The organism is Duganella sp. CF402 (assembly GCF_900109645.1).
Classification (GTDB): Bacteria; Pseudomonadota; Gammaproteobacteria; order Burkholderiales; family Burkholderiaceae_D; genus Rugamonas.
Map to the genome: position 1 here is coordinate 3,856,206 of NZ_FOBG01000001.1, position 111,903 is coordinate 3,968,108.

A 111,903-nucleotide genomic window follows, 5' to 3' on the forward strand; every position below is an offset into this window, starting at 1 on the left:
CCAGGCCGTGGATCCGGGGAGTCATCGCATTCCTTTCCGAGTGAGGGGAATGGCGATTCTGCCAACGCCGCGCGGCGCCCGCATCCAACAAGGGACGAAGCCCCGGTTCGGCGTGACGGCGCGCCGCAGCAGCCCTGCATGCCTTTGCTATACTCGCTGCCGATGAATACTTCCCCTGTCCTCGCCGCGCTCAAGATGCTGGTACTGAACGTGCTGGCGTGGATTGCGATCAGCGCTGTTGGTGCTTACGGCGCGGCCACCGCTACCGGCTATCTGCGCCTGTGGCAGCAGTGGTGCATCGACTACGTGCCGATGATGGTGCTCAGTTCCAGCCTGTGCCTGGCGCTGCTGCGCTGGCCGGCGCTGTTTTCCTCGCGCCGCAACGTGGTGGCCTGGTTCATCGTGGTGATGGTGCTGTTCCAGCCATTGCAATGGCTGTACCTCGACTGGGTGCGCAGCGGCGACGCCTTCAGTCTGCAAAGCGTGTATCAGGCGCGCCTGCGGATGCGGCGCTTCAGTTGGTTCGTGACCGGCGCCACGTTTGCCATCATCGTCGCTATCGGCAACTGGCGGCTGGCGCGGGCGCGCGAGCTGGCGCTTGAGCAGCAGCGCATGCTGGCCTTGCGCGCGCAGCTGGAGCCGCACTTCATCTTCAACGCCCTCAACGCCATCAGCGCCCTGGTGCGCGAGGGCGACAAGGCGGTTTCGCTGCAGGGCATCAGCCGCTTGAGCGACTTGCTGCGCTATGCGCTGTCGGCCAGCCTGCGCGACGCCGTGAGCCTGGGCGAGGAACTGCAGTTCGTCCGCGACTACACCGGCCTGCAACGCCTGCGCTACGGCGAGCGCCTGCAGATCCAGGTCGACGGCGACGAGCCGCAACTGCACGACATCCCCTGCCCGCCGCTGCTGTTGCAGCCGCTGATCGAGAACGCGCTGCGCCACGATCTCGATTGCCATCAGGAGCGCAGCGATATCCGCGTGCAGATCGCCCGCCAGGCGGATCTGTTGCTGCTCACCGTCTCCAATCCGGTCAATGCGCACGCGCCGGCCAATCCCGGCACCGGGCTCGGACTGAAGAACACGCGCGAACGACTGGCCCTGTTCAATCCCGCCGCCACGCTGCGCGCCGAACGGCGCGGCGACCGTTTCTACGCCGAGGTTGCGCTGCCATGCGATTGATCGACTACCTGATCGTCGACGACGAGGCGCCCGGCCGCGCCAACCTGCGCCTGGCGCTGGCCGCGCATCCCGGCTGGCGCCTGCTGGCCGAATGCGACAGCGCGGCGGCCGCGCGCAGCGCCCTGGCGCAGACACAGGCTGACGTCATCTTCCTCGATATCCAGATGCCGCAGGAGAGCGGGCTGGCACTGGCGCGCGAGCTCAGCCGGCGGGCGGTGCCGCCGTTGATCATCTTCGTCACCGCCTACGACAGTCACGCGCTCGATGCGTTTGAAGTCCACGCGCTGGACTACCTGCTCAAGCCCATCGACGACCGGCGGCTGGCGCAGGCGCTGGAACGCGCGGTGGCGATGCTCGCCTACCGCCAGCAGGACGGCTACCGCAACGCCCTGCGCAACTACGCCGACGCCCCCCATGACCGCTACGCCGATGCGCTCAGCGTGCGTTCGATCGGATCTATCGAACAAATCAAGGTGGAAGACATACTGTGGCTGCAATCGGCCGGCAACTACGTCGAGTTGCACCTGGCCGCTCGCGCGGTATTGCACCGCGTTCCCTTAAGCCGGCTGGAACAACTGCTGCGGCCCGATGAGTTCCTGCGCGTGCACCGCACCGCCATCGTGCGGCGCACGCAGATCCGGCGCTTGTCGGTGATCGGCGATGGCCGCTACGAACTGGCGCTGGCCTGCGGCGCGCAATTGGCCGTCAGCGAGCGCTATGTGAACGAACTCAAAGCCTGCCTGTAAGCTGGTCAGGCGCCGCCAGCGAGGGAGCGCAAGTCTTCCTCGCGCACGCGGCGCTCGGGACCGAGCACGCGGGCGATCACTTGCGGCTTGAGCCCCATGTTCTGTAACAGCTCCACCGCGCCGGGCGTGCCGATATCACGCTGGACTTGCAGCGCCTGCCGCACGATGAAATCGTACGAGTGCCAACCGGCAGTGTCCGACGTTTGCGGCGCGCGCTGGCGCCGCTCCTGATCCGGAACCATGACGACCTCCTCATCTTTGCATTGCAGGCGCTAGGGTAGCGCAAGAGCGCGCGCAGCGGCGTACGGTAGGCTCAGTCCTTGGCCGGGTCGTGCGACAACACCACCTTGTAGCCCTCGGGCGCGATCGAGGTATCAAAAGGATAGCTGGACAGGTTCTGCTGGTCCAGCATGCCCAGCTTGATCAGGATGGTATGCGGCTGCTCCTTGCTGCGCCCTTCCAGCAGGTTGACGGCGGCGTTGATCGCTACCCGCGCCTGGCTCACGCCCTTGGTGTCGGCGGCGGCATAAATCTCCCTGGTGCGCACCAGGTGCGCGATCTCGCTGGTCAGGTCGTAAGCCACCACGCGGACCTTGTCGGCCAGCCCGGCCGCCTTTAGCGGCCCCAGCACCGCCGGCGCGCAGCCGGTGCAGCCGAGGATGTAATCGAGCCGCTTGCCATGCTTGGCCAGGATGCTGCCGGCCAGCTGCGATTGCAAGCCGCGCTCGCTGTCGCCGTAGCGGATATCGAGGATGTTCACTTCGATCGGCGCTTCCTGCGCGGCGATGCGGGTGCCGTCCACCTCCCCTTTCACCCAGCCGGCGCCCAGCGGCCCCGGCAGCAAGGCAATGTTGATCGACTTCAGGCCGCGCTGCTGGGCGTCGCGGATCGCCCAGCGCGTGGCCTCCACGCCCATGCCGCGCAGCGAGGTGGTGACCTTGAGATTGAGTTCTTCGCTGCGGCTGTCGTTGGCCAGTTCCAGCACCGGAATGCCGGCCGCGCGCGCGCGCACGATGGAGGGATTGTTGGCCGTCAGGCTGATCGGTGAAATCACGATGGCGTCGTACTTGGCGGCGATGGCCTCGTCCATTCTCTGCAACTGGCCCTGCAGGTCGTCGTAGCCGGTGGCCGGCAGAATATCGGCCGCCACGCCGAGCCGCTTGGCCTCGCTGATGACGCCATAGGCGCAGCCGCCCCAGTACGGGTCCTTCAGGTGCGGGAACAGGAAGGCGATGCGCCAGCGCTTGCTCGCATGCGCAGCCGGCGGATACACGCCCTGCACCAGCCGGCCGCTGGCCAGCGCGTCGTCGGCCGTACCGTTGAGCTGCACCGGGCGGAAGATCGACGTCACCGGGATCGGCGCGAACTTGGCGCCCTGCTGCGCCAGCGCCGGCGCAGTGGCGGTCGCGCTGGCGGCCGCCAGTAAGGATAAGCTCAAACAAAACTTCTTCATGGTCAAGGCCTGTGTTTATCGCTGCATGTTGAGGACTGCTGGGGTGCGCCGTCATTCTGCGGCACCAGCACACCGTGGCGAGCGCCCAGCCGCGCCAGTTCGCCCGAACGCACCATCTCGGTGAACAGCGCGTTGTAGCGGTCGCGCACAGCTTTGAATCTGGCGTCGAGCGGAAAGGCCAGATAGCCATCCAGCTGCGTGATATCGGGGCACAGCACCGCCAGCGATGCGCGCAAGCGCAGGGTGTCGATCAAACCGATGGTGTTGCGCTCGTTGGTGGCCAGCAGGTCGACGCGGCCGACGGCCAGCATCTGCATACCGTTTTCCAGCTGCGACACTTCGCTGATATCGAGCTGCGGGCGCGCCTGCTCGAACCGCGCGCCGTAATGCCAGCCGCGCACGGCGGCGATCTTGTACTTGCGCAGCGCGGCCAGCTCGCCTTGCCACACCGGCTCCGTATCGCGGCGCGCGTAAAACACCATGCGGTCGCGGTAGAACGGATGGTCGAGGAAGGCGAAGCGCTTCAGGCGTTCTGGCGATCGGTACGGCCCGACCAGGATATCGGCCTGCGCCCGCTCCACCATCGCCTGCGCGCGCGGCCACGGATACAGCCTGAATTCGATGCTGTCGCCGGCGCGCGCGGCCAGGGCGCGCAGCACGTCCACGCCCAGCCCATGCCAGCGGCCGTCCTCGCCCTGCTCGAACAAATGGCTGAACGTGGTGCCGACCGCCACCCGCTGCGCCGCATGGCTGTCCTGCGGCGCGCTTGCGCCGAGGGCCACCGCCAGCACCAAAGAGATCGTTACACGCATAGTGGAACCAATACTAGCACGAGCTAGCGCAACTGCCGGCGTAGAAAAGCCACGCTGGCGTCGACGGTCGGCTGCAGCCACGGATCGAACAGCCAGAAGGAATGCGGCGTCTCCGGCAGCAGCACCTTTTCGCTGGCCACCCCCGCTTGCGCCATGCGCGCCATCATATCCTCGCGTCCGGCCGCGAAGCGCGGCTGCGCGCTGCCGATGAACAGCATGGGCGGCATGCCGGGACGAACGTACTGGATCGGCGAGGCCTGGCGCCACAGCGCGCCCTTCTCGGCATAGCGGCCGCCGAACCAGGCGCCGGCCGACGAGGGATTTTTATTCGGATCGTCCTCGTACCTGAGCGCCAGCTCGCTGGTGAAGTCGGACAGGCCGTCGATGTTGATGATGGCTTGCACGCCCTCGCCGCCCGGCAGCGTCACGCCGGCCAGGCTGGCCAGCTGGCCGCCGGCCGAACCGCCGGCCAGCGCAATGCGCTGCGGATCGATGTGCAGCTCGTCGGCATGCGCGCGCACCCAGCGCACCGCGTCCTGCACGTCCTGCACCGCCGCCGGGTAGCGCGCCTCGCCGGACAAGCGATAGCTGATGGCCAGCGCCGCAAAGCCCTGCTGCGCCAGCCGCACCGCCATCGGCGCGAACTCCGAGCGGTAGCCGGACTTCCAGCCGCCGCCATGCACCAGGATCACCGCAGGCAAACGCTCGCCCGCCGGCAGCCAGGCGTCCAGCTTCAGACAGCGCGCGCCATGCTGCGCATAGACCTGATCGGCGACTTTGCGCACGCCGTCCGGCAGCGCGGCGCCGGCGATCTGGATCTGCGGATAGTCGCGCGCCAGCTTCGCATAAGTGTGCGGCGCATCGTAGGTGTTGGCGGGATCGGGCGGCGGCTCCACGCAGGCCAGCGTGGCCGCTGCGAGGACGGTACTCAGGAACGGCATGCAAACCTCAGGGGAGAAACACACGCCGCCAGTATCGCATAAAAAAAACCCCTCGACCCGGGGAAGGCGCGAGGGGTTTAAGACCACAGACAACACTGGACTACATGAAAAACTCTTTGCTTAGAACGAGCGGCCCACGTTGATGCCGAAGGTACGTGGCGGCAGGTACTGCGCTTGCCACGGACCGTTGGCGTTCATGGCGCTGGTCTTGATCTTGCCGTCTTCGACGTTGCGGACGAAGGCGTCGAAGTACCATTTCGAGTTGGCGTCGTAACGCAGACCCAGGTCGGTACGGTTGTAAGCCTTCTGGCGATCCGGCTCACCCAGGTTGAACACGCTCAGCCAGCTGGCGGTTTCGTAGTGGGTGCTGATGCGCGGGATCAGCGTGCCATCGGCCAGCGCGAAGCTGTGCTGGTACTGCAGCTGCGCGCTGAACGATGGCGAGTGCGGCATGGTGTTGCCACTCACGTCCAGGCAAGGATTGGTGATGCCCGGCACCGTGCAAGCTGGCAGGTTGTAGTCGTTGGAGCCACCGATCAGGTGTTTCAGCTTGGCGTTGGTGTAGGCGGCGGTGAGCTGCACGCGGTCATCCGGCGTGATCTTGGCGGCGATCTCGGTTTCCAGGCCCCACACTTTGGCGCCATCGGCGTTGCTGGTGGCCAGGCCGCGCGAGCCGTCGGCGTTGGTCACCGGTGCGCTGAACTGGAAGTCCTTGAACTTCGAGTAGTACGCCGCGTTGTTCATGCGCAGTTTGCCGCCGAAGAAGGTCGACTTCGAACCGATCTCGTAGTTGGTCAGCGTCTCGGCGCCGTAAGGACGGCCGCCGTCTTGCAGGCCGCCCGACTTGTAGCCGGTCGATACCGACGCGAACACGATGTTGTTCTTGTCGATGTCGTAGGTCACGCGCGCCAGGCCGGTCAGCTTGTTGCCGCTGTAGCTGCCGCTGTTGAACGAGTAGGTGCTGAAGCCGTTGTTGCCGCCAGGGGCCAGCGGGTTCATCGACGGGCTCACCGGCACCTGCGGCACGGTGTCGGTGTTGCTCCAGCCATTGCCGGTGCCGCCGATGTTTTCGCGCTTGTCCGAGGTGTAGCGGAAGCCGCCGGTCAGGTGCCACTGGTCATTGACGTTCCAGGTGGCCTGGCCGAAGGCCGCTTTCGAATCCACGGTTTCCTTCGGCTGGATGAAGGAACCCTGCCAGCTCACGGTGCCGTTCTCGGTGCCGTTCATGATCGGGATGTCGAAGCGGATGCCGTTGTCTTCGTTGGCGTAGTACAGGCCCAGCAGCCAGTCGACGTCGCGTTTGCCGGTCGACATGATCTCCAGCTCATGGCTGTAGTTCTTGTACTTGGACCAGACGGTGTTGTTGGCCTGGTAGCCCGCGCTGCCGGTGCTGCTGGCGGCGGTGGTGAAGCTGGTGGCCGGATTGGCGCCGCCATCCTGGTCGAAGGTCGAGGAGCCGTTGAAGCGCGAGTAGCCGGCGATGTAGGCCAGCGCCACATCGTTGTTGATCTGGTAGTCGACGCGGCTGCGCACCGAGTTCGAATCGCGGTTGACGTTAGGCGCGGTGTCGACCAGCGCCGACCAGAACTCCTGGCCTGCGCGCTGCTGTTGCAGCATGTTGATGTTCGGGGTGCCGCGATCGACGTAGTGCTCGTACGAGATATTCCACTTCAGGTCGGCCGATGGCTGCCACAGGAAGCCCAGGCGCACCGCGCTCTGGTCCTGGGCGTTGTACTTCTGGCCGTTGCGGATGTAGTTGTTCTCGTTGATCGGGCGGAAGGCGATCGGGTTCAGCGGGTGCGCCTTGTTCCAGGCGGCGATCACCGGCGCGGCGGCAGCCTGCTGCGAAGCCAGCGATGGAATGACGGGCGCCTGGTAGTCGACGTAACCGTCGTGCTGCTCGTGCACCACCGACACGCGCATGGCCATCGTGTTGCTCAGCGGGATGTTGAACGCGCCGCGCGCGCCGATGCGGGTGTAGTTGCCATAGCCCAGCTCGAAATTGCCGGCGTTGCTGCCGATTTCAGGCTTGACGGTCTGCATGTTGACCGCGCCCACGGTCGAGTTGCGGCCCCACAGCGTGCCTTGCGGGCCGCGCAGGACTTCGATCGCTTCCAGGTCGAACAGCAGCGCGGTCGCGCCTTCCGGACGCGGCGAGTAGATGCCGTCGACGAAGGTCGCCACTTCCGGGTCGGCGTACTCGGTCTTGGCCGAGTCGTTGCCGATGCCGCGCAGGGTCATGGTGATCACGCCGTGGTCGCCCTGGCCGGTGGCCGAGAAGCCCGGCACCAGATTGACGACGTCCTGAATGGTCTGGACGTGGTTGTCATCCAGCGCGGCCGAGTTCAGCGCGGTCACGGCTACCGGGGTTTTCTGCAGCGAAGTCGTGCGCTTGGTCGCAGTAACAAACACCTCGGTGATCTTGCCGGCGTCGGCCGGTGCGGCTTGTTCAGCGGCGGCTGCGCCGGTGGTATTGGCTTGGGCGTAGGCCACATTGGCGCCGGTTGCCAGGGCGAGGATGGCGATAGAGATTGGGGACAGCAGCAAGCGCTTCCCGGACTGCGGTACGTGGACGTTCATAAGTCTCCTTTTGCGTAGCGATCGCCGAGGGGGAGGGGCGGTGCTACCATTTATCTTAGAAAACGATTTCATGTTGTGTGAAAACGATTTCAATTTATCTGAAAACGTTTTCGTTATTTGTGAAATCGATTTCATGGTACATAATCTGATCAAGCAATGTCAAATTAAAAATTGTAGCAGCGTTGTATCTTCGGCTGCCCCCTCTGCCGAAATACGGCTTTACGGAGACAAAAAGATCATGAAAACGTTACCAAAAGATGGCGTCAAGCAAGTTCTGATCGTCGGCGGCGGCACTGCCGGCTGGCTGACGGCCTGCTTTTTAGCCAAGCAACTGGGCACCGGCGCCGATGGCGCGGTCAGCATCACGCTGGTGGAATCGAAGGAAATCGGCATCATCGGCGTCGGCGAAGGCACTTTCCCGTCGATTCGCGGCACGCTGGCCACCATCGGCATCGACGAGGCGCGCTTCATCCGTGAATGCAACGGCACCTTCAAGCAGGGCATCCGCTTCAACGACTGGGTGCGCGAACCGGGCACGCCGGGCGCGGACCACTACTTCCATCCGTTCAGCCTGCCGAGCCAGCGCCCCGGCGGTCCGGAACTGCTGCCCTACTGGCTGCAGGGTGCGGCCGGCAAGGACGTGGCGTTTGCCGCCGCCGCCACCATGCAAAAGCGCGTGGCCGACGCTGCGCACGCACCGAAGCGCCCAAGCGACGCCGACTTCATGGGACCGCTCAACTACGCCTACCACTTCGACGCCGGCAAGTTCGCCGCCCTGCTCTCCACCCATGCGCAATCGCTGGGCGTGAAGCACGTGCAAGCTACGGTGGAACGGGTGGCGCTGGACGGCGACGGCGCTATCGGCGCGGTGCACACCAAGGAAGCGGGCGTGCTCACGGCCGACCTGTACATCGACTGCACCGGCTTCCGTGCGGCGCTGATCGGCGAGGCGCTGGGCACCTCCTTCCGCAACATCAACGACGTGCTGTTCGTCGACCGCGCGCTGGCGATGCAGGTGCCGTACGAGCGGCCGGATGCGCCGATCGCCTCCTACACCATCGCCCAGGCGCACGAAGCGGGATGGACCTGGGACATCGGCCTGCACGAACGGCGCGGCGTCGGCTATGTCTACTCGAGCCGCTACACCGACGACGCGCGCGCCGAGCAGGTGCTGCGCAACTACATCGGCAAGCAGGCCGACGGCCTGAACCCGCGCCAGCTCAAGCTCAACGTCGGCTACCGCGACCAGCATTGGGTGAAGAACTGCGTGGCGGTGGGCTTGTCGGGCGGCTTCCTGGAGCCGCTGGAATCGTCGGGCATCGGCCTGATTGAAACGGCAGCCTATCTGGTCAGCTATCTGTTCCCGCACGACGGCGACTTCGAGCCGGTGGCGAAGGTATTCAACGAGATGATGAAGGCGCGCTACGAGCGCATCGTCGATTTCGTCAAGCTGCACTACTGCCTGACGCAGCGCAAGGACCACCAGTTCTGGATCGATAACGCCGACATGAAAAGCGTGCCGCAATCGCTGCAGGACAAGCTGGCCATGTGGCGCAAGCGCGCGCCGCAGCGCATGGACTTCGTGGTGGATTACGAGATGTACCCGCCGTCGAGCTGGCAGTACGTGCTGTACGGGATGGAGTATCCGACCGAGTTGTACGCCAACGCCAGAACGCTGCCGCGCACCGAGGAAGCACGCCACGAGTTCGCGATGATCCAGCAAATGTCGCAGCGCGCGCTGGCCGACCTGCCGACCCACCGCGCGATGGTCGAGCACCTGGCGCGGCGCGGCGAACGCAAGATCGCCTGAATTCCTGAATACTGCGCCCAGCTGTCATATGTGGGCGCACGAACAGAGCGCACAGCCAGCGCGGCGCATGATGGGCTTCCAACAATCAAGGAGCCATCATGCAAACACAAACATTACAAGCGAGCCACGCCGGCATAGCCGTCGCCAGCGCGCCCGATGGAGACGGCTATACCTCTGGTACCTCATGGGGCGCCATCGTGGCCGGCGCCGCCGCTGCGGCAGCGTTATCGTTCATCCTGCTGATACTGGGCGTCGGTCTCGGACTGTCGTCCGTGTCGCCGTACCAGTACAACGCCGCGCCGCTCGGTGTCGCCAGCATTGCGTGGATCGCCTTCATGCAGCTGGCCGCTTCCGGCATCGGCGGCTACATCGCCGGCCGCCTGCGCGTGAAGTGGGCCGCCGTACATGGCGACGAAGTGTATTTTCGTGATACCGCGCACGGCCTGCTGACGTGGGCCGTCGCCACGCTGATGACCGTGGCCGTGATGGCAGGCGGTGCGCGCGCCGTATTGAGCGGCGCCATCGACGCCGGCGCGGCAGCCGCCAACGCTGCCACCGCAGTGGCGCCAGCTGTCGGCGCAGGTGCAGGCGCAGGTGCAGGCACGGGCCGCAGCAACACCTACTTTGCCGACATGCTGCTGCGCTCGCCCAATGGCGAAGTCGCCACCGAATCGCAGCGCAGTGAAATCAACCGCATCCTGCTGACCGACCTGGCCTCCGGAAAAATCAGCGGCGACGACCGTGCCTATCTTGCCCAGCTGGTCGCCAAGCGGACCGGCTTGGCGCCAGCCGACGCCGAACAGCGCGTGGACCTGATCTACGCCCAGGCCACCCAGGCGGCAGCCGAAGCCAAAGCCAAGGCTACCGCCGCCGCCGAACAGGCCCGCGCAGCGGCAGCCCATTCGGCGCTATGGATGTTCGTCGCCCTGCTGCTGGGCGCCTTCATCGCCGCCATCAGCGCCATTGCTGGCGGCCGTCACCGCGATCACGCGCGGGTCATGATTAAACGAGGAGAATAATATGCGCTCGATCCTGCTCTGGATGCTTGGCGTCCCCCTGCCCATCATTATCCTGATCGCCCTGATACGTTAGAGCTTTTCCAGGTCCAGCACCGCCTGCGCAAAAGCTGCAGGCGCTTCCTGCGGCAAGTTGTGGCCGACGCCGCCGGTAATCAGCTGGTGCTTGTACTTGCCGGTGAAGCGTTTCGCATATGCAGCCGGTTCCGGATGCGGCGCACCGTTGGCATCGCCTTCCATCGTGATGGTCGGCACCGAGATGCTCGGGAACTTGGCCAGCTGCGCTTCCAGCTGCGCGTATTTCGCTTCGCCCGCTTCCAGGCCGAGGCGCCAGCGGTAGTTGGACACCGTGACCGCCGCGTGGTCTGGATTCTCCAGCGAGACCGCGCTGCGGGCATAGGTGGCGTCGTCGAAATTCCACTGCGGCGACGCCAGCTTCCAGATCAACTTGGCGAAGTCGCGGTGATTCTTTTCATAGCCGATGCGGCCGCGCTCCGTGGCGAAGTAGAACTGATACCACCATTGCAGCTCCGCTTCCGGCGGCAACGGCTGCTTCCCCGCCTCCTGGCTGCCGATCAGGTAACCGCTGACCGAGACCAGTCCTTTCACGCGCTGCGGCCACAGGGCGGCGACGATATCGGCGGTGCGCGCGCCCCAGTCGTAGCCGGCCAGCGTGGCCTTGTCGATCTTCAGCGCATCCATCAGCGCGATCACGTCGGCGGCCAGCGCGGCCGGTTCGCCGTTGCGCGGCGCTTGCGGATCGAGGAAGCGCGTGGTGCCGTAGCCACGCAGGTGCGGCACGATCACGCGATAGCCTTGCGCGGTCAGCTTGGGCACCACATCGACGTAGCTGTTGATGTCATACGGCCAGCCGTGCAGCAAGATCACCACCGGGCCGTTGGCCGGGCCTTCGTCGACATAGCCGACATTGAGGTCGCCGGCATTCACCTGCTTGATGGTGTTGAAGGTCGCTGGCGCGGCGGCATACGCCGGCGCGGCCAAGGCGGCGAAGGTGAGTGCGACGGCGGCGGCTACTTGACGATAGGTGGTGTTCATTACGCGTCCTCCAGGATAACGGTTGAAAGGCTGGCGCCATCATTGACGCCGGCATCGAGTGCATACGGATCGACGCCATCAAGGCAGCCGATGTTCACGCGCCACAGCAACGGATCTTTGCGCGTTTGGTGAAACGGATAAATCCCGCAGTGCTTGCAAAAGTAGTGCTTGGCCACGCGGGTATTGAACTGGTAGAGGGTGAGCGCATCCTCGCCCTTCACGATCTTCAACTCGGCGGCCGCGAACGGTGGCGACATCAGCGCGCCTTTACGGCGGCACAGACTGCAGTTGCAACGTGCGGCCGGCGTCAGCGCGGTGCGCACTTCAAACTGGACGGCGCCGCAGTGGCAGGAACCGTGGTGCAGATCGTTGGACATGATGCGCTCTCCCCGCTCAGACCAGATTGATCTCGACGTCGATATTGCCGCGCGAGAGTTTCGAGTACGGGCAAGTCTGGTGCGCGCCGTCCACGATGGCTTGCGCCGTCTCACGGTCCAGGCCAGGCAAGCTCACGTTCAGGCGCGCCTGCAGGAAATAGCCAGTCTCATTGTTGACCAGATCGACTTCGGCATCCACTGCCGTTTGGCCAGGGAGTTTGACTTTCAAGGCGCCAGCGGCCAGACCCATCGCGCCGATGAAGCAGGCCGACCAGCCGGCGGCAAACAGCTGCTCGGGGTTGGTGCCGGGCGCGCTGCTGCCGGGCGCGGACAGTTGCACGTCCAGGCGGCCGTCGCTGCTGCGGGTGGCGCCGTCGCGGCCGCCGGTGGTGTGGGTTTTGCCGGTGTAGAGAACTTTGGTCATGATAAAACTCCTTGTTGGTTGAATTTGTATCGCATCCGATAGAAGCGCATGCGTTGCATATTACCAGCATTTTTAGCGGTGTCAAGCTGTTTCGATTAAATCGTATCCGATGTATAATCGGGCATCTACCAAAGGAGGTGCATCATGAACAAACCAAGCACACCGCAGCTGTCTGATTTCCTGTGTTTTGCGGTCTATTCGGCCAACCTGGCGTTCGGCAAGGCCTACAAGCCGATCCTGGACAAGCTGGGCCTGACCTACACCCAGTACATCGCCATCATTGCGTTGTGGGAAGAAGATAACCAGACCGTGAGCGGGCTGGGCGAAAAGCTGTTCCTTGAGTCCAACACGCTGACGCCGATTTTGAAAAAACTGGAAGCGATGGGCTACGTCCACCGCGCGCGCGATAGCGCCGACGAACGCATTGTCCGCGTCGGCCTGACGGCGGAAGGACGCGCCCTGCGCGAAAGCGCCCTCAGCATGAACCTGCGCAGCGCCACCGGCCTGACGCCGGAGGAATTCCCGGTGCTGCAAAAAGCCGTGGTCAAACTGCGCAACAACCTGGTGAAGGCAGCGCCGGGCAAGGGCTAGGACGCCGGGGGGGCTACTATAAGGGCTGTTAAAAGACCTTTAAAGGCGCCATCATGAATGCAATATTGGCCCCCTCGTCAGTCGGCATTAGCGAACTGAAAGCGAACCCTACCGCGGTACTCGAAGCATCGGGCGACCAGCCGGTCGCCATCCTCAACAGGAACAAGCCGGTCGGCTACCTGCTGACGGCAGAAGCCTGTAAGGGTCACGCTCGATGACCTATAACCTCGCTCGGCTGGAAAACGACAAGATAACGCCGCCTACAAGAAGGCTCTTGAACGCAATGCCTGAATGGAGCGGGTGAAGGGAATCGAACCCTCGTATGAAGCTTGGGAAGCTGCCGTTCTACCATTGAACTACACCCGCGTTGCCTGCATTCTACGGGCTTCGGATGCTACTGACAATGTTGTAACTTGCTACAGTCCATTCGCTGCACGAACAATGCGTTCTTGTTGTCCCGAAATGTCATCGCTATCGATAGCGCACTGCGCCAGTTCTGCCGCTATGCCTGGGCAATCCGAAATTCCCCGGCCTGCTCTAGACGCGCCAGTTCCGCATCATCGAATTCATAATAATCGTCCAGACAGACCCAGGTTGGCTAGGGAAATCGATGCCCGGATTCACGCTTGCTGAACAACTCAGCATCGAAGTTTGCCTTGGCAGTGATGCTCAAAGCCCGACCTTTTTGCGAACTCGTACACCGTAAGGTCCAGCTTTTGCTGCATATCCGCCGCTGGCTGTTCAACTTCATTTTGCAACTCGACAGGAACAGGCCCCTTGGGCCAGGCGAAATACTGCAAGCCAGTTACCGATCGGCCTACGTCGCGGTAATGCTGAAAATCCCGAAAATAGAGCAGCTTCCAAAGCTGCACTTTGCCAAGGTTACGGGTGTTTTGTAGCTGTTAGCAGCGCCTCTCCTCACCTTATACCATTTGTAATTATTCCGCCGCAGTGAATAACAGACCAAGCTTTCATTGCTATTGGCAACCTGAATGGCGAAAGCCCCGCAAGCGGGGCTTTCGGTCCAGCAGGACAGGCGCAGCCTGGCCGTGGCCTTACTTGGCGGCGCGGCGGCGGGCGGCGAAACCGATCAGGCCCAGGCCGGCCAGCAGCATGCCGTAGGTTTCCGGTTCCGGCACTGCCGAGGTCATTTTCGTGAATTTGACCGAACCACCGTTTGCCGTCACCGAGTTGACGTGCAGCTCGAACGCGCTGAAGTCGGTCAGTTTGGTGTTGTTGAAGGTCCAGGTGGCAACTTCGCCATCGGTAAAGCGGCCGGCTTTGTTGGCCGTCAGGAAGTTCACCGCAGTGGCGCTCAGGCTTTTCGCCACGATGGTGCCGTTAGTCGCGTTGAAGTTGACTGGGCTGGCCGTCTTCGTATCGGTAAATTGCAGGCCGAAGATGAACGGGTTGCGCGTGTTGAGTGCGTTGTCCCAGTCAGCCGCCAGCGTCCACACCGTGTTGTTGCCCACTTCGGCGATGGTCAGGTGAGCCATGTCCTGGCTGGCAAAACTTGGAGTGTTGCTGGTGCCCAGGACGAAGGTTTGCGTGACGCCGGCAAAGGCGGCAGGAGCCGTAACCATTGCAGCGGCAAATGCACAGGCGGCGATAGCGATTTTCGAAAATTTCACGATAGTCCTCTTTGGGAATGGCAACTCAGTGTTCTAAATATAGCATAAGAATTGCAATAACGTAATTTTAATTTCCAAAAAAGAACTTTTTGTTGTAAAAACGCGAGGCTAGTGATCTTCCGGGTCCGACCACAGCGCCATGTACAACTGGGAGCGGTTGAGCAGGTTTTTGTCCATCTCCGGCAGGCGGTCTTTCGGTGGCTGGAACGGATGCTGGTTGAAGGCGCTGTAGCCGAGCCCCATGCGGCCGCCGGCAACCTGGTAGCCGGTGAATTCGAGGATCGACGGCATCAGGTCAAAGTGCAGCACCTGCTTGCGGTTCTGCGCCGGCATGTCTTGCGAAATGAAGCGGTTGAAGATGGTGCGGTCCTGGAGTTGCGACAGCTTGGGCGTCGCCGGGTTCTTGCGCGACAGGTGATCGCCAAGGATCACGATGTTGGTGTCGTCGAGATAGCCATTGTCGCGCGCATAGCGCGCGAAGTCCGCCACCTCCGCCGCCGTGCAAGAGACCACGCCTTCAAACCCGCTGTAGCCGCGCTGTGCGCACTGCGTCGACAAATGCCCTTCCGGTTCGTGCGTATCGACCGTCAGCAAAGTCAGGTTGAACTTCTGCTTCGACGCCGACAGCTCGCGCAGCTTGGTCTTGGCGCGGCTGAACAAGTCGGCGTCGTACAAACCCCAGCCGTTCATGTCGCTGGCCTGCGCCCCGCTCTTCAGCCATTCCTCCTTGCCATACACCTCGTGATAGTGGTGCTGGCCGAGGAACTTGTCCTTGCCGGCGAAGTTGGTCGAGGCGCCGCCCATGAACACATTGCGATAGCCGCGCGCGGCCAGCAAGTCGGTCAGGCAGGTGGCGTTCTTGAGGAAGGAGTTCATCACCTGCCCCTGCGTATTGCCATCGAAGATGGTCATGCGCTCGAGCGGCACGCCGCACTGGGTCGCGACGATGGCGGCGATGGTCCAGCCGGTGCCCGGCACCTGCTGGTAGTCGGCGAAGCTGCTGCCTTGCAGGCCGTTGAGCGGCGCCAGCAGATCGCTGCCGAAAACCGCCTTGCTGCTGTAGCCCTGCTCCAGGCTTTCCACATAAATCAGGATCAGGTTTTTCGGTTTCTGCTCTAGCACAGAAACGGCTTCCGGGCGAACGTAGTTGGCGCCGAAATAATCGGGGCCGAAATCTGCTGTTACATACTTAAAGGCCGACACATCGCACATCCAGAAGGTGGTCGCGCCGAACACCAGCAGCTGCGGGAACCAGCGATGCAGGCGATAGCACAGCACATGGCAGCACTGCGGCGCGCGCGCGATGGCGGCGCGCACTCTGGCCTCCACGTAGAACACCAGCGCCAGCAAGGCCAACGGCGCCAGCACGCACCAGCGCACGAAGCGCCATGTGACCGCCGGGTCGACCGTGTCCATCAGCTCCACACCGAAGTTCATGTGGTAGACAATCTGGTTCAGTTCCGGCTGTCCGAACGAGCGATGGATCCAGTAGCTGAAGCAGAGCAGGAAGATCGCCAGCAAATACAGGCAGCTGCGCAGCAGGCGTGAGCGGAGAGAGGTTTTCATGACCCCATCTTGGCAATCCAACTTGTCTGCAAAGTTGCAGTGCGCTGCCGTTTTGTATCGTAGTGTTGTGCAGCGCTTACATAGATTTACTTCACAAGTTCATGCACAATGACCGGGCCTCTTTTGACGATAAGGACTTGATATGAAAGTAGTTTTAGGTTTGAGCGTGGCGCTGGCGCTGGCCGCGCCGCTGGCCTCCGCGCAGGCGCCCGCCGATCCGGTTGCGGTGCTGGTGAAACAGCTGGAACTGGAGAAGTACAAAGCCACCATCAAGAGCCTGACCCGGTTCGGCGACCGCCGCCAGGGCACCGAGCGCAATCGCCAGGCGCTGGACTGGATCGAGGCGCAACTCAAGTCCTACGGCTGCACCAACACCGAACGTTTGCAATATCAATTTACACAGCCGGCGCCGGGCGAACCTGCACCCAAGCGCGCGCCGGGCATTCCGAGCGGCGGCGCCGGCGGTCCGCCGGGCCAGGGCGGCAGCACGCTGTTCGGCAACCGCATCCCGACCGGCGTGAACACCGATCCGCTGCGCCAGCCCGACGAACGCCTGCGCGCGCTGAACGCCGAGCAAACGCCGGTGGGCACCTCGCTGCGCGAGAACGTCTACTGCACCAAGGTCGGCACCACGCATCCGGAAGAAATGTACATTGTCAGCGCGCACATGGACGGCATCGGCTTCGGCGAAGCGGCCAACGACGACGGCTCCGGCACCGCGCTGGTGATGGAGCTGGCGCGCATCTTCAGCATGCCGGGCGTGGAGACCGATCGCTCGATCCGCTTCATCTTGTGGAACAACGAAGAGACGGGGTTGAATGGCGCCGCCGCCTACGTCGAGCAGCGCAAGCATTTGCAGGGAATTGAATCGCCTAAAGGCTCGGGCAAGTATCCGGAACCGAAGTGGCTGGGCATGATCCAGCACGACATGATGATGTACGACCACGGCATGCCGATTCCGAAGATGGGCGCCGATGGCAGGATCACCTACGTATCGCCGCCGGAGCAGCGCCTTGAGGCGGACGTCAACATCGAGTACCAGTCGGTGTCGAAACAGGCCGAGGGTTCGGCCAGGCTGGCGTGGGCCTTCCGCGCCGCCAACGACAAGTACGCGACCAACTACCCGGCCGCCGTCGGCTTCCACATGACCAACACCGATTCGACGCCGTTCATGGACCTGGTGCCATCGATCTCGCTGCGCGAGAACGAGCGCGGACAGCAGATCGGCGCCGGCTGGAATCCGAACTGGCACCAGCCGACCGACAACTACGACAACTACTCCGACAAGGACTTCCTGCTTGGCCTGAACGCGGCGCAGACCACGCTGTCCGGCGTGGCGCAGCTGGCCGGCGTCCGCAGCAAGCAGTAAGCCTTACTGCTTCTGGTAGTTGGCCGAACGCGGGCCGTACAGGATGCCGTTGTTCAGGCCAGCCGACAGCAGGCGCGCGCTGGCCACGCCGGCTACCGGGTGCGACTGGTCGGTGGTGCTGTTGATGATCTGCTTGACCGCCGCCGCCACCAACGCACCAATCAAGCCGCCGGTGTTGTTATTGCCGCCTTCATTATTGGCCGCGCTGGCGGTGCCGCTCCACAGCACCGCGCCGGTCTTCAGGTCGACCAGCTTGGCCTCGGCTGCCACCACCACCACGCTATCGACCACCGTGTAGCTGGCGCCGTACTTGGTGATGGTGATGTACATGCCGGCGTCCGCGCCGAAGATCTCCTGCAGCTTGGTGGTCGGCAGCGCATGGATGTCGGCCGACGTGGTCATGCCGTTCTGCTTGAAGGTCTCGTTGACCAGCGCCACCGGCAGCACGTAGTAGCCGGCTTCCGCCAGCGGATACGTCACCTGCGCATACACGCTGTTGCCGGCGTTGACTTCCGGCGAGTTGTTCAGCGGCGGCAGCACCAGGATGGAGCGCGGCTTGGCCGCTTTGAAGGCGGTATAGTCGTACGGCGCTTGCTTGGTGCCGGCGCAGCCGACGGCCAGCACCAGCGGCGCCAGGCAGGCCGCCAGTTTCAGGATACGTTGCATCATAATTTCTCACCCTTGTTTACTTTCGCCAGCAGGAAGTCCATGTAGGCGGCCGATTCCGGGAACAGTTTTTTCTCGTCCTCGAACTGCGCCACCATCTGGTCCAGCTTGCCGGTCATCGAATACAGCATGCCGAGGTGGGCGTGGAAGCCCGGCGGCACCGAGGCGCCCTTGGCGCTGATGGCCTGCAGCGATTTTTCCATTTCAGCGATCTGCTGGTCCGGGCTCTCGCCCTTGAAGTGCTGGTACACCTGCGGCTGATAACCATCCCAGCCGTACAGCGTTTTCGGTCCCGAGGCGCAGCCGGTCAGCAGGGCGGCGCCGGCCAGCGCCAGCGCCAGGGCGGCGCGTTTGATCATAGCGTTGTTCATGCGGGCCTCACTGCGCACGCAGGTTAAGCGCACCGGCGTCGACGCCGGCCACCAGCTTGTCCACCGCTTCGCGCATGGCCAGGTCCAGCACCTTGCCGTTCAGCGTGGCGTCGTAGCTGGCGGTGCCGCCAAAGCCCAGCACTTCGCGATTGGACAGGCTGTATTCGCCCGCACCGGCGGCCGAGTACACCACTTCCGAAGTCTTGATATTGACGATGTTAAGCGTGACCTTGGCGTAGGCCACCTGGGTCTTGCCGCGGCCGGCAAGCCCGAACAGCTGCTGGTCGCCCACTTCCTTGCGGCCGAATTCGGTGACGTCGCCGGTGACGATGAAATCGGCGCCCTTGATGTTCTGGCCTTGCTGTTTGAAGCCGGCTTCCTGCTTCATCTCGTTCAGGTTGTCGCGGTCGAGCACGCTAAAGCGGTTGGTCTGTTGCAAATGCGAGATCAGCACGGTCTTGGCCTGGCCGCCCAGGCGGTCCACGCCGTCCGAGAACACGCCGCGCATGAAGCTCGAACGGTTGTCGAATTTGCCGACGGCGATCAGCGAGCGCGGGCCGACATACGGTTTGTACGCGCTGGTAACGGTCGGCACCGCCACGGCTTGCGAGCTTTCGGTGGCGCAGCCCGCCAGTGCCGAGACGGCCAGTGCAGCTGCCAGCAGCTGAGTGATTTTGGCAACGTTCATCTTTTCCCCTAAAATAATTCCAAGGGGCAATTTTATAGACTTTAGTGACTGACAAACTATCCAATAGTCACTATTGGTTATCTTGTTGCAATGCCTGCAGCACGATGTCGTGCAGGCGCTGCGCCGGCGCAGGCAGTTCCGCTTCGGCGCGGTGCAGCAGCAGGCCGACTTCGGGCAGCGGCGGCAGGCGCGGGTCGTCCAGCGCGCGCAGCGAGGGCGGCAAACCCATGTCGGTGCGTACCGTCAGGCCCAGTCCCGCCGCCGCTGCGGCCCACACGCCGGACAGGCCGGGACTGGTGAAGGCGATGCGCCACGCGATGCCGGCATGGTCCAGCGCGCGCGTGGCGGCGCTGCGCATGATGCAGGGCGCGTCCATCATCGCCAGCGGCAGCGGTTCGTGCGCGGCGCCGTCGGCCAGCGCCAGGCGCGTGTCGTCGGCCGGGCCGATCCAGCGCATCGGCAGGCGCGCTACCGTCACCGCATGCGGCGAGGCCGCGCCACCGGCGCCGCTGCCACCGTCCCATGCCAGCGCCAGGTCCAGCTTGCCGCTGCCCAGCAACTCCATCAATTCCGAATTGCGCGCCACCCGCGCTTCGATGCGCACCTGCGGATGCACGCGGGTGTAGCGGCCCAGCACTTCGGTCAGCATTTGCTCGCCGAAGTCCTGCTGGATGCCGAGCCGCACCACGCCCGCCAGTTCGGCGCCGCGCACGGCGGTCGCCGCTTCGTCATTCAGTTCCAGCAGGCGGCGCGCGTAGCCGAGCAGCGATTCGCCGGCCGGCGTGGTGGCCATGCCGCGCCCTTCTTTGCGCAGCACCGGCATGCCGAGTTGGTCCTCCAGCTTTTTCAGCTGCGCGCTGACGGCGGAGGTGGAGCGCCCCAACCGGTCCGCCGCCTTGGCGAAACTGCCCATGTCGACGCCGGTGACGAAGGTGCGCAGGACGTCGAGGTCAAAGGTGATTCGTCGCATAATCATCCCGATTTATCGAACTGTTTATCAAAATATTCCTGATTTTCAGGATCAATTTAGGCGGGTATCGTGTGACTGTCAAATCAAAAAAGGAGGTCATCATGCCGATGAGCCGTATTTCGCTGTTGAAGGGGAAGTCGCCCGAATACATCCGCGCACTGGGCGATAGTTTGCAGCGGGCGATGGAGGAGTCGTTCAATGTGCCGAAGAACGACCGCTTCCAGCTGGTGCACCAGCACGAGCCGTACGAGATGATGTTCGATCGTTTTTACGAAGGCGAGCGGTCAGATGATTTTGTACTGATCGCGATCACCATCGGCAAGCCGCGCAACACCGAGATGAAGCAGGCGTTTTACCGGCGGCTGGTGGCGCTGCTGGTGGAGTCGCCTGGCTTGCGGCCGGAGGAGGTGATGGTGGTGGTGTCGTCGTCGCAGGGGGATGACTGGTCGTTTGGCGGCGGCCGTCCTGCGGCTTCCCTGCTGGGAGTGCGCTCATGATCGCGATGCAGTACAGCTTTGTGCTGCCGGCGGATTACGACATGGGCGTGGTCCGCGAGCGCATTGCGGTGAAGGGGCCGTTGCTCGATGATTTGCCGGGATTGGTCTTCAAGGCGTATCTGCATGCAGAGGCGCCGGAGCAAACCTATGCGCCGTTTTATCTGTGGCGCGATGAGGAGGCGATGCATGGCTTTCTGAACGGGCCGGCGTTTGCCGGTGTGGCGCGGGCATTTGGATGGCCGTCGGTGAAGACGTGGACGCCGTGGCATGCGACCATCCGCGCGGACGTGCGACAGGCGCGGTTTGCGACGCGCGGTGGCATGGTGATCGCGCCGTATAGCGCGCTTGGTGAACTGCGTCTTCAGGAAGAAGCTTATGCGCAGCAGGCGCTGGCGCAGGGCGCGCTGGCCGTGGTGATCGGCTTCGAACCAGTGGCGTGGACCATCACGCGGCTATGCCTGTGGCGCGATGAGCCCGCGACGACAGCGGGCGAACGGCGCTACGACGTCGGCCACGTATCCGCGCCGGGTGTCACCGCGACGTAACGCGGTGGCGGTGGCGCGTGATGGCGGGCGGCAGCGGTGGGCGGTGACGATGGGCGATGGGCGATGGGCGATGGGAGATGGGCGATGGGGTTAGCGTAGCAGCAGCAAGGCTTGCTGCGGCAGGACGTTGGCTTGGGCGACCATTGAGGCGCCGGCTTCGCGCAGGATGCGGGTGCGGGTCAGCTGCGCTGTTTCGTCGGCATAATCCGCGTCGAGAATGCGCGAGCGTGCCGAGGACAGGTTGTCGGCAGCATTGCCGGCGTTGCTGGCAGCAGCCGTCAGCCGGTTGCTGGTCGCGCCCAGCTGGCCGCGAATCTCGCTCACCTGATTGATCTTCCCATCGAGGTAATCCAGCGCATCATTGGCGCCGCTGTAGGTCGATAAATCCATCGGCGGTTCACCCGGCGTATAAATCTCGCGCGACTGATAGTCTGGTGCGCCGATACTCACCGAGGCCAGCTTTCCGGCACTCAACCCCGCCTGCGCCGGATTATTCCCGCTGATCTTCATGGTATGCGCGCCAGGGCGCGGCGCTTCATTCACCGTCACCGTGCCCTTGTGCGACCCGCCGCTCAAGCCGACGGAACCCAGTGCCCCGGCCACCGCTTCCGACAACACGATATCGCGCCCATCGACCGCCGTCAGCGTCAGCGTGCTGCCGCTGGCGCTGGCCGTAACGCCGCTGGCGCCGGCAGTGGCACTGATCGCCCCCGCCGCATTGGCCGCGCGCACCGCCGCCGTACCGCCGCCTATCGCGCCCACATCCACACCATTGATCGAAAACGCCGCCCCTGCCAGCACACCGCCGATGCTCACTGCGCCATCGATGGTATTGTTCGCCGTGGCCGAAATATTGTGGATGCCGGCCGCATTGATCGCCGCCGCCACCGCATACGCACTCCCGGCAGCCTGCCCTACCTGCGCACCGGCCACCGATGCGCCTACCGCCGCGTTATTGATTACCAGATCGCCACGGCCGATAGCGCCCAGCACCGCGCCGCCGACCGCCGTCGACTGCTGTGGCGCCACGTCCACCATGCCAGTCGAATAGCCGGCTGTGATCACCGCGCGCGGTATCGCCAGTTGCATGGTCTGCCCGGACGCCGCCCCCACCTGTAGCTGCTGCGTGAACGAACCATCGAGCAAACGCTCATTGTTAAAGCGCGCAGCGTCGACAATATCGGCATTCGCCAACACCAACGCATTCACCTCGTTCTGGATCGCCGTTCGATCAAGCTTGCTGTTCGTATCATTCGCCGCCTGCACCGCCAGCTCGCGCATGCGCTGATAGTTATCGTTCAGCTGCCCGGCCGCGCCATCGGCCACCTGCAGTAACGAAATGCCATCATTGATATTTTGATTCGCCCGCCGTAAGCCGTTGATCTGCGCCGTCATGCGCGAACTGACCGATGTCCCGGCCGCGTCGTCGCGCGCGGAGTTGATGCGCTGCCCGCTCGACATGCGCTGCAAATGCACGGCCATATCCTCGCCCGCGCGCGTCAAACTGCGCTGGGCGTTCAAGGATGTGATGTTCGTGTTGATCTGCATGGGCGGCTATCATCCCGGGCGCGGAATTGCGCCCGACGTCTAAATAACGGCCATGCCAAGGGGAACTTGAACTTAACCCGGTAACAATTCCATGCGCTCGCGCGCCTGCGCCAGCTGCAGCGGATCCATGCGGCTGGCGGCATTCGGCAGATAGCGCGCGGCGGCGTTGTAGCCCGAGCGCTCCGCCATCGTCAGCCACATCCAGGCCTGCGCGGCGTCCGAACGCACGCCCTGCCCGGCCAGGAACATCAGGCCCAGATTGAACTGTGCCCGCGTGTGGCCCTGCGACGCCGCCTGCAGATACCAGTGATGCGCCTGCGCGTAATCCTGCGCTACGCCGAGGCCATTGTCGTAGCGCAGGCCGAGCGCGAACTGCGCCTGCGTGTGGCCCTGCTCTGCCGCCTTTTGATACCAGTGGTGCGCCTGCCTGCAATCGGGCTGCGGGCCTTCGTCGTTGTCGTACAAGAGGCCAAGGCTGTACTGGGCCGCCACATAATCCTGCTCGGCGGCGCGGCGATACCAGCCCATCGCCTTGCGATAATCCTGCGGCACGCCGCGTCCCGTTTCATAGCGCAGGCCGAGATCGAACTGCGCGCGCAGGTGGCCCTGGTCGGCCGCCTTGCGATACCAGAAAATCGCTTCCTGATGATCGACCACCACGCCGTGGCCGGCGTCGTACAGCAAGCCAAGGTGATACTGCGCGCCGGGGAAGCCCTGCTCCGCCGCCTTGCGATACCAGAAATGCGCCTGCTCGTAATCCTGCTCTACGCCCTGTCCGTGGTCATAGCGCAGGCCGAGGTTATTCTGTGCCGCCGCGTGGCCCTGCTCGGCCGCCTTGCGATACCAGTCCAGCGCCTTCTGCTCATCGCGCGGCACGCCCTGGCCGTTATCGTAGATCAGGCCCAGATTGAACTGCGAGCTGGCGTGATCCTGCTCCGCCGCGCGGCGATACCAGAGGATGGCCTTCTGCGAATCCTGCGCGATGCCGTCGCCTTTATCGAAGCGCAGCGCCAGATTAAACTGCGCCGGCGCATAGCCCTGGTCGGCCGCCTTGCGATACCACGACATGGCCTGGCCCACATCCTGCGGCACGCCCTGCCCATTGTCATAGCGCAGGCCGAGGTTGAACTGCGCGCGCGCGTAGCCCTGCTCCGCCGCCTTGCGATACCAGAAAATGGCCTGCTTGAAGTCCTGCGGCACGCCCTTGCCGGTGTCGTACATCATGCCGAGATTATTTTGCGCGCCGGCGTCGCCCTGTTCGGCGGCCTTGCTGAACCAGTGCATGGCCTGCTGGGTGTCGTTCGGCACGCCCTGACCCTTGGCATACAGCCAGCCAAGGTTGTACTGCGCGGCCGCGTAGCCCTGCTCCGCCGCCAGCCGATACCACGCCGCCGCCTCTTCGAAATTCTGTTCGACGCCCTGGCCCTTCTGGTACATCACGCCGAGGTTGTACTGCGCGTGTTCGAGGCCGGCCTGCGCGGCCTGGCGATACCAGACCACCGCCAGCTCGAAGCTCTGCGCCACGCCCTGCCCGTTGAAGTACATGAAGCCCAGGCTATGCTGGGCGTTGGCGACGCCGCGTTCCGCCAGTCCCTTGACGCGCAGGAATTCAGCTGTGTAGGTGCTGCCGTTGTTCGCGTCGGCTTCGTTGGGACTGTATTTCGTCATGCTGTCTTATCAGGCTTGAATCGCAATCATCGCCGGTTGTTGTTCTTCGACGGTGGCGGGCACCGCGTGCAGCACAGCGACCGATGGCGACGACCGGCGGTTCTGCTCTTGCAATACATCGATAAAGCTCGCCAGCGAAATCGGGCGATGGTACAGATAGCCCTGCATGGTGGTGCAGCCGTTGGCTTCCAGGTAGCGTGCCTGCACCTCGGTCTCCACGCCTTCCGCCACCAGGTGCAGACCCAGGCCGCGCGCGATGGAGATGATCGCCAAAATCACCGGATAGTGGCCGTTCTCGTCGTGGATCTCTTTCACGAACGACTGGTCGATCTTGATGGTGTGGATCGGGAAGCGGTGCAGGTAAGCCAGCGACGAATAGCCGGTGCCGAAATCGTCAATCGCCACCGATACGCCCAGCTGGCACAATTTGTTCAGCTGCTCAATCGCATACTGCGGATTGCGGATGCAGATGTTCTCGGTGATCTCGACCTCGATCTGCGCCGGCGAAATGCCGTAGCGCGTCAGCGCGCCGCGCATCTTCTCGAAGAAGTCACCACGGTCCAGATATTGCGGCGACAGGTTGAGCGACAGGCGCAGCGCCTCGCCGCCGTGCGCATTCCACTGCAGCAGGTCGCGGCACAGCGCGCCCAGCATCCAGTCGGAGATCGGCAGCATCAGGCCATTCTCTTCGGCGAACGGCAGGAACTCGCCGGCCGACAGCAGGCCGCGCTGCGGATGGTTCCAGCGCATCAGGCCTTCGGCGCCGATGATGCGGCCGGTGGCCACGTCGACTTGCGGCTGGTAGTACATTTCCAGCTCGTTGAACTCCAGCGCCTTGCGCAGCGCCTGCTCCAGTGCGATCTTCTGGTGCGACACGTCCAGCATCGAGTTGTGATAGAAGCTGTGGCCATTCTTGCCCAGCGCCTTGACCTGATACATGGCGATGTCCGCATGGCGCAGCAGTTCGTCGATGGTCTCGCCGTCGCCCGGATAGATAGCGATACCAATCGACGCGGAGATGTGCACCTGATGGCCATCCAGGTCGAACGGGCGTTGCAGGCTTTCGAGGAACTTGTCGGCGATGGCCTTGGCGTCCGCGCGGTCGCGCAGTTCCGGCAACACGATGGTGAATTCATCGCCGCCCTGGCGCGCCAGCGTGTCGCCGCGACGCAGGCAATCCTTCAGGCGTTGCGCCGCTTGCTGCAGCAGTTCGTCGCCTTTCACATGGCCCAGCGTATCGTTGACCAGCTTGAAGCGATCGAGGTCGACGAACATCACCGCCAACTCGGTCAGCTTGCGCTTGGCCTGGATCACGGCGAGGCCAAGGCGGTCCTTGAACAGCATGCGGTTAGGCAGGTCGGTCAGGATATCGTGGTAAGCCTGGTAGGAGATGACTTCCTCGGCGCGCTTGCGGTCCGTGATATCGCGCGCCACACCGTAGGTGCCGAAGAACTCGCGCGTCTTCACTTCGTGGTCCGGGATATGCATGCCGATCGCGTTCAGCGAAATCGTCATCAGCGTGTTGTTGAAGGTGCGCTCGATGCCGCCGCCGGCGCCGGTGCCGGGATTGCACTTCAGCCGCAGCTCGACGTTGCGCGAGGCGCGTTCATCGACGCGGCGCTCATTGAACGCATAGCGTGCGCGCTCCTGGTCTTCATCGTGCACCAGCACCGAGTAGTGCTTGCCGATCAGTTCTTCGCGGCTGAAACCCAGCAGCTGCGTCACGCGGTCGTTCACGAAAGTGAACTTGCCTTCGTGGTTCAGGGTGTAGATGATATCCGGCGACGAGTCGACCAGATAGCGGTACATCTTCTCCGAGTTTTCCAGCTTGGAGGCGATGCGCTCGTTGTCGATGGCGAGGCGGCGTTTTTGCAGCGCGTTCTCCACCGTCTTGAGCAGCTCTTCGCGGCTGTAAGGCTTGCGCAGGTAATCGTAGGCGCCGCGTTTCAGCGCGCCGATGGCCGCCTCGATGCCGACGTCGCCACTCATCACGATCACGTCGCCGTCGATCTCGCGCGCGTTGATGTAGTCCATGATCTCATGGCCGCTCATGTCGGGCAGGCGCAGATCGAGCAGGATCAGATCGAATTTCAGTTTGGTCAGCTGGGCCAGCGCTTCGCTGCCGCAGGTGGCGGTCACCAGATGGTAGTCGCGGTCGCGCAGCAGTTCGTAGAGCGACGAGAGCAACCTCGGTTCGTCATCTACCAGCAGCAGGCGTGGGCGGTTATCGTTGGACAAAGATTCGACGGGGGCGAGGTCGACAGGGTTCAGGTTCATCATGGCCTTAAACGGAATCCATCACCCGCGTGCTCACGCTGGCGACTTGGCTGGTACTGCCCTTGGCGGGCAGCAGGATTTCAAAGGTAGTACCCGTTTTGCCGGAGCGGCAGGTAATCAGGCCTTGCATTTTCTTGACCAGGCTATGGACGATCGACAGTCCCAGCCCGTGGTTGGCCCCCTCCTTGCTGCTGCGTACAGGCGAGAACAGGTTGGCCAGCACGTCGGCCGACAGACCCGGACCGGTGTCGCTGACCACCAGTTCCAGATACAGCTTGCGTTCACGGTTCACGTGGCCGCGATTCGAAATCTCGATCTTGCCGCCGTCGCCCAGGGCTTCGACCGCGTTCTTGATCAGGTTCACCAGGATTTGCTTGAGCAGGTCGGCGTCGCCGTCGATTTCGGCCGGCTCCTCCTGCATGCGCACCACGATCTGCACCGAAGCCGGCACGAAGTCGGTGGCGCGGAACAGGCGCAGCACATCGTCCACCACCTTGCCCACATCGGTGGTGCGCGAGGTTTCGGTCGGCTGCAGATCGGCCAGGCCGTTAATCAGCTGGCCGACGCGGTCGATCTCCTCGTTCAGGATCGACATCTCGCCGACCACCGGCTCGCGCTTGGCCAGCTTGCCGTCGAGGACAGACAGGTAGTTCTTGATGATCGACAGCGGGTTGTTCACCTCATGCACCACGCGGCGCGAGGCTTCGCGGTACTCTTCCGCCACATGCGCGATCTGGCGCTTGGCGTGACCGCGCTCGCTGATCGCGGTTTCCAGCGAGGCCGCCGCCTGCGTGCCGAACGACTGCAGGAAGCGCTCGCGCTTTTGCACATGCGGCATCTGCCAGGTCGGCAAGCCGCCGATCAGCACACCGAGGCAGCGCTGGTTGGCCACCAGCGGCAAGCACACCATGCTCTCGCTGCCGAGAATGCGGAACAGCTGTTCTTCCGACACGTTGAGCATCTGGCCTTCACGATTCACGTAAGCCAGCTTGCGCTCCAGCGCCGACTGCGCCACCGCGCCGCCCTTGTTCAACGGGATGACGAATTCCGCCAGACGTTGCTGGCCTTCGCCGGTCGCCATGCCGTGCAGCGCGTGGCCGGTTGGATTCTCCAGCAGCAGGACAGCGTTTTCAAAATCAAACAGGATGCGCGCCGACCGCGTGATGGCTTCCAGCAGACCCGCTTCGCCATGCTGGCGCGCGAAGGTCTGGCCCATCTCGGACACCAGCATGATGTTGCGCACCTCTTCCGACAGGCGTTGCTGCACCGGGTCGACCAGCGGCGGCGCGTAGGCGGTGGGCGCCACGATATCGTCGGCGCCGGCCAAATCGATGCCGAGGTAGTCGGCCGATTTCGCCACCTGGCGCGCGGCGTTCTTGATGATCAGCTCCAGCTGCGCGGCATCGAGGTTGCACAGGCGCGCCGATTCGGCGATGGCCTGTTCCTGATCGTCGTGGCAGCACAACAGGTGCGCGAGGCGCACCATGCGGATCAGCGGATGCGCTGCTTCCAGGCGCGTGATCGGTTCGTGGTGATACAGCACGCTGTCGGCCAGGAAGGAATCGAGATTCCAGCGCTCGATCAGCCATGCGCCGGCTTCCGAGTGGGTGATTTGCAGCGTGCGTTGTTCGACCGCGCACAAGTCTTCGTCGTCGCGCGCGGTGAAGTTGAAGGCGTATTCTTTCGGCGCAGTGGCCAGCAGCGCAAGACGGCCGACGTTGTGCAGCAGGCCGGCGAGGTAGGCTTCCTCGACGTGCGGGTATTCCATCTGCTTGGCGATATCGCGTGCGATAACGGCGGTGGTGAGCGAGCCTTTCCAGAAGCCGCGCAAGTCGGTACTGCCCGAGTGCGGGAAGCTGTTAAAGGTCTGGAATACCGATTCGCTGATCACCAGCGTCTTGATCATGTCGGTGCCGAGCGACACCAGCGATTGTTCGAGGCCCACGGTGCGCTGGTTGCGGTGGTAGGCCGAGCTATTGGCGACGGTCAGGATTTTGCTGGTCATCGCCGCGTCTTTGGCGATGAGGGCGGCGAGTTCCGGCATGCCGGCATCGTCGGCCTGCAAGTGCTCAATCAACTTGATGAGTATCTGCGGCATGGCCGGCAGACGGGCAATCAACAGTCGATTGCGAATATCATGGTCAGATTGTTGATGCATCGTATCAAGCATTGCCGCCAGTAGACATCGTTCAGGGGGCGGAACTCAACGGCCAAATTCCGCAAACGTTAGGCTTTATGCGCTTCTCCGGCGTTTTTTGGGTCGGGAAACATTGCCTTAAAAAATTATATTATCACAAAGACTGATAATAACTTAACAGCAAGTAAAATTTCTTTCTAAACTAAGCCACTTTCCTGCCGTTAATAATTATCGGTCTTGATAGCGCGATAATATGCTCCGGTAATAGCGCGACGTCAACCACAAAGCGAGAGCAGAGGCACTAAAGGCCGTCTGTCCTGCGGCTAACCACAGCGCGGAGTGTGATAGGACCGGTGCGATCACCCCCGCCACGATGGCGCCCAGCAGCGTCACCGCGAACGACTGGCACGAGGCCACCGTGCCCCGAATGTGCGGAAAGAGATCCAGCGCCAGCAAGGTCGCCCCCGGCGCCACCACCGACATGCCGAAGGTATAAAACAGCATCGGCAGCACCGTCCACGGCAGCGCCGGCGGCAGGAACAGGTGATAAATCAGGTTCAGGAAAGAGGCCGACAGCAGGAAGCAGAAGCCGATGCCGATCTGTCGCGAAAATGTCATTTTCCCGGCCATGCGATTGGCCGCCAGCGCGCCGAGGAACACCCCGCCCACCGATGGAATGAACAGCCAGCCGAATTGCGAGGCGCCGAGATGCAGCTGTTCGGGCAGGAACACCGGCGCGGCGGAGATGTAGATAAACAGGCCGGCGAAGTTGAGCGCCACCACCCCGGTCTTGAAGTGGAACAGCGGCGAGCGCAGGATTTCGCCGTAGTTCCGCGCCAGGAAGCGCGGGTTGAATGGATGGCGTTTTTCCGGCGGCAGCGTCTCCGGCAGGCGGCGGTAGCAGAAGATGAACAGCAATATGCTGTAGCCCAGCAGCGACAGGAAGATGGAGCGCCAGTCGAACAGCGTGACGATCCAGCCGCCGAGGATGGGCGCGATGGCCGGCGCGATCGAGAAGATCATGGTCACCAGCGACAGCAGGCGCGCGGCTTCGGCGTCGTGGTACAAGTCGCGGATGATGGCGCGGCCGACCACCACCCCGGCCCCGGCCGACACGCCCTGCATGATGCGGAATACCCACAGGTAGTGCACCGTGTGGGCGGAAGCGCAGCCCAGCGTGCCGATGGCGAACATGGCCAGCGAAACTAATATGACGCTGCGGCGGCCGAAGGCATCGGACAGGGCACCGTGCCAGAGCACCATGCCGGCGAAGGCCAGCATGTAGAAGGTCAGACTTTGCTGGACTTCCAGCGGCGTGGCGTGCAGCGTGGCCTGGATGTTGGGGAAAGCGGGGAGATAAGCGTCGATCGAGAACGGGCCGATCATCGACAGGCCGGCCAGCATGACAGCGAGAGCGGCGGCGGTGAGCGGCTTGCGGTGCGGAGGTTCGGGCGGCGGGAAGTCCTCGATGGTGTCCTGATCGGGCAGGTCGGCGGGAGGTGTGGGCAGCATAAATCGTTTTCCTTACGAATGGCCCTCACCCGTCATTCCGGCGCAGGCCGGAATCCAATACGCAGCGGGCCGGCACGCTCAGCATAGGTTCCGGCCTGCGCCGGAACGACGTCGGCTTACTCTTTCGGCTTGGCGGCTTCACGGCGGTTGAAGCCCGCCACCATATCAAAGCGGAACAGGCGGCATTCCAGCGCGCCGTTGAAGAACGGCGTCTTGCGCGCTTCCTTCAACCGCAGCAGCTTGGGCACGCCCAGATCCGCCGTGAACAGGAACACCGTCCAACCAGCAAAGCGCTGCTTCAAGGTGCTGCTGAAATCCGCATAGAAGCTGTTGGCCAGATCATCCTGCGCCAGCGAGCTGTCACCACGCACGCCAATCCGCTCGCCATACGGAGGATTGGTCAGCAGGATGCCCGGCTGCGCGGTCGGCGCCTGCACTTGCTGCGCCTCGATCTGCTTCAGCGGCACATCAAACAAAATCCCCGCGCTGCGCAGGTTGTGACGCGCCATCGCCACCATATCGCCCGAAATATCGGAACCGAAAATGGTCGGCTCGGCCGGCAGCGGATTCGGCTTGATTGCCGTCTTCATATCCATCCACGGCTGCGGATCGAAATCATGGAACTTCTCGAACGCGAAACTGCGACGCGCGCCCGGCGGCACGCCCTGCACCATCTGCGCCGCTTCGCACAGGATGGTTCCGGAGCCGCACATCGGGTCGAACAGCGGCATACCCGGCTTCCAGCCCGCTACGCGCAGCAGGCCGGCAGCCAGGTTCTCACGCAGCGGCGCATCACCGGTTTCAGTACGCCAGCCGCGCTTGAACAGCGCCTCGCCCGAGGTATCCAGATACACGATGAACTGGTGCGCGTCGACAAAGCCGAAGATGCGCATATCCGGTTCCTTGGTATCAACCGAAGGACGTTTCTTATACAGATCGAGGAAGCGGTCGCAGATCGCATCCTTGATTTTCAGCGTGGTGAATTCCAGGCTTTTCAGCGGCGACTTCACCGCCGTCAGGTCAACGCGGATGGTGTGGTCGTAGCCGAACCACTCTTCCCACGGCTGCGCCAGGGTCAGGTCGTAGATATCGTTCTCGTTCTTGTAGCCGCCGGCGGCCATGCGCATCAACACGCGCGAGGCAATGCGCGAGTGCAGGTTGATGCGGTACGAATCCGTGAGATCGCCGGAAGCGTGCACGCCGCCCGGGACTTCGTTGTGCACCTTCATGGTGGTGCTTTGTTGCGCGATCTCGCGCAGTTCTTCGGCTAACGCCGCTTCCATGCCGCGCGGGCATGGGCAAAAGAAGGATGCCATAGGTGTACCTTTTGTCCGTTAAAAAAAACCGCCGTTTTACGATTAAAACGGCTTCACTACTACCAAAATCACGATCGCCAGCATCACAAACACTGGCAACTCGTTAAATACGCGGAACCACTTGTGGCTACGCTTGTTTTCACCGCGCTCGAAGCGCTTGAGGATACCGCCGCACATGTGGTGATAGCCGATCACCAACACCACCAGCGTCAGCTTGGCGTGCAGCCAGCCCGGCATGTGCGCGCCGTACTGCATGTACACCAGGATCGCCCCGAAGATCACTGCAAACACCGACAGCCACATCGAGAACCGGTACAGCTTGCGCGCCATCAGCAGCAGGCGCGCGGTGGTGTTCTTGTCGGTCTCCATTGCCAGGTTGACGAAGATGCGCGGCAGGTAGAACACGCCGGCCATCCATGCGATGACGAAGAAGATGTGCAGTGCTTTAATCCAGAGCATGGGCTTCCTTAGTTACGTACTTCACCGTGGCCGAACACCACGTATTTCAGCGAGGTCAAACCTTCCAGTCCGACCGGGCCGCGCGCGTGCAGCTTGTCGTTCGAGATGCCGATTTCCGCGCCGAGGCCATATTCAAAGCCGTCCGCAAAGCGCGTCGATGCGTTCACCATCACCGAGGCCGAATCCACTTCGCGCAGGAAGCGCATCGCCGCCGAATGGTCTTCGGTGATGATGGACTCCGTGTGCTTGGACGAGTAGTGGTTGATGTGATCCATCGCCTCGTCCATGTCGGCCACGATCTTGACCGACAAAATCGCGGCCAGGTATTCGGTCGACCAGTCTTCTTCCGCCGCATCGGCCAGGTGCGGGTAGCCGGCGGCGGCGAGGATGGCTTTCGCCTCGGCGTCCGCGCGCAGTTCGACTTCCTTGGTCGCATACAGCTTGGCCAGTTCCGGCAGCACCGCCGGCGCGATCGAACGCGCCACCAGCAGCGTCTCCATCGTGTTGCAGGTACCGTAGCGGTGGCACTTGGCGTTGAAGCCGATGTCCACCGCCTTCTTCATGTCGGCCTTGCTGTCGATGTAGACGTGGCAGATACCATCCAGGTGCTTAATCATCGGCACCGTGGCTTCTTTCATCAATCGCGCGATCAGGCCCTTGCCGCCGCGCGGCACGATCACGTCCACGTACTGCGGCATGGTGATCAGGGCGCCAACGGCAGCGCGGTCGGTGGTCTCCACCACTTGCACGCCATCGGCAGGGAGGCCTGCGCCTTCCAGACCTTCCTTCACCAGCTTGGCCAACGCGCGGTTGCAGTGGATCGCTTCCGAACCGCCGCGCAGGATGGTGGCGTTGCCGCTCTTGATGCACAGGCCCGCCGCATCCACCGTCACGTTCGGGCGCGATTCGTAGATGATGCCGATGACGCCCAGCGGCACGCGCATCTGGCCGACCTGGATGCCGGTCGGGCGGAATTTCAGGCCGGAGATCTCGCCGATCGGATCCGGCAGCGCGACGATCTGGCGCAGGCCTTCCACCATCGTGGCGATGGCCTTGTCCGACAATGCCAGGCGGTCCAGCATGGCTGGTTCCAGGCCGTTGGCGGCGGCGGCGTCCATGTCCAGCTTATTGGCGGCGCGCAGCGCGTCGGCGTCGCGTTCGATTGCATCGGCGATCAGCGTCAGCGCGCGGTTGCGCTGCGCCGTATCGGCGCGGGCCATCGCGCGCGCAGCCTTGCGCGCCTGCTGGCCCAGTTGTTCCATGTAGTGCTTGATATCCATCGTTGTCCTCTGCTCCGTCATCCCGGCGGAGGCCGGAATCCAAGCTGAGCTAGCGTTCCTTGGATTCCGGCCTGCGCCGGAATGACGGCGTTGTTAGCCGCGTGCGACTTTCAAGGCCAATTGCAGCATCGCGTCCCACGCGTCGCCCGCATACGCTTTCGCACGCAAGCCTTTGATCATCTTGTCCACTTGCGCGGCGTCCTTCATTGCCGCTTCCAGCGTCTGCAGCGAAACACGGCGCAGCGCCGGATCCATCAAACGTTCCTTCGGTCCCCAGATGCGATGCTCTTTCAGCAGCGCGCCCAAAGGCCTGCCTTGCGCCATGCCCGCCTTCAGCTTGAGCAGCGTGCGGATCTCGTCCGACACCGCCCACAGCACCAGCGGCAAAGCCTCGCCCTCGCCTTTCAGGCCATCGAGCATGCGGATCAACCGCGCCGGATCGCCTGCCAGCATCGCTTCACTGAGCTTGAACACATCATAGCGCGCCACATTCAGCACCGCCTCGTGTACCTGCTCGTAGGTCAGCTTGCCCGGCTCGTGCAGCAAAGCCAGTTTCTGAATCTCCTGATGGGCCGCAAGCAGATTGCCTTCCACGCGGTCCGCGATGAAATCAATGCTCTGCCGGTCCGCGCTCTGCCCTTGTTGGGCGAGGCGCTGGCCTATCCAATTGGGCAAATGCGCCCGTTCCACCTGCGGGATGTCGATATACACCGCCGCTTGCTGCAGCGCGGTCACCCACGCCGCCTTCTGCGTCTGCCAGTCCAGCTTCGGCAGCGTGATCAGAGTCAGGTTGTCCGGACTCAGATCCTTCACATAATTCTGCAGCGCCGCGCCGCCATCCTTGCCCGGCTTGCCGGTAGGGATGCGCAGCTCGATCAGCTTCTTGTCACCGAACAGCGACAGCGCCTGATTGGCCGCCAGCAGTTCGCCCCACTTGAAGCTGCGCTCCACGGTCAGCACGTCGCGCTCGGAATAGCCCTGCGCGCGCGCCGCCTTGCGGATTTTGTCCGCAGCTTCCAGCGCCAGCAAATGTTCGTCGCTGGTGATCACGTACAGCTGCGACAGCGATTTGCTCAAGTGGCCGTCGAGCGCCTCCAACCGTAATTGCATGCGGCGCCTTTACTGAATCGGCACGGCCGGCGGGATGGTCGACGGCTGGCCGGAAGGCTGTTTATCGGCGGCTGGCGGCGGCAGCGACACGCCCGGCGTTTTCACGGCGGCGATGCGGCGCATCATCTGCTGCACCAGATCGGTCTGCATGTCCTTGTACAGCAGCGCTTCTTCCTGCTCCTTGGCCAGCAGCTGCGTCTCGTTAAAGTCGATCGGGCGCGTCAGCGTGATCGTGGTCGGCCCCAGCAGCTCGTTGCCTTGCTTGTCCAGCACGCGGAACACGATGTTGTAGGTCAGCAGATACTGACGCACGCGGCCATTGCTGTTCAGCGACAGAATGGTCTTGGTCTTGGTCTTCTCGGGATTGGTCAGCACCTCGATCACGCCGTCGGCATCCTTGGCGGCGTTGACCACCGTGGTGCCGCCGTTGGCGCGGATGTTGCGCTTCAAATCGATCGCCAATGGCGACGACTCCGGCAGCCCCACGTACAGCGTCGGGAACGGCAGCGTGTAATGGCCGCTGTCGCCGCGCAGGTGGAAGCCGCAGCCGGTCAGCGCCAGCGAGGCCGCCAGCACTGCCGCACTCAAAAACTTCGAAGTAGTCGTCGCCATAATCCCTGCCTCACACCACGATGTTGACCAGTTTGCCCGGCACCACGATCACCTTCTTCGGCGTGCCTTCGATGAACTTCTGCACCGCTTCGTTGGCCAGTGCAGCGGCTTCGATGGCGGCTTTGTCGGCGCCCTTCGCGACCACCACGCTGCCGCGCAGCTTGCCGTTCACCTGGATCATCATTTCGATTTCCGACTGTTCCAGCGCGGCCGGATCAACCTGCGGCCATGCGGCGTCCAGGATATCGCCGGCGTAGCCCAGCTCTTTCCACAGCACGTGGGTGATGTGCGGCGCGACTGGGTTCAGCAGGCGCAGGAAGATCGCGTAGCCTTCCGACAGCACGGCCGCTTCCACGTCCTTGGCCGATTCCAGCGTGTTCAGCATCTTCATGCAGGCCGACACCACGGTGTTGTACTGGATGCGCTTGACGTCGTAGTCGGCCTGTTGCAGCACCTTGTGCACTTCGCGGCGCAGGGTCTTGCCGGCGTCGGTGGCTGCGGTCGCGGTCAGCGGCGCGCCAGCGGCGGCGATGGCTTCACGCTGCGCGTAGCCGAAGTTCCACACGCGCTTCAGGAAGCGGTTGGCGCCTTCCACGCCGCTGCCCGACCATTCCAGCGTCTGCTCTGGCGGCGAGGCGAACATGGTGAACAGGCGCGCGGTGTCGGCGCCGTATTGTTCGATCTGCGCTTGCGGGTCGATGCCGTTGTTCTTCGACTTCGACATCTTCTCGGTGCCGCCGATTTGCACCGGCTGGCCGTCGTCCTTGAACACCGCGCCTTGCGGGCGGCCTTTGTCGTCCACGGTCAGGTCGACGTCGGCTGGGTTGAACCAGGTCTTCTTGCCGGAAGCGTCTTCGCGGTAGTAGGTCTCGTTCAGTACCATACCCTGGGTCAGCAGGTTGGTGAACGGCTCGTCAAACTTCACCAGGCCGAAGTCGCGCATGACTTTGGTCCAGAAGCGCGCGTACAGCAAGTGCAGCACGGCGTGTTCGATACCGCCGATGTACTGGTCCATCGGCATCCAGTAATCGTTGCGGGCGTCGACCATCGAGTCCGCGCCCGGCGAGGTATAGCGCATGTAGTACCACGACGAATCGACGAAGGTATCCATCGTGTCGGTTTCACGGCGCGCTGGCTTGCCGCATTGCGGGCAGTCGCACTTCAGGAAGGCTTCGTACTTGTTCAGCGGGTTGCCGCTGCCATCCGGTACGCAGTCTTCCGGCAGCACCACCGGCAGGTCTTTTTCCGGCACTGGCACCGAACCGCAATCGGCGCAGTTGATCATCGGGATAGGCGTGCCCCAGTAGCGCTGGCGCGAGATGCCCCAGTCGCGCAGGCGGAAGGTGATTTTCTTCTCGCCCAGGCCCTTGGCGGCCATGTCGGCGGCGACAGCGTCCACGGCTTCCGCGTAGCGCAGGCCGTCGTACTTGCCGGAGTTGGTGACGATCGAGACGTCCTTGTCGCCGTACCACTCCTGCCATGCCTCGGTCGAGAACTCCGGGTTCTCGGCGGTGGTGATGACTTGCTTGATCGGCAGATTGTATTTTTTGGCGAAGGCGAAATCGCGTTCGTCGTGCGCAGGCACGCCCATCACAGCGCCGTCGCCGTAGGTCATCAGCACGTAGTTGCCGACCCAGACTTCAACCTTGTCGCCGGTGATGGGATGGGTGACGAACAGGCCGGTCGGCATGCCCTTCTTCTCCATCGTCGCCATGTCGGCTTCGATCACGGAGCCCAGTTTGCACTCGGCGTTGAAAGCGGCCAGTTCCGGATTGGTTTGCGCGGCCAGCACGGCCAGCGGGTGTTCTGCCGCCACGGCGCAGAAGGTCACGCCCATCACGGTGTCCGGACGGGTGGTAAACACGTACATTTTGCCGTCGGTGATCAGCTTGCCGTCGGCGTCCTTGATCTCGTGCGGGAAAGCGAAGCGCACGCCGGTCGACTTGCCGATCCAGTTCGATTGCATGATGCGCACGCGCTCAGGCCAGCCTGGCAGCTTGTCGTCGACATAGCCCAGCAGCTCATCGGCGTAGTCGGTGATGCGCGCGTAGTACATCGGGATTTCGCGCTTCTCGATCACCGCGCCCGAGCGCCAGCCCTTGCCGTCGATCACCTGCTCGTTGGCCAGCACGGTCTGGTCGATCGGGTCCCAGTTCACGGTGCCGGTCTTTTTGTAGATGATGCCTTTTTCCAGCATCTTCAGGAACATCCACTGGTTCCACTTGTAGTATTCCGGCTTGCACGCGGTCATTTCGCGCGACCAGTCGATGGCCAGGCCCATCAGCTCCATCTGCGAGCGCATGTGGGCGATGTTGGAGTAGGTCCACTGTGCCGGCGGCACGTTGTTGGCCATCGCCGCGTTTTCCGCCGGCATGCCGAACGCATCCCAGCCCATTGGCATGAGGACGTTGTAGCCGTTCATGCGCAGGTAGCGGTACATCACGTCATTGATCGTATAGTTGCGGACGTGGCCCATGTGCAGCTTGCCCGATGGGTAAGGCAGCATGGAGCAAGCGTAGTACTTACCCTTCGGGAAGCGCGGATCGTTTTCGACGGCTTTATAGGCGTCGATCGCCTTCCAATGGGATTGAGCGGCTTTTTCTACGTCGGCGGGACTATATTTATCTTGCATGATCGGTGATCGGTCGATAGTGAATATGAACCGGACATTATACCTTGAGCCACGCCAGTACGGCGCGGGCTGGCAGGCGGGAGACCGCAAGGCTAGAATTGAGAAATAATCCACACCCTGGGCACAACCATGTTTTATCGCGAATACCGTCCTCATCCCGCGCTGGCGGCACATGTGGCGTGCGTTTGGGCGGCGCGGGCGCCGGTTGGGGCGCATACGCATCGGGTGCTGCCGGACAATTGTGTCGACATCCTGTGGCAGGATGATGGCCAGCCCGGCTTCGCGGTGGGGATGATGTCGACGGCCATCCACGTCGCCAGCGAGCGGCCGGTGCGGACTTTGGCCGTGCGCTTCAAGCCCGGCATGGCCGGGCTGTTCCTCGCTACGCCCTTGCACGCCCTCACCGACCAGCGCGCCGACATTGATTTGCTGTGGCGCCGTAGCGATGCCGAGCAGTTGGCCGATGCGCTGTGGAACGGCGAGGCGCCGGAGCGCACGCGGCTTGCCATCATCGAGCGCGAATTGCTGCGGCGACTGCGGTCCGCCATCGATGGTCCGGCACGCGGCCGGCTTACGGCTGGCGCGGGCTCTGCGGCGCTCGCGCAGCAGGCGCTGCGTGCACTGGAGGGCAGCGGCGGTGCGCTGCGGGTCGAGGAACTGGCAGCACGATTGGGCGTCTCGCGCCAGCATCTGGCGGCGCAGTTCCGTCAGCACGTCGGCCTGTCGCCCAAGCTGTTCGCACGGATTTGCCGCTTCCGCCAGGCGACGGCGGCACTCAAGGCCACGCCAGCGCCGGACTGGGCGCAGCTTGCGCTCGAATGCGGCTACTTCGATCAATCCCATTTAATTCACGATTTCCAGGAACTGGCTGGCAGCACGCCGGAGCGATTCCATTTTTCCAATCACAGCGTTGCCTGATGTGCCATGATGGTGTTTTGACTATCTGGAGACGCACATGATCAAGGGATTACGCACGGTAGCCTACCCGGTGGCCGACCTCGCCGCCGCCAAGGAGTGGTACAGCAAGGTGTTCGACACCGCGCCGTATTTCGACCAGCCGTTCTACGTCGGCTTCAACGTCGGCGGCTTCGAACTGGGCTTGATCCCGGACGGCACGCCCGGCACCACCGGCAGCGCGGTGTACTGGGGCGTAGAGGATATCGACGCGGAAGTCGAACGCATCGTCGCGCTGGGCGCCACTGTGCATGGCGCGATTCAGGACGTCGGCGAAGGCATCCGCACGGTGGAACTGGCCGACCCGTTCGGCAACCTGCTGTGCCTGATCCTCAACCCGCATTTCGATTTGAAGGCGGTGCGCTAGCGATTGTGGGACAATACCGCCTCAGCAAATAACGAGGTAGTCCCATGTCCCGCCGTAACGCCAATCTCATCAAAACGCCCGAGCAAATGGTCCAGGCCCGCGTCGCCGCCCAACTGGCGGCCGATGTGCTGACCATGATCGCTCCCCACGTCAAAGCGGGCGTGACCACGGCCTACCTCGACCAGCTGTGCAACGACTACATCGTCAATGTGCAGCAGGCGATCCCGGCCAACGTCGGCTACGGCGGCTTCCCGGCCACCGTGTGCAGCTCGGTCAACCACGTGGTGTGCCACGGCATTCCGTCGGCGGACCAAGTGCTGAAGAACGGCGACATCATCAACATCGACGTGGCCGTCATCAAGGATGGCTGGCACGGCGACACCAGCCGCATGTACTACGTCGGCGAGCCGAGCAAGCCTACCCGCAAGCTGGTCGAAACCACCTACGCCGCCATGTGGGCCGGCATCCGCGCCGTGAAGCCGAAAGCCACCTTGGGCGACGTCGGCTTCGCGATCCAGACCGTGGCCGAGAAAGCCGGCTACAGTGTGGTGCTCGATTACTGCGGCCACGGCATCGGCATGGTCTACCATGAAGATCCGCAGGTGACGCACTACGGCCGTCCGGGCCAGGGCCTGGTGCTGAAGCCGGGCATGCTGTTCACCATCGAGCCGATGATCAATGCCGGCAAGGCCGCAACCAAAGAACTGAGCGACGGCTGGACCGTCGAGACGCGCGACAAATCCTTGTCGGCACAGTGGGAACACATGGTGCACGTGACCGAAACCGGCTTTGAAGTGCTGACGCTGGCGCCGGGCGAAACCGGCTCCAAGGCCAACATTCCGAATGCGGTGCCGGCCGGCGCGGAAGTCAGCGCAGGGTAAGCTTGAGGGCCGGCTTCTCGCCGTAGTCTTCGTAGCGCTCGTTGAGGCCGGCCACGCAGTAGGTAATTTCTTCGAGGATGTCCGGCACGGCGGCCTTCATGGCCTCGGCGTCCTTGATGACGATTTCCAGCACTTCATTGCCCTTCAGGCAGAACTTGCTCATGCTGTCTTCATCGCGCAGGTAGCTCAGGCAATCCACCCAGGCGTCCATCGTATTGCCGTAAGAATCAGGGAAACCCATCGCGGCCTTGCATTCGGCGTGGAAGCTGTCGAAATCCTTGATCGCTGCGCCGTTCAGTTCTGCGGTAGCCATTATTTGTTCTCCTGGGGGGGCGCCGAGCCATCGGTGACGAAGCCCAATTTCGTTAATCCATTACTCTGCGCTGCGGCCATCACTTGCGCCACCACTTCGTAGCGCGTGTCCTTGTCGGCGCGCAGCTGCAGTTCCGGTTGCGGGTCCAGCCTGGCCGCGTCAATCAAGCGCGATGCCAATGCCTCCCGCTCCACCGGGTCGTTATTCCAGAAAATCTTGCCCTTGCCGTCGATCGACAGCGTGACCGTGGCGGCCGGCGCCGTCGGTGCGGCCGGGGCTTGCGCCTTCGGCAGTTCCAGTTGCACCGAGCCGGTGAACATCGGCGCAGCCAGAATGAAAATCACCAGCAGCACCAGCATCACATCGACCATCGGCGTGACATTGATGTCCGCCATCGGGCCGGGATTGCGATGGTGATTGAATGCGCCGAAAGCCATGTTATTTGGTCAGATAGGCGTGCAGGTCGTGGGCGAAGGCATCCAGCTCGGCCAGGGTCAGCCGGTTGACGCGGTTGAATCCGTTATACGCCAATACGGCCGGAATCGCCACCGTCAGGCCGATCGCAGTCATCACCAGCGCCTCGCCCACCGGGCCGGCCACTTTGTCGATCTGCACCGTGCCGTGCGAGGACACATTGGCCAGCGCATGGTAGATGCCCCACACCGTGCCCAGCAGGCCGACAAACGGCGCCGTGGCGCCGATGGAAGCCAGCAGCGTCAAGCCGCTTTCAAGACGATTGGTGGAAGCCTGGATGGCCGCCCGCAGCACGCGTGTGGCTTGCGCCGAGCGGTCCATTTCGCCGCCCAGCGAAGGACGCGCGGAAGCGGACAATTGCGCGGCGCCTTGTTGCGCCAGCGGCAGGAAAATCTTTTCGGAATCGGCCAGCGCCAGCGCATTGACGCCATCCTGCATGCTCGGCGCATCCCAGAACGCCTGTACCGCCGGCGCGCTGCGGCGGATGCGCCACGACGCATAGGCCTTGGCCAGGATGAAGAACCAGCTCACCAGCGACATGGCCAGCAGCACGAACGCAACCGCGTGGCTGATGGCGTCACCCTGCTCCCAGAAGCGGCTCAGGGTGAATTGGCTGGCGGCCGGGTTCATTTGTCTTTCAGACCCAGCACGTCGTACATGTCGAACAGGCCGGTCGGCTTGTCGGCCAGGAAGCGGCAGGCGCGAATCGCTCCGTGCGCGTAGGTCACACGGCTGCTCGACTTGTGGCTGATCTCGATGCGCTCGCCGATGCCGGCAAACAGCACGGTGTGGTCGCCGACGATGTCGCCGCCGCGAATGGTGGCAAAGCCGATCGACGATGGATCGCGCTCGCCGGTCACGCCTTCGCGCGCGAATACGCCGTGTTCTTTCAGATCGCGGCCCAGCGCATCGGCAATCACCTCGCCCATTTTCAGCGCGGTGCCGGATGGCGCATCAACCTTGAAGCGGTGGTGGGCTTCGACGATCTCGATATCGTAGCCGGTCGACAGCGCCTTGGCGGCCTGCTCCAGCAGCTTCATGGTCACATTCACGCCAACCGAGAAGTTAGGCGAAAACACGATGGCGGTTTTCTTGGCCGCTTCGGCGATGGCGGCCTTGCCGGCGTCGTCGAAACCGGTGGTGCCGATCACCAGCTTGATGCCGTGCTCGGCGCAGTATTTCAAATGGTCCAGCGTCGCTTCCGGGCGGGTGAAGTCGATCAGGTATTCCGCGCCGGCCAGGCCTTTGCTGAACTCCGACTCCACCGGCACGCCGGCCGGCTTGCCGAGGAAGGCTGCGGCATCGGCCTGCTCCGAACCGGCACGATCCAGCGCGCCGGACAGGCGGGCGTCGTCCGCGTTCTGCACGGCTTCGATCAGGATACGGCCCATGCGGCCGCCGGCGCCGGCGATGGCGATGTTCATTTCGGTCATGCTAAATCCTTGTTATTTCTTGTCGTTGCTGATCGTCGCGCCCACCGGGTTGTTGGCCGCCGGGTTGTCGGTGCCGGCCGGCAGCGGCGCGGTTGGCGCCGGCTTGGACAGGATCGCCTCGGTTTCGGCGGCCTTCTTGGCGTTCGGCGCCGGGCCGGCGATGCGGGCAATGTATTCTTTTTCAGTCGGCAGGTTGCCGCCTTCCCAGCGCGCCACCTTGCCGTCCTTGTCGAAGAACACGATCACGCGGCTGGTGGTGATTTCGCCGTTGCCCTTGGCCAGGCGGAAGGCGTAATCCCAGCGGTTGCCGTGGAACGGGTCGGTCAGCAGCGCGGTGCCGAAGATGAAGCGCACCTGGTCCTGCGTCATGCCGACTTTCAACTGCGACAACATTTCTTCGGAGACAAAGTTACCCTGCTGAATGTCAGGGCGATATGGCGAGAAGAACCACATGAAGCGCTGCAGTTGGGTGATGGTGGTGGTTTGCGCGCCCTTGCTGGCGTCCAGGGTCGGCGCGGCGTCTTTCACCTCAGTCGATTTCTCGCCCAGCGTGGTTTTGGTCGCGCAGCCGCCCAGCGCCAGCGCCACGCCCACGGCGGCGGCAACAGGAGTAAGACGGTGCAACAAAGACTGCGAAAAAGCCTGGGTGACGCGCATAAAAGTCCTCAATCTGGTCGAGCGGATGTGCTGAAAAACGCTATATCATAAAGCACCTCGCACGGGACGGGGCAAATCTTTGTAACCGGATTAGTCGGAGTACGGTAAACTACCGGCTAGCTATCGCCAACTATTCAAAGAGTCTCCACATGGGTCACAATCCTACCGATCTGAAGGCCAGCGGCCTGAAAGCCACGCTGCCACGCATCAAAATCCTGGATATTTTCCAGAACAGCGAAGTGCGCCACCTGACCGCCGAAGATGTCTACAAGATCCTGTTGGCAGACAATATGGATGTGGGCCTGGCCACCGTCTACCGGGTGCTGACCCAGTTCGAGCAGGCCGGCCTGCTGAACCGCAACCACTTCGAAACCGGCAAGGCCATCTTTGAGCTGAACGCCGGCTCGCACCACGATCACCTGGTGTGCGTCGATTGCGGCCGTGTGGAAGAGTTTTACGACGAGGCGATTGAAGAGCGCCAGCACGCCATCGCCCAGGAGCGCGGCTTCAAGATTGCCGAGCACGCGCTGGCGATCTACGGCAACTGCACCAAGACCGCCTGCCCGCACCGCCCTTGATTCAACTTGGATTCCGGCCTGTGCCGGAATGACGTCATCCCCGCGCAGGCGGGGATCCAATTTAATTGTGGCTCAGGGCGTTTGACAGCAACTTCGCGGTGATATCGACGATCGGTATCACCCGCTCATACGCCATCCGCGTCGGGCCTATCACCCCCAGCGTGCCGACGATCTTGCCGTTGGCCGTGTACGGCGCGGTCACCACGCTCATCTCATCCATCGGCACCAGGCTCGATTCGCCGCCGATGTAGATCTGCACCCCGCTGGCCTTGGACGACACGTCCAGCAGCTGCATCAGGCCGGTCTTCTGCTCGAACATATCGAACATCTGCCGCAGCGACGTCATGTTGGACGACAAATCGCTGACCGACAGCAGGTTGCGCTCGCCCGCGATCACCATATTGTCGGAATCGTCGGCCATCGCCTCGCTGCCCGCCTCCACCGCCGCCTGCATCAGGCGGCCCATGTCGTCGCGCAGCTGGCGCACCTCGTTCTGCAGGCGCGCATGCACTTCGTCGAAGGCCAGCCCGCCGTAATTCTGGTTGATGTAGTTGGCCGACTGCACCAGCTGCACCGGCGTGTAGTCGACCTCGGTCAGCAGCAGGCGGTTTTGCACATCGCCGTTCGGCGCCACGATCACCAGCAGGATGCGCTTCTCGCCCAGGCGCAGGAATTCGATCTGCTGGAACACCGACTCGCGGCGCGGGCTCGACACCACGCCGGCAAACTGCGACAGCGAGGACAGCATCTGCGCCGCGCTGGTGATCATCTTTTGCGGCTGCGGCGATTGCAGGCGCAGTTGCGCGCCCACCGCCTGCTCGTCGAGGTGCTGCACCGTCAGCAGCGTATCGACGAAGATGCGGTAGCCGCGCGGCGTCGGCACCCGGCCGGCCGAGGTGTGCGGGCTGGCCACGTAGCCGAGCTCTTCCAGGTCGGCCATGATGTTGCGGATGGTGGCCGGCGACAGGTCCAGTCCGGAAATCTTGGACAGCGCGCGCGAGCCTACCGGCTGGCCGTCCGCGATGTAGCGTTCGACCAGCGCCTTGAGCAGCGTTTGTGCACGATTATCGAGTTGCATACGAAATAACGGTATAGAGGTTCTGCTTATTATGCACGGCTATCCTGCATCTGCCCACGTATCCACAGCAACAGTTCATCAAAAGTGGCGCAAATGGCATCCGGCGTGACGCCGGCGTCCAGATGGGCGGTGCTGCCGTGGCGGTTCATCCAGACTGCGCGCAGACCGGCCGCTTGCGCGCCCTGCACGTCCAGCCGCAGGTCGTCGCCGACGTAGACCGCGTCCTGCGGCGCCACCCCCATCGCCGCGCAGGCGGTGTGGAAGATGCCCGGATCCGGCTTGGCGCGGCCGTACTGCGACGATGACAGCGCATACTCGAAATGGTGGTCCATGCCGATCACTTCAAGGTCTGCGTTGCCGTTGGTGACCACGCCCAGCCGCAGCATGCCCTGCAGCAGCGGCAGCACCGGCAGCACGTCGGCATACGGCACCACCAGGTTGCGCTGCACGGCAAAATGCTGCATTGCGCCCTCGATGTGGGCCGGATCCTCGCCCAGCTCGGCGAACACCTCTTCCAGCGCCACGCGGCGCAGGCGGTACAGGTCGGAGATCAGCTCCGGCCGCCGTTCCAGCAGCGCCATGCGGCGCACCCGCAGCTCGGCCACGCTGAACGCCTGCGCCACTTTCGGCGCGTTGGCGCCCAGCCAGGCGTGCCAGCTTTGCTCGGCGGCGGCAATCACCGGGCCGATCGGCCACAGGGTGTCGTCGAGGTCAAACAGCAGGGCGAGCGGGCGGCGAGTGGTCATGATGAATAATCACAAATAAAACATATTGTACGGGCATGGTAAATTATGTGGATGCTACCGATCCTGAAACGTACCCTTCCCGCCGTCCTGCTGGCCGGCTGCGCCGCCACCAATCCCCCGCCGCCGCCCGACTTCACCTCCTACGTGGTGCTGGGTGAGTACGGCGCCGCTGTGGCGCGCGTGCTGATCGACGCCCCGTCCTGCCCGGAGATCGTGCTCAACCAGCGCCCCCAGCCCATGACGCTGCGCGCGCCGGCCGAGACCATCGCCCTGCGCAGCACGCCGTTTGCCGCCGCCGATTCCAAGCCGGCCGAATTCCCGCTGCTGACCTGCGAGGCGGCGCTGCCGGTGCGCACCACCAGCGCCAGCGTGCTGGGCCGCTCCCTGCCGCTGCCGAAAGCCGAACCGCAGCGCATCGTGGTGCTGGGCGACACCGGCTGCCGCCTGCAAAAGAGCAGCAACAGCTACCAGGCCTGCAACGACAGCGCGCAATACCCGTTTGCCACCGTGGCCGCGCAAGCGGCCGCCTGGAAGCCGGAACTGGTGATCCACGTCGGCGACTACCACTACCGCGAAAACGCCTGCCCCGAGGGCAACCCCGGTTGCGCCGGCAGCCCGTGGGGCTACGGCTGGGATGCATGGGACGACGACTTCTTCGCGCCCGGCGCCAAGCTGCTGGACGCCGCGCCGTGGATCATGGCGCGCGGCAATCACGAAAACTGCCTGCGCGGCGGCCAGGGCTACTGGCGCTTCCTCGATCCGCGCCCGCTGCTCAAGGGCCGCGACTGCAACGTGGCGGCCGATGACGATGCCGGCAACTACAGCGATCCCTACGCCGTGCCGATCGGCCAGGCCACCCAGCTGCTGGTGCTGGACACCGCCAACACCACGTGGAAGGGCCTGAAGCCGGGCGACACCGGCTACGCCAAATACCAGGACCTGTACCGCAAGCTCGAGGCGCTGGCGCAGCGGGCGCCGCGCAACCTCGGCGTCCTGCACCATCCGCTGCTGGGCATGGGCGCCGACCGCAAGGCCGACGGCAGCATCGTGCTGCTGCCAGGCGACGCCGGCGTGCAAGCGAGCTTCAGCTCGGTCAACCCGCTGCTGTTCCCGGCCAATCTGCAGGCGGTGCTGTCCGGCCATGTGCACCTGTGGCAGCAGGCCAGCTTCAGCAGCGCCCACCCGAGCCAGTTCATCGCCGGCTTTGCCGGCACCTCGGAAGACATCGTGCCGCTGCCGGACAAATTGCCGCCGGGGGTGACGCCGGCGCCGGGCGCAGTGGTCGAGCATTTCAGCTCGTGGGTGGACGGCTTCGGTTTCATGACAATGGAACGCCAAGGCCCCGACCAGTGGGCCATCGAAGTGCATGATTTACAAGGAAAAATCCGCAACCGCTGCCAGCTGGACGGGCGCCGGTCGGTATGCGAGGTGGCGCAGGTGAAGTAAGCCCGCGACACACGCTGTTACATCCATTTGCGGGGCCGGTCTTACCAAATGCACTAAAATACCGCCCACGAGTGTAATATGCTGCCTCCCGTGCGTGCTGCCGGGCCCTATTCGTTTTGGAGAGAGAGTTTTTATGAAAAGTTCGTATCTGCGTGCGGGCCTTGCCCTGCTGTGTGCTGTGATCCTGAGCGCCTGCGGCGGTAGCAACGGTAACCTGGCGCTGTCTGGCACCATCACTTACGTCCCGACCACCGTGACCCCGGCTGGCCTGGTGCTGATCAATAAGAACACCGGCGAAAAGCTGAGCATCGCAACCGGCGCCAGCACCTTCGTGTTCACCAAGCTGCTGGCCAGCGATGAAGCGTTCGACGTAGAAGTGGACACCGACCCGACCGGCGCAAAATGCGTGATGTCCAACAACAAGAACAACGCCAACGTTTACACCGTCTACTATGTAGCGGTGACCTGCACCTCCAATCCGTGGGTGCTGGGCGGCACCGTCAAGGGCCTGACCGGCACCGGCCTGGTCCTGGCCAACGGTCCCGATACCGTCGGCGTGCTGCCATCGGCCACGGCCGGCGCCGACGTCAGCTTCGTGTTCCCGACCAAGGTATCCAACAAAGCGCAATACGGCGGCACCGTGCTGACCCAGCCAACCGGCCAGACCTGCGCCTTCAGCTCGACGCTGAACCCTGGCACCATGCCGGACGCCGACCTGAAGAGCCTGGTCGTCAATTGCGTCAACAACTAAGCTGCGCCCGTTCTAATTTTTGGAGAAATAGATGAAATTTTCGTATCTGAGCGCCGCAGCGGCGCTGGCCGTGGCGGCCGCGCTGGCAGCTTGCGGCGGCAAGGCGCAATTCACCGTGCAAGGCAGCATCACCGGCCTGGCCAATAGCGGCCTGGTCCTGGCCAATGGCAGCGACCAGGTGACCGTCCCCTCGGGCGCCACCCGCTTTGCGTTCGGCAAGCAAATCGACTACGGCACCGACTACAACATCACCGTATTGAAGAACCCGGCCCACATGAACTGCGTGGTCAGCGGCGCCACCGGTTCGGCCGGCCACAACGTGACCATCGAGTCGCTGGTGACCTGCACCCAGAACGAATACACCCTGGGCGGCCAGTTCACCGGCCTGACCGCAGCGGCCGACGGCACCGCCCGCACCGTGACGCTGGTGAACGGCACGGCCGGCGGCTCGGTCGTCATCAGCAGCGCTAACGGCACTGCCGGCGCCGGCGACTTTGTGCTCGGCGCCACCGTCCCGGACGGCCAGGCCTACGGCGTGACGGTCCTGACCCAGCCAACCGGCCTGAACTGCACCCTCGCCAACGGCGTCGGCGTGATGCACGAAGTCGCTGTCAGCAACCTGCTGCTGACCTGCGTACCGCAATAAGGCGGACCGGAGGAGATATTCAATATCGAAATAATTGATATTGGGAAAATAAAGTGGATTAATATGCTGTCGCGCAGCATACTGCACTTGTCTCCTCCACTTCTTGCAAAGGAAATGGATTTAGCCCGCTAGCTTAGCGGGCTTTTTTTTTACCCCAGCAGATTAGCCAGGGCGACGTACTGGGCCAGGCCCACGGCTTCCGGACGGTCGGTCGGGTTGATGCCGGCGGCGACGATCTGCTCTTCGGTGAACATGCCGTTCAGGCAGTTGCGGATCACCTTGCGGCGCTGGGAGAAGGCTTTCTGCACCACCGCTTCCAGCTTCGCGCCGTCGCACTCCAGCGGCTTGGCGACCGGGATCATGCGCACGATGGCCGAATCCACGCGCGGCGGCGGATCGAACGCCTCCGGCGGCACCACGAACAGCAGCGACATGTCATAGCGCCATTGCAGCATCACCGACAGGCGGCCGTAGACCTTGCTGCCCGGCTCGGCCACCATGCGCTCCACCACCTCTTTTTGCAGCATGAAGTGCTGGTCCTTGACCAGCGGCGCGAAGGTCGCCAGATGGAACAGCAGCGGGCTGGAAATGTTGTACGGCAGGTTGCCGACGATGCGCAGCTTCTGGCCCTCAGCCGCACCTTGCACCGGGATGCTGGCGAAATCAAATTTCAGCGCATCGCCCGAATGGACGGTCAGCTTGTTGCGGGTGTAGGCTTTTTCCAGCCGCGCCACCAGGTCCCGGTCCAGCTCGACCACGTGCATGTGCTTGAGGGTGCGCAGCAGCTGGTCGGTCATGGCGGCCAGGCCGGGGCCGATTTCCACCATCGTGTCGTCCGGCGCCGGATCGATGGCTTCGGTAATGCTGCCCAGCACGTGCTGGTCATGCAGGAAGTTCTGGCCGAAGCGTTTGCGGGCTACGTGTTGTTTCATTTTTTATTGTCCAAAGAATTGTTTGCCATCGCCAGCGCGGCGCTGATGGCTTGCTCCATGCTGCCGCAATCGGCCTTGCCCAGGCCTTGCGCGGCGAGGTCCAGCGCGGTGCCGTGGTCAACCGAGGTGCGGATCAGCGGCAGGCCCAGCGTAATGTTGACGCCATTTCCGAACGTCGCGTATTTCAGTACCGGCAGTCCCTGGTCGTGATACATCGCCAACACACAGTCGGCGTCCTGCAGGTATTTCGGCTGGAACAGCGTGTCGGCCGGATACGGGCCGCGCGCATCGATGCCGCGCGCCTGCGCCGCTTGGATCGCCGGGGTGATGGTGTCGATTTCCTCGCGGCCCAGGTAGCCGTTCTCGCCCGCGTGCGGGTTCAGGCCGCACACCAGAATGCGCGGCGCGGCAATGCCGAACTTGGTCTTCAGGTCGGCATCGATGATATCCAGCACCTGCGCCAGCCCGTCACGCGTAATCGCAGCGGACACGTCCTTCAGCGGCAGGTGGGTGGTGGCCAGCGCCACGCGCAACTGCTCACCGGAGCCAGCCTGCGGCCCGGCCAGCAGCATCACCACCTGCGGCGTGTTAGTCTTTTCAGCGAAGTATTCGGTGTGGCCGGAGAACTTCACGCCGGCATCGTTGATGGTGCTCTTTTGCAGCGGCGCGGTGACCACGGCCTCGAACCAGCCGGCCTTCACGCCCTCGATGGCGGCGTCCAGCGTATCAAGCACGGCGCGGCCGTTTTCCTTGTCCAGCTTACCCGGCACCACGTGCGCGCCCAGCGGCACGTCGATCACGCTAATGCGGTCCGGTCCGAAATGCGGCAAGCCGCCGTTGCGCACCGCCATCAGCGACAGCGCGGAGACTTTGATGTCGGGATCGATATCGTTGGCCGTCATGGCCAGGAAGGCGGCGTCGCCCAGCAGCACGCAATTGACGTCGTGCCGGCGGGCCCACGCCGCGCGGATGGAGATTTCCGGACCGATGCCGGCCGGTTCACCGACCGTCACGGCAATGGCGGGGCGCACTCCCGGGCGCCGTGTGGATGAAGTGGCGCTCACTCGTGCTCCCCTTTCGTCTTACTTGTTGGCAGCGTTGGCTGCCTTGTCGTCTTCGTTGCGGTACTCGACGTAAGCGCGGTCGCGCACTTCACGCTGCCAGCTTTCGGCCGCTTCTTCCATCTTGCGCTCGCGCAGCGCCTGGCGGGCGTTGTTGCGCTCGCGCTCTTTCGAGACGTCGTCGCTCTTACGCTCCAGCACCTGGATCAGGTGCAAGCCGAAACTGGTTTCGACCGGCTCGCTGACCTCGCCGATTTTCAGGTTGTTCATTGCCGCTTCGAACTCCGGCATGGTGTCGCCCGGATACAGCCAGCCCAGGTCGCCGCCCTTGGAGGCCGAACCGTCGTTCGACACCAGGCGCGCCAGGTCTTCGAACTTGGCGGCGTTGTTGTCGAGGCGTTCCTTCAGCTCCATCAGCTTGCGCTTGGCGTCGGCCGCGCTCATGGCCGGCGTCACCTTGATCAGGATGTGGCGCGCGTGGGTCTGCTGCACCGAGGCCACGGCTTGCGCCTCGGCCAGGCTGCGGCGGTCGACCGCCTTCAGGATGTGGAAGGCGCCGGTGCTCTTGATGATCGGCGTCACCTGGCCGGCCTTCAGCTTGGTCAGCGCTTCGGCAAACACCGGCGGCAGGCGCTCAGGCTGGCGCCAGCCGACCACGCCGCCCTGCAGCGCGTCGCTGGCGTCCGAGTAGGTGGCGGCCATCTTGGCGAAGTCGGCGCCGGTGCGCAGCTGGCGCATCACTTCCTCGGCGCGCGCGCGGCGCTGGGCGATCACTTCGGCGGTGGCGTTGTCCGGAATGCGGATCATGATCTGCGAGATGTTGATCTCGAACTGCTCGGCGGCAGCGGCTTTCTCGGCCGCCACGAAGCTGTCCACCTCGGCGTCGGAAATCTGGATCTTGGCGTCGACTTCATGCTCGCGCAGGCGCTGCATGATGATCTCTTCGCGGATCTCTTCGCGGAAGGAGGCGTATGGCGTACCGTCTTTTTCCATCTGGTCGCGCAGCTGCTGCACGTTCAGCTTTTGCGCTTCGGCGATGCGGCCGATGGCGCGGTCCAGTTGCAGGTCGTCCACGCGCACGCCCATTTCCTTGGCCATCTGCAGCTGCGAGCGCTCGACGATCATGCGTTCCAGCAGCTGGCGGCGCAGGTCGGCCGGCGACGGCATCTGCACGTTCTGCGCCTTCATGCGGGCGGTCGCGGTCTTGATGCGGTTGCTCAGTTCACGCTGGGTAATGACGTCGTCATTGACCACCACCACGATCGCGTCGATCGCCACGTTGCCCGATTCGCCCGGCGGGATGAAACCGGCGCCATCTTTCTTCGCGGCCGGGGCGGCGGCTGCGGCCGGGGCGGCGGCAGCGGGTGCGGCGGCTGGCGCAGGCACAGCGGCCGGCTCAGGCTTCTTCTTCGACGAGAACAGGCTACAACCGCTGAGCGCGGCCGTGCACAACAGGACTGCGAGGAGTTTCATCTGATACTTACTGGCATTACGCATGTTTAGGAACGCTCAAGAGGTGTAAAAAAAATTCAAACGGAAGTGTACATGGTGTTAGCGGCCATAGCCCTCATTCAGGCGCTGGTAGCCCGGAATACTGCTCTTCATCGCTTCCAGCGGGCTGCCCACGCCCAGGTGCGACAGGCCGTTCAGCTCCAGCTGGAAGAAGATCTGGGTCGAGGCCTTGGTCGAGGTGGTCACGAAGCGCTGGGCGCCGGTGCGGAACACCCAGCAGTCGGCGTTGTACTCGAGGCCGACCAGGCTTTCCAGGATTTTCTTGTCCTGCACCGAATAGCTGACCCGGCCCACGCCATACCAGCGCTGGAAGATCGGCCACTGGCTCGACAGCTCGATATTCTTGAAGCTGTCGCGCAGGTAGCGGTAGCCCAGGTTCAGCACTTTCTTCGAGCCCGGAATCCATTGCGCGGTATAGCTTTCCGAGACGATGCGGCTCTGGCTCGGGTTGTACTGCACGGCGCTGTCGAAGGTCCAGGTTTCCGAGATGCGGCCAGTGGCGGCCAGCAGGATGTCGGAGTGGGCGTCGACCACCGGCGTCGACGACGCCAGCTGCACCTTCTGGTCGCGGAAGTAGAAGCGCTGGCCGAACGCCAGGCGCAACGCTTCGGCGCCGTTGGCGTCGAGGAAGCGCGAGGTCAGCGCGGCGGTCAGCTGGTTGGCGTCGCCGATGCGGTCCGAACCGACGAAGCGGTTTTCGCTGAAGATCTGGCTGAAGTTGAAGGTGGCCGCGTCGGTGTCGAAGGTCGGGAACTTGCTCTGGTCGCGGTACGGCGTGTTCACGTAGAACAGGCGCGGTTCCAGCGTCTGGGTCATGTCCTTGCCGCCGAACTTGACGTCGCGCTCGAACACCAGCCCGGAATCGAGCGAGAAGGTCGGCACCGTGCGCGACAGGTTCTCGGCCTTCTGCGCGCCGAACGCGTCGAGCTGGTAGCTGGCCATGTTGACCATCAGCTTGGGCGTGATGAAGTAGCTCGGTCCGATGATCGGGTAGCTCACCTGCGGAATTGCCACCAAGCGGGTGCCGTTGATCAGGGTCGGATGGTAGAAGCGGGTCAGCTCGGAGTCGACGGCCCAGTCGAAGCCGCCGGCGACGTCGTACTGCGCCGCGTGAAAATTCACGGCCGGCAGGCGGTCGTACGGGCGGGTGACGGTCAGCGACTTGTCGAACTCGGATTCCGGGTCCTGCAGCACCTGGTACTTCTGTACGCGCGCGGTCAGGGTCCAGAACTCGCCGTGGTAGTCGGTGCGCAGTTCGCGCAGCAGCTGGCGCTCGGTCGAGCTCGACACGGTCTTGGAGAAGTCGTTCGGATAGTTGTTATCCGAGGCGGCGCGGAAGTTCCAGCTGTACTCCCAGTCCTTGCTCAGGTCCTGGGTGTGGGTCGAGCGGATCATCCAGCGGTCGCTCTGCACGTCCGGATTGGCCTTGGCGTATTCGCGATCGTGCGGCAGGTATTCGAGGTAGGTCTCACCGTGGTACAAGCCGTTGTCGGTCTCGCCCAGGTAGCGGCCCAGCGCGCCGACCTGGATGCCGCGGTTGCCGATGATTTTCGGGTACAGCGTCAAATCGCGGTTCGGCGCGATGTTGAAGTAGTACGGCACCACCAGCTCGGCGCCATTTTTCGAACCGAAGCCCGGCGTCGGCGACAGCCAGCCGGAACGGCGTGCGCCCGACAGCGAGAACGACAAGGCCGGCGTGCCGATGATGGGCACGTCCTTGAAATAAATCAGCGTCTTGCCGGCGGTGCCAACGTCGCGGCCGGAGTCGAGATTGAGCGTGTCCGACTTCAGGTACCAGTCCGGGTCCGCGCTCTGGCAAGTGCTGTAGGTGCCGTTGACCACCACCGCCTCGTCTTCGTTGATGAAGTTGAGGCGTTCGGCCTTGCCGCGTGCGTGATTGGCTTCCAGCTGATAGGTCGGGTTGAGCATATAGCCCTTGCCGGTATCCATGTTCAGCTTCAGTTCATCGCCGGTGAAATAGTCGCCGAAGCGCCAGATTTTCACATTGCCCTTGGCTTCGACTTCATCCTCGACCTGGCGGTAGCAGGCGGTATCGGCCTTGACCTTGGTCTTGTCCTTCACCAGTTCCGCATCGCGCTCCAGCGTGACTTCGCGCTCCGGGCGGCCGGTAATATCTTCGGCCTGGATGACGGTGACAGCGTTCTTGTCCTCGACGCGCGGCGCGCGCTGCTTGGGCGGATTTTGGGCGTACGAAGGCAGCGCCGTGACGGTAAAGAGAGCGGACAGGGCATACGCCAAGCGCTTCGGTTTGGGCATGCGACTCATGAAAAGAAGGAACCAGGCACCATGAAAGGCGATTTTTTGATTTGAATCCCTTATTATATGGGAATCTTCACCTGACGCCGGTTTCCTCGGCATGCTTCAATGTCTTTATTACAGAATTTAACTTCCGATACACGCCTGGCACTGGCGGTAACCTGGCTGCGCGGCCTGAATGTGGTCGACGTGGAAAGCTTGCGCCCGGCTTCGGCCGACGCCAGCTTCCGCCGTTATTTCCGTGTCAACGTTTTGCCAGAACAGCAAGCCGCGCTGGGCCAGACCCTGATCGTCATGGACGCACCGCCGGAGCGCGAAAACGTGCTGGGCTTTGTCAAAGTTGATGAAATGCTCACGCATGCCGGCGTCACCGTGCCGCGCATCATCGCCACCGATTACGAAGCCGGCCTGATGCTGCTGTCCGACCTGGGCACCACCACCTATCTGGCGGCGCTGAACCACGACAATGCCTCGACCATGTACGCCGAAGCGCTGGAAGCGCTGGTGAAATTCCAGCTGACCAGCCGTCCCGACGTGCTGCCGGAATACGACCGCGCCTTCCTGCTGCGCGAGATGAACCTGTTCCCCGAGTGGTACATCGGCCAGCACCTGAAAGCCACGCTGACCGACAAGCAGGCGGCCGAACTGCAAGGCGTGTTCGACGCCATCCTCGCCAACGTCACCGCGCAAGCGCAGGTGTACGTGCACCGCGACTACCATTCGCGCAACCTGATGGTGGTCGACGCCGGCAATCCGGGCGTGCTCGATTTCCAGGATGCGCTGTACGGCCCGATGACCTACGACCTGGCCTCGCTGCTGCGCGACGCCTATGTGTCGTGGGACGAAGAGCTGGTGCTGGACTGGGCCATCCGCTACTGGCAGCACGCCAAGTCGCTGGGCCTGCCGGTCAACGCCGACATCGACGCCTTCTACAAGGACTTCGAATACATGGCGCTGCAGCGCCACCTGAAAATCCTTGGCCTGTTCTGCCGCCTGAACTACCGCGACGGCAAAGCCCAGTATCTGGACGACCTGCCAACCGTGATGGAATACGTGCGCAAGACCGCCGGCCGCTACAAAGACCTGAAGCCGCTGGTACGCCTGCTCGACCTGCTGGAAGATACCAAGCCGCAAGTCGGCTACACCTTCTGAGGACCGGCGCATGAAAGCGATGATTTTCGCCGCCGGTCGCGGTGAGCGCATGCGTCCACTGACCGACACCACGCCCAAGCCGCTGCTCAAGGTGCGCGGCCGGCCGCTGATCGTCTGGCACATCCTGAATCTGGTGAAAGCCGGGATCACCGAGATCGTTATCAATCACGCGCATTTGGGCGGCCAGATTGAGCAGACGCTGGGCGACGGCAGCCAGTTCGGCGCCAAGCTGCTGTACTCGCACGAAGAGACCGCGCTGGAAACGGCGGGGGGCATCGCCAAGGCGCGCCACCTGCTGGGCGAGGAACCGTTCGTGGCCATCTCCGGCGACATCTACACGCCCTACTTCGACTTCGAGCAAGTGAAGGACGTCCTGCACGACAAGGACATGTGGGGCAATCCCTACCCGGCCGACAAGCGCGATATCTGCTGGCTGTACATGGTGCCGAATCCCGACTGGCATCCGGAGGGCGACTTCGGCATGAACATGTACACGCTGACCAACGACGGCTCGCCGAAATGGACCTTCGGGAATATCGGCGTGTACCGCATGGAGATGTTTGACCGCATCGCCGCCGGCGAGTACGCCAAGCTTGGCCCGCTGATCCGCGAATATGCGGACAAGAAGCAGGTCGGCGGCGAAGTGTATCAAGGCGAGTGGCACAACGTCGGCACCGTCACGCAGCTGGACCTGCTGAATGCACCGCTGGCAGCGCTGGTCCCGGCCGGCAAGGGCGTGCAGTGATGACGGCCGCCGCCAGCACCGCCGCTGCAACCGCTGGCGCGGCGACGGGCGCGGCGCAGCTCGACATCGCCGGCTACGCCGCCCGCCGCGCGCGCCTGCTGGCGCAAATGGCACCGGGGTCAGTGGCCGTGCTGCCGACCGCACCGGAAGTCGCGCGCAACAGCGACAGCGATTACCCGTACCGCCACGACAGCTACTTCTACTACCTGACCGGCTTCACCGAACCGGAAGCGCTGGTGGTGCTGATCGCCGCCGCAGGCGAAACGCCCGCACGCGCCATCCTGTTCTGCCGCGAGAAAAACCTCGACCGCGAAATCTGGGACGGCTATCGCTACGGACCTGAAGCCGCACGCGAGGCCTTCGGCTTCGACCAGGCGCACGCCATCGAAACGCTGGATGAGCAAATGGCCACCCTGCTGTCCAACGCGCCAGCGCTGTACTACCCGCTGGGCGGAAAACTCGATGCGCGCGTAGCAGGCTGGCTGTCCGCTGTGCGCGCCAAATCGCGCACCGGCGTCACACCGCCCGCATCCACGGTCGACCTGCTGCCGCTGCTGGACGAAATGCGCCTGCTGAAAGACGATAGCGAACAAGCCACCATGCTGCGCGCCGCCACCATCTCGGCGCAAGCGCACATCCGCGCCATGCGCGCGGCCCGCGTTGGCTGCCATGAATACGAACTGGAAGCGGAACTGCTGTACGAATTCCGCCGCAACGGCGCGCAGGCGCCAGCCTACACTTCCATCGTCGCAGCGGGTGCCAATGCCTGCGTGCTGCACTACAACGCCAACAACGCGCAGTCGAAAGACGGTGACCTGGTGCTGATCGACGCCGGCTGCGAGCTCGATGGCTACGCCTCCGACATCACGCGCACCTTCCCGGTCAACGGTCGTTTCAGCGAACCGCAAAAGCGCCTGTATCAACTGGTGCTGGCAGCGCAAGCCGCCGCGCTGAACGCCATCGCCCCCGGCCTGCCCTACTCCGGCGCGCACGAAGCGGCGGTCAAGGTGCTGGCGCAAGGCATGCTGGATCTCGGCCTGCTGAAAGGCACGCTGGACGAAGTTATCGCCAACAAGACCTACCTGCAGTTCTACATGCACGGCACCGGCCACTGGCTGGGCATGGACGTGCACGACGTCGGCCAGTACCGCGACGTCACGCAAGCCGACAAGCCGTCGCGCGCGCTGCAAGCGGGCATGGTGGTGACAGTCGAACCGGGCATCTACGTGCGTCCGGCGGAAGGCGTGCCGGAGGAATACTGGAACATCGGCATCCGCATCGAAGACGACGTGCTGGTGACGGCCGGCGGCTACACCATCCTGAGCGCAGCAGCGCCCAAGACCGTGGCCGAGATTGAAGCATTGATGCAGCATGACTGAACTGGACTACGACATCGCCATCTGCGGCGCGGGACCGGCCGGCATGGCGCTGGCGGCGCTGCTGGTCAGGCGCGGCGTGGCGGCAAGCCGCATCGCGCTGATTGATGCGAAGACGCTGGAACAAGCCGGTAAGGATCCGCGCTCGCTGGCGCTATCGTGGGGCAGCCGGCAGATACTGGAACCCATCGGCGGCTGGCCTGCTGCGGCCACCGCCATCGAGCAGATACACGTTTCGCGCCGCGGACAGTTCGGGCGCAGCATGATCGACCGCAAGGACTACGATTTGCCGGCGCTGGGTTATGTGAGCCGCTACGGCCACTTGGTCAGCGCACTGGGCGCGGTGTGCGAACGCGCCGGCATCGCCTCGTTGCGTCCCGCGCGCGTTGAAGCGCTCGACGAATCGGAAGATGCCGTGACGCTCACGCTCAGCGTCGGCGACAAAGCCCAAACGCTGCGCGCCGCCATTGTGGTGCAGGCCGAGGGCGGGCTATTCAACGAACAGCAAACCCGCGCCACCAACCGCGACTACGAACAGACCGCGATCATCGCGCAAGTACGCAGCAGCGCACCGCCCCCGCATCGCGCCTACGAACGCTTTACGGAACAAGGCCCGCTGGCATTGCTGCCGCAGGATGATGAGTATTCACTGGTGTGGTGCGTACGCCCGCATACCGCCGCCGAATTGCAAGCATTGAACGACGCCGACTTCCTGCAAGCGCTGGGCGCAGCCTTCGGCGACCGCGTGGGTCGCTTCACGCACGCCACGGCGCGTCTTGCCTTCCCGTTGGGATTGAACGCCGATCCGCGCAGTTCGACACGCACCGTCGCCATCGGCAACGCAGCGCAAACGCTGCATCCGGTGGCGGGGCAAGGATTGAACCTAGGCCTGCGCGACGTGACCGTGCTGGCACGCCTGCTGGCACACGGCGCGACGCCAACGATGCTGTCGCAATTCACCGAACTACGCCAGCGCGACCGCAACACCACCGTGCGCATCACCGACACGATGGCGCGTATCTTCGCCAACGACTCGCCAGCCCAATCACTGCTAGGCCTTTCGCTGGCCGCCATCGACATCATCAGCCCTGCCCGCAGTCTGCTGGCGGAACTGATGATGTACGGCCACCGCTAATTACGTGCGGGTGATCGACGCGCCGCCATCCACCAGCGATGCGGTGCCGGTCACGAACGAGGAATCATCCGAAGCCAGGTACAGCACCGAACGCGCCAATTCCTCCGGCTGCGCCACGCGCTTGAGGGCGTGCAGATTGGTGATGAAGGAAGTCGACTCCGGCGTGTTATTCATGTCGCGGTACATCTGCGTATCCACAGCACCGGGCAGCACGGCATTCACACGCACGCCTTGCGGGCCATATTCCGCCGCCAGCGCCTGCGTCAAACCGATCAAGCCTGCCTTGCTGGCCGCATAAGCCGCCACGCCAGGGAAGGCGAAGCTATAGCCGACAAAGGTCGAAGTGAAAATCACCGAACCGCCGCCATGCTTGGCCATCGCCGGCACCTGATGTTTCGCGCCCAGGAAAGCACTGGTCAGATTAGCCGCCAGCGTGTCATTCCAACCCTGCTCGGAAACACCGCTGGTCTCGCCCATTTCGCCCAGCGTGCCGGCGTTGTTATAGGCGATATCCAACCGGCCAAACGCCTCAACAGCGGTGGCAACCAATTGTGCGTTAAACGATTCGGAAGTGACGTCGCCAGCCAGCGCGATGGCGACACCGCCATCGGCCTTGATCTCGGCGACCAGGCTATCCAGTTCGGCTTGACGACGAGCAGCGACAACAACTTTGGCGCCTTCAGCGGCAAACAGTTTGGCGGTAGCGCGGCCGATGCCGGAAGATGCGCCAGTGACGATAGCGACTTTGTTTTGCAGACGGTTCATTTTGAAACTCCTTGAAGTGGGTTAGTGAAGCCATCTTATGCTTCACCAAACCCACCATCAATCGGCTCAAAACGAATATATCATTCACAAAAAGTGAACTTACTCCACCGCCTTGACCATATCCTCGATGACCTTCTTGGCATCGCCGAAGACCATCATGGTGTTGGCCTGATAGAACAGCTCATTGTCCAGGCCTGCGTAGCCGGAGGCCATCGAGCGCTTGTTGACGATGATGCTCTTGGCCTTGTACGCCTCCAGGATCGGCATGCCGGCGATCGGCGATTTCGGATCCTTGGCCGCCGGGTTGACCACGTCGTTCGCGCCCAGAATCAGCACCACGTCGGTCTGCCCGAATTCGCCGTTGATGTCCTCCATCTCGAACACCTGATCGTACGGCACTTCGGCTTCCGCCAGCAGCACGTTCATGTGGCCCGGCATGCGGCCCGCCACCGGGTGGATCGCATACTTCACCGTCACGCCCTTGTGGGTCAGCTTCTCCACCAGCTCCTTCAGCGAGTGCTGCGCGCGCGCCACCGCCAGGCCGTAGCCCGGCACGATGATCACGCTCTCGGCGTTGGCCATGATGAACGACGCATCATCGGCAGAACCGGATTTGACCGGACGCTGTTCCTTCGCACCGCCAGCACCCGCTTCCGCCGGCGCACCGCCAAAGCCGCCCAGGATCACATTGAAGAACGAACGGTTCATCGCCTTGCACATGATGTACGACAGGATGGCGCCCGACGAACCCACCAGCGAGCCGGCGATGATCAGCATCGAGTTATTCAGCGAGAAGCCGATACCTGCCGCCGCCCAGCCGGAGTAGGAGTTCAGCATCGACACCACCACCGGCATGTCCGCGCCGCCGATCGGGATGATGATGAGCACACCGAGCACAAACGCAATCGCGGTCATGATCAGGAACGGCACCCAAGCAGGCTCGGTACCGCCGGCCACCACAAACGCCAAGCCCAGGCCCACCATCACAATCGCCAACACCAGATTCAACAAATGCTGGCCGGCGAAGCTGACCGGCGCGCCCTGGAACAAACGGAACTTGTATTTTCCGGACAGCTTGCCGAACGCGATCACCGAACCGGAGAACGTAATCGCGCCAACAAAGGTACCGATAAACAGCTCGATACGATTCCCGGTCGGCAGCGCTTCGCCAATCGCCGCGATGCCAAATGCATGCGGCTCCGACACCGCCGCCACCGCGATGCAAACCGCAGCGAGACCGATCAGCGAGTGCATCGCCGCCACCAGTTCCGGCATCTTGGTCATCTCGACCTTCTTGGCCAGCACCGCGCCAATGCCGCCGCCGACGATCACGCCCAGCGCCACCAGTCCAAGGCCCAAGCCGCTGCCCGTGCCTGCCGCCGCTGCCGCAGCAGCTTCCGATTGCAGCTTGAGGATCAGCGCAATGGTGGTCACAAACGCGATCGCCATGCCGGTCATGCCAAACGCATTACCCTGCCGCGCCGTAGCCGGCGAGGACAGCCCTTTCAACGCCTGGATGAAACACACCGATGCAATCAGATACAGCATCGTCACCAGATTCATGGAGATGAAATTCATGCTTTATCTCCTGCCTTGGCTTTCGGTTCCTTCTTCTTGAACATCTCCAGCATGCGCTGCGTGACCAGGAAGCCGCCGAACACATTGACCGCAGCCAGCGCCACCGCCACCGTGCCGGCCACCTGCCCGACGATCCCCTCGGTCAGCGAGGCGGCCAGCATGGCGCCGACGATGATGATGGCCGATACCGCATTGGTCACCGCCATCAGCGGCGTATGCAGCGCCGGCGTCACGGTCCAGACTACGTGGTAGCCGACGTAAATCGCGAGAACAAAAATAATCAGATTAATGATGGTGTGGCTGATTTCCATGTCAGTCTCCTTATTTGCGCAGCAGTTCGCCGCCGCTGCACAGCAGCGTGGCCTTGATGATTTCGTCCTCGCGGTCGATCACCAGCCTGTCTTCCTTGTCGATGATGAGCTTGAGGAAGTCCAGCACATTGCGTGCGTACAGCGCCGACGCATCGGCCGCGACGTGGGTGGCCAGGTCCGGCTCGCCGACGATATGCACGCCATGCTTGACCACCGTCTTGTTCAACTCCGACAGCGGGCAGTTGCCGCCCTGCGATACCGCCAGGTCGACGATCACGGAGCCCGGCTTCATGGCCTTCACGGTGTCTTCGGAAATCAGCACCGGCGCCGGACGGCCCGGAATCAGCGCGGTGGTGATGATGATGTCGGCCAGCTTGGCGCGTTCATGCACCAGCTCCGATTGCCGGCGCATCCAGTCGGCCGGCATCGGACGGGCATAGCCGCCCACGCCCTGCGCGATTTCTTTTTCTTCATCGGTCAGGTACGGCACGTCGATGAACTTGGCGCCCAGCGATTCCACCTGCTCCTTCACCGGCGGGCGCACGTCGGACGCCTCGATCACCGCGCCGAGGCGCTTGGCGGTGGCAATGGCCTGCAAACCGGCCACGCCCACGCCCATGATCAGCACCCGCGCCGCCTTCACCGTGCCGGCTGCCGTCATCAGCATCGGCATGAAACGCTGGTAGGTATTGGCCGCCACCATCACTGCCTTGTAGCCGGCGATGTTGGCTTGCGACGACAGTACGTCCATCGACTGCGCGCGGGTGATGCGCGGCACGGCTTCCAGCGCGAACGCCTGCAGGCCGGCTGTTGCCATCGCGGCATTGTTGTCTGCATCGAAAGGATTAAGCATCCCGATCACCACCGTCCCCGGCTTGATCTGGGCGCGCTCATCCGCATTGGGGGCACGAACTTTGAGGATCACATCGGCTGCCCAGACTTCGCTGGCGGGCACAATTTGTGCACCAGCTGCAACATAGGCTTCGTCGGTGACGGAAGCTGCCAGACCTGCACCGGCTTGCACCAGCACCTGGTGCTTGGCGGCCAGCTTCTTGACAGTCTCCGGGGTGGCCGCCACCCGGGTCTCACCCGGCCGGGTTTCGGCCGGTACGCTTATTCTCATGGTGCCTCCAAATGATTAATAAACTGACTAGAATCTATCATGGATTTTTAGACCATGATACTTAATACTTAATGTTTTATAGCCACTGGTTTCATCACTTCAAGTGTGACTATTTGTCATGAATTACCCGGCAATTTGCTGCGAGCGCAAACCAAATGGCCGGAACAGGCTAAAATATCGGCTCTTTCAAGGATGACTCATGCCGCGTATCTGGAAACCCTCTGTTACTGTTGCCGCCATCGTCGAAAAAGATGGCAAGTTCTTGCTGATCGAAGAGGAGACCAGCGATGGCATCCGCATCAACCAGCCTGCTGGTCATCTCGACCCGTATGAGTCCTTGCAGGAAGCGGTAATCCGCGAAACCCTGGAGGAAACGGCCTACGACTTCACGCCGACGGCGCTGGTCGGCATGTATATGTCGCGCTACACCTCCAACCGCACCGGCGAGGAAGTGACGTATCTGCGTTTCACTTTCTGCGGCTATCCGGGCGAGAAACATGACCGTCCTTTGGACGAAGGCATTTTGCGCACCATGTGGCTGACGCGCGACGAATTGGCCGCCTGCGCCGACCGTCACCGCAGCCCGACCGTGCTGCAATGCGTCGATGAATATCTGGCGGGCCGCCGCGCGCCGCTGGAACTGATACAAACACACGCTTCCGTGTTCAAGGAAGCGCTTAGCACTGCGAATGGATAGGTAATGAGTAAGAAGAGAGTCGTTATCGGCATGTCGGGCGGGGTAGATTCCTCGGTTTCGGCGTGGCTGCTGAAAGAACAAGGCTATGAAGTCATCGGCCTGTTCATGAAGAACTGGGAAGACGACGACGACTCCGAATACTGCTCCACGCGCCAGGACTGGATCGACGCGGCGTCGGTGGCCGACGTCGTAGGCGTGGATATTGAAGCGGTCAACTTCGCCAGCGAATACAAGGACCGCGTGTTTGCCGACTTCCTGCGCGAATACCAGGCCGGCCGCACGCCGAACCCGGATGTGCTGTGCAATGCCGAGATCAAGTTCAAGGCCTTCCTCGATCACGCCATGTCGCTGGGTGCGGACCTGATCGCCACCGGCCACTACGCGCGCGTGCGCCACAACGGCGGCAAGAGCGAACTGCTGAAGGCGGTCGACCACACCAAGGACCAGAGCTACTTCCTGCACCGCCTGAACCAGGCGCAGTTGTCGCGCACCCTGTTCCCGCTGGGCGAGATTCCGAAAACCGAAGTGCGCAAGATCGCCGAGAAGCTGAAACTGCCGAATGCGGCCAAGAAGGATTCAACCGGCATCTGCTTTATCGGCGAGCGTCCGTTCCGCGAGTTTTTGAACCGCTACCTGTCGTACAAGCCGGGGCCGATGATGACGCCGGACGGCAAGGTGGTGGGTGAGCACGTGGGCCTGTCGTTCTACACGCTGGGCCAGCGCAAGGGCATCGGTGTTGGTGGTTTGAAGGCGTACAAGAACGCCGACGGCAGCAACGACGCGTGGTATGTGGCCAGGAAGGATGTGGCCAACAACGTGCTGTACATCGTGCAGGGGCATGACCATCCGTGGCTGCTGTCGTCGACGCTGCGCGCCGACCAGGCCAGCTGGGTCGCCGGCGAGGCGCCGGAAGCGCGCGCGATGTCGGCCAAGACCCGTTATCGCCAGGCCGATGTGGCGTGCGAAATCGCGCCGGAAGGCGACTCCGACTTCGCGTTGAAATTCATGGATGCCCAGTGGGCCGTTACCCCGGGCCAGTCGGCAGTGCTGTACGACGGCGACGTCTGCCTGGGCGGCGGAATCATCGCCTGATCCGGCTTACTCCGAGCCCTCTGCCGGCGGGGTTTCGCCGGCAGCCTTCTCCATCGCGGCGCGCTGCCGCTTGACCATCGCGATCACCACGTTACGAATCGTATTCAGCACGGTATCAGCCTTGAACGGCTTGACGATAAAGCCGCTCACGCCCATCCCATGCGCCGATTGAATGGTGCCGGCATCGAGTTCGCTGGACACCATGAAGACCAGGGTCTTCGGCCAATTGGCGCGGATCTCGGCCAGCGATGCCGGATCATTCTCAATCTGCTCCTTGGCGATGCAGACAATGTGCGGCTGGTGTTTGATCATCAGCGTCATGGCCGCGAGCGTGGTGTGGGAGAGACCCACCACATCGTAGCCGCCATCCAGCAGCACAGTGTTGAGCAAGCCGCGAGCGACGGCGCTTGGATCGATAACGACTGCTTTTAACATCTTGCAAACCTTGTTATTAGTGGGACCAAGCCAGCATATTCCAGCTGACGCCAACCCGCACATCTGTTTTTAATGCTACCAGTTGTCGAGAAAGATACAGCATTTCGCGTTCTTTTCGTAGTCTTTCGCCCAGCGTGTCCTTCAGAATACCGGCGCCGGCCATGATGGCGTCCAGAGTGCCGTATGTACGCAACAGTTTGGCGGCGGTCTTCACGCCCACCTTGGACACGCCGGGAATCGAATCGGTGACATCGCCCATCAGCGCCAGCAGGTCGGGCAGCTGCTCGGGCGGCACGCCCCACTTCTTCTCGACCCACGCATGGTCATGCCATTCGCCCTTGAAGTGGTCCCACACGCGGGCGCCGTTGGCGATCAGGCCGTGCAAGTCCTTGTCGGTGGTGGCGATGGTCGCTTCGCCGCGTCCCTCGGCCAGCCAGCGCGTCACCACCGTGCCGATCACATCGTCGGCCTCCACTTCGGGCAGCGACACCACATGCATGCCGAAGCCGCGCAGCTTCTCGTAAAAGCCCGGCAGCGCATCGCGCAGCGGCGACGGCATCGGTGCGCGGCCCTCGCGGTAGCCGGCATACAAATCGTGGCGCCAGGTGCGGCCGCCGAAATCGAAGGCGGGCAGCACGTGGGTGGGGTCGTGGTCGTGCAGCAGCGTGCGGAACGACGACAGCGCATGACGCAGCGCGATGTCGGCCTTCTCGGGACTGTCAGGTTCTTGGCTGGCTTCGTAGACGCGGCGCACAATATTGAGGCCGTCGATGGCAAGGAGTCTACCCATGTTCAACTTCATCCGGGCTTGTTCAAGCCGCCATTCTAACCGACTTACTTCAGCAGTTCGTAGGGGCCGCCGCGTTCGAGGGCGCGCTGGAAGGCTGGGCGGCTGTGGATGCGTTTGAGGAAGGCGCTCAGGTTCGGACGGCGCTCGTCCAGACCGCCGCGCGCGGAGGCGGCTTCCAGCGGGAAGCTCATCTGGATATCGGCGGCGCTGAATTCGGCGCCGGCAAACCACGGCGTCTTGTTCAATTCCGCTTCCAGGTAATCGAGATGGCGCTCGATCTGCGGCAGGATGTAGCTGCCCTTCACACGTTGCGCAATGCCGCGCGCGATCGGCTTGACGAAGAATGGCGCCGGGCTGGTCTCCACCCGGTCGAAGATCAGCTTCATCAACAGCGGCGCCATTGCCGAGCCTTCGGCGTAGTGCAGGAAGTAGGTCCAGCGGCGGCGCTCCGCCGTGCCGGCCGGCGGCACCAGGCGGCCATTGCCATAGGTGTCGATCAGGTACTCGACAATCGCACCCGATTCGGCCACCACGATCTCGCCGTCGCTGATCACCGGCGACTTGCCCAGCGGATGAACCGCCAGCAGTTCCGGCGGCGCCAGCATGGTCTTGGGATCGCGCTGGTAGCGCACGATTTCGTACTCCAGGCCCAGTTCTTCCAGCAGCCACAGCACCCGCTGCGAACGTGAGTTGTTGAGATGGTGGACAACGATCATGGTGGGTATCCCGAGAAAAAAGAACGGCCGTGCGCCGCGACGCCGCCAGCTTAACATTGTTGAGCCGCCTGTGCGCAGCACCTCCCCTATGGATGTGGATTCCTCCGGGAAACAGCAGTACACTCGACGGATCGCTAGCCGTCGCCGGAGTGTCCATGAATTTGCTGTCGCCACGTTACCTCGCCCTCAATGCCGCTGTCGTCACCCTGCTGGTTTCACTGGCGCTGGGGGCGCCGTGGGAAATCCCGGCGGTGGCCGCCGCGCTCACCATCGTCGGCATCAGCGACCTGGTGCAGACCAAGCGCGCGCTGCGCCGCAACTATCCGATCATGGCGCACTTCCGCTTCTTCTTCGAATCGATCCGCCCCGAGATCCGCCAGTACTTCCTGGAAGACGACACGGTGGCCGAGCCGTTCTCGCGCAACCAGCGCAGCATCGTCTACCAGCGCGCCAAGCTCGACACCGACAAGCGCCCGTTCGGCACCCAGCTCGACGTCTACGCGCCCGGCTATGAATGGATCAACCACTCGATCGCGCCGGCGCCCGAGCAGCCGCACGACTTCCGCATCGAGATCGGCAACCACCCGGACTGCCCGCGCGCCCAGCCCTACTCGGCCAGCGTGTTCAACATCTCGGCAATGAGCTTTGGCGCGCTGTCGGCCAACGCCATCCTGGCGTTGAATGGCGGCGCCAAACAGGGCGGCTTCATGCACGATACCGGCGAAGGCAGCATCAGTCCCTATCATCGCCAGCATGGCGGCGACCTGGTGTGGGAAATCGGCTCAGGCTACTTCGGCTGCCGCAACGCCGACGGCACTTTCTCGGAAGAGAAGTTCGCCGCCAACGCAGCCTCGCCGCAGGTCAAGATGATCGAGCTGAAGATGTCGCAGGGCGCCAAGCCGGGCCACGGGGGCGTGCTGCCGGCGGCCAAGATCTCGCCCGAGATTGCGCTGACGCGCGGCGTGCCGACCGGCGTGGATTGCGTCTCGCCGGCGCGCCACTCGGCCTTCAGCACGCCGATCGAGATGCTGGAGTTCATCGAGCGCCTGCGCAATCTGTCGGGCGGCAAGCCGACCGGCTTCAAGCTGTCGATCGGCCATCCGTGGGAATTCTTTGGCATCGTCAAAGCCATGCTGGCGACCGGCATCGTGCCGGACTTCATCGTGGTCGACGGCGGCGAAGGCGGTACCGGCGCGGCGCCGGTCGAATTCACCGACCACGTCGGCACGCCGCTGCAGGAAGCGCTGCTGCTGGTGCATAACACGCTGGTGGGCGCCAACCTGCGCGACAAGATCAAGATCGGCGCCTCGGGCAAGATCATCACCGCGTTCGACATTGCGCGCACGCTGGCGCTGGGGGCGGACTGGTGCAATTCGGCGCGCGGCTTCATGTTCGCGCTGGGCTGCATCCAGTCGCAAAGCTGCCACACCGACCGCTGCCCGACCGGCGTCGCCACGCAAGACAAGAGCCGCCAGCGCGCGCTGGTGGTGCCGGACAAAATCCAGCGCGTGGCCAACTTCCATGAGAATACGATGAAGGCGCTGGCGCAGCTGATCGCCGCCGCCGGCCTGACGCACCCGTCGCAACTGCGCCCGCGCCACCTGGTGCGGCGCATCTCGTCGACGCAGGTGAAACTGGCCTCGACGCTGCTGCCGTTTTTGGAACCGGGCGAACTGCTGGACCCAAGCCAGCTCTCGCGCCTGCCGCCAGTGTTCGGCCACTACTGGCCGATGGCGCAAGCAGAAACCTTCGACCCGTATTGCGGTTGAGGCTTATTCCGGGAACGGCACAAAGCCACGCCTGATCGCCCACTCGCGCAGCACGGCATTAATGCCCTGCTGCCAGTCGTCCCCCTGACGCTGGAACGCCGCAATGGTTGCCGCATCAAACTCCATCGTCAACGAGACAGTCGGCGAACCCGGCGGCGCCAGCAATCGCGCCCGCCAAGGCCGGAACTGCGCCAATTCCTCCTCCGTCAACGGCTGCGCATCCGGATCAGATAGCGCAGCAGCATGAATGGCAGCCGCCTCCTCCGGGGGCCAGAATACGATTTTACTTTTGTCCAGCATAACGCCACTCCTCCTCAGGACTAGCTTTGCGCAAGCTAATGATGCGTCGAATATCCCCGCGATCTACAAAAGACACGTGGTACATGTGATAAGCGATTAGACCCAGCGCGCACTCTCGCAGTTCCGTGTAGGCATAACGTGCATCTGTCTAAATAACCGCATTATCCCAGTCAAGCTCAGAGGCAGCCGCCAGCGAAACGCCATGCTTGCGCTTGTTGAGCTTGTCTTTTTTGGGATCAAAGGTGATCACCATTTTTCATCTTATCCGCAGAAATTGAGAAATCAATCATCTGCGGACAAGATAAAACGGACGGCTACAGGCGGCTTTGCGCCGCCTCAGGGATTAGCGCTGCACGTGCAGTTTGATGACGCGCTTGAGGGGCGCATCGGATTTGGCGGGCGGCGCGCTGTCGCAGGAGCCGCAGCTGGAGCAGCCGGTGTCGTCGCCGCAGCCGGATTTGATGTTGAACAGCTTGGCCATGCGCGCTTCATCGTAGCCACGCTTCGCCAGCGCGCCGACGATCTGGCGGCGCAAGGCCGCCGGCAGGTACTTGGTGCAGAAGTGCGCCAAGGCCACCAACACGATCACTGCGACGATAATCTGCTGCCACATATCAGCCTCCAATCAGGGCCGACGAAATCCGGAACGTCAGGAACGACGCCACGTACGCCAGCGCAAACATATAGCCCGCCATCAGCAGCGCATAGCGCGTGCCGCCGGTCTCGCGCCGCACCACCGACAAAGTCGACATGCACTGCGGCGCAAACACGTACCACGCCAGCAGCGACAAGGCGGTCGGCAAGGTCCACGAGGCGGCGATGATCGGCTCCAGCGACTGCGCCAGCTCCTCGCCGCTCTGCGACAGCGCGTACACCGTGCCCAGCGCACCCACCGCCACTTCACGCGCGGCCAGGCCCGGCACCAGCGCAATGCAGATCTGCCAGTTGAAGCCGATCGGCGCGAAGATGTATTCGAGGCCGCGTCCCAGGATGCCGGCCAGGCTGTAGTAAATCGGCGGATGCGTCGCGCCTTCCGGTGCGCCCGGGAAGGAGCTCAGGAACCACAGCAAAATCATCAGCGTCAAGATAATCGTACCCACGCGCGTCAGGAAGATCTTGGCGCGTTCCCACAGGCCCAGCGCCAGGTTCTGCAGGTGCGGCCAGTGGTAGGCCGGCAGTTCCAGCATCAGCGGCTGCTGCTGGTTGGCGCCCAGCGCGCGCTTGAAGAAGTAGGCCACCGCCATCGCCGAAAAGATGCCGGCGAAGTACAGCGTGAACAGCACCAGCCCTTGCAGGCTGAGGAAGCCGTACACTTCGCGCTCAGGAATAAACGCCGCGATAATCAGCGCATACACCGGCAAGCGCGCCGAACACGTCATCAGCGGCGCGATCATGATGGTCACCAGACGGTCGCGCGGATTTTGAATGGTACGCGCCGCCATCACGCCCGGGATCGCGCAGGCAAAGCTGGACAGCAGTGGAATGAAGGCGCGGCCCGACAAGCCCACGCCGCCCATCAGGCGATCCAGCAGGAAGGCCGCGCGCGGCAGGTAGCCGCAATCTTCCAGCACCAGGATGAAGAAGAACAAAATCAGAATCTGCGGCAGGAACACCAGCACCATGCCAGCGCCGCCAAAAACACCTTCCACCAGCAGGCTGCGCAACACGCCGTCCGGCATCGCATCCCGCACGACCGAGCCGAGATGATCGACGCTGTCTTTAATCAGGTCCATCGCCGGCGTGGCCCAGGTGAACACCGCCTGGAACACCAGGAACATCAGCACCGCCAGGATGATCGGGCCGAGCACCGGGTGCAGCACCACATTATCGACCTTCTCGGTCATGGTGTCTTCGGCAGTGGCCGGCGAACTGACCGCCAGCTCGAGGATGCGGCGCACTTCACGCTGCGTCTCTTCCACGCCGACCGCGTCGATGGCCGACAGCGCATTCGGCTGGCTCACCGGCAGCGGCCACATCGCGTCCAGCGCCTGCAGCAGCGCTTTCTCGCCGCCGGCCTGCACCGCCACGGTTTCCACCACCGGCATGCCCAGCTCTTGCGACAGGCGCGCGGCGTCGACGTGGATGCCGCGCTTCTTCGCCACGTCCATCATGTTCAGCGCCAGCAGCATCGGCAGGCCGAGGCGTTTGATTTCCAGTACCAGGCGCAGGTTGAGGCGCAGGTTGGTGGCATTGACCACGCACACCACCACGTCCGGCGCGGCTTCGCCCTTGCGCAGGCCGGCCACCACGTCGCGCGTGATTTCCTCGTCCGGCGTGTGGGCCGACAAACTGTACGCACCCGGCAGATCCAGCACGCGGAAGCCGTTGCCGGCGCCGGTGGTGAACGCGCCTTCCTTGCGCTCGATGGTCACACCGGCGTAGTTGGCCACCTTCTGGCGCGCGCCGGTCAGGCGATTGAACAAGGCGGTCTTGCCGCAATTAGGGTTGCCCAGCAGCGCCACCATCGGCGTGCGGTTCACAACCGGCGCCTGCGACGCCTCTTTTTCTACTGCACCCATTATTTATTCCGGTTGAATCGAAACCAGCGCAGCCTCAAAGCGGCGCAATGCAAAAGTGGAGCTGCCGACCTTGATCGCCAACGGTTCGCCGCCCGGCATGCCACGCTTGAGCATGCGGATTTTCTCGCCCGGCACGAAGCCCAGTTCCATCAGGCGGCGCGCCAGGTGCAGGCCGCCGTCCACGTCTGCGCCGGGCGCGACATGGACCACGGTGGCGCTGGCGCCAACCTTGAGCGTGTCGAGAGTGATGAGGGGAGTAGCGTGCGTCATGAGTACTTTCCGGCCGGAATTTGATACTAGCATTATAAACGGTAATGCGAATGACTTCTATTTAGCTTGCAAACTGCTGAAGTTTAGGGCAGTATACGATTAATGATAATGATTCGCATTAAGTTGATGACAATCATGTCAGGAATGCCTTAACCAAATCTTAGCCAGAAGGTGCATCAATGATTGTTTGTGTTTGCAACAACATCTCCGATCGCGAAATCCGTCAAGCAATGGACTTGGGTATCACGTCGATGGAAGAACTGCGCGACGCGCTGGGTGTTGCCACCTGCTGCGGCCAATGCTTCTCCTGCGCCGAAGACATCCTCACCGAACAGCTGGCCGCGCAAGCCGCCGCCACCGAAATCAAGGAAACCGTGCTGAAACGCCCGGCTTTCGCCAACTAATGAACACCCTGGCCTACCGCCCGGCAGCGACGCTGTCCGGGGACGAGTTCCAGCGCCGTGGGCGCAAGCTGGCCCCGCTGGCCGCCATCGTCGTAGGCCACGCTGTGGTGTTTTACCTCGCTTATTCAGGCATGCTGCGCTCCGTCACGCATGCCATCCTGCCGCAGGTGGTCAACGTCACCTTCGTCGCCGCGCCGGAACCGCTGAAGGCCCCGCCGCCGCCGAAGACCGTGCCGCTGGTGCAGCCGAAGCAAACCTTCGTGCCGCCGCTGCCGCAAGTGAATATCGTCCAGACCGAGCCGACCATCACGCTGCCGCCGCCGCAACCGCGTGCTAGCGAGCCGGCGCCGGCCGTGGCAGCACCGGTGGCGCAAGCCGCACCACCAGCGCCGCCGCAACCGGCCGCGCCGAAAACCGTATCTGGTGTGGAATATATACGCGCACCGCAGCCGAACTACCCGAGCATCTCGCGCCGCATGGGCGAGACCGGTGTTGTGACGCTGCGCGTGCTGATCGGCGAGAAAGGCACGGCGGAACAAGTCGTCGTGCAGAAATCGTCGGGATCCAACAACCTCGACGAAGCCGGCCGCCAGGCCGTGCTGCGCGCGCTGTTCAAACCGCACGTTGAGGATGGCAAGGCCATCCCGGTGTACGCGCTGGTGCCGATCAACTTCCAGCTCGGCTAAAGATCCAGCCTCCCCTCGATGGAGTCATCCATCGTCTTGCCAATCACGGCGCCAAGCAGCATCTTGACGCTGGCCACGGCCTTGCCGTGTTTGGTATCCCAGTAGTAGCCGTAGGTCGGCGCGAACTTGATCAGCGTGATGCGCGGATCGTCCTCGCCCTCGGTGAACCAGGTCTTCATCGTGAAGCTCCACAGTTCCTTGAGTTTGAGCGAATCGCGCGTCACGGTGGCGATGCCTTCAAGATGCATGAACTCGGAGTGCGACGAGCCCTGGAAGTACAGCGTGGCTGACGGATCGCCGGCCAGCTCCACGTTCTTCAGGCTATCGCTGGCAGAGATGAACCAGAGATTGCCCATCTCGTCGACCTGCAGCGCGGTCATGGGCCGCGCGTCGCCGGGGCCGCCGTCCAGGCCATTGGTGCAAAAGAAGCAGCCCGGGGTGCTCTCGATGAAACCACGAATCTTGCGCACGGCGTCTTCGCCGAGCAAATCCTGATGATGAATTGCGTCCATATCGTTCTCCTCGGTTAAGACTGCATGGTAGCGCCGCACGTGCTAACGCTCAGTGGGTTGCCACACACTGAGAATGGTAATAATTGTCATTAGCGCCAAGATTTTCAGGCCGGGGATATTGATACACTTAGCTCCCGATTCATGGTCATTCGCTACACGTTGACTGCCTGTTCATGGCAAAATGCCGGTATTCCCGCAACCATTGTAGAAAGCCTCCCATGAAGGGCGACCAAGAAGTCATCCGCTTGCTGAATGCACAGCTGACCAACGAACTCACCGCGATCAACCAGTACTTCCTGCATGCACGCATGTACAAGCACTGGGGCCTGGAAAAGATCGCCAAGAAAGAATACGAAGAATCGATCGGCGAAATGAAGCACGCCGACAAACTGATCGACCGCATCCTGATGCTGGACGGCCTGCCTAACCTGCAAGCCATGCACAAGATCATGATCGGCGAGAACACCGAAGAGATGATCAACTGCGACCTGAAGCTGGAAAAAGGCGCACAGATCACCGTCAAGGAAGGCATCGCCGCCGCCGAGAAGGCCGCCGACTACGTGTCGCGCGACCTGCTGCTGATGATCCTCGAAGACACCGAGGAACACATCGACTGGCTGGAAACGCAGCTGGACCTGATCAGCAAGATCGGCATCCAGAACTACCTGCAGAGCCAGATCAACGAAGAGTAAAAACGGACGCCAGCCTCAAGCTGGCGTTTTTTTCATCTTCACCATCAACACGGCCACCGCGCCGCACAGCATCAACACACCAGCCAAACGAATCACGTTCTCCGGGTTCCCGCCCAGCAGGCTGCGGTAGTACAGCGGCAGCGTGAAGATCTGGATGATCATCGGGATCACGATAAACATATTGAAGATGCCCATGTAGACGCCGGTGCGCTCCGGCGGTATGCAGCCCGCCAGCATCACATATGGATTGCCCATGATGCTGGCCCACGCCAGCCCGATGCCCACCATCGGCACCAGCAGCAACAGCGGCGTATGAATCAGCGGGATCGCCAGCATGGCGGCGCCGGCCAGCGCCAGGCAAACGCTGTGGGTGATCTTCGGCCCATAGCGGCGCGTGAACGGCACCAGCGCCAGCGCCCCCAGGAAGGCGATGAAGTTGTAGAACGCACCGACTTGCCCCGCCAGCAGGCCGGCATCGCGGAAGCCCTGCGAGGCCTGGTCGGTGGTGCCGTAAATCGTGGTCGACAGGGACAGCATGATGTACTGCCAATAGCAGAACATCGCATACCACTGGAACAGCTTGACCCACGCCAGCTGGCGCATGGTGGACGGCATCTCGCGCACCGCGCTGACGATATCGCCAAGCGCATGGCGCCAGCCGGCCGGCCTGGCACGCATGGCGCTGAGCTCCTCCGCGCTCAACGGATTTTCCTTGGTCGTCTTCAAAGTCCACAGCACGGAACTGATCGAGAACACAGCGCCGATCAGGAACGCCACGATCACAATGTGCGGAATATGGCTGCTGTTGACGGCATCCTTGTTCATGCCCAGCCAGACCAGCAGAGATGGCGTCAGGTACGCCAGCGTTTGTCCGAGGCCGGTAAAGGCGCTCTGAGTCAGGAAGCCGATCGAGTGCTGCTCCGGTTGCAGCTTGTCGCTGACGAAGGCGCGGTACGGCTCCATCGTCACGTTGTTGGCCGCGTCCAGTATCCACAACAGGCTGGCCGCCATCCACAGCGTGGGACTGAACGGCATCGCCAGCAAGCCCAGGCTGCACAGGATGGCGCCAATCAGGAAGTACGGCGTGCGCCGCCCCCAGCGCGTGACCGTGCGGTCGCTCATGGCGCCGATCAGCGGCTGCACCAGCAGCCCGGTCATGGGACCGGCCAGCCACAAATACGGCAAGCTGGCTTCATCGGCGCCGAGGTATTTGTAAATGGGGCTCATGCTGCTCTGCTGCAGGCCGAAACTGAACTGGATGCCGAAGAACCCAATGTTCATGTTCACGATCTGCCAGAACGACAGGCGCGGCTTCATGCCACCGCTCCCGCATTCCAGCGCTGCAGCCATGAGGTATAGAAGCCGATATCTTCAGGCACTGCGCCCGGAATGCCGCAAATGGCGCCGGCAAAGGCGTTCGCACGCGCCAGCGTGAGCGGCAGCGGCCAGCCCTGCGACTGGCCGAACAGGAACACGGCGGAGAAGGCGTCGCCCGCGCCGACGGTATCGACGATGCGCGGCGGCGCAAAGCATTCATGGCTGGACGTCACCGTGCCATCGGCGGCAAAGTGCAGCGCGCCGCGCTCGCCCAGCGTGACGATCAGCCCTTGCAGGCCGAAAGTGCGCATCAGCGTCTGGCAAGACTCCTGCATGTCGGCCGGCTCGGTGTGGGTGTACCAGCGGAACAGGTCTTGCAGTTCATCCTCGTTGACCTTGACGATGTCGGCCAGCTTGAGCGACTCGTGGGCGATGCGCTCGGTGACCTGGCCTTCGCGCACATTCAAGTCCAGATAGCGCTGCGCGCGGGACGCATCCAGCATGGCGCGCAAGGTGGCGCGCGATTGCGGATGGCGCTGCGCCAGCGTGCCGAAGTAGATGACCGCAGGCTGCGCCTCAGCCAGCGCTTGCAATGCCGGCGCGGTCTCCACGTAATCGTAAGCCTGGTCCGGCAGGATGATGAAGCGATGGCCGTCCGCATTGCGTTCGACCACCACGCGGCCGGTAGCCTCGCGCTCATTGACCTGCAGCGCCGCCTTGCTCATGCCGAAGCGCGCAAACTCGTCGCCGATGCGGGCGCCGTTCTTGTCGGCGCCGATGCGTGTGACCATCAATGTGGCGACACCGAATGCGGCCAGGTTGCGCGCCACGTTGAACGGTGCACCACCCACCACCTGCTCGGTGATGAAATCGTCCACCAGTGCTTCGCCGAAGACCGCGATGGTATGTTTGCTCATGCTGCCGCTCCACGTTCCAGCCATTGCATTGCATACGGCGCCAGCGTGGCCGCGCCATCCAGTATGCGCCCGTCCAGGCAGTCGGTCCACCGGCCCTGCAGCGCATAGCTTTGCGGCTGGCCGGAGAAGTTCATCAGGGCGAGGAAACGCTCGCCGCGCGCCAGCGCCAGCATGCCATCCGGCGCATCGTCCAGCAAGGTGCGCGGTGCGTTGGCCGCCAGTGCCTCATGCCGGCGGCGCGCTGCCAGCAGACTTTGCAGCGACTGGTACATGCAGCCTTCGCTGCGATGCTGCCAGCGCTCATCGTCGAAACGTGGACGCTGCAGCCAGCGGCTGTCCATCGCGTGCTGTGGACGATGCAGGTAGCTGTAGTCATTCTCCATCGCCAGCTCGTCGCCCATGTACAGCACCGGCAGCGCACCGAAGCTCAGTGCAAGGCCATGCAGCAGCAGCATGCGGCGCATGGCCTGCTCGCGCTCTTCGTCGCTGCGCGCGGTTTGCAGGCCCACCAGCGATGCCGCCATGCCGTTGCTGCCGTGCGCCGCGTTCGGATCGCTGCTCTGGAACGATGCGCCGGCGGCGTAGCTGTCCTCGGCACCGGTGTAGAAGCGCGCCGCGCGCGCCAGGCGTGCGTTGGCATCGTGCCCACCGGCTGCGGCTTCGGCGCGCAGCACGTTCCAGCCGATATCGTCGTGGCAGCGCACGTAGCTGAGCCACGTGGCGGCTTGCGGCAGCGCCGGCGTGTTGCGTATCACCTCGCGCATCGCGCTGGTGCTTTGCTCGGACAAGGCCAGCCAGCCAGCGGCCATCAGGCTGCTGTGATAGGCGATGTGGCACTCGCGCGCCTCGTCGCTGCCCAGGTAGGCCGGTAACTCGCACGTCGGCACAATCGCTTCGGCCTTCAGCAGCACGCCCGGCGCCACGATATCGACAATCGCGCGCAAGGCTTGCAGGATCTGGTGCGCCTCCGGCTGGTTCATGCTGTTGGTGCCTTCGCGCTTCCACAGGAAGGCGGTGGAGTCGAGACGGAATACTTCAATGCCGCGATTCGCCAGTCGCAGCAAGGCCACCGCCATTTCGGCAAACACCGCCGGGTTGGCGTAGTTCAGGTCCCACTGGTACGGGTAGAACGTGCTCCACACCCAGCCGCCCATCGCATCCACCTGAACGAAGTTGCCCGGTGCGACTTGCGGGAACACCTGCCCCAGCGTGCGCTCGTAACGGTCCGGCATCTCGCGGTCGGGATAGACCAGGAACATGGCGCGCGCCGCCGCATCGCCGGCCTTCGCGGCAAGCGCCCATGCGTGATCGTCCGCCACGTGATTCAGAATGAAGTCCGAGCACAGGCTGATGCCGGCCGCGCGCAGTTGTGTAGTCAACGCATCGAGATCGGCATTAGTGCCCAGCGCCGGCTCCACGTCATCAAAACTGGACACCGCGAAGCCGCCATCATTCTCGCCTGCCCGCGCGCGCAGGAAAGGCAGCAAGTGCAGATAGCTGACGCCCATCTCCTGCAGATACGGAATGCGCGCCGCCACGCCATTCAAGTCGCCGCCGAAGTTCTGCACATAGGCGCAGTAGCCCAGCATGCGCTGGCTGAGGAACCAGTCCGGCTGCGCGGCGCGCTGTTCATCCAGCGCCCGCAGCTCCGCCGGACGCGCCGAGTGCAGCGCCTCCAGCGACGCCATCAACTCGCCCAGCCACGCGTCGAAGTGCGCGTGTTCACCATACAGGCCGGCCAGCAACCGGCGCAGCACCGGTTCGTGGACGGCCAGGCGTTGCGACATTTCTTTAGAAGGCATAGGACAGGCTGACTTTCGCGGCGCGGCCGGAGATGGAGCGGGCGGCGTGGCCGTCGCCTTCCACTTCGGTGTAGCCGATCTTGTTGAACAGGTTATTCACGCTCAGCGACAGTGTCGCCTTCGGCGTGACGCTGTAGTTGACGTAGGCATTCACCACTTCATACGCCGGCAGCACGATGGTATGCGCATCGTCACCCCACGACTTTCCGGTGCCGATCAAGCTGGCGCCGAAGGTGGCGTCTCCCATCGAATAGCTAGGCGCGAGCTGGTAAATATACTTGGCCTGGCGGCGCGGCGTATTGCCGATATTGGCCACATCCGCTGCGGCGGTGCCAGTGATCTTGGCGTCGGTGTAGGTCATGCCGCCGGTGATGCGGAAGCCGCCGTTGCTGTACGCGCCCTCCAGCTCCACGCCTTTCGCATCGTACTTGTTGGAGGTACTGCGCTGGGTGGTGGCCTCGTAGTTGCTCTCGTCGGTCTTGGCCTGGAACAGCGTGACGAAGGTGCTGATGCCGCCGCTGCGCCACTTCACGCCGCCCTCGATCTGCTTGACGGTGTTGATGTTGATCGGCGCGCTGCCATCCAGCGGCGTGCCAAACAGGATGCGATCTGCGTTGAAGGACACGCCGTCGCTGACGCGGGCAAACGCCGACAGGTTTTTCGAGAACGCGTAGTTGCCGCCGACCGAGTACGAATTGTGATTCAGCTTGTAGTCCACGAACTGCTCGGTGGCCGCATCGTAGCGCAGCGTGCCGTTGCTGATCGTGGCGATATTGGCGGTGCCGCTGGCCTGCTGGCGGTCCTGGCGGATGCTGGCGTCGACGTTCAACGGACCGGCTTCATAACCGAGATTGAGGTAAGGCGACGTCAGTTTGTACTCCACGTCCACCGCGCGCGAGCAGCAGCCGCCGAAAGCCGGGCCCACCAACCCCGGCGTGGCGCTGGACGTTTGCAGCAGCGCCGGTTTGTCGCCGGTGGCCTGCATCAGGTACTCGTTGAAGTTCCACGTCAACGCCAGCTTTTGCGTCGACAGGTACAGGCCTGCGGTGGTGGTCAGCTTGCTGCCGTCCGCCAGCTTGAAGGTCTTGGCCAGCTTGGTGTCGTTCAGCGTATTGCCGGCGTCGTCGATCGAGGTGTTGAACACCACGGCCGAGAAGGCGCGGCCATTGTAAGCCTTGCCCTTGTTCGGGCCAGTAGCGAAGGTGTAGTTGCCGACCGTGCCGTTATTGGCGGCGAACACGCCGGCAAAGCGGCCGCTGTTGCTGGAGGTGCGGAACTTGTCGCTCAGGTTCCAGCCGTCGCCCAGGTCGAACGAGCCTTCGAGGCCGAGCGAATCGCTCTTCACTTTCAGGCCGTCGTTGACGTTGGTCGATACCGGCGTGTTGTTCTTGCTGAGGACCACATCGCGCACCCAGTACGGCGAGTAGAAGCTCACCGTGCGCGGATCGATGCCGGGGATTTCCTGGATCTGTTTGTTCACCACCTGCACCGGCACCGGCAGCGCGGTCGGCGATTTATCGTCCAGGTGTTTGAACGACAGGCGGATAAAGCCATTATCCAGGTCATGCGTGATATTGCCGCGAATCTGGCCGCCGTCCTCGGTGCTCATGCCGGTATTGCGCACGCCTTCGCCGGTGCGGTAGTTACCGCCGATGAAGAAGCGGGTCTTGTCCGAGATCGGCGCACCGTAGTCAAAGTCGTAGCGGGTTTCGTCGTAGCCCAGGCCTCGGCTGATGGCGACATGGCCGCCCTGCTCCTCGCCGGTCTTGGTGATGAAGTTGATGATGCCGCCCGGCGCATTGGTCGCCAGCGTGGAAGCCGAGCCGCCGCGCACCACCTCCAGGTGGTCCAGCGTGCCGTCGATCTTCACATAGCTGTCTGGCGTGATGAAATTGAAGTCGCCCGATTGCAGCACCGGCAGGCCGTCTTCCTGGATCTGCACATAGCGCGCGCCGCCGGCCGAAATCGGCACACCGCGCACGGTGATGTTGGCATTGCCCTCGCCGCCCGACGACTCCGAGCGCACGCCCGGCACCGAGCGCAGCACCTCGGCCGCGCTCAGTGGCGCGGCGTTCTTGATGGCGTCGCCCTCGATGGTGCTGATCGACACGCTGGTTTTCATCTTGGACGAGGCGCCGCTGGTGCCGGTGACGACCACGCGCTCCATGTTCAGGCCATCTGCGGCCGGGGCTTCCTGCGCGGCGGCGCCGCTCATATGCAGGACAGCGGTTGCGACGGCGGCAGCGATGCCGCCCAGTTTAAGGGTGCGGTGTTCCATGTGGCGTCTCCAGATATTGTCGTTGTTGCTGCTTTATTGAGCAGGTGAACGCATTATGCAATCGATTGCATAAAAATGCAAAACACTTTTTAAAACGGCTTTTAAAGCCGATTGCAATCGGTTGCACAAATCACACAGAACTGGCGCGGACGATCAGTTGGGTAGGTAGTTGCAGCGAGGGTGCCGGACGGCCCTCGGTCAGTTCCAGCAGCGAGGCCACCAGCGCACGGCCGGCCTCTTGCACTGGTTGCTGCACCGTAGTCAACGGCGGGTGGAAGTAGCTGGAAAGTTCGATATCGTCGTAGCCGATCACGGCCACGCGACCCGGCACGTCGACGCCTTGCTGGCGCAGGGTGTTAATCGCGGTCATGGCCATCAGGTCGCTGCCGGCAAACACGGCGTCGAACGACACGCCGCGCGCTTGCAGTTCCTCGACCGCAAGGCGGCCGCCATCCGGCACAAACGACGCCGGCACCAGCAGCGCCGGGTCGGCCGCCATGCCGGCCGCCGCCAGGGCCTTGCACAAGCCCTCATAGCGCTGGCCGATTTCCGGCAGGTTGATATCGCCAAAGAAGGCGATGCGCTTGCGGCCTTGCGCCAGCAAGTGCGCGCCGGCCAGCTCGCCGCCGGCCACATTGTCGCCGCCGACGGTGCAGTACAGCTGCTGCGGTAGTTGCGCGCCCCACACCACGATCGGCACATGGCGTGCCGCCAATTGGTTGAGCTGGTCGTGATGGCGCCACTGGCCGATCAGCACGATGCCGATCACGCGGCCGGTATCGAACGGCGCGGCGGCCGCATCGAGCTCGCTGGCGTCCACCCGCGAGACCAGCATGTCGAAGCCCTGCTCGGTCAGCGCGTCGGCCAGGCTGCCCAGCATGGACAGGAAAAACGGATCGGACAGGTGCTGGCGGGTGGCCGGGTCATACGGCACCACCACGCCGACGGTGCGGTTCTGCTTCATGCGCAGGTTTTGCGCACCGATATTGATGTTGTACTTGAGCGAGCGCGCCAGCTCCATGACGCGGGTGCGCGTCTCCTCGCTAATCAGCTTGCTGCCGGCCAGCGCGCGCGAGACGGTGGAAGTCGACACGCCCGCCAGCCGCGCAATGTCGGCCATTTGCAGGCGCCGGCTTTCTGCTTCTGGCGGCGTGGTTTTCGGCATGGATTACGCTGGCACCGTGTCCTTGAACGACTGGCGCTCGGACAGCTTGTCGTACAGCCTGGCCAGGTTAGGATAATCGTCGCGCCAGGCGATGTCCGGGAAGCGGAACGACAGCCAGCCCAGCGCGCAACCCACCGCCACATCGGCCAGCGAGTAATGGATGCCGGCGCAGTAAGCCTGCTCGCCCAGCTGGGTCGACATGGCCTTCAGGCCGAGGGCCACCTTGCCCATCTGGCGCGCCATCCACTCTTCGCTCTGCAGTTCTTTTGGACGCATGGTGCGCTCCAGGCGCACGCTCACGGCTGCATCCAGCATGCCGTCGGCCAGCGCTTCCCAGCACTTGATGTCGGCGCGCTCGCGGCCGTTGGGCGGCAGCAGCTTGCACACCGGGGTCAGCGTATCGAGGTATTCGGCCATCACGCGCGAGTCGTACATCACCGAGCCATCTTCCATCACCAGGCTGGGCACTTTGCCGAGCGGGTTCAGTTGGCTGATGGTGGTGTCCGCCGCCCACACATTTTCCAGTTCAAACTGGTAATCGAGCTTTTTTTCCGCCAGCACGACACGTACTTTGCGGACATAAGGACTGGCGAGGGAACCGATAAGTTTCATAGACGCTCATAGAGGAAGAACAGGGCCCAGTATAACATCGGCGGCTTCGTGCCCGGCCAATGGTAAAATCACGGTCTGCTCTCTCAACTTCCGTTCTTTCCATCATGACCACTACTCCTTACTCCACGCTGTCGGCCCTGTCGCCGCTGGACGGCCGCTACGCTGGTAAAACCGATCTGCTGCGTCCTATCCTGTCCGAATCCGGCTTCATGCACCACCGCGTCAAAGTAGAAATCTCCTGGCTGCAAGCGCTGTCGCTGGCCGGTTTCGCGGAAATCAAGCCGTTCTCGGCCGCAGGCAACGCCCTGCTGGACAAGATCGCCAACGAATTCACCGAAAAAGATGCGGCCCGCATCAAGGAAATCGAAGCCGTCACCAACCACGACGTCAAGGCCGTGGAATACTGGCTGAAGGAGCAAGTCAAGGATGTGCCGGAACTGGTGGCCGCGTCGGAGTTCATCCACTTCGCCTGCACCTCGGAAGACATCAACAACACCTCGCACGGCATGATGCTCAAGGCCGCGCGCGACAACGTCATGCTGCCATCGCTGCGCAACGTGATCGCCAAGCTGACCGAGATCGCCCACGCCAACGCCGAACTGCCGATGCTGTCGCGCACCCACGGCCAGACCGCCAGCCCGACCACCCTGGGCAAGGAAATGGCCAACGTCGTGGCCCGTCTGCAGCGCGCCATCAAGCGCATCGAACAGGTGGAAATCCTGGGCAAGATGAACGGCGCGGTCGGCAACTACAACGCCCACCTGTCGGCCTACCCAGCGTTCGACTGGCCGGCGTTCTCCAAAGCCGTAATCGAGCAGCGCCTGGGCCTGGTGTTCAACCCATACACCATCCAGATCGAACCGCACGACTACATGGCAGAACTGTTCGACGCCTTCGCGCGCGCCAACACCATCCTGCTGGACCTGAACCGCGACATCTGGAGCTACGTCTCGCTGGGCTACTTCAAGCAGAAACTGAAAGCCGGCGAAATCGGTTCGTCGACCATGCCGCACAAGGTCAACCCGATCGACTTCGAAAACTCGGAAGGCAACCTGGGCCTGGCTAACGCCGTGCTGAAGCACCTGTCGGAAAAACTGCCGGTCTCGCGCCTGCAACGCGACCTGACCGATTCGACCGTGCTGCGCAACATCGGCGTCGGCTTCGGCTACACCCTGCTGGCTTACGACAGCTGCCTGCGCGGCCTGAACAAGCTGGAAGTGAACCCGGCCCGCCTGGAAGCCGACCTGGACGCCAACTGGGAAGTGCTGGCCGAGCCAGTGCAGACCGTGATGCGCCGCTACGGCATCGAGAACCCGTACGAGCAGCTGAAAGAGCTGACCCGTGGCAAAGGCATCTCCAAAGTCGCGCTGCAAGAGTTCATCAACGGCCTGGCCGTGCCGCAGGAAGCCAAGGACCTGATGCTGGCCATGACCCCGGCCAACTACACCGGCATCGCCGCAGCTCTGGCAAAAGCCATCTGATGTAGAAAAGCAATCTAGCTTAAACTAGCCCCGACGACGCCTGCGTCCCGGGGCTTTTTTTCGCCCGTCGCCAGCACGCTTGCGAATTGTTTGGTATATTTAGTCCTAACACGTACTATTTCTTCGGAGCCGCATATGCCACGCTATACCAAAATCGCCATGTTGCTGCATTGGCTAGTCGCCTTGCTCATCATTGCCACCTTCTTCCTCGGGCTGTCGATGGTCGCCATCCCCGGCTTCTCGCCGACCAAGCTCAAATACTTCTCCTGGCACAAATGGATGGGCGTCACCGTGCTGTTCCTGGCCGTGATCCGCATCCTGTGGCGCAAGGCCAACCGCCCGCCACCACCGCTGGCGTCGATCCCGGCGTGGCAGCACAAGATCGCCGACGGCATGCACGTGCTGCTGTACCTGCTGATCTTCGCGGTGCCGATTTCGGGCTACCTGTACTCGTACGCCGCCGGCGTGCCGGTGGTCTACCTGGGCCTGTGGCAAATGCCAGCCGTGATCGCTCCGGATCCTGAACTTAAGGCAACTTTAAAAACTGTTCATTATGTTTTGACCATGACGATGGCAGCCGCAGTAGTCGCCCACGCCCTGGCCGCACTGAAGCACCACTTTATCGACCGCGACGTCACGCTGAAACGCATGCTGCCGCTGTAATCCCACTCACATTGGAGCCTGACACATGAACACCTTTAAAAAAATCGCCCTCGTCTCGATGCTTGGCGTGGCCTTTGCCGCCAGCGCCGCCGCCCTGAAAACCGATCCGGCCAAGAGCACCGTGACCGCCACCTTCAAGCAAATGAACGTGCCGATCGACGCCAAATTCAAGAAATTCACCGCCAACATCGACTACGACGCGGCCAAGCCGGAAACCGCCAAGGCCACGGTCGAAGTGGAAACCGCCAGCATGGACCTGGGCGACGCCGACTACAACAAGGAAGTCGCCAAGAAAGAATGGTTCAACGCCGCGCAATTCCCGAAAGCCACCTTCGTCTCGTCCTCGATCAAGCCAGCCGGCGCCGGCAAGCTGACCGTGACCGGCAAGCTGACCATCAAGGGCAAGGCCGCCGACGTCACCTTCCCGCTGACCGTCAAAGCCGACGGCAAGAACCAGGTGTTTGAAGGCGCGCTGCCGATCAAGCGCCTGGCCTACAACATCGGCGAAGGCGAATGGAAAGACACCAGCATGGTGGCCGACGACGTCACCATCAAGTTCCACGTAGTAGCTCAATAAACCACCAAGGGAGACCTCCACGATGAAAGCACAAATCCTGATCGCTACGCTGCTGGCCGCTTCGGCCACGTCCGCCATTGCCGCCACCTACAACATCGACCCGACGCACACCTACCCGAGCTTCGAGGCCGATCACATGGGCCTGTCGGTATGGCGCGGCAAGTTCGACAAGACCAGCGGCACCGTGACTCTGGATGCGGCCGCCAAGACCGGCGCGCTGGACATTAAAATCGATCCGGCCTCGATCGACTTTGGCTTCGACAAAATGAACACCCACGCCAAGGGCGCGGACATGTTCAACGTGGAAAAATTCCCGACCATCACCTACACCAGCAAATCGTTCAAGTTTGAGGGCGACAAGCTGGTGGCGGTGGACGGCGAGCTGACCATGCTGGGCGTGACCAAGCCGGTGGCGCTGAAAGTGAACAAATTCAAGTGCATCATCCACCCGCGCCTGAAGCGTGAAGTGTGCGGCGCCGACGCCACCGCCGAGTTCAAGCGCAGCGACTTCGGTCTGAACTACGGCCTGCCGAACTTCTCGCCGGAAGTGAAACTGGCGATCCAGATCGAAGCCATCAAGGCTGACTAAGTTGTACCGCAAGGGGGCCTTTGAAGGCCTCCATGATCAGCGACGCCGGCTGGCCGTGGCTGATCAGCTTGCCCATCGCGTTCATGTACTGGGTGATGTGCTTGAAGTATTTCTTGTAGCTCGGGCACAGGTAGTTCAGGCCAGCCTCGCCGTTCGGCGCGTGCGCGAAGCGGTTCTTCGGGCACTCGCCGTGGCAGGCGAATAAATACGGGCACTGCCTGCATTCATCCGGCAGCGTGCCGGATTTGGCCTCGCCAAACGCCTGCTGCTGCGCCGACGTCGCCAGCGCGCCCACCTCCACCTGATTCAAATTCCCCAGCAAGTGTTCCGGGTACGCGAAGTGATCGCAGGAGTACACGTCGCCATTGTGCTCAACGATCAGCGCTTTGCCGCAATTCTCCGAGAACAGGCACACCGTCGACGGCAAGCCCAGGAACGAGGCCAGCGCCCACTCGAAATTCATCACGTAGACCTTGCCCACGTCATGCCGCACCCACTCGTTGAAGATGGCGATCAGGAAATCGCCATACTCTTCGCGGCCCACGCTTTGCGGCGCCATCGCCAGTATCGGCCGTGACTGGCTGACCTGCCCCGGCTTGGCAAACGTCAGGCTGATGGCGTGCTCGGCGCGGTCCGGCAAGCGCTCCACCACCGGATTGAACTGCACGTGCGTCACGCCCTCGCGCTTGAGGAAGTGGTACAGCTCCAGTGGCTGTTTGGCCGTGCGGCTGGTCACCGTCACCAGCACATTGAATTCGATGCGGTATTGCCGCAGCAAGGCAATGCCGCGCATCACCGCATCAAACGTCGGCCGGCCCTGCTTGTCGACGCGATCTGCGTCGTGCAGTTCGCGCGGTCCATCCAGACTGATCCCCACCATGAAGCCAGCGCCGGCCAGGAAAGCGCACCATTCGTCGTCCAGCAGCGTGCCGTTGGTTTGCAGCGAATTGCTGATGCGCTTGCCATTGGCCAGCTCCTGCTGGATTTCCACTGCGCGCTGGTAGAACGCCAGACCACGCAGCATCGGTTCGCCGCCCTGCCAGGTGAACAGCACTTCCGGCCCCGGCTCGTTCGCGATGCTCTGCGCGATGTACGCACGCAGCACGTCCTCACTCATCAGGAAGCGATTGCGCGCCGGATACAGCTGCTCCTTCTCAAGATAGAAGCAGTAGCTGCAATCCAGATTGCACAAGGGCCCGGCCGGCTTGGCCATCAGGTGGAGACCACTCATTTCTTGAACGCGACCAGCGTGCTCACCACTTGCCTGTTGATGCTGCTGACCACGCGGCTGCCCAGCGGCGCCTTGTAGTCGATGGTGATCTTGTCCAGCTTGCCGGTGAAGTTGTACGGCACTTTGTACTTCTCGCTGACCGGCGTTTGCTGGTCACGGCCGACGTCAAAGCCTTCATCGTAGGCGAAGTAGGCGATGCCGAATTTCACCGGCGCCGTGCCCTTGCCGATGCGCTTGCCATCCTGATACAGCGTGATATCGGCGCCGCTCCACAGGTTGGGGCTGAACTCCACGGTCAGCTTGGTCTTGCCCGGCTTGATCGCTTCCTCCGACGCAATCAGCGCCGCTTCAAAGCCATTGGTTTGCGCGTAGTACAGCTTGCCATCCTGGACGAACAGGCTGGAACCGCCGAAGCGTCCGCCATTCGCCACCAGCACGCCTTCCGCGCCGTTGGCAGGAATCTCCACCTCCGCCGTCAAGCGGAAGTAGGTGCTGTTGATGACCGGCGCGGTCAGCGGGAACAGGTGGCCGACGTCAGGTTTCAACTCCACTACTTCCTGTCCTTTGTAGGCGCTGTGGCTGCTGGCGAAGTCCTTGAACAAGGTGTCCTTCAGCGGGAACACGTTGTACTTCTTGCCTTCGCTGTCAAACAGCGCTTTCAGCTCCTTCAGTTTTTCCGGATGCTTGGCGGCCAGGTCGTTGACTTCGGTCGGATCGGCATTCAGGTCGTACAGCTCCCACGTATCTTTATCGAACGCCGTGCCGACCTTGTGCAGCGTGCCGGCTTTCCAGCCGTTGCTGTAGATGGCGCGGGAGCCGTTGATTTCGTAGTACTGCGTCACATGGCGCGACGGCGCGCTGGCATTCGCCACCGAATACGCCAGGCTGGTGCCTTCGATCTTGTCCTGCTTGACGCCGTTCACTTGCGCCGGCGCGTCTACCTTCGCCAGCTCCAGCGTGGTCGGCAGCAAATCGATCACATGGCCGTACTGCGTGCGCAGGCCGCCCTTCTGCTGGATGCCGCGCGGATAAGACAGGATCAGAGGATTGCGCGTGCCGCCTTCCGAGTTGGCATCCTGCTTCCACTGCTTGAACGGCACGTTGGTCGCCTGCGCCCAGCCCAGCGGATAGTTCGGCGACGAATAGTCGGTGCCGATCTTGTCGATGTTCTTCAGCTGCTGCGAGATATCCGCGTTCGGATACAGCACAGCGGCCAGGCCGTTGGTGGTACCGTTGTCCGTACCTTCCTTGCTGGCGCCGTTGTCGCCGATGACCACCGCGATGATGGTGTTGTCGAACTGCCCGCTCTGCTTGAGCTGGTTGATCAGGCGGCCGATCTCCGCATCGGTGTAGCTGAGGAAGCCGGCATAGGTTTCAAAGTAGCGCGCGTACAGACGCTTCTCGTCCGCGCTCAGCGAAGCCCACGCCTTCACGCCTGGATTGCGAGCCGGCAGCACGGTGTTCTGTGGAATCAGGCCCAGCTTCTTCTGGTTGGCGAACGCGGTTTCGCGATACGCATCCCAGCCCGCGTCGAACTTGCCCTTGTACTTGTCGATCCACTCCTTGGCCACCTGGTGCGGCGCGTGCGTGGCGCCCGGCGCGTAGTACAGGAAGAACGGCTGGTTAGGGTGCTCGATCTTCTGGCGGCTGACGTACTGGATGGCCTTGTCGGTCAGCAGTTCGTTGAGATGGCGGCCTTGCGGATCATCATCCAGCGACTTGGTGCCTTCCACCAGCTGCGGGTGCCACTGGTCGGTCTCGCCGTACAGGAAGCCGTAGTACTGCTCGAAGCCCTTGCCGGTCGGCCAGCGGTTGAACGGACCTTTCGGGCCGGCCTCTTCCACCGGCGCGAGGTGCCATTTGCCAACCGCGAAAGTGTTGTAGCCCTTGTCCTTGAGGATTTCCGCCACCGTCGCCTTGCTGGCCGGGATGCGCGCATTGTAGCCCGGCGCGTCGGTCGCGGTTTCCGGGAACAGGCCGACACCCACGCTGTGGTGGTTGCGGCCGGTCAGCAGCGCCGCGCGCGTTGGCGAGCTGATCGCCGTGGTGTGGAAGTTGGTATAGCGCAGGCCTTGCGCCGCCAGCGCATCGAGGTTGGGCGTATCGACCAGACCGCCGAAGGCCGAACTGGCGCCGTAGCCCACATCGTCCAGCAGAATCCACAGCACGTTCGGCGCGCCCTGTTCGGACTTGTTGCTGGCCGGCTTGGCCGGTGCGGCCTGGTTGACCGCATCGGCGGCAGGCGCGATGGCAACCGCCAGCGCACCAGTCAGCAGCGCACTATTGCGCGGCACGTGGTTCATGTTGAATCTCCTTATCGTTCAAGTTGACTTGTGCCGGCTGTTTGCCCCGGCTGGTGCGGAAAATCGGGTACAGCCATTGCACGTACCACTTCTCGGTGCCGTGCTCGTAGTCCTCTTCCAGCCCGAAAGCCGGCGGATAGCGGCGCGTGATGACGGCCGTGCCGAACAGCACATCCCACAGGAACAGCAGGTTGCTGAAGTTGCCCTTGTAGTGGCCGATGCCGTCGTTGTCGTGCAGCGCGTGGTGCGCGAAGTGAGTGGCGGGCGTGGAGATGGTGCGTTCAATTACCCACGCCAGCGGATGCAGCCACGCGTGGCGATACAGGAAGCTGTCCCAGCGCAGCTCGCTGTGCGCAGCCGCCGTCACGACGATTTTCAGCAGGTGGTAGGCCACGTACACCTTGCCGAAGCCGACGAAGATCAGCGCGCCGCTCAGCCACAGGTTAGGCATCAGCAGGTAGTAAAACAAGCTGTTGCGCAGCCAGATCTTGATGCCCATGTACGGCGCCGCGTGATGCACGCGGTGCAGCGGCCACATCGCCTTGAAGGTATGTGCCGAACGGTGCCACCAGTACTGCACCAGATCATCCAGCAGCAGGAAGGCGATGAATTGCAGCCACAGCGGCGTATCGGCCAGCGCATTGCGGCCTGCCGGCCAGATCCAGCCGGCCAGCGCGGCGCTGCCGATGGAGATGATGGGCCCGATCACGGCGATCGACTGCAGCAGCGACAGCCCGTCCAGCAAATGGTTCTGCCAGCCCAGTCCCTTGAACCGGGTGCGGCCCAGCGCGATTTCAACCAGCAGGAAGCCGAAGAAAATGGCGAGGAAGATAGCGATGATAATCCCCTATAATTAATGTAACGATTGCGTTACATTAGCTGGGTGTTATCAGGCTGGGAACGAATTAAAACAGTTTTGCTTATGACATAATTCCATCATGACCGCTCCACAGATTGCCGCTGCCGGCCGCCCCACCCTCGACGCTTCCAAAGAACTCGCCGTCCGCATCCTTGAAGCGGCGCGCGACGAATTCCTTGCGCGCGGCATCGACGGCGCCAGCATCGAAGGCATCGCCGCTGCCGCCGGCTGCTCCAAGCTGACCATCTACCGCCGCTTCGGCAGCAAGAACGAACTGTTCATGGCGCTGATGCGGGCACGCACCCCGGACTACGCGGCGCAATTCACCATCGACACCACGCAAGCGCCGGAGCAGGTGCTGTACCAGCTGGGACTGGCCATCGCCGCCTTCTTCTTCAGGCCGGACAACCTGCGTTTCATCCGCATGCTGGCAGCCGAGATGAGCCGCGTGGAAGGCCTGCCTGAACTGATGCGGGACGAGGCCGCGCAGTTCCGCAAGCCGGTCATACAATGCCTGGAAGCGCTGAAAGCCAGCGGCAAAGGCCGGTTCGAGGACTCGACACTGGCGGCAATCCAGTTCATCAACCTATGCGTGCTGGGCCACTTCTACCTGATCGCCGGCTACAGCGAGGCCGCCGTCTCGCCCGAGCAACAGGAAAAGCTGGTGCGCTCCGCAGTGGCGCTGTTTGTTTCCACCTATTTCCCATCAAATACCGGTTGACGTTTACGTAAGGTCTGACGATACTTTGCTCGCCACAATCTACCTGGACTAACAATGAAAAAATCCCTCCTCGTGCTCGCCATCCTGAGCACCGCAGCCCAAGCCGACGAAGGCATGTGGATGCCGCAGCAGCTGCCACAAGTAGCCAAGCAACTGAAAGCCGCCGGCCTGAAACTGGATCCCGCCACCCTGACCAAACTGACCGAATTCCCGATGGGCGCCATCGTCAGCCTGGGCGGCTGCTCGGCTTCCTTCGTGTCGCCGCAAGGCCTGGTCGCCACCAACCACCACTGCGTGTACGGCAGCGTGGCGCACAACTCGACGCCGGAACGCAACCTGCTGGCCAATGGCTTCCTCGCGCATAACTTCGGCGAGGAACTGCCGGCCGCACCGGGCAGCCGCATCTTCGTCACCAAGGCCGTGACCGATGTGAGCAAGCAGATCATCACGCCGGCCGTGGCCAAGCTGAGCGGCAAAGCCCGCAGCGACGCCATCGAAAAAAACCAGAAGGCGCTGCAGACCGAATGCGAGAAGGATGCGGGCCACCGCTGCACCGTGTCGTCCTACTACGGCGGCCTGGAGTTCTACCTGATCAAGCAACTGGAAATCCGCGACGTGCGCCTGGTGCACGCGCCGCCTGAAGGCGTGGGCAAGTTCGGCGGCGACACCGACAACTGGATGTGGCCGCGCCACACCGGCGACTATGGCTTCTACCGCGCCTACGTCAGCAAGGACGGCAAGGCCGCCGACTACAGCAAGGACAACGTGCCTTACGTGCCGCAGCACTACCTGAAGCTGGCCAAGGAAGGCAGCAAGGAGGGCGACTTCATCATGGTGCTGGGCTACCCTGGCCGCACCAACCGCCACCGCCTGCCATCGGAAGTGGCGTTCACCTTCGACTGGAGCTATCCGGCATTCGTGAAGTCCTCGGCTGAAAACCTGGCCATCATTGCCGACACCACCAAGGACAACAAGGACACCGCGCTGAAATATGCGTCGCAAGTGGCCAACATCAACAACTACTACAAGAACCGCCAGGGCATGCTGGATTCCTACGCCGGCAGCGATATGCTCAAGCGTAAATCGGCCGAGCACGAAGCGCTGAAAACGTGGATCAACGCCGACGCCAAGCGCAAGGCCGAGTACGCCGGCGATATCGAAGCGGTGGAAAAGCTGATCGCCCAGCGCGACGCCGAATACAAGCGCGACTACAACTTCGGCTCGTCCAAGCCGCGCCTGCTGAACACCGCACGCACGCTGTACCGCCTGGCCAATGAAAACACCAAGCCGGACGCCGAACGCAAGTCGGGCTACCAGCAGCGCGATGTGCCGCGCATCAAATCGGCGGTGGATGCGCTGGTGCGCAACTACGACGAGAAGGTCGACAAGGCGCTGGTGCTGAACAGCCTGGCCAAGTACGCAGCGCAGCCAGCGGCAGAGCGCAACGCCGCATTTGACGCCGTGGTCGGCATCAAGGACGGCATGGGCAAGGCCGAGCTGCAAGCGGCACTGGACAAGCTGTACGCCGGCAGCAAGCTGGGCGACGCCGCCGAGCGCAAGGCATGGCTGGAGCGCAAGCCGGAAGACTTCAAGGCCAGCGACGACGCCTTCATCAAGGCCGCCGTGGCACTGTACGAGCCGGACCTGAAAGCGGAAGCCGAAGAGGAAGAACTGGGCGGCAAGCTGCAGCAAGCCTACGGCAACTACATGAAGGCCAAGATCGCCTACATGAACAGCAAGGGCCAGGCGGTTTATCCTGACGCGAACAGCACCCTGCGCGTGACCTTCGGCAAGATCGCCGGCCGCGACAAGGGCGCCGACGGCACCTCGTGGAAGGCCTTCACCACCGTGGAAGGCGTGGCCGCCAAAGCCACCGGCGAAGGCGAATTCAACGCCCCGGCCGCGCAGCTGAAAGCGATCAAGGCCAAGGACTTCGGCAAGTATGTCGATCCTGTGCTGAAGTCGGTACCGGTGGCCTACCTGGCGACGCTGGACATCACCGGCGGCAACTCCGGCTCAGCCGCGCTGAACAGCAAGGGCGAATGGATCGGCCTGGCGTTTGACGGCACGCTCGACTCCATCATCTCCGACTGGGACTTCAACAAGGCGATGACCCGCGACATCCAGGTCGACCTGCGCTACATCCTGTGGAACATGAAACACGTCGACCACGCCGACAACCTGCTGAAAGAAATGAACGCCGAATAAGCGTCTCCCTCTTCAGCCAGAAGCCACGCCGCAGAAATGCGGCGTGGCTTTTTCTTTGGATAGGTTACATTAGCGGTTCCCTCAACCAGCCCGAAGGAGATGTCATGCCCGCGAAGAAAATCGCCGTTGTGATCGGCAGCTTGCGCAAGGATTCGATGAACCGGAAGTTCGCCCACGAAGTCATTGCGCTGGCGCCGCCGTCGCTGACGTTCGAGATCGTCGAGATCGGCGAGCTGGCCATCTACAACCAGGACCTGGAAGAAAACGGCGCCGTGGCGCCGCAGGCGTGGACCCAGTTCCGCCAGCGCATCAAGGACGTGGACGGCGTGCTGTTCTTTACGCCTGAATACAACCGTTCCACCCCGGCAGCACTGAAGAACGCCATCGACGTTGGGTCGCGTCCCTACGGCGCCAGCGTGTGGAGCGGCAAGCCGGCCGCCATCGTCAGCGTGTCGCCCGGTGCGACCGGCGGTTTCGGCGCTAATCATCACCTGCGCCAGTCGATGGTGTTCCTCGACATGCCGCTGCTGCAGCAGCCGGAAGCCTATATCGGCGGCGCCGCCAACCTGCTCGGCCCGGACGGCAAGATCAACAACGACGGCACCAGGCAGTTCCTCAAGAAGTTCATCGACACCTACGCCGCCTGGGTGGAAACCACCGCCAAAAAGTAATCAGCGCTTGATCGCCGTGAAGGCATAGCCGGCTGCCGTCAACGCGGCTGGCATGCCCACCTCCGCTGCGCCGCGACGCAGCGCCAGCAAGCGCGGCGCACCAGGTGCCGGCAGCAAGGCCAGGTCCGCGCCCGGGAGCCGCTGCGCCAGCGTCGCCACCTCATCCTCCCTGCAACTGACGTACACCCGATACGAGGAGCGGCTGTTGCCCAGCTCCAGCATGAAACCGGCTACGCCGCGCGTTCCCGGCGCGCCCGCCATCGCCGTCACCCGCAGCCGCGTATTTTGCTTGCGCAGTTCGAGCGTGTTCCACACCTGCATCGGATAGAGCTGCGCCGCACCAGCCTGCGCCGGCTGCCGTGCCGCTGGCTGTACGAGCTCCGCCGCACCGCCATCCTCGCGCTCGGCCACAATCACCGGCGCGCCGCTGCGCAGCGCCTGCAACGGCGCCAGTCCATCGTAGCGGCCGGCGGCGGGCGGCAGCACCAGCAGCACGTCGGCCGCCGGCCAGCCTGCCGCCGCCTCGCGGCTGTAAGCCTCGCCGTCGGCATCCACCGCCAGCACGCTCAAACCCTGGAAGCGGATCAGCGCCAGCCCCTGGCCCGCCAATTGCACCTTCCCCTGCGCCATGCCCGCCGTGCCGCCGCCCTGGCCGGGCAGTTCGATCACATAGCGCGGCCCGATCTGCGCCACGCCCCAGCGGCAAGCCAGCGCCAGCGCCGCCACCACCACCACCGCCCGCAAGCCATATCGCATGCCGCTCTCCCGGTTGATGAACACCGGTCCAGTAAAACATCTCCGCCTTCAATTTGCCTTGAGGCAACGCAGCAACCGGTCTGCGGGCGCTCAAAAAACGGGCACGATGATACAATTCTGCCGGGCTTATCCAGCTCAACCTCCCTACAACATCCCCTGAGATCCAGACGACCATGCACCCAGAGATGCCGACGCCTTACGAAAAAGGCAATCAAAACCAGACCACCACGTGGAGCGCATGCATCGCCTTCTACGAAGCACTGGCGCAGCGCTTCCCGCAGGTGCTGCGGTTTGAACAGATCGGCACCTCCGACGCCGGCATCCCGGTGCATGCCGGCGTGGTGAGCGCCGACGGCGTACACGACCGCGCGCAAATCAAGGCCGAGGGCCGCACCGTCTTCTTCAACAACAACGGCATCCACCCCGGCGAACCCGAAGGCGTGGACGCCTGCATGGCCATCGTGCGCGACCTGTGCTTCGATCCGGCCAAGCTGGCCGCGCTGGGCAAGACCGTGCTGCTGTTCGTCCCGCTGTACAACGTCGACGGCGCGCTGAACCGCGCCAACACTTCGCGCGTGAACCAGGACGGCCCGGAGCAGTTCGGCTTCCGTGGCAACAGCCGCCACCTCGACCTGAACCGCGACTTCGTCAAGTGCGATACGCTCAACGCCCGCCTGTTCAACCAGCTGCTGACCAGCTGGGATCCGGACGTGATGGTCGATACCCACACCTCCAACGGCGCCGACTATCCGTACACCATGACCCTGATCCACACGCAGGCGGACAAGCTGGGCTACGGCCTCGGTCCCTTCCTGCGCGAGACCATGCTGCCGCATATCTACAAGGAGATGGAAGCCAAGGGCTGGCCGACCTGCCCTTACGTCAACCCGGTGCAGGACACGCCGGACGACGGCATCGCCGAATTCCTCGAAGTGCCGCGCTTCTCGACCGGCTTCGCCGCCTTGCACCACGTGATCGGCTTCATGCCGGAAACGCACATGCTCAAGCCGTTCAAGGATCGCTACGATTCGATGCGCGCGTTGCTGGACGTGACGATGGCCTTCACCATCGCGCACGGCGAGCAAATCAAGCAGCTGCGCGCCGAAGCACGTGAGCAAGCCGCCAGCGCCACCGAGTGGACCGTGGCATGGAAGATGGACGAAACCAATCCGTCGACCTTCCGCTTCAAAGGCTACGAAGCGAAACGCAGCCCGTCGCTGCTGGGCGACTACCAGCGCCTGTCCTACGACCGCAGCAAGCCGTGGGAAAAGGACATCGCCTACTACAACAGCTTCGTGCCGGCAGCCACCGTGCGCGCGCCGAAAGGCTACATCGTGCCGCAAGCGTGGCGCGAAGCCATCGAACGCCTGCAGTGGAACGGCGTCGACATGGCCCGCTTCGACGAAGCCTCCACCGTGGAAGCACAGTACTACCATATCGCTTCCGTGACCTCGCGCCCGACCGCCTACGAAGGCCATATGTACCACGACGAGGTGCAGCTGGAAGCGCGCACCGGCAGCTTCACCGTGCAGCCGGGCGACTACTTCATCCCGCTCAAGCAGGCCAACGCCCGCTACGCCGTCGAAACGCTGGAACCGCAAGGCCACGACTCCTTCTTCCGCTGGGGCTTCTTCAACAGCGTGCTGGAGAAAAAAGAGAACTTCTCGGATTACGTGTTTGAAGACCTGGCGCTGGAGATGCTGCAAACCGAGCCTGAACTGAAAGCGAAGTTCGAAGCATGGAAGGCCGCCAATCCGGCGCTGCTGTCGAACCAGGAGGCGGTGCTCGGTTTCATCTTCGCCAACGGCAAGCGCCACGAAGAACCTGAATGGCGCCGCTACCCGGTGCTGTCTGTCTTCTAAAAGTTAGTCCCTCGCGTTACTCAACATGCGCACCGTGGCGATCCTGCGGTGCGCATGCAAGCTGCCCACAAGGCCATAGCCATGCATTACGCACTCAATCTGCGCACCTTCTTCTATAGCCATTACTTTTATCTTGGCTTGCGTTTCGCCGCCGGCCTGGTGGGCGTGACGCTGATTACCCTTCAATTTGCCGACATGGCCATCGCCATGACGGTGTGCATCGGCGCGCTCTGCACCGCGCTGATGGACATGCCCAGCCCACTGCGCCACAAGTTCAACGAGATGAGCGCCTCGGTGCTGCTGTGCAGCGCCGTCACGCTGCTGATCAGCCTATGCGCGCCGTATCACTGGCTGCTCATGACCATGCTGGTGCTGATCAGCTTCGGCGCCTGCATGATGGTGGTCTACGGCCGCAAGTCCATGCCGCTGCAACTGGCCACGCTGTTCATCATGACCATGTCGATGGAACATTCGATGACGGCGTACGAGTCCTTCATCCATACCGGCTTGTTCACGCTGGGTGCGGTGGCATATCTCGCGTATGCGATGGGCATTTCGTGGATACTGCGCCACCGCATCAAGCAGCAGGTGCTGGCGGAAGCGCTGTTCGAGCTGGCCGCCTACATCGACATCAAGGCCGACTTCTACGACACGCGCTACAACCTCACCGAACAATTCAATAAGCTGATCCGCCATCAAAGCCAGCTGGCCGATCGCCAGCAAGCTTCACGCGATTTGATCCTGCGTTCGCATAACAACGCCAAGGACGCGATCGTGGTGCAGGTCCACGTCTGCATGCTGGATTTGTATGAGCTGATCCTGTCCACTCACACCGACTACGCGCAACTGCGTGTGCACCTGGCCGATTCGCCGGTGCTGAAAACGCTGCACGACCTGGCCTACAAGGCGGCGCGCGATATCGAATCGGTGGCCTACGACGTCACGCGCAAGAAGGCCTCCTACCCCGAGATTACCTACGAGCCGGAGCTGGACGCCATCGAAGCCGAACTGGCCGCGATCCAGCAGCGCATCGAAGAAGGCAAGCCGCAGCAGGAAGCGCTGGCCGTACTGCGCGCGCAACGCAACAAGATCCGCGCCATCATCAAAATGATCGGCGAGCTGCATCAGGCCAGCCAGAAGGCCTACGACAGCACGCCGTTCTGGGCCGACGCCGACATGGGGCCGTTCCTGTCGCAGCAGAAGTACGAGTTGCGCATGGTGCTGTCGCACCTGCGCATGGATTCGCCGATCTTCCGCTTTGCGCTGCGGGTGGCGATGGCGATCTCGGTCGGCCTGCTGATCGGCGCGTGGCTGCCGTACGCGGCGCACAGCTACTGGATCGTGCTGACCATCGTGATTATCCTGAAGCCGTCGTTCAGCATGACCAAGCAGCGCCGGCGCGACCGCATCGTCGGCACTGTGATCGGCTGCGTCATCACGGCGCTGATCCTCAAGTTCCTCAACTACCCGTCCGTCATCCTCGGCGCGCTGGTGCTGTCGACCGTGGCCATGCCGACCTTCGTCTACCTGCGCTACCGTTATGCAGCGGTGGCAGTCAGCGTGATGATTCTGCTGCAGATGTATCTGATCGCACCGGGCAACGAAAACCTCATCATGGAACGGCTGATCGACACCATCGTCGGCGCGGCGGTGGCGACCGCGTTCAGCTTCGTGCTGGCGAACTGGGAATACCAGACCTTGCCGCGCCTGGTGCGCGGCGTGCTGGATGTGAACCTGCGCTACATGCAGGCCAGCTTCGATCTGCTGCAAGGCAAAGGCAAGGACGATTTCGCCTACCGCATCGAACGCAAACGCCTGATGGATTCACTGGCCGCGCTCAGCTCCGCGCTGATGCGTATGCTCGACGAGCCGGCCAGCAAGCAGCGCGCGGTGGAGGACATCAACCTGTTCATCGTGCAGAACTACCTGCTGATGGCACACGTGGCGGCGCTGCGCGCCATCCTGCGGCGCCATGTGAAGGAACTGCCGGCAGCGCAGGTGAATGCCATGCTGGCCGAGAGTCACGATCAAGTAGTGCAAATCCTCGAACACGCGCTCGATCCGCATGCGGCCGAAGCGGGCGAGGATGCGCTGATGTCGGCGTCCACCTTGAACGCGCAGGCAGCTGCGGCGGCAGCGGCGGCGCAAGTGCCTTGGTCGGGCTGGCCGCTGGTCCAACGCCGCATCCGCCTGCTGCAAGCGGACGCCGTGAAGATTATCGTCCACAGCGAAGCAATCCTGCGCGACGTAAGCTAAGATAGGACGATGAACTCATCGTCCTCCTTTTCCACGCGTGACCTGCTCTCCGCCCTGCTGGTCGTCATCATCTGGGGCACCAACTTCGTCGCCATGAAAGTCGGCCTGCAAAGCCTGACGCCGTTCCAGATGGGTGCGGCGCGCTATGTGTTTGCCATCCTGCCGCTGATCCTGTTCGTCAAGCCGCCCAAGCTGGCGCCGAAATGGGTGATTGCGTATGGCCTGAGCCAGGGCGTGGGCCAGTTCGGCCTGTTGTTCCTGTCGCTGAAAGTCGGCATGTCCGCCTCGCTGGCCTCCGTCATCCTGCAGACGCAGGTCTTCTTCACCGCCATTTTCGGCTTCATGCTGTTGAAGGAGCACACCAGCCGCGCGCTGCTGGCCGGCCTGTCGCTGGCGGCGGTGGGCCTGCTGTGCTTCGGCGTGAGCTCGCTGCAGGCGGCGCATTCGGCCGACATCACGCCTGCCGGCTTTGCGCTATGCCTGGCCGGCGCCGCCATGTGGGCCGTGTCGAACATCGTGGTGCGGCGCGCGCAGAAGGCGACCCCGGAATTCGACGTGATCAGCTTTATCGTGTGGTGCGGCGCGGTGCCGATTATTCCGTTCGTGCTGCTGTCATTGGCGTTTGACGATCCTGCCACGCGCTGGCAGTGGGTCGACGCGCCGTTCGCCGCGTGGATTGCGGTGGCCTACATCGGCTGGATGTCCACCATCGTCGGCTACGCGATGTGGACTCGGCTGCTGAAGCGCCACCCGGTCAACCGTGTGGCGCCGTTCAGCCTTGGCGTGCCGGTGATCGGCATTACTTCGGGCATGGTGGCACTGGGTGACATCATCACCGGCTGGCAATGGGCCGGCATCGCGCTGATCGTCGCTGCGCTGGTGTGCACCATGTTCGGCGGCCGCTGGCTAGACCGCAAAGCTTAATTAGAACAGCGAATCAGGCCGCGAAGCAGACGCGGTTGCGGCCAGTCTCCTTGGCGCGGTACAGCAGCGCATCGGCCTTTTGCAGCATGGCTTCCGCCGTGCCGGCCGCGAGATCGGCGTAGACGCCCATGCTCATCGTGACCTTCAACTCCGGGTGCACCTGGTGCCACGGGAAGGACTCGATAATCCCGCGCAGCTTGTCGCACAGCGCGGCCGCTTGCGGCAGCTCGGTCTCCGGGAAGGCGATCACGAATTCCTCGCCGCCGTAGCGCGCCACCAGATCGCTCAGGCGCATATGGCTGCGCAGGATCTCGCCGACCTGGCGCAGCACCGCGTCGCCGGTGGCGTGCGAGAAGTTGTCGTTGATCTTCTTGAAGAAATCGATATCGCCGATCACCATCGCCAGCGGGCGTTTATGGCGCACCGCGTGGCTGAACAGGGTGGAAGCCTGCTCGTCGAAATGGCGGCGGTTGTGCAGCTTGGTCAGCGCGTCGCGCACACTGAGTTCGCGCATCTGCTCCGCTTGCAGCAGGATGGTCTGGTGCGACTCCTGCAGCTCCTGATGCGAGCGCGCCAGCTTTTCGCTCATGTCGTTGAAGGCGGCGGCCAGTTCGGCCACTTCGTCCTTGCCCTCGACCGGCACGCGCTGCAGCAGCGAGCCGCCGTGCATGGCGCGCACCGCCTTGGTCAGGTGGCCCAGCGTGCGGCCAAGGCCTCGGCTCAGCAGCAGGCCAAGCGCCACGGCCAGCACCGCCGCGCCGCTGACGCCGAACCACAGCGCATCGCGCATGGCATCTAGATATTGCAGTTCCTGCTTGCTCGGCGTGATGACGCCCTCCGGTGAAACGTAAGCCACCGTGCGGCCATCGACGGTGACCGCACGCGCATCCTTGCGCGCCGCTTCCGGCAGCGCTTCGCCATGACGATAGACGCCGCCCCCCAGCACCACCTTGAAATCCTGGTCGGCCAGGATGAAGCGGTACGGCGGCTCGCCACGACGGCCGCCGCGTGGACGGCGTTCGCCCTCGCCCTGCGGCGGGCCGCGTCCCTCCTCACCCGGACCGCGCTCTTCGCCCTGCGGGCCACGGTCGTCCCTCGGCGGGCGGCGCTCGTCTCCCTGCGGGCCATGATCGCCTTCCGGCGGCGGTGGACGGCGGTCCTCGCCTTGCGCGCCGTCCGACAACGGCGGCGGGCCGGAACGCTCGCGCGACTGCATGAATTCGTCGAAACCTTCCTTGCCGGGGCTGGCCTGCCAGCTGCCGTACTTTTGCAGATAGGCGGTGGCGGTCGAGTAGAAATGTTCCATCGCCTGCTCGCGCCGGATCAGATCCACTTTGCGGGTCATGCCGGTGTAGGCCAGGCCGCCCACCACCGCGACCGCCGCCAATCCGGTCAACAACAAAGCCAGCATGAATTTTGTGCGCAATGACATTCCAACCTCGTCAAATTATTGCAAATTGGACAGGAATGATACCTGAATTTCGCTGCTGCACGGCAATGCTATTTCATAGGAGAAAAGCAGAGTTATACAGATAACTTATGGCTCGTATCACAAATCAAAAGTTTATTTATTACTGAACTGGGCGCATACTGCAACGCATCAAACGAATATTTATGGAGCTTCACATGAGCGCAACGACTTACAACACCTTTGCTGAGACTGGCTACTTCGCCAATATTGCCACCGCCGCGCGTCAACTGTTCGCCGCCGTGTTCGCTGTACAGCCGGTTGTATCGCAGCGCAACAAAGAAGAAACCATCTGGTGGCTCAACCGTCTGGCGCAGGATAGCGAACTGCACTCGCCGAACCTGGCTGCCGAACTGCGCTACTTCGCTTCCCGCGGTTAATCGAATCTACTTTTAGGAGAATACTATGCTGACCATCATCGAAAACCTGCCTGCTGCAATCGCCCTGTCCGGCCTGGTGCTGCGCCTCTACCTGGGCGGCAAACCAGAGAACAAAGCAGAGTAAGCTGCAAAGTTACTGAGCAAAATGGCAAAAAGCCCCCGTCAGCCTGAACGCGCTCAAGATCGCGCTCAGTGCAGACGGGGGCTTTTTTAGTTGAGGCGGGAGTTTCTCATCCCGTAGAGGAAGTAGGTCAGGATCGCCGCGCTCATCCAGATCACGAACACGGTGTAGGTCGTCATCGACAAACCGAACATCAGATATAAGCAAGCCGCAATACTCAGGCCCGGCACGAAGTACGGGCCGCCCGGCACGCGGAAGCCCTTCACCGCCGACACGCCTTCCTTGTGGCGCATCACCGGCACCGCCAACGACACCACGATGAACGCCGTCAGCGTGCCCATGCTGACCATGTCCCACAGGAAGGTCGCGTCCACGAAGCCAGCCACCAAGCCCACTACGATGCACACGATCAGCGTGTTGCGCACCGGCGAACCGGTACGCTCGCTGACCTTGCGGAAGGCCGGCGAAATCAGGCCATCCTTGGAGATTGCGTACAGGATGCGGGTCTGGCCGTAGATGGTCACCAGCGTCACCGAGAACACCGAGATCACGGCGCCCGCCGCCAGCACCAGCGCCGGCCACTTCTGGCCGGTGACGTTTTGCAGGATTACGGCCAGGCCGGCTTCCTGGCCGGCGAACTTGGCCGCCGGCTGCGCGCCCATCGCGGCCACTGCCACCAGCATGTAGAACAGCGTCACGATACCGAGCGCGGCCAGAATGCCAATAGGCACGTTGCGAGTCGGGTTGCGCACTTCCTCGCCAGCGGTAGCCACGGTGTCCAGGCCGATGAAGGAGAAGAACACGGTGGCGGCAGCGGCCGTCACGCCGGCCATGCCGGTGAAGTGGGTGCCGCCGTCCGGGCTGAAGAACGGGTGGAAGTTGTTGATGTCAAAACCGCTGAAGGCGATCACCACGAAGAAGATCAGGATAGCCAGCTTGACCAGCACCATGATGGCGTTGGTGGTGGCCGATTCCTTGGCGCCGCGAATCAGCAACAGGCAGCACAGGCAGACCAGGATGATCGGCGGCAGGTTGATGTGGCCGCCGTGGATCTCGATACCGTGCGCGGTCGAGACGATCATCGGTGTACGCAGCAACTCGGGGATGTGCCAGCCGAAAGCGTTGTTGAGGAAGTTGTTCAGATAGTCCGACCAGCCGATCGCGGTGGCGCTGGCGGCCAAACCGTACTCGAGCAGCAGACAGGCGGCCATGATGAAGGCCAGGAACTCGCCAACGGTGGCGTAGGCAAACGAATACGAGGAACCGGACGCGGGAATGCGGAACGACAATTCGGCGTAGCACAGCGCGGTTAAACCGGCAGTGATGGCGGCGATCAGGAACGACAGGATCACGGACGGGCCGGCTTTGGGTACGGCTTCAACCATCGTGAAGAAGATGCCGGTGCCGATGGTGGCGCCAACGCCAATCATTGTCAGGGGGAACAGGCCGATGGAGCGGTGCAGGCCGTTACTGCTGCTTGAAGCTTGTTCGGTGTTTTTATTGTCGACCGGCTTGGTACGGGTCAGTTTCTGGACCAGCGTTTGGTTCACAGGCAATTCCTTGTGGGAGTGTATGTTCGGGCAAAAACACAGCGATTATAGGGCCTTCCGCGCCCGTCACCCTAAAGGTATTTTGTGCCAGAAATGCAACCCCGTTACATGTGCTTACTTTTGATACAGCGCCATGTATAGATTGGAAACCCGCCGCAGGTTACTCTTGATGCAAGTGTTGTCAAAAGCCAAGAAGGAGCCCAGCCATGCCGATCAAAAAAATCCCCACTGTCTCGCGCCGCATCCATCCGGCAGCTCTCACTGGCGCCGCCATGATGCTGGTAGGCCTGGCCGTCACCCTGACCGCGCTGATCGTTCGCGGCTAATTCTGTTTTGTTTTGATAGCGGCAGCGCGACGCTGCCGCTTTGTCATTCTCAGGCGAGTTCGTTGACGTTGTTGCCGAGGCTGGCGGCGCTGCTGGTGCTGCCAGAAGCGGCGGATTTGGCGGCTTGGGCCATGTCGTAGACCAGTTGTTCTTGCTGCGTTACGGTGCCGTCTTCGTTTTTGTCGGCCGCTTCGTAGGTTTTGGTGGAGCTGCTCGAACTGACCGAGCTGGCGCCGCCGCTGGCGCCTTGTGGTGCGCCACCGCCCTGCGGGCCGCCGGCGCCGCCTTGTGGACGTGGCGGTTTGAAGTCGCCGCTCTTGATCGCCGACTCCAGGTCATCCTTGGTGATCGATCCCGTGCCTTCCTTGTCGATCGCTTCGTACTGCTTGGTCGCGTCTTCGCTCGAGACGCCTTTGGATTCCAGGCCTTTCACGAATTCGTCTTTGGTCACCGAACCGTCGGTGTCGGTATCCATGTCGCTGAAGACTTTGGACGCGAGGCGCGCTGCGCCTTTCGCTGGATCGAAGGTGGTGGCGCTGGTGGCGGTGCTGCTGGACAGGCTGCTGATTGCTGAGGTCATGGCTCTTACTCCGTAGTTAAGGACAATGCTGCTCCTGTTAACGAACTAATCCATGTATCTATGACCCCACCAAGTGTAAAGCGAGGTAAAGATCAGCCGACGCGCACCACCATCAAGCCCGCACGCAGGCCAACGCGCACATCGGGATTGGGAAACACCACCAGCTCTTCCGGGAACTGCACGGTGTAAATCGTATCGCCATCACGCGCAATCTCTTCACCTTGTTTCATGGCGGTGAAGTTGTGCGTCTCTTTGCCGAACGCCATTTTGAACTGGTCGCTCAACTTGATGATCTGGCGCGCGGTATTGAAGATATGCGGACGCTGCGCACCTTCGCGCTTCGGTGCACCGCGCAGCAAATCATCCAGCGCTTGCGATGCGTCCTTGAACTGCGCCAGGTCGTTCTGCCCCAGCGTGCCGATGCGGCCCAATTCTATCGTGGTCCCCGCCGCCGCATGATGCTCGGACGAGTAGTAGCTGTACGTCCCCACGGACGCAGGATTCATGATGATGGCGCCGATGCCTGCAAGGCCAAGCCAATCAATCAACGCACCGCGCGCCGCATCGGGAATCAGCTCAGGCACGATGGCGAAGGTCGGGTACACCGATGGACGGATGGCCGTGTGCAGGTCGAGGTGCCAGCGCACCGGACCTGCATCCTTGAAGAACGCGGTGGTGGCCGCGATCATCACATCGGCGCGCGCGGCTTCCACCGTGCCCTCCAGCGTACCGCGCTGCTCACGGAACATGCGGTTCAGGTCTGCATCGATGAAACGCTTGCCGGCGCGGATAGCGCTGATGCTGCCGACGCAGAGCATCAGGTCGACCGCCAGCGCGGAAGGCTGATGCGACAGGGCGTCCAGCAAATACGCCACGACTTCGATCGGCCCGGTCTCATCGCCATGCACGCCGACGGAGATCAGCACCGCTGGCCGCGCGGCGTCGCGCACGCCGCCAGCAACCTTGATCGTGATGATGCCGTCCGCCGGCTCGGCGACCGTGAAGCCGGCCGCCGTGAAGCGCTGCGCGACGGCGCTGAAATCCGCCTCCGCGAGGGCGCGGACCGCCGGCGGCAACTGCTCCGGCAATGCTGCTGGTGAATCAGTCATCGTGTTACGCCGCCAACGCCGTGGTGCTGGCGTTGACCGCCTCCGACAAGGCCCACACATCCAGCATGGCTTGCTCGAGATCCGTCGCCGCCGCGTAGCCCGACAAACCCAGCGTGTTGGCGACGACTTCCACCGCCTCCGCCGCCGTGTGATCGCCGGTGGCCTGCTTCAGCACCTGCGACAGCAAGCGTTGCTGCGTGCGGCGCAGCGCGTTCTGCGCATAGCTGCGCAGCTGTTCCTGCGAACGGCTGACCGCCGGCAGTTTCAGGCCGCGCTCCAGCGTATCGATGCCGACTTGTGCGCGCAGCGCCAGGCCGACTTGCAGGAAGGCCGGCAAGTCCATGCCAGCAGGACGCTGCACCGACAGCGCCGCAAACACAAACGCCGCCACGGATTCAATCGCATTGACCGCTTTCCATGCACGCACAAACTCGGCGCGCAGGCCGGCGGTCAGCTCGGCATCCGACTGGCCGTCGCCGGCCGACAGTTGCGCCAGCGTTTCGGCCTTGCCGAACAACGCGGTCAACTCGGCCACGCCGTTGCGCAGCTGGTCGGCAGGCACCGACAACGCACCTTCAATCACAGCCTTTTGCAGCACGCGGGTTTGCGCATCGACCTTGATCGACACGGCACGCGGCACCTTCAGCGCATCCGCATCCAGCGCGTTGAACACCGGCGCCAGGTTCAGCGCGGACCATGCCTGGCCCCACGCCAGGATCACATCGGCTTCATCGACACCATGTTCGCCCGCCAGCTGGCGCAGCATCAGCGGACCGCAGCGGTTCACCGATTCATTGGCCAGCACGGTGGCGAGGATGGCGTTGGCCAGCGGGTGCGCCAGCGCTGGACGGGTTGCCACCAGCAGGTCCGGGAAGTACGGCTTGAGCACCGACTCGGCCCAGCTGTTGTCCGTCAGCGGCAGCGCCGACAGGATGCGCTTGTAGCGGTTCTTCACGTTGGCGATGACCACCGCCAGCTCCGGCGTGGTCAGGCCACGGCCGTCGGCCTTGCGGCGTGCCAGTTCAGCCACCGATGGCAGCTGTTCCAGTTCACGCGACAGCGCGCCCTCTTCTTCCAGCGATGCGATCAGCGCGGCATAGCCATCCTGCACGGCAGCGTCGGTTTGCGCTTGCAGTTCGCGCACCAGCAACTGGGTTTGCAGCGTGTTGTCGCGCAAGACCAGGCGTTCGATATCCTGCGTCATGTCGTTCAGGATACGGTTACGGTCTGCTTCGCTCAACTGGCCGGCGTTCATTTCCACGTCCAGCCACATCTTCGCGTTCACCTCGTGGTCCGAGCAATCCACGCCGGCCGAGTTGTCGATCGCATCGGTGAAGATGCGGCCGCCCGACAGCGCGAATTCGATACGGCCCGCTTGCGTCGCGCCGAGGTTACCGCCTTCGGACACCACTTTGCAGCGCAGTTCATTGCCGTTGACGCGGATATTGTCGTTGGCGCGATCCTTGACCTGCGCGTGGGTTTCGGTGGAAGCCTTGATGTAGGTGCCGATACCGCCGTTGTAGAACAGGTCCACCGGCGCCAGCAGGATGCGGTGCATCAGCTCTTCCGGCGCCAGCGAGGTTTCCTCGATATCCAGCACGGCGCGAATCTCAGGCGACAACTCGATCGAACGCGCGGTACGCGGGAACACGCCGCCGCCTTTCGAGATCAGTTCCTTGTTGTAGTCGTCCCACGAGGAGCGCGGCAACGCGAACATCCGCTCGCGTTCCTTGAACGAGGCTTCCATGTCCGGATTCGGATCGAGGAAGATATGGCGGTGGTCGAACGCCGCCACAATCTTCAGTTTGCGCGACAACAGCGCGCCGTTGCCGAACACGTCGCCCGACATGTCGCCCACGCCCACCATCGTTACTGGCGTTGCATGGATATCGTGATCCATTTCGTAGAAGTGGCGCTTGACCGCTTCGAACGCGCCCTTGGCGGTGATACCCATCTTCTTGTGGTCGTAGCCGTTGGAGCCGCCCGATGCAAACGCGTCGCCCAGCCAGAAACCGCGCTGCACGGCGATGCCGTTGGCGATGTCGGAGAAGGTCGCGGTACCTTTGTCGGCCGCCACCACCAGATACGGGTCGTTGCCGTCGTAGCAAACGGTGTCGGTCGGCGAAACGATCTTGCCCAGCACGCGGTTATCAGTCACCTCCAGCAGGCTGGAAATGAACAGGCGATACACTGCCTCGCCTTCCGCCGCGATGGTTTCGCGCACGGCGTCTTTCGGCATCTGCTTGCAAACGAAGCCGCCCTTGGCGCCGGCCGGCACGATGACGGCGTTCTTCACCATCTGCGCTTTCACCAGGCCGAGAACTTCGGTGCGGTAGTCTTCCATGCGGTCCGACCAGCGCAGGCCACCACGAGCGACAGGGCCGCCGCGCAGGTGCACGCCTTCGAAGCGGCGCGAGAACACGAAGATCTCGCGGAACGGACGTGGCTCCGGCACCAGCGACAGGTTGCTGGTGTCGAACTTGAAGATGATCTTGTCGCCCTTCTGCGCGTTCTGGAAGTAGTTGGTGCGCAGGGTGGCGCCGATCAGCGTGGCCATCGCGCCCAGCACTTCTTCGCTGTCGGCGTGGTTGATGGCCGGCAGGCGGCTCTTGATATCGGCCAGCTTGTCCAGCGCCGCAGCGCGGGTAGCTTCAGGCAGCGCTGGATTGAAGCGCTGCAGGAACACGTCCACCAGTTCTTTCACGATCACCGGTTGCTTGCGCAGCGTCTCCGCCATGTAGCGCACCGAGAAGCGTGGGCTGGCCTGGCGCCAGTAGCTCATGTAGGCACGCACCAGCTGCACTTCGCGCACACTGAGGCCGCCTTCGACCACCAGGCCGTTCAGGCGGCCGTCTTCCGCTTCATCGTTGAACAGGGCGGCGAACAGCTCTTCCGCCACCGGCACGATTTCCGATTTCGCCAGCTTGGCGGCGCTGGCGGCGTCCACCGACAGGCTGGTGACGAAGTGGCGCTCACCATTCACGCGCAGCGAGTGCGCATGTTCGCGGTCGATGGCCACGCCGGCGTTATGCAGCGCAGGCAGGATGGTCGACAGCGATGGCACGCGGTCGACCGAGTACAGCCGAATGGTGGTGTGGCCATTGTCCACTTCCACACGCACGCTGACGCGCGACGGATCCGGGTTGCGCAGGATGGCGCCCAGGTCGTGGAAAGCGGCGGACGGCGTGGTCGCGGCAACATAATCCGGCGGCAGCGTGGCGCACATCTTGCGCATGCTGGCGCGCAGCGGCACGTCGGCCACGGCATCGGCCAGCACGGAGAACTGGTCATGCCAGCCGTCCATCACTGACAGCAGCGGTTGCTGGATATCGGTTTCCAGATCCAGCGGGTAGCGCGCGCCATGCGCGATCAGGTAGACGCGGGCCAGCGGACCGTCGGCCACCAGCGTTTGCGAGCTGACGTGCTGCGCGCCGGAGCTGGCTTGCAGCGCCTTCGCCAACGCCGAGGCGACGCTTGCGCTGTAACGCTCACGCGGCAGGTAAACCAGTACGTTCAGGTGACGCGCATACACGTCGCGGCGGGCGAACACTTTGGCGCGCGGCTGCTTGTACAGCGACACCACGGCGCCGCACACTTCGGCCAGCCATTCAGGTTCCGCTTCCAGCGCCTCGGTGCGCGGCAGCGATTCGAGGATCTCGACGAACTTCTCGGCGCGGAAGCCTTCCTGGCGCACGCCGGCGATGCTCAGCACCTTGGCCACGCGGCCGCGCGCGAACGGCAGGCGGTTCAGCGGGGTCGAGGTGGCGGCGCGGGTGAACAGGCCCACGAAGCAGTATTCGCCGAGGATGGCGCCCTGTGCGTCGGTGTGGCGGATGCCGATGAAGTCCAGCTGTGCGTCGCGGTGCAGCGTGCCTTCCACGTCGGCTTTGACGATAGAGAGCGTGTGGCCTCGCTTGGACAGCGTATCGAAATCGCCAGGGATGTTGGCGAGGCAGGTGCCGTACACCGGATGCGAGGTATCCTGCAGCACGCCGATGCGGCTAGGGATATCGCGCTCCAGTTCACGCACGCCCGGTTTGACTTGGTAGTAGGCGTAGCCGAACGGTTCGAAGCCGTCGGTCTTGGCCCATTCGAGGAAGGCTGCTACTTCCTTGCCTTCTTCATTGTGCGATGCCGCTTCGGCGCCGATGCGGCTGAAGTGCTCGCGCATGGCGGCGATGTCGCGGCGGACCACGGCGGCGTCGCGCGACACCATCACGATGCGTTCCACCAGCATGCCGATTTCGGCTTCCGGCAGGTCTTCGGACAACAGCACCAACACGTAGGATTCCAGCTTGTCGCCGGCGTTGCCGACCGCGGTGACTGCGCCGTCGGCCTTGCGCGCCACCGGCAGCACGGCATTCAGCACGCCGTTGGCGGTAACGCGCAGTTTGCGCATCGCCATTACGATGGAATCCACCAGATACGGCATGTCGTCGTTGAGGATCAACAGCGCGGTGGCCTTGCCGCCACGGCCGTCGTCATAACGCAGCTTGGCGATTTGCGCGCCGCTGCCGGTGCGCTTGGAAGCTTGAGTAAAACCGTCCCACAAAACCGGCGCCAGACTATCGGGCGCGGTGCCCGCCAGGTCTTCATCATCGAGAGACCCGAGCCACGCGCTGATCAGCGCGGCGACTTCGGTGGCGGGCTTGTTTGCATTAACCAGATCCAGCGTTTGCTTACGCAGGTCTTGTGGCGTTTGTTTCATCGTTGCTTCTCCAAATACGTTATAGGTATCTTGTGTTGCAGAAGGCGGCGCCGGCTTGTGGCTGCGCTGCCTTAGTCGTACAGTCCGGGGAGTCCGAGAATGTGGCTCAGCTCCTCGAGTGCATTATGCACTTCAATTGCCAGTTGTGGGTCTGCCAGATCGGCAGGCTCCAGGCGGTCGCGGTAGTGTTTCTCCACCCACGCCACCAGCGTATGGTACAGCGCTTCGGTCATCACCACACCTTGATGCATGGCTTTGGCCTCGGCGTCGGTCAGCGCCACGCGCAGGCGCAGGCACGCAGGGCCGCCGCCGTTGCGCATCGACTGGCGCAGGTCGAAGTGAATCAGTTCATCGATCGCGCTGCCGCTGGCGACCAGGTCTTCGAGGTACGACGCGACGGAAGCGACTTCCTGGCATTCATGCGGAATCACCAGCGCCATCTTGCCATTGTCCTTGCTCAGCAGCTGGCTGTTGAACAGATAGCTGGCGACGGCATCCGCCACCGGCACGCGTGCCGTGTCGACGCGGATCGCGTTCAGGTCCGCGCCCACGCCGGCCATCGCACGGCGCAGCTGATCGAGCGCGCCTGCTTCGTCGGCGAATGCCTGCTCGTGGTAGAACAGGGCATTGGCGTTACCTACAGCGATCACGTCGTTGTGGAACACGCCTTGATCGATGACGTCGGGATTCTGTTGAATGTACACGGTGCGCTCGGCCGACAGGCCGTGCAGGCGTGCCACCGCTTGCGAAGCTTCCAGCGTCTGGCGCGCCGGGAATTTCTTCGGCGCCGATGCGGAAGCGTCAAACTCGGTGCGGCCGTAGACGAACATCTCGACGCCGGCGCTGCCGTGATCCTTGCACAAGCGGGTGTGGTTGGCCGCGCCTTCATCGCCGAAGGCCGGGGTGCCCGGCAACGCATCGTGCACGGCGAAGTGTTTCTCGTCCTTGAAGATGGCGCGCAGCGCGCGCGCCGACTGTGCGTGTTCAAACGCGCGGTGCAGCTTGTTGTTCAGATTTGCAGCGGTGAAGTGCAGGCGACCGTCGGCGCTGTCGGCCGATGGGCTGACCGTCGCCGCGTTCGCGGTCCACATCGGCGAAGCCGAATACGCGCACGCCAGGATCACCGGCGACTCCTTCGCCGCTTTCGCCAGCACTTCGGCATCCGTGCCGGTGAAGCCAATGCTGCGCAGCAGGCGGAAGTTAGGGCGATCCTGCGGCGGCAGCAGCGCCTGGCCGAAGCCGCGCGCCGCCAGCGCGCGCATCTTGGCCAGGCCTTGCAGTGCTGCCAGCTTGGGATTGGATGCGCTCTTGACGTTGTTGAACGAGGCCACATTACCGAACGACAGGCCGGCGTAGTTGTGCGATGGGCCGACCAGGCCGTCGAAGTTGAATTCGCGTGCGGACATTGCTGCTACCTTTTAGAAGTTCATGCCCGGCGACAGTTTCGCAGGCATCTCGAGGACAGGGTTTTCGATCGACGCCACCGGATACGCGCAGTAGTCTGCCGCGTAGTAGGCGCTAGGACGGTGATTGCCCGACTGGCCTACGCCGCCGAACGGCGCGGTGCTGGCGGCGCCGGTGGTCGGACGGTTCCAGTTGACGATGCCGGCGCGGGCGCGCACCTGGAAAATCTTCCACAGGTTTTCGTCGTTCGAGATCAGGCCAGAGGCCAGGCCGAATTCGGTGTTGTTGGCGGCCTTGATGGCGCTGTCGAAATCCCCCACGCGGATGATTTGCAACAGTGGGCCGAACCACTCTTCGTCCGGGATGCCTTGAGCGTCGGTGACGTCCACGATGCCGGCGGTGACGAAGCCGGTGTTCTCATCCAGCTGCTTCATTTCCAGCAGCAGCTTGCCGCCCTTGGCCACCAGATCGGCCTGGGCTTGCACCAGGCGTTTGGCCACGGCGGCCGACACCACAGGGCCCATGAACGGCGCAGGTTCGGCGGCAGGACCACCGACGGTCAGGCGGCTGGCCACATCGACCAGGCGAGCGACGATGGCGTCGCCGGTTGCGCCGGTTGGCAGGATCAAACGGCGCGCGCAGGTGCAGCGCTGGCCGGCCGAGATGAAGGCCGACGACACGGCCATGAACACGGCAGCGTCGATTTCCTTGACGTCCCAGATCACCAGCGGGTTGTTGCCGCCCATTTCCAGCGCCAGCATCTTGCCCGGCTGGCCGCCGAATTGTTTGTGCAGCGCGGTGCCGGTCTGGCAGCTGCCGGTGAACAGCACGCCGTCCAGCAGCTTGCTCTGGCCCAGCGCGATGCCGGTTTCGCGGCCGCCGTTGACCAGGTTGATGACGCCTTTCGGCGCACCGGCTTTTTCCCACAGCTGCACGGTTTTCACGGCGGTGCGCGGCGCGTATTCGCTTGGCTTGAACACCACGGTATTACCGGCGATCAGCGCCGGCACGATATGGCCGTTCGGCAGGTGGCCAGGGAAGTTATAAGGACCGAACACGCCGAACACGCCGTGAGGACGATGGCGCAGCACCGCTTCGCCATCGGCGATCTTGTTGCTGCTCTCGCCGGTGCGCGCGCCGTAGGACTGCACCGAGATATCGATCTTGTTGGCCATCGTGGTGACTTCGGTGCGCGCTTCCCACAGCGGCTTGCCCACTTCCTCGGAGATCAGCAGCGCCAGCTCCTCGGCGTCCTGCTTGAGCAGGTCGCGGAAGCGGGTGCAGACGGCGATGCGCTCGGCCAGCGGGGTCAGTGCCCACGCTTCAAATGCGGCGCGGGCGGCGGTCGTCGCTTGCGCCACGTCCTGCGCGGTGGACTCGTTGCTGCTCCACGTCTGCTTGCCGGTGGCAGGGTTGATGGTGACCAGTTCTGCGCCGCTGCCGTGCAGCCATTCGCCGTTGATGAAGTTGCTGATGTTCGCTGCGGTGTTAGCCATTGTTCTTCCTCGGATTGAGAGTCAGGGTACGCACGGTGTCGCCGGTATGGCAATGCAGCAGTTGCTGCTCTGCTTCCGGCAAGGCGACAGTGCCGTTGACCGGCACCGCGTGCGACAAAATCATGCGGAAATCTTTGAGCGTGGTGTTCGACACCAGCATCGGCTCGGCCGGCGTGGTCTCCGGCGCGCAGGCAGAATCCCAGTCGGTGGTGAGGCCGATTTCGGCCAGCGCGCTGTCGCGCATGGCGCGCAGCTCGGACACGCGCGCTTGCAGCACCGGGCCGGCGTCGAAGATATCGACGTAGCCTTCGAAGTACATGCCTTCCTGTTCCAGCAGGCGACGCGCCGGCGCGGTCGACACATGCACCTTGCCGATCACGTCCTGCGCATCCTGCGGCAGGTAGTCGACGTACAGCGGCTGGCGCGGCATCAGCTCGGCGATGAAAGACTTCTTGCCGACGGCGGTCAGCGCGTCGACGTGGTCGAAGTCCATCTTGAAGAAGTGACGGCCCAGGCCCTCGTAGAACGGCGAACGGCCGCTCTCCTCCTGGTAGCCG

General features: G+C 63.0%; 105 protein-coding genes, 1 tRNA gene and 1 pseudogene (2 of these 107 running past the window's edge). 37 read left to right on the top strand and 70 right to left on the bottom strand.

Annotated features, from left to right (window positions below):
- A protein-coding gene (locus BMZ70_RS17265) for an acyltransferase family protein (protein WP_092276923.1) crosses the window boundary here: on the bottom strand, nt 1-25 show its 5' end (the start). Its footprint begins 1,031 nt before the window's first position; 25 of the gene's 1,056 nt are visible here — the first part of the coding sequence; its start codon is at nt 23-25; its stop codon lies off the left edge, out of view.
- A 113-nt stretch (nt 26-138) separates the two neighbouring features.
- Between BMZ70_RS17265 and BMZ70_RS17270 the strand changes: the two genes are divergently transcribed.
- A complete protein-coding gene (locus BMZ70_RS17270; RefSeq protein WP_229205436.1) occupies nt 139-1,179 on the top strand; it encodes a sensor histidine kinase in 1,041 nt (346 codons plus the stop codon).
- Entirely contained in the window at nt 1,170-1,925 is a 756-nt protein-coding gene (locus BMZ70_RS17275) for a LytR/AlgR family response regulator transcription factor (RefSeq protein WP_092276929.1), read from the top strand. Before BMZ70_RS17270 ends, BMZ70_RS17275 begins: the two co-directional genes overlap by 10 nt.
- 5 nt (nt 1,926-1,930) lie before the next feature.
- Here BMZ70_RS17275 and BMZ70_RS17280 read toward each other — a convergent pair whose 3' ends face one another.
- From BMZ70_RS17280 to BMZ70_RS17300, 5 genes are all read right to left on the bottom strand, one after another.
- A complete protein-coding gene (locus BMZ70_RS17280; RefSeq protein ID WP_092276932.1) occupies nt 1,931-2,167 on the bottom strand; it encodes a hypothetical protein in 237 nt (78 codons plus the stop codon).
- Nucleotides 2,168-2,238: 71 nt separating this feature from the next.
- Nucleotides 2,239-3,363: a TMAO reductase system periplasmic protein TorT gene (gene torT / locus BMZ70_RS17285; RefSeq protein ID WP_229205437.1), complete on the bottom strand. Its 1,125-nt coding sequence runs from the start codon at nt 3,361-3,363 to the stop codon at nt 2,239-2,241.
- A 17-nt stretch (nt 3,364-3,380) separates the two neighbouring features.
- Nucleotides 3,381-4,190 (bottom strand): substrate-binding periplasmic protein, encoded by an 810-nt coding sequence (locus tag BMZ70_RS17290; RefSeq protein WP_092276938.1) that lies wholly within the window; start codon nt 4,188-4,190, stop codon nt 3,381-3,383.
- Nucleotides 4,191-4,213: 23 nt separating this feature from the next.
- Nucleotides 4,214-5,131: an alpha/beta hydrolase gene (locus BMZ70_RS17295; protein ID WP_092276941.1), complete on the bottom strand. Its 918-nt coding sequence runs from the start codon at nt 5,129-5,131 to the stop codon at nt 4,214-4,216.
- 120 nt (nt 5,132-5,251) lie between these two features.
- Nucleotides 5,252-7,711, bottom strand: a complete 2,460-nt coding sequence (locus tag BMZ70_RS17300) for a TonB-dependent receptor (protein WP_092276944.1) — start codon at nt 7,709-7,711, stop codon at nt 5,252-5,254.
- 238 nt (nt 7,712-7,949) lie between these two features.
- On the opposite strand from BMZ70_RS17300, the gene BMZ70_RS17305 reads away from it, so the two are divergent.
- Together BMZ70_RS17305 and BMZ70_RS28385 are read left to right on the top strand one after the other, a co-directional pair.
- Nucleotides 7,950-9,521 carry a tryptophan halogenase family protein gene (locus tag BMZ70_RS17305; protein ID WP_092276947.1) on the top strand — a complete coding sequence of 524 codons (1,572 nt, stop codon included), beginning with the start codon at nt 7,950-7,952 and terminating at the stop codon, nt 9,519-9,521.
- Between the two features lie 98 nt (nt 9,522-9,619).
- Nucleotides 9,620-10,540 (top strand): hypothetical protein, encoded by a 921-nt coding sequence (locus tag BMZ70_RS28385; RefSeq protein ID WP_165403449.1) that lies wholly within the window; start codon nt 9,620-9,622, stop codon nt 10,538-10,540.
- Nucleotides 10,541-10,609: 69 nt separating this feature from the next.
- Here the strand turns inward: BMZ70_RS28385 and BMZ70_RS17315 are convergent, their stop codons facing one another.
- From BMZ70_RS17315 to BMZ70_RS17325, 3 genes are read right to left on the bottom strand one after another with little or no spacing between them, the layout of a single operon-like run.
- Nucleotides 10,610-11,593, bottom strand: a complete 984-nt coding sequence (locus tag BMZ70_RS17315; protein WP_092276950.1) for an alpha/beta fold hydrolase — start codon at nt 11,591-11,593, stop codon at nt 10,610-10,612.
- A complete protein-coding gene (locus BMZ70_RS17320) occupies nt 11,593-11,970 on the bottom strand; it encodes a GFA family protein (protein ID WP_092276953.1) in 378 nt (125 codons plus the stop codon). Before BMZ70_RS17320 ends, BMZ70_RS17315 begins: the two co-directional genes overlap by 1 nt.
- 16 nt (nt 11,971-11,986) lie before the next feature.
- Entirely contained in the window at nt 11,987-12,394 is a 408-nt protein-coding gene (locus tag BMZ70_RS17325; protein WP_092276956.1) for an organic hydroperoxide resistance protein, read from the bottom strand.
- A gap of 144 nt (nt 12,395-12,538) precedes the next feature.
- On the opposite strand from BMZ70_RS17325, the gene BMZ70_RS17330 reads away from it, so the two are divergent.
- Both BMZ70_RS17330 and BMZ70_RS17335 read left to right on the top strand, forming a co-directional pair.
- Nucleotides 12,539-12,985: a MarR family winged helix-turn-helix transcriptional regulator gene (locus tag BMZ70_RS17330; protein ID WP_092276959.1), complete on the top strand. Its 447-nt coding sequence runs from the start codon at nt 12,539-12,541 to the stop codon at nt 12,983-12,985.
- A gap of 53 nt (nt 12,986-13,038) precedes the next feature.
- Nucleotides 13,039-13,203 carry a type II toxin-antitoxin system prevent-host-death family antitoxin gene (locus tag BMZ70_RS17335; protein WP_092276962.1) on the top strand — a complete coding sequence of 55 codons (165 nt, stop codon included), beginning with the start codon at nt 13,039-13,041 and terminating at the stop codon, nt 13,201-13,203.
- 74 nt (nt 13,204-13,277) lie between these two features.
- On the opposite strand, the gene BMZ70_RS17340 is transcribed toward BMZ70_RS17335, so the two are convergent.
- The 4 genes from BMZ70_RS17340 to BMZ70_RS17355 form a co-directional block, all read right to left on the bottom strand.
- Nucleotides 13,278-13,351: transfer RNA gene (locus BMZ70_RS17340), tRNA-Gly, on the bottom strand.
- Nucleotides 13,352-13,623: 272 nt separating this feature from the next.
- Nucleotides 13,624-13,857 (bottom strand): Panacea domain-containing protein, encoded by a 234-nt coding sequence (locus BMZ70_RS17345; protein ID WP_092276965.1) that lies wholly within the window; start codon nt 13,855-13,857, stop codon nt 13,624-13,626.
- A 183-nt stretch (nt 13,858-14,040) separates the two neighbouring features.
- Nucleotides 14,041-14,568 (bottom strand): FxDxF family PEP-CTERM protein, encoded by a 528-nt coding sequence (locus BMZ70_RS28595; RefSeq protein WP_373922519.1) that lies wholly within the window; start codon nt 14,566-14,568, stop codon nt 14,041-14,043.
- A 156-nt stretch (nt 14,569-14,724) separates the two neighbouring features.
- Nucleotides 14,725-16,182 carry a sulfatase-like hydrolase/transferase gene (locus BMZ70_RS17355; protein ID WP_092276968.1) on the bottom strand — a complete coding sequence of 486 codons (1,458 nt, stop codon included), beginning with the start codon at nt 16,180-16,182 and terminating at the stop codon, nt 14,725-14,727.
- A 142-nt stretch (nt 16,183-16,324) separates the two neighbouring features.
- Here BMZ70_RS17355 and BMZ70_RS17360 point away from each other — a divergent pair, with 142 nt between their 5' ends.
- Nucleotides 16,325-17,551 carry a M28 family metallopeptidase gene (locus tag BMZ70_RS17360; protein ID WP_092276971.1) on the top strand — a complete coding sequence of 409 codons (1,227 nt, stop codon included), beginning with the start codon at nt 16,325-16,327 and terminating at the stop codon, nt 17,549-17,551.
- Nucleotides 17,552-17,554: 3 nt separating this feature from the next.
- Here the strand turns inward: BMZ70_RS17360 and BMZ70_RS17365 are convergent, their stop codons facing one another.
- The 4 genes from BMZ70_RS17365 to BMZ70_RS17380 all read right to left on the bottom strand — a co-directional run bounded on the left by BMZ70_RS17365 (nt 17,555) and on the right by BMZ70_RS17380 (nt 20,246).
- Complete coding sequence (locus tag BMZ70_RS17365) at nt 17,555-18,220, bottom strand: DUF799 domain-containing protein (protein ID WP_092276974.1); 666 nt, start codon at nt 18,218-18,220, stop codon at nt 17,555-17,557.
- A complete protein-coding gene (locus BMZ70_RS17370; protein ID WP_229205438.1) occupies nt 18,217-18,588 on the bottom strand; it encodes a DUF4810 domain-containing protein in 372 nt (123 codons plus the stop codon). The genes BMZ70_RS17365 and BMZ70_RS17370 overlap by 4 nt, the downstream gene beginning before the upstream one ends.
- 7 nt (nt 18,589-18,595) lie before the next feature.
- Nucleotides 18,596-19,276: a CsgG/HfaB family protein gene (locus tag BMZ70_RS17375; RefSeq protein WP_092276977.1), complete on the bottom strand. Its 681-nt coding sequence runs from the start codon at nt 19,274-19,276 to the stop codon at nt 18,596-18,598.
- Nucleotides 19,277-19,346: 70 nt separating this feature from the next.
- A complete protein-coding gene (locus BMZ70_RS17380; protein ID WP_092277946.1) occupies nt 19,347-20,246 on the bottom strand; it encodes a LysR substrate-binding domain-containing protein in 900 nt (299 codons plus the stop codon).
- Nucleotides 20,247-20,347: 101 nt separating this feature from the next.
- Here BMZ70_RS17380 and BMZ70_RS17385 point away from each other — a divergent pair, with 101 nt between their 5' ends.
- Complete coding sequence (locus BMZ70_RS17385; RefSeq protein WP_092276980.1) at nt 20,348-20,743, top strand: tautomerase family protein; 396 nt, start codon at nt 20,348-20,350, stop codon at nt 20,741-20,743.
- Nucleotides 20,744-20,748: 5 nt separating this feature from the next.
- A complete protein-coding gene (locus BMZ70_RS17390) occupies nt 20,749-21,288 on the top strand; it encodes a DUF4865 family protein (protein ID WP_229205439.1) in 540 nt (179 codons plus the stop codon).
- Between the two features lie 90 nt (nt 21,289-21,378).
- Here the strand turns inward: BMZ70_RS17390 and BMZ70_RS29225 are convergent, their stop codons facing one another.
- From BMZ70_RS29225 to leuS, 11 genes are all read right to left on the bottom strand, one after another.
- Entirely contained in the window at nt 21,379-22,836 is a 1,458-nt protein-coding gene (locus BMZ70_RS29225; protein WP_092276986.1) for a flagellin N-terminal helical domain-containing protein, read from the bottom strand.
- A 72-nt stretch (nt 22,837-22,908) separates the two neighbouring features.
- The gene (locus BMZ70_RS17400; RefSeq protein WP_092276989.1) at nt 22,909-24,504 is read right to left on the bottom strand and encodes an SEL1-like repeat protein; all 1,596 of its coding nucleotides are present in this window, start codon (nt 24,502-24,504) and stop codon (nt 22,909-22,911) included.
- 9 nt (nt 24,505-24,513) lie between these two features.
- The gene (locus BMZ70_RS17405; protein ID WP_229205489.1) at nt 24,514-26,781 is read right to left on the bottom strand and encodes an EAL domain-containing protein; all 2,268 of its coding nucleotides are present in this window, start codon (nt 26,779-26,781) and stop codon (nt 24,514-24,516) included.
- 7 nt (nt 26,782-26,788) lie between these two features.
- A complete protein-coding gene (locus tag BMZ70_RS17410; RefSeq protein WP_092277948.1) occupies nt 26,789-28,879 on the bottom strand; it encodes an HDOD domain-containing protein in 2,091 nt (696 codons plus the stop codon).
- A gap of 267 nt (nt 28,880-29,146) precedes the next feature.
- Nucleotides 29,147-30,430, bottom strand: coding sequence for a multidrug effflux MFS transporter (locus BMZ70_RS17415; protein WP_092276995.1), 1,284 nt, complete (start codon nt 30,428-30,430; stop codon nt 29,147-29,149).
- Between the two features lie 116 nt (nt 30,431-30,546).
- A complete protein-coding gene (locus tag BMZ70_RS17420; protein ID WP_373922505.1) occupies nt 30,547-31,746 on the bottom strand; it encodes a THUMP domain-containing class I SAM-dependent RNA methyltransferase in 1,200 nt (399 codons plus the stop codon).
- Between the two features lie 42 nt (nt 31,747-31,788).
- Nucleotides 31,789-32,205, bottom strand: a complete 417-nt coding sequence (locus BMZ70_RS17425; RefSeq protein ID WP_092277001.1) for a CopD family protein — start codon at nt 32,203-32,205, stop codon at nt 31,789-31,791.
- An 8-nt stretch (nt 32,206-32,213) separates the two neighbouring features.
- A complete protein-coding gene (locus BMZ70_RS17430; protein ID WP_092277004.1) occupies nt 32,214-33,485 on the bottom strand; it encodes a glutamate-5-semialdehyde dehydrogenase in 1,272 nt (423 codons plus the stop codon).
- A 93-nt stretch (nt 33,486-33,578) separates the two neighbouring features.
- Complete coding sequence (gene holA / locus BMZ70_RS17435) at nt 33,579-34,595, bottom strand: DNA polymerase III subunit delta (RefSeq protein ID WP_092277007.1); 1,017 nt, start codon at nt 34,593-34,595, stop codon at nt 33,579-33,581.
- A gap of 9 nt (nt 34,596-34,604) precedes the next feature.
- Nucleotides 34,605-35,207 carry an LPS-assembly lipoprotein LptE gene (lptE, locus tag BMZ70_RS17440; RefSeq protein WP_092277010.1) on the bottom strand — a complete coding sequence of 201 codons (603 nt, stop codon included), beginning with the start codon at nt 35,205-35,207 and terminating at the stop codon, nt 34,605-34,607.
- A gap of 10 nt (nt 35,208-35,217) precedes the next feature.
- Complete coding sequence (leuS, locus tag BMZ70_RS17445) at nt 35,218-37,839, bottom strand: leucine--tRNA ligase (RefSeq protein ID WP_092277013.1); 2,622 nt, start codon at nt 37,837-37,839, stop codon at nt 35,218-35,220.
- Nucleotides 37,840-37,968: 129 nt separating this feature from the next.
- Here leuS and BMZ70_RS17450 point away from each other — a divergent pair, with 129 nt between their 5' ends.
- From BMZ70_RS17450 to map, 3 genes are read left to right on the top strand one after another with little or no spacing between them, the layout of a single operon-like run.
- Nucleotides 37,969-38,757, top strand: coding sequence for a helix-turn-helix transcriptional regulator (locus BMZ70_RS17450; RefSeq protein WP_092277016.1), 789 nt, complete (start codon nt 37,969-37,971; stop codon nt 38,755-38,757).
- 37 nt (nt 38,758-38,794) lie between these two features.
- On the top strand, nt 38,795-39,160 hold the full coding sequence (locus tag BMZ70_RS17455) for a VOC family protein (protein WP_092277019.1): 366 nt from the start codon (nt 38,795-38,797) through the stop codon (nt 39,158-39,160).
- A 44-nt stretch (nt 39,161-39,204) separates the two neighbouring features.
- Nucleotides 39,205-40,041, top strand: a complete 837-nt coding sequence (map, locus tag BMZ70_RS17460) for a type I methionyl aminopeptidase (protein WP_092277022.1) — start codon at nt 39,205-39,207, stop codon at nt 40,039-40,041.
- Here the strand turns inward: map and BMZ70_RS17465 are convergent.
- The 5 genes from BMZ70_RS17465 to BMZ70_RS17485 are packed head-to-tail and all read right to left on the bottom strand — an operon-like array spanning nt 40,028 to nt 42,918.
- The gene (locus BMZ70_RS17465; RefSeq protein WP_092277025.1) at nt 40,028-40,354 is read right to left on the bottom strand and encodes a barstar family protein; all 327 of its coding nucleotides are present in this window, start codon (nt 40,352-40,354) and stop codon (nt 40,028-40,030) included. The two genes, map and BMZ70_RS17465, sit on opposite strands and share 14 nt — an antisense overlap.
- Nucleotides 40,354-40,791, bottom strand: coding sequence for an ExbD/TolR family protein (locus tag BMZ70_RS17470; protein WP_092277028.1), 438 nt, complete (start codon nt 40,789-40,791; stop codon nt 40,354-40,356). Before BMZ70_RS17470 ends, BMZ70_RS17465 begins: the two co-directional genes overlap by 1 nt.
- Before the next feature lies 1 nt (nt 40,792).
- Nucleotides 40,793-41,458, bottom strand: a complete 666-nt coding sequence (locus BMZ70_RS17475) for a MotA/TolQ/ExbB proton channel family protein (RefSeq protein ID WP_092277031.1) — start codon at nt 41,456-41,458, stop codon at nt 40,793-40,795.
- Entirely contained in the window at nt 41,455-42,261 is an 807-nt protein-coding gene (gene dapB / locus BMZ70_RS17480; protein WP_092277033.1) for a 4-hydroxy-tetrahydrodipicolinate reductase, read from the bottom strand. Before dapB ends, BMZ70_RS17475 begins: the two co-directional genes overlap by 4 nt.
- Nucleotides 42,262-42,273: 12 nt before the next feature.
- On the bottom strand, nt 42,274-42,918 hold the full coding sequence (locus BMZ70_RS17485; protein ID WP_092277036.1) for an outer membrane protein assembly factor BamE: 645 nt from the start codon (nt 42,916-42,918) through the stop codon (nt 42,274-42,276).
- A 149-nt stretch (nt 42,919-43,067) separates the two neighbouring features.
- Between BMZ70_RS17485 and fur the strand changes: the two genes are divergently transcribed.
- Nucleotides 43,068-43,496, top strand: a complete 429-nt coding sequence (gene fur, locus BMZ70_RS17490; protein ID WP_092277039.1) for a ferric iron uptake transcriptional regulator — start codon at nt 43,068-43,070, stop codon at nt 43,494-43,496.
- A 61-nt stretch (nt 43,497-43,557) separates the two neighbouring features.
- On the opposite strand, the gene hrcA is transcribed toward fur, so the two are convergent.
- Together hrcA and BMZ70_RS17500 are read right to left on the bottom strand one after the other, a co-directional pair.
- Nucleotides 43,558-44,574, bottom strand: coding sequence for a heat-inducible transcriptional repressor HrcA (gene hrcA, locus BMZ70_RS17495; protein WP_092277043.1), 1,017 nt, complete (start codon nt 44,572-44,574; stop codon nt 43,558-43,560).
- Between the two features lie 29 nt (nt 44,575-44,603).
- Nucleotides 44,604-45,320 carry an HAD family hydrolase gene (locus BMZ70_RS17500; RefSeq protein WP_092277046.1) on the bottom strand — a complete coding sequence of 239 codons (717 nt, stop codon included), beginning with the start codon at nt 45,318-45,320 and terminating at the stop codon, nt 44,604-44,606.
- A gap of 45 nt (nt 45,321-45,365) precedes the next feature.
- Between BMZ70_RS17500 and BMZ70_RS17505 the strand changes: the two genes are divergently transcribed.
- The 3 genes from BMZ70_RS17505 to BMZ70_RS17515 all read left to right on the top strand — a co-directional run bounded on the left by BMZ70_RS17505 (nt 45,366) and on the right by BMZ70_RS17515 (nt 48,163).
- Nucleotides 45,366-46,766: a metallophosphoesterase gene (locus BMZ70_RS17505; RefSeq protein ID WP_092277048.1), complete on the top strand. Its 1,401-nt coding sequence runs from the start codon at nt 45,366-45,368 to the stop codon at nt 46,764-46,766.
- Between the two features lie 133 nt (nt 46,767-46,899).
- Complete coding sequence (locus BMZ70_RS17510; RefSeq protein WP_092277051.1) at nt 46,900-47,517, top strand: hypothetical protein; 618 nt, start codon at nt 46,900-46,902, stop codon at nt 47,515-47,517.
- 31 nt (nt 47,518-47,548) lie between these two features.
- The gene (locus BMZ70_RS17515; protein WP_092277053.1) at nt 47,549-48,163 is read left to right on the top strand and encodes a hypothetical protein; all 615 of its coding nucleotides are present in this window, start codon (nt 47,549-47,551) and stop codon (nt 48,161-48,163) included.
- Nucleotides 48,164-48,312: 149 nt separating this feature from the next.
- Here BMZ70_RS17515 and rsmA read toward each other — a convergent pair whose 3' ends face one another.
- The 4 genes from rsmA to BMZ70_RS17535 form a co-directional block, all read right to left on the bottom strand.
- A complete protein-coding gene (rsmA, locus tag BMZ70_RS17520; protein ID WP_092277056.1) occupies nt 48,313-49,095 on the bottom strand; it encodes a 16S rRNA (adenine(1518)-N(6)/adenine(1519)-N(6))-dimethyltransferase RsmA in 783 nt (260 codons plus the stop codon).
- The gene (gene pdxA, locus BMZ70_RS17525) at nt 49,092-50,126 is read right to left on the bottom strand and encodes a 4-hydroxythreonine-4-phosphate dehydrogenase PdxA (RefSeq protein ID WP_229205441.1); all 1,035 of its coding nucleotides are present in this window, start codon (nt 50,124-50,126) and stop codon (nt 49,092-49,094) included. The genes rsmA and pdxA overlap by 4 nt, the downstream gene beginning before the upstream one ends.
- Before the next feature lie 51 nt (nt 50,127-50,177).
- Nucleotides 50,178-51,629, bottom strand: a complete 1,452-nt coding sequence (locus BMZ70_RS17530) for a peptidylprolyl isomerase (RefSeq protein WP_092277950.1) — start codon at nt 51,627-51,629, stop codon at nt 50,178-50,180.
- 78 nt (nt 51,630-51,707) lie between these two features.
- A complete protein-coding gene (locus BMZ70_RS17535) occupies nt 51,708-53,945 on the bottom strand; it encodes an LPS-assembly protein LptD (protein WP_373922506.1) in 2,238 nt (745 codons plus the stop codon).
- Between the two features lie 108 nt (nt 53,946-54,053).
- On the opposite strand from BMZ70_RS17535, the gene BMZ70_RS17540 reads away from it, so the two are divergent.
- From BMZ70_RS17540 to BMZ70_RS17555, 4 genes are all read left to right on the top strand, one after another.
- The gene (locus BMZ70_RS17540) at nt 54,054-55,097 is read left to right on the top strand and encodes an aminoglycoside phosphotransferase family protein (RefSeq protein WP_092277066.1); all 1,044 of its coding nucleotides are present in this window, start codon (nt 54,054-54,056) and stop codon (nt 55,095-55,097) included.
- 10 nt (nt 55,098-55,107) lie between these two features.
- On the top strand, nt 55,108-55,842 hold the full coding sequence (gene murU, locus BMZ70_RS17545; RefSeq protein ID WP_092277069.1) for an N-acetylmuramate alpha-1-phosphate uridylyltransferase MurU: 735 nt from the start codon (nt 55,108-55,110) through the stop codon (nt 55,840-55,842).
- Between the two features lie 65 nt (nt 55,843-55,907).
- The gene (gene pepP / locus BMZ70_RS17550) at nt 55,908-57,221 is read left to right on the top strand and encodes a Xaa-Pro aminopeptidase (RefSeq protein WP_229205490.1); all 1,314 of its coding nucleotides are present in this window, start codon (nt 55,908-55,910) and stop codon (nt 57,219-57,221) included.
- The gene (locus tag BMZ70_RS17555; protein WP_092277075.1) at nt 57,214-58,353 is read left to right on the top strand and encodes a UbiH/UbiF/VisC/COQ6 family ubiquinone biosynthesis hydroxylase; all 1,140 of its coding nucleotides are present in this window, start codon (nt 57,214-57,216) and stop codon (nt 58,351-58,353) included. Before pepP ends, BMZ70_RS17555 begins: the two co-directional genes overlap by 8 nt.
- On the opposite strand, the gene BMZ70_RS17560 is transcribed toward BMZ70_RS17555, so the two are convergent.
- The 4 genes from BMZ70_RS17560 to BMZ70_RS17575 form a co-directional block, all read right to left on the bottom strand.
- Nucleotides 58,354-59,118: an SDR family oxidoreductase gene (locus tag BMZ70_RS17560; protein WP_092277078.1), complete on the bottom strand. Its 765-nt coding sequence runs from the start codon at nt 59,116-59,118 to the stop codon at nt 58,354-58,356.
- 99 nt (nt 59,119-59,217) lie between these two features.
- The gene (locus BMZ70_RS17565; protein WP_092277081.1) at nt 59,218-60,696 is read right to left on the bottom strand and encodes an NAD(P)(+) transhydrogenase (Re/Si-specific) subunit beta; all 1,479 of its coding nucleotides are present in this window, start codon (nt 60,694-60,696) and stop codon (nt 59,218-59,220) included.
- Nucleotides 60,693-61,007, bottom strand: coding sequence for an NAD(P) transhydrogenase subunit alpha part 2 (locus BMZ70_RS17570; protein WP_092277083.1), 315 nt, complete (start codon nt 61,005-61,007; stop codon nt 60,693-60,695). Before BMZ70_RS17570 ends, BMZ70_RS17565 begins: the two co-directional genes overlap by 4 nt.
- A 10-nt stretch (nt 61,008-61,017) precedes the next feature.
- A complete protein-coding gene (locus BMZ70_RS17575) occupies nt 61,018-62,130 on the bottom strand; it encodes a Re/Si-specific NAD(P)(+) transhydrogenase subunit alpha (RefSeq protein WP_092277086.1) in 1,113 nt (370 codons plus the stop codon).
- Between the two features lie 199 nt (nt 62,131-62,329).
- Between BMZ70_RS17575 and BMZ70_RS17580 the strand changes: the two genes are divergently transcribed.
- Both BMZ70_RS17580 and mnmA read left to right on the top strand, forming a co-directional pair.
- Entirely contained in the window at nt 62,330-62,827 is a 498-nt protein-coding gene (locus tag BMZ70_RS17580; RefSeq protein WP_092277089.1) for an NUDIX hydrolase, read from the top strand.
- Between the two features lie 3 nt (nt 62,828-62,830).
- Nucleotides 62,831-63,919: a tRNA 2-thiouridine(34) synthase MnmA gene (mnmA, locus tag BMZ70_RS17585; RefSeq protein ID WP_092277092.1), complete on the top strand. Its 1,089-nt coding sequence runs from the start codon at nt 62,831-62,833 to the stop codon at nt 63,917-63,919.
- Nucleotides 63,920-63,925: 6 nt separating this feature from the next.
- Here the strand turns inward: mnmA and BMZ70_RS17590 are convergent, their stop codons facing one another.
- Genes BMZ70_RS17590 through BMZ70_RS17600 form a run of 3 tightly spaced genes read right to left on the bottom strand, consistent with a single transcriptional unit; the run spans nt 63,926 to nt 65,860 of the window.
- Nucleotides 63,926-64,354 carry an ANTAR domain-containing response regulator gene (locus BMZ70_RS17590; RefSeq protein ID WP_092277095.1) on the bottom strand — a complete coding sequence of 143 codons (429 nt, stop codon included), beginning with the start codon at nt 64,352-64,354 and terminating at the stop codon, nt 63,926-63,928.
- A 16-nt stretch (nt 64,355-64,370) separates the two neighbouring features.
- On the bottom strand, nt 64,371-65,144 hold the full coding sequence (locus BMZ70_RS17595; protein WP_092277952.1) for a 5'-3' exonuclease: 774 nt from the start codon (nt 65,142-65,144) through the stop codon (nt 64,371-64,373).
- A 44-nt stretch (nt 65,145-65,188) separates the two neighbouring features.
- Complete coding sequence (locus BMZ70_RS17600; protein ID WP_092277098.1) at nt 65,189-65,860, bottom strand: glutathione S-transferase; 672 nt, start codon at nt 65,858-65,860, stop codon at nt 65,189-65,191.
- 161 nt (nt 65,861-66,021) lie between these two features.
- Here BMZ70_RS17600 and BMZ70_RS17605 point away from each other — a divergent pair, with 161 nt between their 5' ends.
- Nucleotides 66,022-67,629: an FMN-binding glutamate synthase family protein gene (locus BMZ70_RS17605; RefSeq protein WP_092277954.1), complete on the top strand. Its 1,608-nt coding sequence runs from the start codon at nt 66,022-66,024 to the stop codon at nt 67,627-67,629.
- Between the two features lie 3 nt (nt 67,630-67,632).
- On the opposite strand, the gene BMZ70_RS17610 is transcribed toward BMZ70_RS17605, so the two are convergent.
- The 5 genes and pseudogenes from BMZ70_RS17610 to BMZ70_RS17630 form a co-directional block, all read right to left on the bottom strand.
- Complete coding sequence (locus BMZ70_RS17610) at nt 67,633-67,929, bottom strand: BrnA antitoxin family protein (RefSeq protein WP_092277101.1); 297 nt, start codon at nt 67,927-67,929, stop codon at nt 67,633-67,635.
- Nucleotides 67,913-68,062 (bottom strand): annotated as a pseudogene (locus BMZ70_RS29325) (BrnT family toxin); the annotation flags it as partial. The pseudogene BMZ70_RS29325 and the gene BMZ70_RS17610, both read right to left, overlap by 17 nt.
- 210 nt (nt 68,063-68,272) lie before the next feature.
- Nucleotides 68,273-68,542 carry a DUF6587 family protein gene (locus BMZ70_RS17620; protein ID WP_092277104.1) on the bottom strand — a complete coding sequence of 90 codons (270 nt, stop codon included), beginning with the start codon at nt 68,540-68,542 and terminating at the stop codon, nt 68,273-68,275.
- A gap of 1 nt (nt 68,543) precedes the next feature.
- Nucleotides 68,544-70,448, bottom strand: a complete 1,905-nt coding sequence (locus BMZ70_RS17625) for a ferrous iron transporter B (RefSeq protein ID WP_092277107.1) — start codon at nt 70,446-70,448, stop codon at nt 68,544-68,546.
- Between the two features lie 3 nt (nt 70,449-70,451).
- Nucleotides 70,452-70,718 carry a FeoA family protein gene (locus BMZ70_RS17630; protein WP_092277110.1) on the bottom strand — a complete coding sequence of 89 codons (267 nt, stop codon included), beginning with the start codon at nt 70,716-70,718 and terminating at the stop codon, nt 70,452-70,454.
- Nucleotides 70,719-70,897: 179 nt separating this feature from the next.
- Between BMZ70_RS17630 and BMZ70_RS17635 the strand changes: the two genes are divergently transcribed.
- Both BMZ70_RS17635 and BMZ70_RS17640 read left to right on the top strand, forming a co-directional pair.
- Complete coding sequence (locus tag BMZ70_RS17635; protein WP_092277112.1) at nt 70,898-71,122, top strand: (2Fe-2S)-binding protein; 225 nt, start codon at nt 70,898-70,900, stop codon at nt 71,120-71,122.
- Nucleotides 71,122-71,808, top strand: coding sequence for an energy transducer TonB (locus tag BMZ70_RS17640; protein WP_092277115.1), 687 nt, complete (start codon nt 71,122-71,124; stop codon nt 71,806-71,808). The genes BMZ70_RS17635 and BMZ70_RS17640 overlap by 1 nt, the downstream gene beginning before the upstream one ends.
- On the opposite strand, the gene BMZ70_RS17645 is transcribed toward BMZ70_RS17640, so the two are convergent.
- Nucleotides 71,805-72,320, bottom strand: a complete 516-nt coding sequence (locus BMZ70_RS17645) for a pyridoxamine 5'-phosphate oxidase family protein (RefSeq protein ID WP_092277118.1) — start codon at nt 72,318-72,320, stop codon at nt 71,805-71,807. The genes BMZ70_RS17640 and BMZ70_RS17645 overlap by 4 nt on opposite strands.
- Before the next feature lie 218 nt (nt 72,321-72,538).
- On the opposite strand from BMZ70_RS17645, the gene bfr reads away from it, so the two are divergent.
- On the top strand, nt 72,539-73,012 hold the full coding sequence (gene bfr, locus BMZ70_RS17650; RefSeq protein ID WP_092277121.1) for a bacterioferritin: 474 nt from the start codon (nt 72,539-72,541) through the stop codon (nt 73,010-73,012).
- Nucleotides 73,013-73,027: 15 nt separating this feature from the next.
- On the opposite strand, the gene BMZ70_RS17655 is transcribed toward bfr, so the two are convergent.
- The 6 genes from BMZ70_RS17655 to BMZ70_RS17680 all read right to left on the bottom strand — a co-directional run bounded on the left by BMZ70_RS17655 (nt 73,028) and on the right by BMZ70_RS17680 (nt 81,103).
- Nucleotides 73,028-74,329, bottom strand: a complete 1,302-nt coding sequence (locus BMZ70_RS17655) for an MFS transporter (protein WP_092277124.1) — start codon at nt 74,327-74,329, stop codon at nt 73,028-73,030.
- Complete coding sequence (locus tag BMZ70_RS17660; RefSeq protein WP_092277127.1) at nt 74,326-75,246, bottom strand: PfkB family carbohydrate kinase; 921 nt, start codon at nt 75,244-75,246, stop codon at nt 74,326-74,328. Before BMZ70_RS17660 ends, BMZ70_RS17655 begins: the two co-directional genes overlap by 4 nt.
- Complete coding sequence (locus tag BMZ70_RS17665; RefSeq protein WP_092277130.1) at nt 75,243-77,048, bottom strand: alpha-amylase family glycosyl hydrolase; 1,806 nt, start codon at nt 77,046-77,048, stop codon at nt 75,243-75,245. Before BMZ70_RS17665 ends, BMZ70_RS17660 begins: the two co-directional genes overlap by 4 nt.
- Nucleotides 77,038-79,326 (bottom strand): TonB-dependent receptor, encoded by a 2,289-nt coding sequence (locus tag BMZ70_RS17670; protein ID WP_092277133.1) that lies wholly within the window; start codon nt 79,324-79,326, stop codon nt 77,038-77,040. Before BMZ70_RS17670 ends, BMZ70_RS17665 begins: the two co-directional genes overlap by 11 nt.
- Before the next feature lie 130 nt (nt 79,327-79,456).
- Nucleotides 79,457-80,491 (bottom strand): LacI family DNA-binding transcriptional regulator, encoded by a 1,035-nt coding sequence (locus BMZ70_RS17675; protein ID WP_092277136.1) that lies wholly within the window; start codon nt 80,489-80,491, stop codon nt 79,457-79,459.
- Nucleotides 80,492-80,494: 3 nt separating this feature from the next.
- Nucleotides 80,495-81,103, bottom strand: coding sequence for a glutathione S-transferase N-terminal domain-containing protein (locus BMZ70_RS17680; protein ID WP_092277139.1), 609 nt, complete (start codon nt 81,101-81,103; stop codon nt 80,495-80,497).
- A gap of 104 nt (nt 81,104-81,207) precedes the next feature.
- Between BMZ70_RS17680 and purB the strand changes: the two genes are divergently transcribed.
- The 4 genes from purB (at nt 81,208) to BMZ70_RS17700 (ending at nt 84,413) form a co-directional block, all read left to right on the top strand.
- Nucleotides 81,208-82,584 carry an adenylosuccinate lyase gene (gene purB, locus BMZ70_RS17685; RefSeq protein WP_092277143.1) on the top strand — a complete coding sequence of 459 codons (1,377 nt, stop codon included), beginning with the start codon at nt 81,208-81,210 and terminating at the stop codon, nt 82,582-82,584.
- 135 nt (nt 82,585-82,719) lie between these two features.
- The gene (locus BMZ70_RS17690; protein ID WP_092277146.1) at nt 82,720-83,247 is read left to right on the top strand and encodes a cytochrome b; all 528 of its coding nucleotides are present in this window, start codon (nt 82,720-82,722) and stop codon (nt 83,245-83,247) included.
- Between the two features lie 25 nt (nt 83,248-83,272).
- Nucleotides 83,273-83,824, top strand: a complete 552-nt coding sequence (locus tag BMZ70_RS17695; RefSeq protein WP_092277149.1) for a YceI family protein — start codon at nt 83,273-83,275, stop codon at nt 83,822-83,824.
- A gap of 22 nt (nt 83,825-83,846) precedes the next feature.
- Entirely contained in the window at nt 83,847-84,413 is a 567-nt protein-coding gene (locus BMZ70_RS17700) for a YceI family protein (RefSeq protein WP_092277151.1), read from the top strand.
- On the opposite strand, the gene BMZ70_RS17705 is transcribed toward BMZ70_RS17700, so the two are convergent.
- From BMZ70_RS17705 to BMZ70_RS17715, 3 genes are read right to left on the bottom strand one after another with little or no spacing between them, the layout of a single operon-like run.
- A complete protein-coding gene (locus tag BMZ70_RS17705) occupies nt 84,400-85,644 on the bottom strand; it encodes an anaerobic sulfatase maturase (RefSeq protein WP_092277154.1) in 1,245 nt (414 codons plus the stop codon). The genes BMZ70_RS17700 and BMZ70_RS17705 overlap by 14 nt on opposite strands.
- A complete protein-coding gene (locus BMZ70_RS17710) occupies nt 85,641-87,947 on the bottom strand; it encodes a sulfatase family protein (protein ID WP_092277157.1) in 2,307 nt (768 codons plus the stop codon). Before BMZ70_RS17710 ends, BMZ70_RS17705 begins: the two co-directional genes overlap by 4 nt.
- Nucleotides 87,925-88,692 carry a sterol desaturase family protein gene (locus BMZ70_RS17715; RefSeq protein ID WP_207231493.1) on the bottom strand — a complete coding sequence of 256 codons (768 nt, stop codon included), beginning with the start codon at nt 88,690-88,692 and terminating at the stop codon, nt 87,925-87,927. Before BMZ70_RS17715 ends, BMZ70_RS17710 begins: the two co-directional genes overlap by 23 nt.
- A 193-nt stretch (nt 88,693-88,885) precedes the next feature.
- On the opposite strand from BMZ70_RS17715, the gene BMZ70_RS17720 reads away from it, so the two are divergent.
- From BMZ70_RS17720 to BMZ70_RS17730, 3 genes are all read left to right on the top strand, one after another.
- Nucleotides 88,886-89,527 carry a TetR/AcrR family transcriptional regulator gene (locus BMZ70_RS17720; protein ID WP_092277163.1) on the top strand — a complete coding sequence of 214 codons (642 nt, stop codon included), beginning with the start codon at nt 88,886-88,888 and terminating at the stop codon, nt 89,525-89,527.
- 54 nt (nt 89,528-89,581) lie between these two features.
- Complete coding sequence (locus BMZ70_RS17725) at nt 89,582-91,735, top strand: S46 family peptidase (protein ID WP_092277166.1); 2,154 nt, start codon at nt 89,582-89,584, stop codon at nt 91,733-91,735.
- Nucleotides 91,736-91,839: 104 nt separating this feature from the next.
- Complete coding sequence (locus BMZ70_RS17730) at nt 91,840-92,406, top strand: NADPH-dependent FMN reductase (RefSeq protein ID WP_092277169.1); 567 nt, start codon at nt 91,840-91,842, stop codon at nt 92,404-92,406.
- Here BMZ70_RS17730 and BMZ70_RS17735 read toward each other — a convergent pair whose 3' ends face one another.
- A complete protein-coding gene (locus tag BMZ70_RS17735; protein WP_092277956.1) occupies nt 92,407-93,162 on the bottom strand; it encodes a hypothetical protein in 756 nt (251 codons plus the stop codon). It abuts the gene before it with no gap.
- A 173-nt stretch (nt 93,163-93,335) separates the two neighbouring features.
- On the opposite strand from BMZ70_RS17735, the gene BMZ70_RS17740 reads away from it, so the two are divergent.
- The 3 genes from BMZ70_RS17740 to BMZ70_RS17750 all read left to right on the top strand — a co-directional run bounded on the left by BMZ70_RS17740 (nt 93,336) and on the right by BMZ70_RS17750 (nt 98,204).
- Nucleotides 93,336-95,024, top strand: a complete 1,689-nt coding sequence (locus tag BMZ70_RS17740; RefSeq protein WP_092277172.1) for a M14 family zinc carboxypeptidase — start codon at nt 93,336-93,338, stop codon at nt 95,022-95,024.
- 81 nt (nt 95,025-95,105) lie between these two features.
- The gene (locus BMZ70_RS17745; protein ID WP_092277958.1) at nt 95,106-97,280 is read left to right on the top strand and encodes an FUSC family protein; all 2,175 of its coding nucleotides are present in this window, start codon (nt 95,106-95,108) and stop codon (nt 97,278-97,280) included.
- A gap of 9 nt (nt 97,281-97,289) precedes the next feature.
- Nucleotides 97,290-98,204, top strand: coding sequence for an EamA family transporter (locus tag BMZ70_RS17750; protein WP_092277175.1), 915 nt, complete (start codon nt 97,290-97,292; stop codon nt 98,202-98,204).
- A 13-nt stretch (nt 98,205-98,217) separates the two neighbouring features.
- Here the strand turns inward: BMZ70_RS17750 and BMZ70_RS17755 are convergent, their stop codons facing one another.
- Entirely contained in the window at nt 98,218-99,636 is a 1,419-nt protein-coding gene (locus BMZ70_RS17755; RefSeq protein ID WP_092277178.1) for a sensor domain-containing diguanylate cyclase, read from the bottom strand.
- Between the two features lie 194 nt (nt 99,637-99,830).
- On the opposite strand from BMZ70_RS17755, the gene BMZ70_RS17760 reads away from it, so the two are divergent.
- The gene (locus tag BMZ70_RS17760) at nt 99,831-100,052 is read left to right on the top strand and encodes a hypothetical protein (RefSeq protein WP_092277181.1); all 222 of its coding nucleotides are present in this window, start codon (nt 99,831-99,833) and stop codon (nt 100,050-100,052) included.
- Nucleotides 100,053-100,262: 210 nt separating this feature from the next.
- On the opposite strand, the gene BMZ70_RS17765 is transcribed toward BMZ70_RS17760, so the two are convergent.
- From BMZ70_RS17765 to astA, 7 genes are all read right to left on the bottom strand, one after another.
- The gene (locus BMZ70_RS17765) at nt 100,263-101,723 is read right to left on the bottom strand and encodes an APC family permease (RefSeq protein ID WP_092277184.1); all 1,461 of its coding nucleotides are present in this window, start codon (nt 101,721-101,723) and stop codon (nt 100,263-100,265) included.
- 375 nt (nt 101,724-102,098) lie between these two features.
- On the bottom strand, nt 102,099-102,629 hold the full coding sequence (locus BMZ70_RS17770) for an EF-hand domain-containing protein (RefSeq protein ID WP_092277187.1): 531 nt from the start codon (nt 102,627-102,629) through the stop codon (nt 102,099-102,101).
- Between the two features lie 92 nt (nt 102,630-102,721).
- On the bottom strand, nt 102,722-103,738 hold the full coding sequence (locus tag BMZ70_RS17775; protein WP_092277190.1) for a succinylglutamate desuccinylase: 1,017 nt from the start codon (nt 103,736-103,738) through the stop codon (nt 102,722-102,724).
- 4 nt (nt 103,739-103,742) lie between these two features.
- Nucleotides 103,743-108,446: an NAD-glutamate dehydrogenase domain-containing protein gene (locus BMZ70_RS17780; RefSeq protein WP_092277193.1), complete on the bottom strand. Its 4,704-nt coding sequence runs from the start codon at nt 108,444-108,446 to the stop codon at nt 103,743-103,745.
- A gap of 71 nt (nt 108,447-108,517) precedes the next feature.
- Nucleotides 108,518-109,852 carry an N-succinylarginine dihydrolase gene (astB, locus tag BMZ70_RS17785; RefSeq protein WP_092277196.1) on the bottom strand — a complete coding sequence of 445 codons (1,335 nt, stop codon included), beginning with the start codon at nt 109,850-109,852 and terminating at the stop codon, nt 108,518-108,520.
- Between the two features lie 12 nt (nt 109,853-109,864).
- Entirely contained in the window at nt 109,865-111,346 is a 1,482-nt protein-coding gene (astD, locus tag BMZ70_RS17790) for a succinylglutamate-semialdehyde dehydrogenase (protein WP_092277199.1), read from the bottom strand.
- Nucleotides 111,339-111,903, bottom strand: the 3' portion of a protein-coding gene (gene astA, locus BMZ70_RS17795; protein ID WP_092277202.1) for an arginine N-succinyltransferase. Its footprint extends 491 nt past the window's final position; 565 of the gene's 1,056 nt are visible here — the last part of the coding sequence; its start codon lies beyond the right edge, outside the window — the gene reads right to left on this strand; its stop codon occupies nt 111,339-111,341. The genes astD and astA overlap by 8 nt, the downstream gene beginning before the upstream one ends.

What these genes read in the sequence shown, in the direction of transcription:
- BMZ70_RS17270 (WP_229205436.1), top strand. Translation starts at nt 139, where the DNA reads ATGCCTTTGCTATACTCGCTGCCGATGAATACTTCCCCTGTCCTCGCC.
- BMZ70_RS17275 (WP_092276929.1), top strand. Translation starts at nt 1,170, where the DNA reads ATGCGATTGATCGACTACCTGATCGTCGACGACGAGGCGCCCGGCCGC.
- BMZ70_RS17280 (WP_092276932.1), bottom strand. Translation starts at nt 2,167, where the DNA reads ATGGTTCCGGATCAGGAGCGGCGCCAGCGCGCGCCGCAAACGTCGGAC.
- BMZ70_RS17290 (WP_092276938.1), bottom strand. Translation starts at nt 4,190, where the DNA reads ATGCGTGTAACGATCTCTTTGGTGCTGGCGGTGGCCCTCGGCGCAAGC.
- BMZ70_RS17295 (WP_092276941.1), bottom strand. Translation starts at nt 5,131, where the DNA reads ATGCCGTTCCTGAGTACCGTCCTCGCAGCGGCCACGCTGGCCTGCGTG.
- BMZ70_RS17300 (WP_092276944.1), bottom strand. Translation starts at nt 7,711, where the DNA reads ATGAACGTCCACGTACCGCAGTCCGGGAAGCGCTTGCTGCTGTCCCCA.
- BMZ70_RS17305 (WP_092276947.1), top strand. Translation starts at nt 7,950, where the DNA reads ATGAAAACGTTACCAAAAGATGGCGTCAAGCAAGTTCTGATCGTCGGC.
- BMZ70_RS28385 (WP_165403449.1), top strand. Translation starts at nt 9,620, where the DNA reads ATGCAAACACAAACATTACAAGCGAGCCACGCCGGCATAGCCGTCGCC.
- BMZ70_RS17315 (WP_092276950.1), bottom strand. Translation starts at nt 11,593, where the DNA reads ATGAACACCACCTATCGTCAAGTAGCCGCCGCCGTCGCACTCACCTTC.
- BMZ70_RS17320 (WP_092276953.1), bottom strand. Translation starts at nt 11,970, where the DNA reads ATGTCCAACGATCTGCACCACGGTTCCTGCCACTGCGGCGCCGTCCAG.
- BMZ70_RS17325 (WP_092276956.1), bottom strand. Translation starts at nt 12,394, where the DNA reads ATGACCAAAGTTCTCTACACCGGCAAAACCCACACCACCGGCGGCCGC.
- BMZ70_RS17330 (WP_092276959.1), top strand. Translation starts at nt 12,539, where the DNA reads ATGAACAAACCAAGCACACCGCAGCTGTCTGATTTCCTGTGTTTTGCG.
- BMZ70_RS17335 (WP_092276962.1), top strand. Translation starts at nt 13,039, where the DNA reads ATGAATGCAATATTGGCCCCCTCGTCAGTCGGCATTAGCGAACTGAAA.
- BMZ70_RS28595 (WP_373922519.1), bottom strand. Translation starts at nt 14,568, where the DNA reads ATGGTTACGGCTCCTGCCGCCTTTGCCGGCGTCACGCAAACCTTCGTC.
- BMZ70_RS17355 (WP_092276968.1), bottom strand. Translation starts at nt 16,182, where the DNA reads ATGAAAACCTCTCTCCGCTCACGCCTGCTGCGCAGCTGCCTGTATTTG.
- BMZ70_RS17360 (WP_092276971.1), top strand. Translation starts at nt 16,325, where the DNA reads ATGAAAGTAGTTTTAGGTTTGAGCGTGGCGCTGGCGCTGGCCGCGCCG.
- BMZ70_RS17365 (WP_092276974.1), bottom strand. Translation starts at nt 18,220, where the DNA reads ATGATGCAACGTATCCTGAAACTGGCGGCCTGCCTGGCGCCGCTGGTG.
- BMZ70_RS17370 (WP_229205438.1), bottom strand. Translation starts at nt 18,588, where the DNA reads ATGAACAACGCTATGATCAAACGCGCCGCCCTGGCGCTGGCGCTGGCC.
- BMZ70_RS17375 (WP_092276977.1), bottom strand. Translation starts at nt 19,276, where the DNA reads ATGAACGTTGCCAAAATCACTCAGCTGCTGGCAGCTGCACTGGCCGTC.
- BMZ70_RS17380 (WP_092277946.1), bottom strand. Translation starts at nt 20,246, where the DNA reads ATGCGACGAATCACCTTTGACCTCGACGTCCTGCGCACCTTCGTCACC.
- BMZ70_RS17385 (WP_092276980.1), top strand. Translation starts at nt 20,348, where the DNA reads ATGCCGATGAGCCGTATTTCGCTGTTGAAGGGGAAGTCGCCCGAATAC.
- BMZ70_RS17390 (WP_229205439.1), top strand. Translation starts at nt 20,749, where the DNA reads ATGCAGTACAGCTTTGTGCTGCCGGCGGATTACGACATGGGCGTGGTC.
- BMZ70_RS29225 (WP_092276986.1), bottom strand. Translation starts at nt 22,836, where the DNA reads ATGCAGATCAACACGAACATCACATCCTTGAACGCCCAGCGCAGTTTG.
- BMZ70_RS17400 (WP_092276989.1), bottom strand. Translation starts at nt 24,504, where the DNA reads ATGACGAAATACAGTCCCAACGAAGCCGACGCGAACAACGGCAGCACC.
- BMZ70_RS17405 (WP_229205489.1), bottom strand. Translation starts at nt 26,781, where the DNA reads ATGAACCTGAACCCTGTCGACCTCGCCCCCGTCGAATCTTTGTCCAAC.
- BMZ70_RS17410 (WP_092277948.1), bottom strand. Translation starts at nt 28,879, where the DNA reads ATGCCGCAGATACTCATCAAGTTGATTGAGCACTTGCAGGCCGACGAT.
- BMZ70_RS17415 (WP_092276995.1), bottom strand. Translation starts at nt 30,430, where the DNA reads ATGCTGCCCACACCTCCCGCCGACCTGCCCGATCAGGACACCATCGAG.
- BMZ70_RS17420 (WP_373922505.1), bottom strand. Translation starts at nt 31,746, where the DNA reads ATGGCATCCTTCTTTTGCCCATGCCCGCGCGGCATGGAAGCGGCGTTA.
- BMZ70_RS17425 (WP_092277001.1), bottom strand. Translation starts at nt 32,205, where the DNA reads ATGCTCTGGATTAAAGCACTGCACATCTTCTTCGTCATCGCATGGATG.
- BMZ70_RS17430 (WP_092277004.1), bottom strand. Translation starts at nt 33,485, where the DNA reads ATGGATATCAAGCACTACATGGAACAACTGGGCCAGCAGGCGCGCAAG.
- holA (WP_092277007.1), bottom strand. Translation starts at nt 34,595, where the DNA reads ATGCAATTACGGTTGGAGGCGCTCGACGGCCACTTGAGCAAATCGCTG.
- lptE (WP_092277010.1), bottom strand. Translation starts at nt 35,207, where the DNA reads ATGGCGACGACTACTTCGAAGTTTTTGAGTGCGGCAGTGCTGGCGGCC.
- leuS (WP_092277013.1), bottom strand. Translation starts at nt 37,839, where the DNA reads ATGCAAGATAAATATAGTCCCGCCGACGTAGAAAAAGCCGCTCAATCC.
- BMZ70_RS17450 (WP_092277016.1), top strand. Translation starts at nt 37,969, where the DNA reads ATGTTTTATCGCGAATACCGTCCTCATCCCGCGCTGGCGGCACATGTG.
- BMZ70_RS17455 (WP_092277019.1), top strand. Translation starts at nt 38,795, where the DNA reads ATGATCAAGGGATTACGCACGGTAGCCTACCCGGTGGCCGACCTCGCC.
- map (WP_092277022.1), top strand. Translation starts at nt 39,205, where the DNA reads ATGTCCCGCCGTAACGCCAATCTCATCAAAACGCCCGAGCAAATGGTC.
- BMZ70_RS17465 (WP_092277025.1), bottom strand. Translation starts at nt 40,354, where the DNA reads ATGGCTACCGCAGAACTGAACGGCGCAGCGATCAAGGATTTCGACAGC.
- BMZ70_RS17470 (WP_092277028.1), bottom strand. Translation starts at nt 40,791, where the DNA reads ATGGCTTTCGGCGCATTCAATCACCATCGCAATCCCGGCCCGATGGCG.
- BMZ70_RS17475 (WP_092277031.1), bottom strand. Translation starts at nt 41,458, where the DNA reads ATGAACCCGGCCGCCAGCCAATTCACCCTGAGCCGCTTCTGGGAGCAG.
- dapB (WP_092277033.1), bottom strand. Translation starts at nt 42,261, where the DNA reads ATGACCGAAATGAACATCGCCATCGCCGGCGCCGGCGGCCGCATGGGC.
- BMZ70_RS17485 (WP_092277036.1), bottom strand. Translation starts at nt 42,918, where the DNA reads ATGCGCGTCACCCAGGCTTTTTCGCAGTCTTTGTTGCACCGTCTTACT.
- fur (WP_092277039.1), top strand. Translation starts at nt 43,068, where the DNA reads ATGGGTCACAATCCTACCGATCTGAAGGCCAGCGGCCTGAAAGCCACG.
- hrcA (WP_092277043.1), bottom strand. Translation starts at nt 44,574, where the DNA reads ATGCAACTCGATAATCGTGCACAAACGCTGCTCAAGGCGCTGGTCGAA.
- BMZ70_RS17500 (WP_092277046.1), bottom strand. Translation starts at nt 45,320, where the DNA reads ATGACCACTCGCCGCCCGCTCGCCCTGCTGTTTGACCTCGACGACACC.
- BMZ70_RS17505 (WP_092277048.1), top strand. Translation starts at nt 45,366, where the DNA reads ATGTGGATGCTACCGATCCTGAAACGTACCCTTCCCGCCGTCCTGCTG.
- BMZ70_RS17510 (WP_092277051.1), top strand. Translation starts at nt 46,900, where the DNA reads ATGAAAAGTTCGTATCTGCGTGCGGGCCTTGCCCTGCTGTGTGCTGTG.
- BMZ70_RS17515 (WP_092277053.1), top strand. Translation starts at nt 47,549, where the DNA reads ATGAAATTTTCGTATCTGAGCGCCGCAGCGGCGCTGGCCGTGGCGGCC.
- rsmA (WP_092277056.1), bottom strand. Translation starts at nt 49,095, where the DNA reads ATGAAACAACACGTAGCCCGCAAACGCTTCGGCCAGAACTTCCTGCAT.
- BMZ70_RS17530 (WP_092277950.1), bottom strand. Translation starts at nt 51,629, where the DNA reads ATGAAACTCCTCGCAGTCCTGTTGTGCACGGCCGCGCTCAGCGGTTGT.
- BMZ70_RS17535 (WP_373922506.1), bottom strand. Translation starts at nt 53,945, where the DNA reads ATGCCCAAACCGAAGCGCTTGGCGTATGCCCTGTCCGCTCTCTTTACC.
- BMZ70_RS17540 (WP_092277066.1), top strand. Translation starts at nt 54,054, where the DNA reads ATGTCTTTATTACAGAATTTAACTTCCGATACACGCCTGGCACTGGCG.
- murU (WP_092277069.1), top strand. Translation starts at nt 55,108, where the DNA reads ATGAAAGCGATGATTTTCGCCGCCGGTCGCGGTGAGCGCATGCGTCCA.
- BMZ70_RS17555 (WP_092277075.1), top strand. Translation starts at nt 57,214, where the DNA reads ATGACTGAACTGGACTACGACATCGCCATCTGCGGCGCGGGACCGGCC.
- BMZ70_RS17560 (WP_092277078.1), bottom strand. Translation starts at nt 59,118, where the DNA reads ATGAACCGTCTGCAAAACAAAGTCGCTATCGTCACTGGCGCATCTTCC.
- BMZ70_RS17565 (WP_092277081.1), bottom strand. Translation starts at nt 60,696, where the DNA reads ATGAATTTCATCTCCATGAATCTGGTGACGATGCTGTATCTGATTGCA.
- BMZ70_RS17570 (WP_092277083.1), bottom strand. Translation starts at nt 61,007, where the DNA reads ATGGAAATCAGCCACACCATCATTAATCTGATTATTTTTGTTCTCGCG.
- BMZ70_RS17575 (WP_092277086.1), bottom strand. Translation starts at nt 62,130, where the DNA reads ATGAGAATAAGCGTACCGGCCGAAACCCGGCCGGGTGAGACCCGGGTG.
- BMZ70_RS17580 (WP_092277089.1), top strand. Translation starts at nt 62,330, where the DNA reads ATGCCGCGTATCTGGAAACCCTCTGTTACTGTTGCCGCCATCGTCGAA.
- mnmA (WP_092277092.1), top strand. Translation starts at nt 62,831, where the DNA reads ATGAGTAAGAAGAGAGTCGTTATCGGCATGTCGGGCGGGGTAGATTCC.
- BMZ70_RS17590 (WP_092277095.1), bottom strand. Translation starts at nt 64,354, where the DNA reads ATGTTAAAAGCAGTCGTTATCGATCCAAGCGCCGTCGCTCGCGGCTTG.
- BMZ70_RS17595 (WP_092277952.1), bottom strand. Translation starts at nt 65,144, where the DNA reads ATGGGTAGACTCCTTGCCATCGACGGCCTCAATATTGTGCGCCGCGTC.
- BMZ70_RS17600 (WP_092277098.1), bottom strand. Translation starts at nt 65,860, where the DNA reads ATGATCGTTGTCCACCATCTCAACAACTCACGTTCGCAGCGGGTGCTG.
- BMZ70_RS17610 (WP_092277101.1), bottom strand. Translation starts at nt 67,929, where the DNA reads ATGCTGGACAAAAGTAAAATCGTATTCTGGCCCCCGGAGGAGGCGGCT.
- BMZ70_RS17620 (WP_092277104.1), bottom strand. Translation starts at nt 68,542, where the DNA reads ATGTGGCAGCAGATTATCGTCGCAGTGATCGTGTTGGTGGCCTTGGCG.
- BMZ70_RS17625 (WP_092277107.1), bottom strand. Translation starts at nt 70,448, where the DNA reads ATGGGTGCAGTAGAAAAAGAGGCGTCGCAGGCGCCGGTTGTGAACCGC.
- BMZ70_RS17630 (WP_092277110.1), bottom strand. Translation starts at nt 70,718, where the DNA reads ATGACGCACGCTACTCCCCTCATCACTCTCGACACGCTCAAGGTTGGC.
- BMZ70_RS17635 (WP_092277112.1), top strand. Translation starts at nt 70,898, where the DNA reads ATGATTGTTTGTGTTTGCAACAACATCTCCGATCGCGAAATCCGTCAA.
- BMZ70_RS17640 (WP_092277115.1), top strand. Translation starts at nt 71,122, where the DNA reads ATGAACACCCTGGCCTACCGCCCGGCAGCGACGCTGTCCGGGGACGAG.
- BMZ70_RS17645 (WP_092277118.1), bottom strand. Translation starts at nt 72,320, where the DNA reads ATGGACGCAATTCATCATCAGGATTTGCTCGGCGAAGACGCCGTGCGC.
- bfr (WP_092277121.1), top strand. Translation starts at nt 72,539, where the DNA reads ATGAAGGGCGACCAAGAAGTCATCCGCTTGCTGAATGCACAGCTGACC.
- BMZ70_RS17655 (WP_092277124.1), bottom strand. Translation starts at nt 74,329, where the DNA reads ATGAAGCCGCGCCTGTCGTTCTGGCAGATCGTGAACATGAACATTGGG.
- BMZ70_RS17660 (WP_092277127.1), bottom strand. Translation starts at nt 75,246, where the DNA reads ATGAGCAAACATACCATCGCGGTCTTCGGCGAAGCACTGGTGGACGAT.
- BMZ70_RS17665 (WP_092277130.1), bottom strand. Translation starts at nt 77,048, where the DNA reads ATGCCTTCTAAAGAAATGTCGCAACGCCTGGCCGTCCACGAACCGGTG.
- BMZ70_RS17670 (WP_092277133.1), bottom strand. Translation starts at nt 79,326, where the DNA reads ATGGAACACCGCACCCTTAAACTGGGCGGCATCGCTGCCGCCGTCGCA.
- BMZ70_RS17675 (WP_092277136.1), bottom strand. Translation starts at nt 80,491, where the DNA reads ATGCCGAAAACCACGCCGCCAGAAGCAGAAAGCCGGCGCCTGCAAATG.
- BMZ70_RS17680 (WP_092277139.1), bottom strand. Translation starts at nt 81,103, where the DNA reads ATGAAACTTATCGGTTCCCTCGCCAGTCCTTATGTCCGCAAAGTACGT.
- purB (WP_092277143.1), top strand. Translation starts at nt 81,208, where the DNA reads ATGACCACTACTCCTTACTCCACGCTGTCGGCCCTGTCGCCGCTGGAC.
- BMZ70_RS17690 (WP_092277146.1), top strand. Translation starts at nt 82,720, where the DNA reads ATGCCACGCTATACCAAAATCGCCATGTTGCTGCATTGGCTAGTCGCC.
- BMZ70_RS17695 (WP_092277149.1), top strand. Translation starts at nt 83,273, where the DNA reads ATGAACACCTTTAAAAAAATCGCCCTCGTCTCGATGCTTGGCGTGGCC.
- BMZ70_RS17700 (WP_092277151.1), top strand. Translation starts at nt 83,847, where the DNA reads ATGAAAGCACAAATCCTGATCGCTACGCTGCTGGCCGCTTCGGCCACG.
- BMZ70_RS17705 (WP_092277154.1), bottom strand. Translation starts at nt 85,644, where the DNA reads ATGAGTGGTCTCCACCTGATGGCCAAGCCGGCCGGGCCCTTGTGCAAT.
- BMZ70_RS17710 (WP_092277157.1), bottom strand. Translation starts at nt 87,947, where the DNA reads ATGAACCACGTGCCGCGCAATAGTGCGCTGCTGACTGGTGCGCTGGCG.
- BMZ70_RS17720 (WP_092277163.1), top strand. Translation starts at nt 88,886, where the DNA reads ATGACCGCTCCACAGATTGCCGCTGCCGGCCGCCCCACCCTCGACGCT.
- BMZ70_RS17725 (WP_092277166.1), top strand. Translation starts at nt 89,582, where the DNA reads ATGAAAAAATCCCTCCTCGTGCTCGCCATCCTGAGCACCGCAGCCCAA.
- BMZ70_RS17730 (WP_092277169.1), top strand. Translation starts at nt 91,840, where the DNA reads ATGCCCGCGAAGAAAATCGCCGTTGTGATCGGCAGCTTGCGCAAGGAT.
- BMZ70_RS17735 (WP_092277956.1), bottom strand. Translation starts at nt 93,162, where the DNA reads ATGCGATATGGCTTGCGGGCGGTGGTGGTGGTGGCGGCGCTGGCGCTG.
- BMZ70_RS17740 (WP_092277172.1), top strand. Translation starts at nt 93,336, where the DNA reads ATGCACCCAGAGATGCCGACGCCTTACGAAAAAGGCAATCAAAACCAG.
- BMZ70_RS17745 (WP_092277958.1), top strand. Translation starts at nt 95,106, where the DNA reads ATGCATTACGCACTCAATCTGCGCACCTTCTTCTATAGCCATTACTTT.
- BMZ70_RS17750 (WP_092277175.1), top strand. Translation starts at nt 97,290, where the DNA reads ATGAACTCATCGTCCTCCTTTTCCACGCGTGACCTGCTCTCCGCCCTG.
- BMZ70_RS17755 (WP_092277178.1), bottom strand. Translation starts at nt 99,636, where the DNA reads ATGTCATTGCGCACAAAATTCATGCTGGCTTTGTTGTTGACCGGATTG.
- BMZ70_RS17760 (WP_092277181.1), top strand. Translation starts at nt 99,831, where the DNA reads ATGAGCGCAACGACTTACAACACCTTTGCTGAGACTGGCTACTTCGCC.
- BMZ70_RS17770 (WP_092277187.1), bottom strand. Translation starts at nt 102,629, where the DNA reads ATGACCTCAGCAATCAGCAGCCTGTCCAGCAGCACCGCCACCAGCGCC.
- BMZ70_RS17775 (WP_092277190.1), bottom strand. Translation starts at nt 103,738, where the DNA reads ATGACTGATTCACCAGCAGCATTGCCGGAGCAGTTGCCGCCGGCGGTC.
- BMZ70_RS17780 (WP_092277193.1), bottom strand. Translation starts at nt 108,446, where the DNA reads ATGAAACAAACGCCACAAGACCTGCGTAAGCAAACGCTGGATCTGGTT.
- astB (WP_092277196.1), bottom strand. Translation starts at nt 109,852, where the DNA reads ATGTCCGCACGCGAATTCAACTTCGACGGCCTGGTCGGCCCATCGCAC.
- astD (WP_092277199.1), bottom strand. Translation starts at nt 111,346, where the DNA reads ATGGCTAACACCGCAGCGAACATCAGCAACTTCATCAACGGCGAATGG.